Raw genomic sequence first — 115343 nt, forward strand, 5'->3', positions numbered from 1 at the left:
ACCGACCGGCGCGTCGACGCCACCGTTCCGCGTCGGCCCGGACCCCGGGCCCGTCACGGCACCCGGCCGACCGCCTCCGGACGCTCGCGCGCCTCCGTCCGCGTGAACGCCTCCCCCGGCAGACGTCCCGCCCTCCCGCCCCGACGGAACCGCACCACGAGCCGTGCCGACACCCGCCCACGTCCCGGCCCCACCGGTCGCCGACAAATTTCTCTCCACCGCCACAGAACCAGGCGCGCCCTCATCGGCAACGGGCCCGTTCGCCGACGCACCTCCGACACCACCGATCGCCCCCGGCACGGGCACCTTCACCGCGTCCCCGTTGACCAGCCGGTCGATCGCGTCCCCGGCGTCGTGCGCCTTCTTCGCGGCGGCACCGCTGAAAGCACCCCCCACCGCACCGGCCCACAGGTCGTTCAGGCTGCCGCCGAGGACCCCCGCGGCACCGGCGCCCACCACGACGTCGGCGACCGCCTCCGCCGCGCCGTGGAACGCTGCCGTGTCCTCGACGCGCGGCTTCCACCGGCCCGCGCCCAGGTGCATGGCGCCGGCGAGGCCCTCCGCCGCGCCACCGGCCACGAAGCTGATCAGCGAGCTGGTGCCGTCCCAGCGGTGGCGGTTGCCCTCGGCGACCTGGGAGAGCTGTGCGATGGCGTCCTGCACGACCTCTTCGACGCCGCCCTCCACGGCCTCGCCGATCAACCGGATGGCCCAGTGCAGGCGCATCGAGATCTGCTGCACGGCGATGCGCGCCGAGGTGATGAACGACGGGACGAGCGGCGCGGTGAAAGGGCTCGACAGCGCCCACAGGATCGACGCGGCGAAGAAGGCGATCTCCACCATCATCGCGTAGACGGAGTGCTCGACGTTCAGCGCGAGGTCGAGCAGGCTGCTCGACTGCGCCCCGGCGATCAGCGCGATGCCGGGGACCTGGCCGAGCACGCGGGTGACCTGCTCGCGGAACGCGCGCCCTGCGCGGCCACCGATGGCGTGCTCGACCGAGCTCACCAGCTGCGCGACGCCGTCCGCCAGTTCCTGCAGCGTCCGGCCGCTGTCCAGCCAGTGCTGCGCGAGCGCACGCGTGGCCGCCACGTCGACCTTCGGCGCCTGCTGCCCTGCCACGAGGACCCAGAGCCAGTCGAACGACGGATCGAAGTGCAGGCTCACCGTTCCTCAGCAGACGTCCGTCGAAATCCTCGCAGCAGCAGCGGTGTCAGCGGCGGCCGTCACCGTCCGGCTTCTGGCCGGGCGCGTTCCCGGGGCCCATCGCATCCTTGAGTTTCAGCGAGATGTCCGTGGCGTTCTCCTCCGTGCCCACGCAGAAGGCTCTGAACTGCTTCACGCTGCCGGCGATGACGCCGATGGCCTTCGCCAGGCTGGCGAGGCCGTTCAGGTACTCCTCCGAGCGCTTGTAGTACTTGGGGGCGAACGCGTTCCAGCTCTCGTCGCCCTGACCGGACGGCAACGGCGCGTAGGAGGCGAGCTCCCTGTTGCTGTTCGCGTAGTGGCGGAACCGGTCGGCAGCCGACTCGAAGCCCGCCGCACCCCGGTTCAGCTGGTCGGTGTCGACGGAGATCCGCCCCGACCCGTCTCCGAGGTTGAACGGGGCCGGCCTGCTGCTGCCGCCTCCGCTCTGCTCGTCACCGGAAGCGTCCTCGCCGGGGTTCTCCGACTTGATCATCGCGCTCAGTCCCTGATGTTCATGACGTCACGGGTGGTGGGGCGCAGCTCGGGCGTGGGAGGCAGCAGCGACTGCAGGTCCACGTCCCCGGAGAAGAGCTTGCGCGCGTCGACCCCGGGAGGGAGCGTCGGCGCGATCACGTCCGCGGCCTCGTCCGCCACCTGCTGCTGCGCGTCCGTGATGGTCTTCAGGACCGCGGACTCCAGTTCTGCCGGTGTCATGCGCTTGTAGGCGCCGCTCGGGAACTTCACGTCCTTCACCACGCCACCGTGCCCGACGGTCACCGCCACGACCCGGCGGGGAGCGGTGACGGTGCACGACAGCTCGCTGAGCCGTCGCTGCGTCTCGCGCAGTTCGGCGAACTGCCGCTCGTACTGGCTCTTCAGCTGCTCGACCTGTTCGGACTGGGGATAGGACACCGCACGCCTCCCTCGGCCTGCTCGCCGTGACCGGACATCAGCAGTAAACGGGCACAAGCAGAGCGTCCGCCCCCGAACGGACCGGTTCCGAACCTGAAAGGAACCGCATGATGCCCAAACGCACCCGATGCGGCGGTACCGATTGAGACGCGGCCCTCAAGAAGGCAGAGTTCGAGTCGAGAGATCGATTACTTCCCGGTGATATGGCTGCAAACAGCCGTGTCCCCACCCGGTGGACCAGGGGTAAGTTCGAGCTTCCCGGCAGCCGCGTCCGGGCACCGGCAGGCACCGGCGGTCGACAGGCAGCTTTGTCGTTTCGCAAACCTGCCCCCCGTTCTCGCTGGCCTTCCGCGTGGCTCGCACGGTCTCCTGTGAACATGACTTCGCAGACCGCCTGGCCGGACGGCCGGCGCCCCCTGGCACCAGGGCACGCAAGCCGCACCGCCATCCGGGTCTTGGTCCACGCCTCGGACCCGCTGATCGCATCGGGCCTGCTCGCGATGCTGCGGCCGACGCCCGGCATCGAGATCGTCACGGACCCGCAGAACGCCGACGTCACCGTGGCCGTCGCGGACGACTGCCTGCAGGAGGCGTTCCAGCCCGGCACGTCCCGCCTCGTCCTCATCGCGGACGAGCTCCGCCAGGCGGAGCTGTGGACGGCCATCGAGCACGGACTCGTCGTGCTGGTGCCGCGCGCGGAAGCCACGGCCAGGACGAGGCTGCTGCGCGCCATCACCGACGCCCGCGAGGGACGGGGCGACCTGCCCGCCGAGCAGTTGGGCAACGTCCTGCGAGGGCTCAAGCAGCTGCAGGAGACGACCCTCGGGCCGCGCGACCTCACCCTCGCCGGCCTGTCGCTGCGCGAGACCGAGGTGATCAGGCTCCTCGCGGACGGCCTCGACACCGCCGAGATCGCGGAGCGGCTCATCTACTCCGAGCGCACCGTGAAGAACGTCCTGCACAACCTGCTCAGCAGGCTCAACCTGCGCAACCGCGCCCACGCGGTCGCCTACGCGTTGCGCCACGGCCTCATCTGAGACCGGCCGCGGACGGCCTCCCGCCGTCCGCGGTCACAACGCCGTGACGCCGACCAGCAGTGGCCCCAGCAACGACTCGAGCCACGCCTGAGCGCTCGTGGGCCCGTCCTCGCAGCAGTCCCCGCACGGGTTGAGGGCGGCGAGCACGTCGCCGATCAGCCGGCACCAGGCATCGACGTCCTGTGCGGTCTCGAGCAGCACCACGCCGCCGGACTCCGGCAGCGTGCGCAGGACGCGCCGTGCCGCCTCCGCGGTCTCCGCCAGGTGCACCGGCGCCCACCACGAGATCTCCCAGTCGGCAGCACCCGCGGGCACGTGCTCGCGCACGATCGCGGTGATGCGCTCGTCGTACACCGGTTCGTCGGCGACCAGGCGACCCGAGCCGCGGGTGCTGCCGTCCACCCACCGGCATCGGGCCAGCCACCGCTCCGCCACCAGGACGAGCCCGTCCGCGTGGGACCGCAGCAGTTCGACCTCACCCCCGGACAGCACACCGATCATGCCTTCGTCGCCACATCGGTCCCAACGGTTCACCGCTTCGTCTCCTCGCAGCGCGTGCTCTCACCTCTTCCGTCCGCCGCACGAGCTGACCGGGGTCTGCCGGGCGCGGAAAGATCAAGCTAACGGGCGGCGAAGGACCAAACGAGACCCGAAGTCGTGATCGGCCCCTCCAGCCTCCGAAAGCTGCACCGAAGGCCGCGCCGCGGGGCGCGTGAGGAGAGGCTCGTCAGTGGACGGAGACACCGTGTCGCCCAGCGGAATCGACCCCCGGTTGCTCCGGCGCTGCGCCGCGGAGCAGCAGAAAGGCCCCCGGGACGAGCCGGCGGCGGAACCGACGAGCGGGGACCGATCCCCGGTCAAGACCGATGCGCCCCCGGAGCGGTCGGTGCCTCCGTCTCCGTGCTGAACCGCGGTGCGGCGGAGTCCTGCGCGGCCGGCGTCTCGTCCTGCCCAGGCCCCCAGGGAACGACGCGCATGCCCGACTCCTGCCGGAACCGCTCGTGGACCGCGGACACCTCGTCGTCGCTCATCATGAACGTCTCGCGCATGAAGTCGCCGGTGAGCCGGACGGAGGCCGGGCCGCCGGGGTTGAACAGCACGTCCACGCCGTCGGCCAGCAGCATCACGAGCTCGTCGAGGTCGATGCGCCGCCACTGCGGTGAGCTGACCCTCCTGCGGTGCGGCTCCGCGGTGGCCACGACGACGCAGGCGATGTCGTCCGGCGACTGCACGACCAGCGGCTTGCCGTCCCCGTTCAGCGCGATGTCGAACAGGCAGTCGCGCAGCATCAGCTGGATGTGCTCCACCTCCGCGCCGCCGTGCAGGACCAGCCTCAGCACGGCGTCCAGCGGGTCCGTCGGCGAGTGCTCATCGGCGGGCACGTAGTCCGGGTTGGCCCGGAACCGGCCGACGCGGCCGTCGCCCTCCACCGGCCACAGCCCGACGACGGCCTGCGCCGGCGGCAGTTCGTCCTCTTCGGACGGAGCCCACGCCGGGTCCATGAGCAGGAACCAGTTCTCGAGCGGTCCGCTGTCCCCGGTGTCCTCGGTGGTGTCGGTCATGTTCTCCATCCTCGTCCTTCACGCTCCGTCGGTGGTGCCGACGCCCTGTTCCCGGGAACGCTCGTGCTCACTGGTCCTGCGGTTCTTCCTTGATCTTCGGGAACTTGTAGCCCTCGCTGTAGTCGACCAGCACGATGCCGAAGGGGTTCTCCTCGGCGTTGATGACGTTGTCGAGCAGGAGCATGGCGCTGCCTCCGACTTTGATGACGCCCGTGGGGTCGTTCTTGTCCGGGATCGAGACTTCGACGCTGACGAACACGGCGTTGACGCGCTTGCGGTCGATCTTCCCGTCGGGGGTGAGGACGGAGTTCGCGAAAGCGGTCGAGTTGCTGGCTCCTTCAGCGCTGATGAGGCGGGGGTTGTCGCGTGTTCCACCCTCCATCAGGTAGGACGGGTAGGCCGGGTGCTGTTCCCTCCACCGGTCTTCCTGCTCCAGTTGTCCTTGAGCGTCCAGGGTGTTGTCGAACATGCCGCCGAGGTAGAGGTCCACGAATCGTCCGCGGGTGAGCAACGGCTGCTGTTCAGCCTGGACGCTGCCCGGCGTGTTGGCGAGCAGGAGCTGGTACTGACCGACGAGAACCTTCTCCCGAGGCCCGACGTGGCGGGGCGCCACACGGCTGACGTAGACGGAGCTGTTCGCGTGCTGGGGCCGCAGGGGCGCGATGGTGACGGTGTCCGGCGTCGGGTTGACCGCAGTGGCCACGACGTGGCGCACGCGTTCGGTCAGGTTGTACTCGAGCTCCTTCCACATCGCGCGGAGCTGCTGTGGTCTCATACGGGGCAGGCGGGAGTCGCGGGAGTCGTTGGCGATGCCCTCGATCTCGCCCTTGCCCCGCTTGCCCTCGACGACGCGGACGGTGATCTCGTCGGCACGAGCGCGGATGTCGGGATGGATGTTGCCATCGGGCCCGGCGAACAGCTCCGCGACCTCGAAGAGCGGGTTGTTCAGGGAGCGCCAGTAGAACTGGTCGTCCATTCCCATGATCGGCTGCAGGCCGTGGGTGATCGCGCGTGAGGCGTACACGTCCTGCAACTCCGCGTCCTTTTCGGCCGCGAAGGTCTGTTCTCGCCGTCCCTGGTCCATCCAGCTCCCTCCCTCGACCTCAGGCTGGGCGTCGTGGGAGATGTTGTAGAGGTGCGCGACCTCGTGCGCGGCGATCAGACCACCGGACAGCTCCGCGACCCGCGCGGGCGTGAACCCGGACGGGTGCTCCAGCATGGCCAGCACCCACTGCCCCACCACCCCGCGGGTGACGGGGTCGACCGGGGCACCACCGGAGTTCCTCGTCAGGTCCAGGGCGGGGTGCACGTTGGCTTGGACGTGCTCCAACGCCTCCAGCAGCGTGGCCAGGCCGTGTGCGGGCGGCACCAGGGTGACGATCCGGTCGCGCACCTCGTCCGGCAGATCAGCACGCACCGGTGCGGCGGGTGCTGCGGGTGCGGTGGGTGCGACCTCGGACGGGGTCTCGTGCGAGAGGGTGTGGACGTGCTCGGCCAGTGCTTCGGTGACCAGGCCGCCGGAGAGTTCCGCGACCTGCGCGGGCGTGAACCCGGACCGGTGCTTCAGCATGGTCGACGCCCATTGGCCGACCAGTTCCCTGGTGGTGGGGTCGGTGGGGATGCCGCTGGAGTCCCTCGTCAGGTCCAGGGCGGGGTGCGCGTTGGCTTTGACGTCCTTCAGCGCGTCGAGCAACGTCCCCAACCCGTACGCGGGCGGCACGAAAGCGATCACCCGCTCACGCACCACGGCCGGCATGTCCGTGCCCATCGGCACAGCGGACTCCACAGGGCCGGCCGTGACATCGGCCGGGGTGTCGTCAGGGACGTCGTGCACGCGTTCGTCCTGCCGCACAACGATCAGGCCGCCGGACAGTTCCGCGATCTGCGCGGGCGTGAACCCGGACCGGTGCTTCAGCATGGTCGACGCCCACCGGTCCACCAGCTCACGGGTGGCGGGATCGGTCAGGACACCGCTGGGGTCCTTCTCCAACCCCAGGGCGGGGAACACCTTGGCTTTGACGTCCTTCAGCGCATCGAGCAACGTGCCCAACCCGTACGCGGGCGGCACGAACCCGATCAGCTGTTCACGCACCGCGGCCGGCATCTCCACGAGCTCGGTCGCTCGATAGTTGTCGTCACCGTCGAAAACGACGTAATGGGTGGGGACGTCTTCGCCAAAAGCGCTGTGGGTCGACAGCCGGCCGTCCTCGCGGATCGCCCTGAGGTTGCGGCCCAGCACCTCCATCACCAGCTGCGGAGCCAAGAAGGCGCTCTGCCTGTTCGAACGTCCCGGCGTGCGCAGACCGGTCTCGACCTCATCCGCCGGGAGCCCGAGCTCGTCCCGGCTCCGCCCGCCCCGCTCGGGCAGCTTCATGCGGCGGTAGGTGTCCGCCGTGGCGTTGCGCAGACCCGTCACGGACGGTTCCTGGCCGAGGCGCCCGAGCCGATCCGACAGCACGGCCCCGGGCACGGACCTGAGCACGGCTTCGTAGAAGGAGTCCGGACCGGTTGTGACGTCGACGATGCGCAGCCCGAGCCCCGCGGCGGCGACGGACTGCTCGGCGTTCTCGACCCGGGCTTCACCGGGGGCTTGCTGACGCGGGGCTTGCTGACGTGAGGGCTGGGTTTCCGGCGCCGGCCGGTTCCCGTCGTGCGAGCCGCTCTCCACCGCAGGGGGTGGTTCCGCGTGCGATGGGGCGGGGCCGGACGGTTCCGGCGGAGTGTGAACGGCGGAGGTCCCATCGTCGATCACGGTCACACGCGGCAGGTCCGGTGCGTGGACCGAGCCACCCTGGACGACGTCGAGCGGGGCGGTCGCGCGGTAGTGATCGGCACGGACGTGAACGACGTAATAGGTGGGGAGGATGCGACCGAGGGCGAGGGTGGTCGCCAACCGGCCGTTCTTGCGGATCGTCTTGACGTCGACGCCCAGCACTTCGGCGATCAACCGCGGGACCAGGTCGTGACCCGGAACGGGCGAACGCTCCAGGACGAGCAGTCCTTCCTCCACCTCGCCCGCCGGGAGCCAGATGCGGCGGTAGGCGTCCGCCATGGCGTGGCGCAGACCCAGCGCCGTCGCTTCCCTGCCGAGTTGCGTGAGCCGGCGCGACCACACGTCCTCGGGCACGGACCTGAGCACGGCTTCGTAGAAGGAGTCCGGGCCGGGAGCGACCTCGACAACGCCCAACCCGAACCCAGCGGCGGCGACGGACTGCTGGACCCTGTGGATCAGATCCGCCAACCGCGCTTTCCTGGTGTCCACACCCGACACGCGAAGAGCCAGGACGATCACCTTGTCGGTGTCGTCGGGGTACTCGGCGAGGTGCACGCGGATCAACTCCCCGATCCGCTCATCATCGAGGTTCTTGACGGGTACCGACGCTGCGACGACCTCGTAGACCAGGGCACGCAGCCGATCGGGGTCGACCTCGGAAACCTGACCGCTGACAGCGTTCACGATTTCCCGGACCGCGCTACCGGGATGGCCGCCGTAGTACTCCTTGATCAGATCCTTGATCTGGTCGTCGGTCCGCACGCCGTGATCCCGGCTTCCCGCGTTCTCCTGAGCGGGTGCCGGGGCGTCCGGCGCCGACCGGCTCCCGCTGCCCGTCGCCTCGTCGTTCCGCGGGGCGGCTTCGAGCCGGATGGTGGCTCGGTAGTGGCCGCTACCGTCGCGAACGACGTAGAAGGTCGGGAGCTCGTCGTTGATCAGGACGTCCTCGGCCGCCAGCCGGCCACGTTTGAGGGTCATCGTCTTGACGTTGACGCCCAGCACCGCGGGCATCAACGTCGAGACCCAATGGCTGTTCCGCACGTCCCGAGGCCCCGGGTTGCGCACGCCTTGCTCCACCTCGTCCGCCGGGAGCCCCAGCTCGTTCAGGCTTCGTGACTCCAGGTGGGGCAACGGCATGTTCCGGTAGGCGTCCGCCGTGGCCTGGCGCAAACCCAGCGCCGTCGCTTCCCTGCCGAGTTGCCCGAGCCGGCGCGACCACACGTCCTCGGGTACGGACCTGAGCACCGCTTCGTAGAAGGCGTGCGGGCCGGTGGTGACCTCGACGACGTCCAGCCCGAGCTCAGCGGCGGCGATGGACTGCTGGACCAGGCGGAGCAGGCGGAGCAGCTCCTCGTTGTCGAGGGAGACGCCTTGCTTGCGAACAGCTGCGGCAGTCGAGACCTGGTCGGCACCGGGATGCTGCTCGAGGTGCTTGCGGATCAAACCCAGGACGTGGGTTCGAGTGAACTTGTTGCGATGCCGGACCGGGGTTCCCATGACGTCGCGGAGCAGGGCGGCCACTCGGGCGTGGGAAGCTGCGACACCCTGAGCGAGGACAGCGTCCACGGCGTTCGTGACGCTGACCTTGGGGTGGGCCTCGTGGTAGTCCTTGAGCACGTCCTTGATCTGGCTCGGACTCCACGCACTGCCATCCTGCTCACCGGTGAGCTGGAAGAGCAGGAGTCGCAACTTCCCTTCGGAACCGGTGGCGTGCGGACCAACGGCCTTGAAGATCGCCGCGAAGTCGTCTCCGGGATGCTCGGCGAGATGCCTGCGGACCAGTTCCCCGTCCCGCGCGTCATCCGAGTTCTCCTGAGCGGGAGCCTGGGTTCCCGACACCGGCCGGTTCTCGTCGTGCGAGCTGCCCCGGACACCGGCGGATGATTCCGCAGCGGTCACGAGCGGTCCCGGTCCGCCGATCGGCGCCTGGGCCGAGGGATCCGGGACTGTCGCCTGGTAGCTGACGCCACTGTCGTGAACGATGTAGTGGGTGTCCCGGTCGTCGGAGAAGGCGTCGCTGGTCGACAGCTTGCCTTCTCTGCGGATGGTCTTGAGGTTGATGTTCAGCACGTCGACCATCAACAGTGGAGCCAGGTCGTCGATGCGCGCGTCCCAGCGCCCTGGAGTGCGCAGGTCGATCTCGAGCTGATCCACCTCCAGCGCATCCGGGTGCTGCTCGTCCAGCTCGCTCGACCTCAGGCGGCGGTAGGCATCCGCCGTGGCGTGACGCAAACCCCGCACGGACGCTTCCCGGCGGACTTGCCAGAACCGGGTCCACCACACGTCCTCGGGCACGGACGCGAGAACGGCTTCGAAGAAGGCGTCGTTGCCGGACGCGACGCGGACGATGCGCAGCCCGAGCGCAGCGGCAACGGCAGACCGCCTGACCTCCCAGGTCAGATCCGAAAGCCGCGATGCCTGAACGGCGACACCGTGCGCACGAGCAGCAAGCTTGATCATCGTGTTGGTGTCTTGGGGGTACTCGTCGAGATGCCTGCGGATGAAGTCCTTGATCTGGTCGTCACGGAACTGTCGGCGCCGGACCGAACTCGCCATGACCTCGTAGATCAGAGCGCGCAGGTGGTTGCCGTTGGGCACACCACCACGTCGGGCAACGGCATCCGCGACGGCGTGGACACCGCTGCCGGGATCACCGTCGCGATACTCCTTGATCCAAGCCTTGATCTGGTCGTCACTCGGCGGTTCCGCAGCCACCGGTGCAGCGGATGGGGCAGGCACGGCGGACGTCACAGGCACGGCGGGTGTCACAGGCGCGGTGCCGCCGGAAGCACGGTGGATGCGCTCGGCCACGTCCGCGGTGACCAGGCCGCCGGAAAGTTCCGCTACCTCCGCGAGTGTGAACGCACGCCGACTCCCCAACATGGCCACCACCCACCGGCCGACCAGTTCCTGGGTGGCGGGGTCGGCCGGGACACCGCCGGCGTTCCTCGTCAGGTCGAGAGCGGGGTACTCGTGGGTTTGGACGTGCTCCAGGGCATCGAGCAGCGTGTTCCAGCCGCGGTCAGGCGGCACGAAAGCGATCACGCGTTCACGCACGGCGGTCGGCAGGTCCTTGTGCTCGGTCGCCTGGTACCTGTCGTCATCGCGATGGACGACGTAATAGGTGGGAAGTTCGTCATCGAAACCGACATGGGTCGACACCCAGCCGCTCTTGCGGATCGTCTTGAGGTTGACGCCCAGCACGTCGGCCACCAACTGCGGAGCCCAGTAGCCGCTGTGCGCGTTCTGATGCTCCGAAGTGCGCAGACCCTCCTCGACCCTGTCCGCCTCCAGCTCATCCGGGCGTTGCTCGCCGGGCTCGTGCGACCTCTGGCGCCGGTAGGCATCGGCCGTGGCCTGACGCAACGCCGCCACAGGTCCTTCCTGCCCGAACCGGTCGAGCTCAGCGGACCACACGCCCCTGGGCACGGACCTGAGCACGGCTTCGTAGAAGGAGTCCCGGCCGGCCGCGACGTCGACGATCCGCAGCCCGAGCCCGTCGACTGCGATGGACAGCCTGGTGTCGTCGATCAGCCTCGTCAACCACGTGCTTCCGAGGAGGACACCCTGCTCACGAACAGCCCGAGCAGTCGACTCGGTGTCGTCGAGGGGGTTCTCGACGAGGTGCTGGTGGATCACACGCTCAGCGGCGCGCTGCTCCTCGACCGTTCCCGGCTCATCCGACCCGTGCCTGGCGAAGTGCGTCAGACGCTGCAACCGTTCGTTCCTGACCTCGCCGACCAGCCTGTGCAGGTGGTCGTCGGAACCGGTGGCGCCCCATCCGCGAACCGTGGTGACAACAGCAGCGTCGCCGTCGTCGGGATGCCGGGCAACGTGCTCGCGGATCAGGTCCACGTCCCGCTCGTCAGCCGACTTCTCCTGAGCGGGTGCCCGGGTTGCCGGTGCCGGCTGGGTCTCGTCGTGCGAGCGGTCCTCGGTACCCGCTGTCGCAAGGGGTTCCGCGCGCGACGGCCCCGGTTCGCCGACCGGTGCGTGGATCAAGGCGTCCTGGGCGGCGTCGAGCGGGGCGGTCGCCCGGTAGTGGTTGATGCCGTCGTGAACGACGTAATAGGTGCGGAGGCCGGGGTCGATGTCGACGCCGTTCGTCGACAGCCCGCCGTCGTTCGTGATCGTCTTGAGGTTGATCTTCAGCACTCCGGGCACCAACTGCGGAGCGAAGTCACCGCTTTCGCTTGCCCAGTGTCCCCGAGTGCGCAGCCCGATCTCGATCGCGTCCGCCGGCAGGCCCAGGTCGTCCGGGCTCTGCCAACCCAGCTCCAGCCTCCTCAGGCCGCGGTAGGCGTCCGCCGTGGCCTGACGCAAACCCAGCACCGTCGCTTGCCTGCCGAGTTGCGTGAGCCGGTCCGACCACACGTACTGGGGCACGGACCTGAGCACCGCTTCGTAGAAGCAGTCCCCGTCGCGTTCGACGTCGACGACTCGCAGCCCCAGCCGAGCAGCGGCCGCAGCGGACTGCGCGGAAGGGCCGTGCTCCTCCGATGACGGAGCTCCCAGTCCCCCTTCCACTGCACCCGCCGCGATGCCGTGCTCCCCGGTCGCCCTCGGCGTGGTCCGCTCGTCCCGAACAGCTTTGATCAGCTTCATCATCTTGTTGGTGCCGCCGGTGCCGCCACGCTGACGAACAGCCTTGGCGATCGCCCTGACGTTGTCGCGGGGATGGTCGGCGATGTGCTCACGGATCAAGTCCTTGACCTGCTCCTCCTCCGACCCGTCCTGGAGTCCCGTGACCTGGCTGACCAGGAGCCGCAACCTGTCCTCGGTGCCGACGGCGCCCCGCGCTGTGACAGCCTCGACGATCGCCTTGGCGTTGTCGCGGGGATGGTCGGCGATGTGCTCACGGATCAAACCGGTGTTCCGCTCATCAACGACCTGGCGAACCAGGTCCCCCAACCGCTTGTCGCCGCCACTGGCGCCCCGCGAACGAACAGCCTTGACAGTCGTCCAGACACCCGCATCAGGCGTCTCGGCGAAATACTCGCGGATCAACTCGATGGCCTGACTGTCATTCGACTTGTTACGGGCCTCGGCCTGGGTTCCCCTGGCTTCGTGAACCAACGATGACAAATACTCGTCGGCGCCAGTGGCGCCCTGCCTTCGAACAGCCTCGATGATGCCTTTGACGCGCTCGCCAGGATTTTTGTCAAGATGTTTCCGGATCAATTCACTGATTTGATCTTCGCTCAACTGACCATAGGGCCGGGCCTGGGTCCCCCTGACCAGATGAATCAGATTCCGCAACTTCCCGTCGCCGCCGATGGCGCCTCGCAGACGAATGGCGTCCCTGACCTCCACGACGCCGGCATCGGGATTCTCGGCAAGATGCTCCCGAATCAAACTTTCGATTTCCTCTTCACTCGAGCCACCAGAAGACTGGGGCTCGGTTCCCCTCGCCTTGTGAACCAGGTGCCGCAGCAGCTCATCGCCGCCGGTGGCGCCCCGCTGACGTACAGCCTCGACAAGCAGCATGATGCCGGCATCAGGATTCTCAGCGAGGTGCTCCCGAGCCGCAGCGATGACCTGCTCGTCGCTCAACCCCCTGTGGGGACGGGACAGCGTTCCCTGCGACGGCGGATTCTTGCCGTGCGAGCTGTCCTCGGCGCCCGGCAGCACCGGCGCTGGTTCCGTGAGCGACGAGGCGGGGCCGGACCGCACCGGCAGCTCCCGGTCGGCGAACTCGTTCGCACGTAGCCGGTCCGCGTCGCTGACCTGTGCGCGGGCCGAGTCGTCCTGGTCGGCATCGAGCCCGGCGGTCGCCCGGCGGTGCCCGGTATCCGGCCCGGCGACCGATGACCTCGTCCGCTTGTGCTGCGGAGACTGCACACCGGCATCAGACGCCGGGCGCTTCGACCCGGTCGTCCCTTGCCTGACAACGCCCATCAGACGCTGCAAGCGTTCTTCCCGGACCTCGCCGATCAGCTCGCGCAGCCGGTCGTCGGACCCGGTGGCGCCCCATGCGCGAACCATCGCGAGAATCGCACCGTCGTCGTCATCGGGACGAATGGCGATGCGTTCACGGATGAGTTCGAGGTCCCGCTCGTCGTCCGGCCTCTCCTGGGCGGGGACGTCCGATGCGGTTGCCTGGTAGTGCTTGACACCGTCGTGGACCACGTAATACGTGTCGAGGCTGTCGTCGATGGCGACGCCGTTGGTCGACAGCCGGCCGTCGTGGGTGATCGTCTTGAGGTTGATCTTCAACACCCCGGGCACCAACTGCGCAGCGACGGCAACGCTCTCGCCGTCCCACTGTCCTGAAGTGCGCAGACCGTCCTCGACCGCATCCGCCGGGAGCCTCATGCCCTCCAGGCTCCGTCCGCCCAGCTCGGGCAGCTTCACGCGGCGGTAGGCGTCCGCCGTGGCCTGGCGCAACCCCGCCACGGACGCTTCCACGCCGAGCTCGTCGAGCCGGTCCGACCACACCGACTCAGGCACGGACGCGAGCACGGCAGCGTAGAAGTGGTCGCCGTCGGGTGCGACATCGACGACGCGCAACCCCAGTGCGGCGGCAGTGGCAGCGGGGCTGTTCTCCTCCAGGGACAGGCCCACCAGCTCGTTCGCCACCGCGCCGGCGACCGATGGTTTGCTCCGCTTGTGCTGTGAGGTCACCGCACCTTCGACGGAAGCCGCCGGGCGCTTCGACCCGGCACCCTGCTCCCCGGCCGTTCCCGACTCTTGCCGCGCTCTCCTGAAGTCCTGGACAGCTCTTCCCTCGGCCAGGTGGAAGAGGTCCCGCCACTTCTTCCTCCCGCCGGTCATGCCCGTGTCGCGCGCCGCGTTGATGGTGTCCTTCATGTTCTTGCCCAGGAGGATCTGCCTCCGCATGAACTCGATCTTTTCCTCGTCTTCCCCGACCTGATAAGGCCGGGCATCGGTGTCCGTGACCTTGTGGTACAGGTTCAGGAACCGCTTGTTCCCGACGTGGACGCCCTCCGCGCGAAGTGCATCACGAACCCCTTCGATGGTGCTATGACCGGGGAGGTGCTTCCGGATCAGCTCCTCGATCTGCGGGTCCTCCCAGGTCCGTTCCGGCCTGGGGATGTCAACCGTGGTCTTGTTGTAGAGCTCCGTGAACCGCGCGCGGCTGCGCCTGGCACCCTGCAGGCGCACAGCGTCGATGGTTTGCCCCTTCCCTTCATGAGGATGCGCGGCGCGTCGCAGCCGGATCAGGTTTTCGACTTCCTCGTCGCTGAGCCTCCTGGGAGCGGAGTCCTGTTCGTTCGACGAGGAGGCACCGGGTCGTACCGGGAGGTCCTGATCGCCGGGCGCTCCACCGCGGGGCCCGCGCGGGCTCGTAAGTCCCAGGTCCTTCGCCAGTGTGCGCACCAAATCGTCCGGGCTCAGGGCCGGAACCGCCGACACCCCCTGGTCCGTGGTGTAGAGGTGGTGGGCAACCACCTCCACGGCGAGCTCGTGCTTGTTCCGCTGCTCCACCTGCTGCGCACTGGGCTCTCCCAGGGACATGGGCGGCACCGAGTGGCGTTCCACGATCCTGCGTGCCTGGTCGTGGAACGCGCTCAACGCGTGGGCGGGCATCTTCTGCCACCACACCGGAGCCGGCTGCCGCGGATCCGTCCACTCCGGCCGCTGCTCAGGCCCAGCCGGAACGGTCCGCGGTGAACCGCTGCGGGCAGCGTCCAGGTCGTCAAGGCCAGCGAAGGACGGGGTGTCCGACTCCGTCCCGATCGGTTCGCCCGAGACCTCGACGACCGCCTCCTCCGGCGGAACCGCTGAGTCGGCACGCGTGGACACACCGTCGCGGACGGTGGCCGTCGAGTCGACCTCCGGCTTCGGCTCCGGGTCCACAGTGGAGGGAGTGTCGCCGGCCGGGTCGGTGTCCGCAGCGGGTGCGGCGGGTGCGGCGTCATCGGCGGGTGCGTCGAGCGGCCGGGGTGGCGGAGTGGAGCCGTCCTCGTGCGAGACGGGCGGCGCGTCGTCCGGAACTGGCGGCACGTCCTCCGAAACCGGCGGCACCTCAACCGGAACCGGTGGGGCGTCGTCCGACATCGGCGACACATCACCTGACACCGGTGTTGCGTCGTCCGACAACGGCGACACATCACCCGACACCGGTGTTGCGTCGTCCGACAACGACGACACATCACCCGACACCGGCGACAGATCCGTCGACGACAACGACGACACGTCGTCCGGTACCGGCAGCACGTCCTCCGACGACAGCGACGACACGTCGTCCGAAACGGACGGCACCTCCTCCGACACCGGCGGCAACTCCACCGACAACGGCGGCAACTCCACGGGAGCCGGCCGCATCTCCTCCGGGCTCGGCGGCACATCATCACGGACGGGCGGTGCGTCGTCCGCAGGGAGCACGGCCCGCAGCTCGACCCGGACGTCCCCGGCCTCGGCGACGTGCCTCATCTCCACCTGGACGGGCGGGCGCGGCGCCGATCCCGCACCACGCCGGGCGGAGCGCGTGATCTCCGCCATCACCGCCGACACCGCGGCGGCCGGTGCCGGACCGGTGAGGTCGCCGTGGGCGACGATCTCCAGACCGGTGGCGGAGAGCTCGCCCGCCCGTCCGAGGACCCGGCCGACGCGGACCCGGTCGGCGGGGGTCAGCCGGGGCGCTGCCGGGGACAGGCGGATCTCCGCGGTGGGGTTCGGGCTGGGACGCGGTGCGGGCACCCGTGCACCGGACTCGTCCACGGCAACGGGCGTCTCCATCGTGTCGTCGAGGAGGTCCCGCAGCTCGGCCGGTGTGTCGCGGGGGCCGAGGTCGAGCGGCGGCAACAGGTGCTCGTCAGCGGGTTCGGTGAGCGTGCCGACCTGAGCCTCGTGCGCGTGCAGGGCGTCCCACCAGGCGTCGAGCGCGTCGGCGTGGGCGTTCTCCGCCCGCGCCAACGCTTCCGCCGAACCCTCGACGTCGCGTTGAGCGGCGTCGAGGGCTCCCGCGAGGGCGGACGCTGCGGCCACGAGCGTCGCGTCGGCCGCCGCGAGGGTGCGGGCGGTGTCGGCGAGCTCGGCGGGGATGCGGTCCTGGTGGTCGTCGTCGACGAGCACGACCGCGTCGCGGACCCCGAAGTCCACCACGGCGACGCGGTCGCGGTGCCCCGTGCGGCCCTGGGTCCTGGCGACGAACCGCACCTCGATGTCGTTGAGCCACAGCCCCGCCAGGCCCGTAGAGCTCGACGCGGGAACGGACTCGCCGTCGTGGTGGTGCTCGGCCTCGGCCTCGCCTTCGGAGCCGGTGCCGCCCACCACCCGCAGCGGCACCGCGAACGCCGCGCCGCCGCCGAGGGTCTTCTGCTCGCCGAACTTCTCGTGGCCCGGCGGCTGTGTGCCGCCCGGACCGAGCAGGGGGCCGGCGGCCATGCCGAACTCGGCGGCCGACTCCTCCGCCACGGTCTCGGTGCCGGAGCTGTTGCCCTGCGTCGAGACGGTGGTGCGCGCCGAGACGCCGGTCAGCGTCGGGGTGCCGGTCCTGCGCGCGTGCAGTTCGAGTGACCGGCCGCCGCCGAGCGGGATCTCCAGGGGCGTCCCGGTGGTGGCGTGCAACGGGAGCAACGCCTTGAAGCGCGGCCCGGTGAGGGTGGTGCGCAGGGCGCTGCGGACGTCCGCGGGGACCTCGCGGAGTCCCGTTCCCTCGCGGTGGGCGAGCTCGGCCGCGGCGACCAGGTCACCGACGTCGAACCTGAGGTGCCCGGCCCAGCCGCGGCCCAGGCCGGTGTCGCCGCGCCAGCGCGTGAGCGCGTCCGGTTCCGCTTCCTCCTCCGGCTGCACGACGGGGGCCACGACCGCGGCGGGGCGTGCGGGGACCGTGTCCTCCGGCAGGTGCAGGATCGAGACGTCGTGCGCGGCACCGGCCTCCGCCACCCGCCGGCCGTGCCGTTCGATCGCGACGGTGAACTCGACGGGAACGTGGAACCTGGCGAACGTGCCGGACGTCTCGGCGCTGCTCTCACGCACGACCTTGTGCGTCTTCTTGGTCGTCTTCTTCTTGCGTCCCAGCAGGACGTCGCCGATGACGCCGCCGCCCATCATCGCGTACGGGTTGCTGCGCGAGACGTTCTCGTCCGGCGCCGGGCCGCCGGCCTGGAGTGCGGGCAGCACCACCGGCTCCAGCCGCAGCAACGTCCTGGTGAAGGTGCGGACCCGGGAACCGAGCGTCGTCGTGCCCCTGGTCTGCTTGACGCCGCCGTGTTCGAGGCCGGCGAACACCGGCCGGTCCAGCAGCTCGTTGGTCATGACGACGTCGTAGGTCTCACCGGTGGTCCGGTCCTCCAGGCGCAACGGCTGGGGAACGCCGCCGCGCGCGGAGTCCTCCAGCGTGGTCTGCGCGTCGGAGAGCCACGAGCTGATGGCCGCGTAGTTGTCGTGGCCCGTGCTCAACGGTGAGAGCGGGATGAGGCGGCGGGCGCGCTTGGGGCCGAGCGAGCGTTCGAGGTCGCGGCGCAGCTCGGGCAGCACGGACCGCAGGTCCACCACGCCGTCCACCACGCCCAGGCCCACCGACAGCGGTTCGCCGGGACGCAGGAACGCGGGAGGTGCGACGACCCGGTCCCCTGCCGTCTCCCCGGTCTCGTCGTCCACTGCGGCGGCCGGGTCGTCCGCGAACGCGTCGGCGACGGCGGAGGGAGCGGCCGGTGCCGTGCCGGCCAGCGTGGTCACCGCGAGCGCCGCGAGCGCGGACGTGGCGGGATCGCTCCTCGTGGCCAGGTCGCGGACGCGGGCGTCCTCTTCGGCCTGCTTCGTGCGGATGGCGTCCAGCTGCGCGGTGGTCACCCAGGCCGTGACGGCACGCGGGAGGTCGAACTGCTCGTTGGCCGTCGCCGGTGCCGCGGGCCGCAGCACGCCCCAGGCGTTGCGCCAGCGGCGCGACCGCACCTCCGCGACGACCGTGGTCCGCACACCGAACCGCACGAGGTGCAGGCGCTCGGGCTGCCGCGCGGTGGAGGTGCCGGTCGCGACGTCCGTGGCGACGTCCTCGGTGCTGGACTTCTCCAGCACCATCGGGTCGCCCTCGATCACCAGCAGCGCACCGGGTTTGACGGTCGCGCCCTCCTTGCCGTCGGTCGTGACGTCCTTGTAGAAGGCGAACGCCGTCAGGTCGGCCGCGGCGGTCACCGCCGCGGTGAACTCCTTGCCGGCACCGACACCCGTCTCGACCGCGGCGGACGTCACCGCCTGCCGCCAGCCCTCGCCCAGCACCTCGACGTCGCGGGGCTGGAAGGAGACCTCGGCCGCCGCGAACCGCTTGACCCGGCGCCGCGCCCACTGCAGTCCGCGGACACCGGTGGTGCGGCTGAAGACGCGCTGGTCGGCCATGACCGAGTCGGGCGACAGCACGGTGTCGACCAGCACGCTGTTGTCCGACTCGGCGAACGAGAAGGCAGGGTCTCCCGAAGCGCGGGTGAGGGCGTCCTTCACGGCGGCGCGCACGTGCGCCAACCCCTCGAAGCTCAGCACCCTGATGCCGTCGAGGTCACGGGAGAGACCGCGGCGCAACGGGTCGGCGGACACCGGGGCGTCCGGTTCCGGTCGCAACCGGACGTGCGGCTGGTCCTGGCGTCCGGCGGTGCGCTCCACGACGACCGGGTCGGGCCGCATGCGCGACACGTGCGCCTCGGGAACCCACACGTCGGCTTCGACGCGGAACGTCGTCTCCTCCGAGGTGGCGCCCGATTCCGGGTCGACCAGGGTGACCGGCTCCGTCCGCGGCACGTGCAGGCCGGGCCGGCCGATGCTCAGGCCGCGCACCATCGCGTTGTGGCGCTTGTAGGTCTGGCCGCTGAGCGTCCAGTCGACCGTGGCGGTGAAGCGGTGCTTCGGCTCGGCGACGACGGCACCGGTGTCGTCGAGCGCGCCGCCCTCGCGCCGTTCCTCGCCCCGCTTCGCGGTGACGCCGGAGAGCCCGGACCTGGTCCAGGCGAAGGCGCTGTAGAGCGACGCAACGACGACGACGGCGCGTTCGGTGATCGTGGCGGTGACGCGGCCCGCCGCGCCGATGCCGGTCGACTTGGTGCGGGACTTGGTGTGCTGGGTCGCCTGCGTGTCGGAGGTGGTGACCACGGCGGGGTCGGCGGCGGTGCGCACCTCCCCGGTGTCGCGCAGGTCCGACATCGACGCCTTGAGCGTGAACGACACGTGGTAGTCGTGGCCCCAGCCGTGCTTGGGCTGCACCGGGATGCGCAGACCGTCCGCGGACAGCGCCCGGTCCGCGAGCAGACCGAGCTCGCGGTCGGTGAGCAGGCGCCGCAGGGCGTCCCTGCGGCCCAGCGCCTCCTGGAGCTTGCGGCCGATCGTCCTGCCCGCGGAGGGGTCGTCGAACTGGGACAGGAACCGGTCGCTGCTGAGGTACCACCGCTTGTGGCCGGGAACGGTGCGAATGGAGTTCTCGATCAGGCCGAGGACCTGGGACGCGACCTGCGACACCTCCAGCGACGCTCCCGCGAGGGCCCGGCCGGACTCCAGCGCCTCGGGCCCGTAGAGGCGGCGCGGCGGCACGGCGTCCGTCTCCGGTGCGACTTCGGCCGTGACCTCACGCCACTCCACCGCGCGCACATCGCCGGCGAAGGTCATCGCGGGCTTGCCCGGCACCCGCACCTGGAGGTCGAAGACGCGTTCGACCTGCTGCGCGCGCCCACGCCGGGTGCTCGTGTGCTTGACCTCGCCGGAACGGCTGATGGACTGCTTGTGCGCGCTTTCCACCCCGCCCATGACCACCGGACCGGCGACCAGGCCTGCGACGCCGAGGTCGAACCCGGGGCCGGCCATCATCTTCGAGTTGGCGCCGTGGCTGGCGGTGCCCGAGTCGGAGACCTCCGCACCGATCGACTCGACGTCGGTGAACGTGACGTCGTCGAGCGTGCGGAGCACCACCGGTTCCTCGCGCTCGACCAGGCGCATCTCGACGGCGCTCGGCGTGTGCAGCCACGCGACGAACGGGTGCTTGCCGGTGAACAGCATCTCGGACCGGACCCAGCCGTGCCCGCGTTCGGCCTGCTCGGCGGTCACGGCCATGTCCTGGTAGCGCTTCTTGAACGTGCTGTCGTCGAGGAACTCCCTCAGGTTGCTGCGTCCGGGACGGCCCGGCTTCACCAGCGAGCCCGGCAGCGCGGAGACGACCTTGTCGAACAGCCGGTGCTCGCCGTCCGCGTCCGGCGGCAGCGGCCTGCCCCGGTAGCTGCCCGGCGCGTTCCGTCCGATGTGGACCGACTCGACGAAGGCCGGGCCGTCCGCGAGAACGCCTCCCGGCTCCCCGCCCGGCACGTCGGGCACCGAGAGGTCGGCGACGACGTCACCGACCTCGACGGGGTCGCCGACGACCCGGCCGCGGGCGTCGCGCAGGGTCAGCTCGATCCACACCGGCACCGACACGTCCCGCGTCGGGAACGCCACGGCCACCTGCCGGCCGCCGCTCGCCGTCGCACTGGCACCCACCGCGACCGAGTTGCTGGCGTCGGTGGAGGCCCCGACGGTGCCGACCGCGGTGAACCCCGGGGTGGCGGGGATGAGGACCAGCGCCAGCGCGGAGTTGGCCTGGGCCGCGCTCGACGCCGCCGAGAGCGTCGCGCTGCCGGTGGGACCGTCGAGCCCGACCGACCGCGACGCCGTTCCGCTCTCCGTCGCGCCGTCCCAGAGGTAGCGCGTCCTGGCGTGCAGCTCGTAGTGCTTGCCGCCGATCTCGACGTCCTCCGACCGCCCGTCGCCGAGGAACCCGCCGACACCGGTCTTCAACGCCGTCACGAAGTGCTCGACACCCTTGCGCTCGCCTTCGGGCAGCAGCGCGTCGATCGCGGCGTCCACCGCCGCGCCGCCCGCGATCTCACCGCGCTGGGTGACGAGCCCCGAGGACCGGTCGCCGGGGAGGTCGAGGCCACCGGCGGTTGAGGACTCCTCCGCGGAGGGTGCGCCGTCCTCGACCGCAGCACCGTCTGCTTCGGACCTCACCAGGGTGACGAGCGGGATGTCCTCGACCGCGGGGTCCGGCAGGAGGGAGGCCGCGTCCTCCCGCGCACCGCTCAGGTCCGGCTCGGCCTCGCGACCGTGCACCGCGTCGGCCACCACGTCGCCGGTGAAGGGTTTCGGCGGCATCGGCACGAAGGACGTCGCGGGCAGGGCATCGTCGTCCTCGGAACCTTCGGCGACGCGCAGCGCGGCCTCCAGGCGGTCCGTGCCGGTACCGGACGGCTCGTTCGCGAGGGTGAACTCGACCCACTCGACGGGACCGTTCTCCCCCACCGCCACCAGGTCACCGGCCGAGTCGAACCGCACGTCCCCCGTGGTGGCGAGCACCGGCGCGCCGATCCGGTTCGCCAGGTGCTGCGCGAGCTCGGTGCCTCCCGAGGTCAGCAGGACGACGCGACCGGCGGGCGTCCCACCCTGCCAGTCGACGCTCTGCCGCTCACCGATCCCGCGTTCCTCGGCAGCGGCCGCGAAGTCCGCGACCGACCGGGTCTGACCGTTCCACAGCCGCACGTGCCGGCCGTCCGGTGTCAGGCTCACGGACAGCAGCAGGTCGTCGCGGCGGCGGGGCAGCCGGTCCAGCAGGGCGAGCACCTGGCGCAGCTCGGTTTCGGGTGCGGGGAAGACGATCGCGTCCTTCCTGCCGACCTCCTGCGAACGCAGCGTGGCGTCGACCTCGGGGCTGAAGTGCCAGGGGCCGCTCATCGCCGCGCGCTTGACCAGCTCCTGCTGCGCCACCGGGCTCAGCGGCAGGAGCTCCGCGAAGGACAGCAGGCGGTCCAGCCAGAACTCGCGGTCCTCCACCCGGCCGCCCGGCGCGAGCAGGAGCGGTTCGCGCATCATCGCGGCGATCCGGTCGTGCGTGCTCGCGTCCGTCGCCGCCCGGTACATCGCAGCGCTGATCTCCGACTGGACCTGCCACGTCGCCGGGTCGAGGCTGCCCGTCCAGAAGCGGAACTCGACGCGGCGCAGCGCCTCGTCGGGCTCCCCGAGGTGTTCGAAGTTGACGGCCTCGTTCCTGTTCGCGTTCAACGACCACACGACGCGCTGGTCGTGGCTCTCCGCCCGCATGCCGTCCGCGTACTCGTCGACGGAGTGCGGTGGCACCGGGTTCGGCCCCAGCAGGTCGATCCTGCGGTCCTGGCCGTCCGCCTCGACGCGGTTCCCCAGCCAGAACAGGACCTCCTCGTTGGCCTTGGCCAGCTGGGCAAGGCGCACCGCCTGCTCCGCGGTGAGACCGCCGGGGAGGCTGACGTTGACGTGGCCGCCCATCGCGCTCGCGTCGGGCGTGTCACCGTCCGCGTCGGTCTGCCGCCGCACGGTGCTGAGCACGGTGCGAAGGCCCTCCCACGCTTCCCTGCCACCGTGCAACACCGGTGACACGCAGCTCGGCACCGTCATCGTCCGAGTGCTCCGCCACCAACCGGTAAAGCCCATCGGACGCGGAAGGGGCCTCGTCGTAGAAGCGGACGCCGTCGTCCCACCTCAGGAAGCCCTGCTCCTCCAGGCGGCGACCGATCTTCTCCGGCACACCGGTCTCGAACTCGACCTCCAGCCCGAACCTGGCCTCCGGAGACGCGGTCAGGCCGCCCGGGATGCCGGCGGGGTGGAAGCCGAGGGGGTTGCCGCCCCGCTCGACGACGGCTCGTGCGCGGTCGTAGATGCCGGTGATGTGGCGCAGCCGCACGGCTCGGGCACGGGTGAGCAGGGCGTCGAGGGCGTCCAGCCGGTCCTGCAACGCATCGGCCGCCGTCGGGGGGAACGTCTCCGCCGGCCGGGCCGCGACCTGCCGCCAGTGCACGGCCCGGTCGCGCAGCTCGGCGCCGAACGCGCCGGGCAACGCGGTCAGGTGCCGGTCCAGCTGGGTGAGTCCGTCGGAGATCGACCGGAGCAGCTCGGGCACCGACCTGTTCCTGGGCAGCGGTGCGTCCGCGGTCCGCGCGGCCGGGTCCACCAGCGGCGAGGTCCGGTCGGGCCGCACGGGGTTCCAGCCCTCGACGGGCCCGAGCTGGCTGACCATCGTCCGCTCGATCATCCAGGCGTGCCGCGGCTTGAGCACCGGCAGTCCATCGTGGACAGCCGGTCCCATCGGGCCGTCGTCTGCCACGACGCGGCTGCGCGAGTCGTCGGCGAGGAACACCCGGTGCGGGTCGACGTGCTCGTCCACCAGCCCGACGAAGTGCAGGACCTCGTGGGCGAGCGCCTCGCGGTCGTCGGAACGCCACCGCGTCTGGCGGCTGGCGTCGTCGTCACCACGCGGCCGGATGTCGACGTCGGAGTGCGCGAGCTCGTGCGGCCCCGCGAACTCGACCCGGACGTGCAGCTGGTCGCCGCCGGGAAGCCGGTACCCCGCGTTCGCGATGGTGTCGAGGCCGCGCTGGACGTCGGCCTCCACCTCCAGCCGGAGGTCCGGGGCGATGTCGCCGACCGGCCGCAACCGGACGGTGAGCTCGCGGACGTGCCGGTCCCCCACCTCGATCCGGCGCACGTCGTACCGCACGCGCTGGACGTACCCCGCCGGTCCGCTGCGGGAGAGCCAGCCGCGGGCCGGGTCGAACAGCTCCGTGTCGACGGTGCGGACCCCGGCACCCGCACGCAGGTGCTCCCAGTCCGACGGCCGCAGTGGCGCGTCCTGGGGGTCGAACCACGGCGCCTGCTCGGCACGGGAATGCCGCCAGCGCTCGTCCTCGACCACCGGACGCGGGCGGGCGGGTTCGACCTGATGCGCGAGGTCGACCGGTGACGCGGTCTGTTCCGATCGCGTCGCCACCTCGTGGTGGGACGGGTTCTCGTCCACCGCCGGACCGCGCCGGACGGGCTGCGCCTGAGCACCGGAGCCGAGTCCGACCGGCTGCGGGGACTGCACAGTCGCCGAACCACGGCGAGCGAGCGGCGCGAACGCCTCGTTCATGTCGTGGATCGCCTGCGGGAAGCCGGGTCTCGCCTCCACGGCTGCCAGCTGCCGCGCGCCGAGGATTTCAGGTGGGAGTGTCACGATGACGCGGGCGGGCGGCTCCGAGCCCGGTGTCGCGACGTCGACGGTCACGCTGACCCCGATGACCCAGGGGTCCACGCCCAGGCCGAGCCGGTCGAGCTGCGCGCTCTCCGCAGCCACCGCCGCGCGGAACATCCGCTCGATGCCCTCGGCACGCGCTTCCGCCAGCGCGCGGTCCACGCCGTCGAGAGGCATCTCGTGCACGATGATCTCCACCGCGGGGAGACCGGCCTGCTTGAGAGCCCGCCACGCTGCCGCGCGCGTCACCAGGCGCGCCGTCTCCCGGACGTCCGCGGCCTGCAGGTACGACAGGTAGGTCTGGCCGGGGTCGAACTGCACGGTGGTGTCGTCGATCCGGTACGCCACGAGATCGGACAGCGGCACCTCGGGGATCGGCGCCAGCGGGTCGGCCGCGGTGAAGCTCCCCTCGTTCTTGACGGCCCTGACCGCGTTGTTCGTGTGCACGCTGACGACGTTCGTGGCGGCGAAGACCTGGGACCCGTGGTTCCGGTCCAACTCCCGCTGGAACAGCTCCGCGGCGGTGGGGGTCGTGGGCGAGATCGAGGAGTTGAGCCAGCACTGCACCAACGCGACCGGCGTGTCGGAATCCGGAGCCGCCGCGGCGAAGAGCGTCGTCCCCGCCACCACCGCAGCGCTGTCGACACCGTTCAACGTCTGCGTGTCGCCGAAGACGAAAGGACGATCGGTCTGAAGACCGAACATGAGCCCACGAGGGGCACCGTGCCCGTCGACGAGCCACGGGACACGACTGGAGCCCGCCCACGGTGCGACGTAGGCCTTCATCACGGCGGTGCCGCCCGGTCCGGTCATGACCTCGCGGAGGTAGTACTGCAGCTCCACCTCGTCGCTGTGCCGCGCGGCGGCGGACATGTGGTGGTCATCGACCAGGGTGAGCGGGAAGTACTGGCCGTGCTCGCCCAGCCGGTCGCTCACCAGGGGACGGGTGATCACGTCGGCGGAGGACGCCTTCGACGGCGGAGAGGAGAGGAACTCCCCGCTCTGCAGGGAGATCGTCCCGTCCTGGTGCAACGTGGCGACACCGCTGGGCGAGTACGTCCACCTGGAGTACCCACCGGCCGCGAAGACGCTGGAGAACGCGTCGAAGTCACCGGCCACGCCGTTCAGCGCGAGCAGCACGACACCTCGGCCGTTCTGCTCGCCGGTCTCGGTGTTCAGCGCGGCGCGCAGCTCGTCGTCCGCGCGCATGACCTTGGCCAGAGCCGCGGGGGTCAGGTCCACACCTGCCTGGTCACGGCGCACCGCCTGGACCCCGCGCCTGCCGGAGCTCGCGATCAGGAAGACCGGGAGCCGGTCCAGCCACGGTGACTGCTCGCTGCCCTGGGCCACGCGGAACGACTGCACGGTGTCCGCGGTGACGTTCTCCGCCCACTGGCTCGCCCGTTCGAACTCGGTCTCGTCTCCGGGAGCCCTGAGGTAGACGGCCACGGCGACCTCGTCGCGGTTGCGCAGCACCACCGACTGGAGATCACCGGCGCGCAGGGGGGACACGAGGGGAAACTCGGTGGCGGGGTCGTGGGTGACCGAGTCGTCCCTGATTTCGACCGCACCATCGGGGGCGTAGACGTCGGTGAAGAAACCCGCCTCGTGCAACGCTCCGGCGAAGTCGAACCCCAGCTGGCCGAAGTTCGCCTCGGTGCCGGCGAAATTCGCGAGCAGCACCACGGGACGGCTCGGATCGGCCTCCAGCGCGGCCCGGGAACCGCTGTCGGACAGCCACAACCGGCCCAGGTCCCCGCCTCCGAGCTCCAGCACCGCTCCGGCCTTGGACCGCACGCGCACGAACGTGCCGTCGGGAGAGTCCACCACGACGACCAGGGGCGAGCCGGGTGCCCACGGACCCGTCGGCCCTTCCGTGCGGCCCGTCCGCAGGGCGTCCGCGAAGTCCTGGATCGTCGCGGCTTCCAGGCCCGCCACGGGGAACCCGGTCACCGGGCCGCCTGCGACACTCACCACGTCGCTGGCGGTCGGCGTCCCGCTCTCCTCGACCCGTGCGTCATGGGGGATCACCAGCGCGCCCTCGTCGGAGAACTTGAGCCTGCCCCCGAAGTCGTGGCCCTGCACGGGTCCGGTGAGGTCGCGGAGGGTGGCCAGCAGCTTCGCGTTCGCTCCGCTCACCGAGCCGGTCGGCAGTGACTCGTCATGGGTGAACAGCAGCAACTGCGGGCGCACCGGACCGGCCGTCGCCTGGCGGAACAACGCCGATCCCGCCAGCATGTGCGCCGCCACCTCGGCGTCCACGGGCAGGGTGGAACCGTCCACCAGGGGCAGGGTGTACCCGTTCTGGCCGTGTTCGCCCACCAGCGTCACCGGGCGGGTCCGGGCGCCCGTCGTCGCGGGAGCCCACTTCCCGGCGCGGTAGTGGTGCACCACGTGACCGTCCGCGTCCTTGAGCTCCTCGGCCACCAGTCGCTGGGACTGGTCGGTGGACAGGGCCATCGACCGCAGCACGTCCCCGTCGAGGACGCCGGGGGTGGCGAACCCGATGCCCACCAGGCCGCCGTCGTTCCTCGTGAGCGGAACCCAGCCGACATCACTCGGCCGGACCTGGGAGACGGGCTCGTAGTAACCGTCGTTGAGCACCACGGTGCTGTTGGACGGGCCGAGCCCGAGCGGATCGGTGGCCGCACTCACGAGGTGGCGCGATCCGGCGTGCCACAACGCTTCCGCGAACTCCTGCGCCGCGCGCCGGGACGCCTCGGGACGGTCGGGGTCGGCACCGACGAGCCGGATCGGCGTGGCGGGGGTGACCCAGCGCCGGTAGGCGGGCGAGTTCCGGACGCGGGACGCGAGGGTCGCCGGCGTGACCGGCACGCCCCGGACGAGGAACCGGTCCCCCACGAGCGTCGCGTAGACGTAGAACGACTTGCGCGCTCGCGGGTTGACCGGCTGCCGCGCGTGCAGGAACACCCAGGGCGGCTCGTCCGGCAAGCCGGAGCCGAAGCTCAGGCCTCCCGCCGCGGCCGTGGTCGGTGCGTGCTCGTGGCCCTGGGGCCAGTCCGGCAGGTCCACGACGACGCTCACCGCGGTCGACGGAACCGCCAGCTGCAGCACGTCCGGCGCCGGCTGGGAGGGGTCCACCGCCTGGCCGTCCCGCAGCAGGGCCGCGACGACGGTCGTCTGCTCGGGCCTGCCGGAGATCAGGACGACCGGCATCGCCGAGCCGGAGTCCTGCTGGAGCGTCACGGCGGTGGCGAGCCTGGACCTGAGCACCGCCAGGTCCGCCTGTTCGGCGGGGTCGGAGAGCTGGTTCGACACCGGGTCGACGTGGAAGAGGCTCGCCTGCGCCAGCTGCTCTTTGACGACGTCGCGCAGTGCGGGCGTGACCGGTGGCTGCACCAGTTCGAACCCGGCCGGGATGGAGCCCGCGTCGCTCGCGGTGTCCGAACCGGAGTCGTCGCTCTCCGCGCCGGGGACCGGCGTGGCGGGCCGGGGCAGGAGGGCGACCGGCGGTGCGGTGTCACCTCCACGCGTCGTGCGGACACCGTCCGAACGGTCCACCGTCCTCGACGGACCGTCGAACGCCGCGCGCGAGACCGCGACGGTGGCCCGCCCGCTGCCGGAGTTGCTCATCGCGGGGAAGGCCGCGCCGATCGCGGTACCCCGCCGGTCGCGGAACAGCTCCCGGATGCTCTCCTGGTTCCCGGTGCTGACGACGTCCGAGTCGGCTCGTGCCTCCAGCGCCACCTCGATCCTGACCTCGTGCGGCCCGACGCCGTGGTCGCCCTGCGGCCCCCTGGTCGTGATCCGGACGTGGTCGACGTCCACGGGCATACCGCGGTCGGCCATGTCCTGCGCCTCGTCGGCCAGCGCCGCGCGGAACCGGCGCTCGACCTCGACCACCCGCGCGGACGAGAGCAGCCCACCGGTCTGCGGGTGCACCGGACCGCGGCTCGTCCCCCCGCCCACGATGGTCACGGCCGGCATCGCCGTGACCCAGTGCTCCTGCGCAAGCCTCAGCTGCCGCCACGCGGCGGCCCGCACCACGGCACGAGCAGTCGTCTCGATCTCGGCGTCCGAACCGGCGAGGACGTCCGTTCCGGCCGGGTCGAACGCGGCGGTGACCGCGGGAACGTCGTTGGCCGCCAGTTCCCGCAGTTCGACGGGCGGGCGTGCGCGGCCGCCGGGAGGGACGACCTCCACGATGTCGCCGCCGTCCTCGACCACGTAGTTGTCGCCCTTGCCGGGCAAGAGTTCCCGGGTGGCCGCGAACATCCTCGGGACCGCCCGCTGCGGCGCGACCGACCGCCACGCCCGCAGGATCGCGCTGGCCATGCTCTCGCCGCTGTCACCGGGTTCGACACCACCCACGAAGCACATCTCGAGCATCAGGGCCGGGGTGGTGTTCGGATGCGCCTGTGCGAACAGGTGGTGGCCGCTGAGAACGGCAGCCGCCGCTCGCGGGTCCAGCGGGACCGCGTCACCCAGCAGGTAGGGCCGATTTCCCGGCAGCGCCGCGTACACGGCCGACCGGTTCCCGTGCGCCCCGGCGTACCAGGTCTCAAGCCCGAAGAAGGGACTGAGCTTCGGCACCAGGGTGTTCGCTCCGGTGCCGGACGAGTCCTGGAGCACGCGGCTGGAGAAGTAGAAGTCGCGGTAGCCGGCGCTTGCTCTGCCCGCGTCGTTCACGTCGTCGACCAGATCGAAGTCTGCTGACGGGAAGATCACACCGTGAAGACCGTTGAGGTCGTTCTTCTTGGGGTGGGAGACGAGGCTGGAGATCTCGACGGGTGGCGTGGCCGCACTGTCGAACCGGGGCACCTCCACGACGACCGAACCGTCGGACGAGAACCCCATCCGTCCACCGGACCAGTGGATCCTGCGCGAGTAGCCGCCTCCGGCGAGGCCCGTCGCCAACTCGTCCGGCCCCACCACGGGACCGTCGATCGCGGCGAACACGACCGACGGTTCCACCAGGCCCGTACCGTCGGCCTCCGTCGGTCCGCTGCCGAGGAGGAACCGCAGCCTCAGGTCGTTCCGCAGCACCGTCATCATGACCTGCGGGGTGACGTCGAGATCGCGCAGTCCTCGCAAGGAGGCGCGATAGCCGACCGGACCGGTCCGCACGAGGACGAACCCCGGCGTGCTGTCCTCGTTCGACCAGCTCGCCGTGACCGGAGTGCCGTCCGGAAGCCTCGGGAACCACAGCGAGTCGTCCTCCGCTGCGGCGGCCCACGCCTGGACCTGGGCGAAGAAGTCGTCGTCGCCCAGGGTGCGCACGACCAGGGCCCTGGGGTCGCCCTCCCGGTCCAGCACCAGCGTCACGTCGAGGTCACCGGCTCGCAGCCCCGACACGTCGGTGTAGCCGGTTCCCGGATCAGCGATCGTCGTGAGGTCGCCGCCGCCCCGCAACGCGTACACCGTCGGGAACAAGCCGGACTCGTGCAGCCGTGTGACGAGGTCGAAGGCGAAGGTGCCGAAGTCCTGCTCACCGGACAGGTGCGGTTTGACGATCACCACGGGACGGGTGGGATCGGCCGTCAGCGCCGAGAAGAAGCCCTGGTCGGACAACAGGGCCGTTCCGCCCCAGGCACCATCCACGTCGACCTGCGCGCCGTCGCCGAGAGTCGCGCGGGCGGCACCCGCGGCATCACCGGAGGCGGCGACGAAGAACGGCCGTGCGGCGCCCCACGGCCCAGGAACCACGAAACGGCCGCTTTCCACGGCGTCGGAGAACGCTTGCAACGTGTCACGTGACCACGGGCCCGTCTGCTCCGCGCCGGGAAGACCGAACACCGAACCGGAGCGGAACACCGACGTCGCGTCGACCGGCAGCGGGTGGTGGCCGAAGAGAACGCCGGTCGCCACTATCGTGACGCCGTCCGTCCTCATCCCGATCTCGCCGGCGGCGGTGTGGGTTTCGAACGTCTTCCCGGTGGCTCTGGAGAGTTCGGCAGCCAGTTCAGCGGTGAGGCCGAGCGCCTGTTGCGGGTCCCCCCAGACGTTCCGGTTCAGCAGCACCAGGGCCGGTTGCTCGGGTCCCGTGACCGCGGTGAGGAACTCCGGCCTGTTCACCAGGAACTCGGCGGTCTCCCGCGGGGTCGACAGCAGCATCCTGCCGTCTTGACCGACCGCGAGGTCGAAGTGCCCTGGTTCCGGGGTCGACGACAGTGCCACCACCAGGGGGCGCACCCGCCCCGGTTCGGTGAGCACCGCCCACGGAAGCGGCAGTTCACGTCCCTCCGCCCTGGGCCGGCCCGGAGGAACCACCGCCGAGACCCGTTCCGCGTGCACTGTCGGGACGGTTCCCGGTAGAGGGGTGAACCAGCGTGCTCTGGAGACGTCGAACCCGATCAGAGCGCCGGTCGAGTTCGTGATGGGACCGGAGACGACGTTTTCGGAGGTGGTCAGGTATTCCCGGTCGAACAGCAGGTCGGCCGGCTCCAGCAGGGTGCGGAGATCGTCCGGTTGGTCCTGATCGACCCTGGTCCACACCGGTCGGTTCGGCGCGTCCGCCAGAACCACCTCGGCGAACCGGTGGACGAAGTCCTCGGCGGCACGCACCTCGCCAGCCGGATCTTTGGTCAACGCGTCGGGCGAGCTGAACAGGAGGATGACGCGAAGGGGCAGCTCCCGGTCGAGCGAGCGGAAGGTGTCCGAGTCGCGCACCACCCGGCCGGCGGTGTCCGCGTCGAGCAGGTGGTCACCGGCGACAGCGTGACCGTCCTCGAACTCCAGCAGGACGAACGCCGATGAGGTCGCGGTCCAGTCGCCCTCCCCGAGCCACTCGTGCACCCGCTGCGGCCACCCGTCCGATTCCGACTCGTCGGACACCAGGGCGATCGCTTCGCGTGCGTTCCCCGTCGGTGGGTAGGTGACAACGGCGTACGGGGATGTCGAGGGGCTTCCGGCGGTACCGGCCGGACCGGCGGGAGAAGCGCCGCCGGGCAGTCCCTCGCGCTCGCGCTCGACCACCTGGGTCCCGGTCTCGGCGGCCAGGTGCGCCGCCAGGTCCTCCGGCCTGTCCCCGTCGCCGACCAGACCGCGGAGCTCCTGGTACCTGCGGTAGGCCACCAGCGTGACGATGGCGTCGTGGTCGAGGTTCTCCTGCGCGGGGACCTCGATGAACAACGGAGGCCTGCGCACGTGCCGGTCGACGATCCGGCGCGCCTCCTGCCGCAGCGCGTCCACCTCGCGTTGCGGCGCCTTGCCCCAGCGGCGGTCCACCTCTCCCACCTGGTCCAGGTGCGAGAGCAGGTCCGGGGCCGCGGTGCGGGGAGCCTCCTGCTCCTCGACCTCCGGTGCCGGATCGGGGGTGACCTCCTCCTCGGCGACCTCTTCGGCGACCTCCTCTTCGGCGACCTCCTCGTCAGAGACCTCCTCGGCGATCTCCTCGTCGGCTTCCCGGCGTTGCTCGGCGGCGATCTCGCGGTCGTGCTCGGCCTTGGCGGCCCACCACTCCTGCTTCGCCTTCTCCTCCTCGCGCACGGCCGCGCGTTCCGCCTCGACGGTGGCGGCGTGGGCGGCGGTGACCGCACCGGACTGCGCGATGACGCGGGCGAGTCGCGTTTCCTGGTCCACGAGCCTGCGCAGAGCCGCGTCGGCGGCCGCCCACTCACCGCGCCGCCGCTTCACCTCCTCGCGGTGGTGCTCCCTGGACTCGGCGGGTGCGTTCTTCCACTCCTCGCGCGCCCGCGTGAACTCGTCGCGACGCTCACGTGCCAGCTCCCGCTGGGCCTGGACGAGGGGCCGGATGTCCTGCCGGTCCACGATCGCGGTGGAGCGCCGCTGGTCGGCGGCCTCCAGCGGCCGGGCGGCGACCTCCACCCGGTCGGACGCGGCGATCCGGGCCCGCTCGGCCTTCAGCCAGGCCTCGGCCTTCTCCGCGAGCACCGTCGTGGAGTCCACCAGCTGGTCGGGCAGCTCCCTGCCCGTCAGCCGCGTGGCGTTCGTGTCGTACATCCGCACGGCGAACGCGTCGTGCACGCGGCGGTCCTTGTAGGCGACCGCTTCCGTCTTGCCGTGCTGCGTGCGGGGACGGGCGACGACACGGGTGTCCACGCTGGTGACCAGTGCCCGGGTGAGCTTCTCGTCCGTCCTGGTCTCGGAGCTCATCGGCTCGGCGCTCCTGGACTCGTCCGTCCGGGAGAGCTCGCTCTCCTCCAGCTCGGGACCGAGCGCGGTGTGCGTGGTCCTCGTCGTGGAGGCGCCCTTCGCGTCGAACGGGCTGCGGAACGGCTTCGTCCCGGACTCGGTGCCCTTGCCGGAGCCGGTCGAGGTCGCCTGGCCCAGCGCGCCGAACGGAGCCGTGTTGAGCAGCTCCGCCTCGTTGCCGCTGGTGAAGCCGACCTCGGTCTCCTCGGACCGCACCCGCTGGGCGTCGATCCGCACACCCGCGCTCGTGCTGGCGAACCTCGGCGTGCGCGACGGCCGGAAGTGGATCTCCACGTCGTGGTCGAGGCCGTCGTGCAGGGAGAGCACGAACCGGCCGTCCAGCGCGGCCTGGAACGCGGCGCGCACGCTCGTGGGGGTGATCGCGGTCCGGAGCACGCGCAGGACCTTCGGAGTGATGTCGACGCCCGCGGCGCGCAGCACGTCCACCGCGTCGCGACGCAGGACGTCGATGTCTCCGAAGTAGTGCTCCGCCCAGTGGGCGCCGAGGTCCTTCATCGGCGGAACGGGCGTGCCGTCGGGCAGCGTCGTCCGCCACGCCGCCATGTCCTCGTCGCTCAGCGGGCCGGTGCGGACACCGCTGTCCGCCTCGGCCGAGCCGAACCGGCCTCCCCGCACCGGCGGGGGGAACGCCTCCTCCGCGAGCTTGGTGACCTCGGCCTCCTCGGTCACCTCGACCGAGCCGTAGTCACGTCCGTGGCGCTGGACCCGCAGCGTGACGTCCAGGCGTCCGGTGTGGACGGCGACCGGGCCCTCGACGGTGGCCGACTGGCTGTACTTGGTCCGTTCCTCCGTGGACTTCTTCAGCTCCCTGCGGCCGAAGATCCCTTCGAGACCGGGCCCCGCGCCCGCCTGTCCCTCGGTCCGCTTGGGCTTGGCGTTCTCGTCCTGCCCACTGCTCGGGTCGGTCGTGCCGGGGTTGCGCACGACGACGGCCGCGCGGGACGACGCGATGGCGGTGAACAGGGTCCGCACCCGGCTCGTGACGCCCTTCGCGCCGAGCTCCGCGCTCACCCCGGCCTTGAGCTTCGCGACGTTCCGCACCGCGCCCTGGGAGGGTTCCTCGGTGAACGACGCGTCGATCACGAGCTCGTAGGTCTCGCCGTGGAAGCGGTCCTCCAGCCTGTTCGGGGCCACCTGCCCGCCGTTGATCAGGCTGTTGACCATGCGGTTGGCGTCCGACAGGAAGTTCTTGACGCTCGCGATGTTGACGTTGTTCGGGTCGAGGGTGGAGTCCGGCAGCAGCCTTCCGGCCTTGTCCGCGCCGATGGCGGGGTGGCGTGCCAGCTCGTCGCGCAGGGCGTCGACGTGCTGCCGGAGGTCGATCGGCCGGCTGATGCCGCCGAGGCCGACCGACTGGCCCTCGGTCCGTCCTGGGCTCAGCCCCGGCGGCACGGCGAGCGTCCCGTCGGGACGGGACGCGGCAGGAGGGGTGCCGGTCGCGAGCTCCGCGAGCTGGTCCGCCGTCACCCAGGCGAGCACGGACTCCGGCAGGTGGACCACCTCACCGGCCCTGGTGAGCGGTTTCGGGGCGGTCAGGCCGAAGGTGAGGTTGTTCTTGTGGACGGCCTCCGCGACGACGGTCGCGTCGACGTCCAGGCGGACCAGGAACATCTTCTGCGGCAGCTCGCTGATCGAGAGCTTCTCCGCGGTCTCGACGTAGCCGGAGTCCGACCGGCTGTCGCTGCCGCTGTACGGCGATCCGAGGAGGACAAGGATGCCGCGGGGCATCGCGTGCGTGCCCTGCTCGCCGGCCGTCAGGCTCCTGTCGGTCAGCACCGGAACCCCGACGACGTAACCGCCGAAGCTGTCCGTGGGGCCTCCGACACCGGTGACCTTCGACGTGCCCTGGACCTCGCGCACGACCTGCTGGTACTCGTGCGCGGTCACGGGTGTCGCCGACAGGCGCGGTGCGAAGGTGACGCCCCAACTGCCGAACAGGTCGTGCACCCGGCGGCCGTGCAGCTTCTTGGCGGAGTCGATCACCAAGGTGTCGCTGAACAGGCGCAGGTCCTGCGTCAGCTTCTCGGAGGCGAGCTCCTCGCTGACCGTCTGCGCGATGACGCCGGTGCGGCTGCGCACCACGGGGTCGTGACCGGAGGCGGCGCTCATCACCTCCAGCGCGGCCTGCTGGAGCTTCTCCGCGCCGTGGAACGACACGATCTCGACGTCGTCGAAGCGGTGCGACATCGGCGGGCGCAACGCGTGCGGTGCGGGCGGGTCGGGCAGCGTGGGCGTGGGCGTGGGCACGACCGGCGCGGCGGGCTCGGCGTCGAACGGGTTCCCCGGTGCCAGCAAGACTTCGGGGACCAGCGTGCGCATCTCGACCGAGATCTCACCGGGCACGCGGGGCATCTCCGCGTGCGTGGGCAGCTGACGACCGCTGCGGCCGGGGATGATCCTGCGCACGGCCTCGGCGTGGCGGCGCTCCGAGTCGACCCTGAAGTCGATCGTCAGCGTGGACTTGAACTGGCGGACCGCCCGGTCGCCGATCTTGCCCTCCTCGGTGAGCGAGTCGCCCTTGCGCCGTTCGACCCTGCGCTTCGCCTTCGAGCCGAAGGTCGTCTCCTTCGACCAGTTCCGCGCTCCGCGCACGCCGAACAGCAGGACGCCGAACGCGGTGGTCGAGGGCCCCGAGCCGGGGAGCAGGCCCATGAACCGCAGCTGGGGTCCGCCGCCGACCTCGGCCGACCTGGAACCACCGCTCTCGATGCCGTCGGTGGCCTTGCCGACGTAGACCTCTTCGAGCTCGTCGGCGGTGAGCGGGTCACCCTCCTCGATGTCGCTGACGCGTGCCGTCACGGTCACCGTCGTGCGGTAGTCGTGGAACCAGCCCTTGCGCCGCACCGGGATCAGCAGCCCGCCGTCGCTCAGGCGCCGGGTGAGGCGGGCGATCTCGTTCTCGTCCAGCGCTTCCGCGAGCGATCGGCCCCGCTGGATCGCCTCGACCGCCTTCGCGGTGAGCCGCCCGTCCTCGACGTCGCCGTCGGTGAACTGCCGGACGAACATCGAACTGCTGACGTACCACCGCCTTTGCAACGGGACGTCGTGCAGCAGCGGCACCAGCGCCTGTTCGAGCAGCCGGCCGCTGTCGACCTCCTCCACCACACCGAGGATCGCCTTGCCCCGCTCGAACTCCGGCGGCCCCTGCACGGTCCGGTCGGCACCACCGCGGAACCCGCCGTCCTCCGGGTCGGGACCGGCGAGCCCGACCCGTGCCGCGTTGCGCCGCGAGGTCCAGTGCAGTGCGGTGACGTTGCCGTCCAGCTTCCAGGGCCGCTGCCCCTCCTTGCCGACCTGGCGGACCTCGATGTCGTAGACCATCTCGTAGCGGACGGCGTCGCCCGTGATCTTCAGCGCCTGCTTGCCCGCGGTCGAGCCGGAGACCTTCCCCGACGCGTTCCGCTCGACGCTCGCGCTGCCCGTGAGGCCACCCGCCGCCATGACACCGGGGATCGGCTCGCCGCCACCACCGATGAAGCCGGACAACGCGAACTTCCGCTTCACGGCGTACTTGCCGGAGTGCTCGAAGTGCGCGTGCGTCCGCTCGGTGATCTTGACCTTGTCCCTGACCTGGTCGACGCGCACCCACCGCGCGACGGCGCGCATCTCCAGCTGCGTGCTGCGCGGACGCCACTCGAACCCGCGCCCACGCCCCTTGAAGATCGGCGGTGAGGCGACCCACCCCTTCTCCGGGTCGGCTTCGCCGTCGTAGACGGCCATCTTCGGCAGGTTCTCCGCGATCGTGCTCTCGCTGAAGAACTCCTCCACGACCTCGCGGCCGTCCGAACCGAGCGCGGTCGCCTTCGCGAAACGCGGCTGCAGGCGGGACAGGACCTGCTCGGCGAAGGTGGCCGTGCCGGGGTTGTTGACCACGGCCGACTCGGTGGCGACGCCGCGCGGCAGGCCGGTCAGCTCCGGCAGGCGGGTGGTCTCGTCCCCCTGCTTCTCCTGCCACACCGGGTCGTCGGCCACGAGCCGCTCGCGGTCCGCCCTGGTGACCGGGGCGATGTCCGCTCCGACGACGTCGCCGATCCGCGGCCCGATCTCCTCGTGGAGCACCGCGCGGCCCGCGTCGTCCTTCGTCGGGAGGTCAGTTGGCACCGTCAGGGTCACCCGGCCGCTGACCTCGACCTCCTGCTCCCCCTCCGGTGACATGACCCTGCGGCCGTCCTCGTCGAAGAGCCGGAACGACAAGGTGACCGGAACGTCGGCCTTCACCGCCGGGGTGTGCTCGACCTTCGTCGACCTGCCCAGCTCCTTCTTCTGCTCGCTGCTCACCTGCTCGACGGGCGCGGCGGGGATCGTGGGCATGACCTGGACCACGACGCCGGGCAGACCGGTGAACTGCAGGGGCGGCGAGAGGTTGTTCTGCCGCGTGCCGTCCTCCTCGACCGAGGACGACGTCTTGGTCTTCGACGAGGCGACCTGCTTGTTCTCGGCCTCGCCGAGGACCACCACGCGGTCCCAGTGCGCCGTGGCCTTGACCTCCAGGCTGTGGAACCGGTCATCACCCTTGACGGTGGGACGGCTGCCGTACTCCTGGAACGCGCCGGCGACCGCGTGCTCAAGCCCCTCGGACAGCTCGGCGGTACCGTCCCAGTGCTTCACGCCGGGTGCGAGGCGCCTCAGCGCCTGCTCGACCTCGACGCGCGCTCCGTCGTCCCCGCGGAGCACGTCGATCTGCTCGGCGGCACCGAGCCCGCGGCTGTCCCGGAGGTACTGCGGGAGGCTGTCGCGCAGCCGTTGCTCCGCCGACTCGGGTGTCTGCTCCTCCGGTGTTGTGCCGCTTTCCTGTTCCTCGTCGGGTTTCTTGACGGGTTCCTTGTCCGGCAGGGCGAACCGCACCCGGCGCCCGCCGGCCCCCTTCTCCTCCGTGCCCCGGTACAGCCGCGGCTCCACCGCGCCCGTGGGCAGATCGGCCGTGACCCGTCCACGCGGGACGTCGGCGAGCAGGTCGACCGGCCCGATCACCCGCGACAGCACGGACAGGTACCGCGAGGGCACCTCGACCTTCGTGACCGCCCGCGGCACCCCGTCCGGCCCGGTCCGCTGGTGGCGCCCCATCAGCGTGCCCTCGACCGTCGGCCGGTTCGCGCCACCGGTCTCGTCCACGAGCCCGAACATGTGCCCGACCTCGTGCGCGGAGGCCAACGGCCCCTGCCCCGGCGTCCAGTGCGTCTGGTCGACGTCGTGCTCGGGGTCCAGGTGCACAACGTGGTGCACCACCGGCGAGCTCCCCGTCGTGCGGAACAACCCGGAACCGCAGCAGGTCCCCGTTGTCCGTGCGCAGGTCCGACCCGTTGAGGTACTGGTCCACCCCGTCCTGGGCGTCCCGCAACACCTCCCGCCGCACGTCCTCGCCGAAGCGGCCTTCGGGGTCGATGTCGACGACGACGGTCAGCTCCGTCGTCCACACACCGTCCTGCACCGCCCTGCGCACCTCGAACGCCGACCGTTGCACCTCCGGTTGGCCGGGCAGGCCGCGGAGGGTTCCCCGCTGGTGGGCGGGGGCTTGTTCCAGTGCGTCACGGCGGTACTGCTGTGCGGGGGTGGCTGGGGTGGGCTGCGCTTCCAGGTCTGGCTCCGACTCCACGTCGGAGTCGTCGGTCAGCGTGTCGTCGAAGACGGATTCGGTGTCGGTTTCGCGGTCGGAGTCGTGGTCGGTTTCGCGACTGGTCGCGCGGTCGGTCTCGCGGTCGGAGTCGCGATCAGAGTCGCGGTCGGAGACCGTGTCCACCTCGGCCGCGTGCGGCGTCGGGGTGTGGGAGACCTCCGGGTTCTGGATCTCCGTTGTCCCGCGGTCCACTCCGAGCTCGCTCGGCGCCTCGACCACCGGGAGCACGTCCGGCCTCACCGGCACGTGCTGGGGTGCGGGTGTTTCGACCGACGAAGGCAGGGGCGGTGCCACGACATCGTCCCGGCCAGGTCGGCCCGTGGGCTGCCCGGTCTGGGGTTGCCCTTGCTGCGGCTGTCCTTGCTGGGGTTGCCCGGTCTGGGGTTGCCCTTGCTGCGGCTGTCCTTGCTGGGGTTGCCCGGTCTGGGGTTGCCCTTGCTGCGGCTGTCCTTGCTGGGGTTGCCCGGTCTGGGGTTGCCCTTGCTGCGGCTGTCCTTGCTGGGGTTGCCCGGTCTGGGGTTGCCCTTGCTGCGGCTGCCCGGTCTGCGGCTGCCCGGTCTGCGGCTGCCCGGTCTGCGGCTGCCCGGTCTGCGGCTGCCCGGTCTGCGGCTGACCTTGCTCGCTCTGGGGCGTCTGGGACTGACCCGGCTGAGGCTGATCCGGCTGAGCCTGGTCCGGCGGAGGCTGTGGCGTCTGGGACTGCGGTGTGTGGGACTGCGGTGTCTGAGGCTGCGACGCCTGAGGCTGCGGTGCGCTGGACTCACGCCGTTCTTCACCCACGGCATCGACATCGGTGCGCGCTTCACCCCCGACGGTCGGCGGCAGCTGCGAGTGCACGGCCCCTGGCGGGGGAACCTCCGACCGAACCCCGCCCGGATCCTGCGGACTCAACGCCGGCGAGTCCAGACGCGGAGCGTCCACAACCGAAACGTCCCCACCCTGCGGCGAAGGCGAGAACACACCCGGCTGCACCCCACTAGGCTGCGAGCCCGGCGTCTGCGAGCCCGGCGTCTGCGAGCCCGGCGTCTGCGAGCCCGGCGTCTGCGAGCCCGGCGTCTGCGAGCCCGGCGTCTGCGAGCCCGGCGTCTGCGAGCCCGGCGTCTGCGAGCCCGGCGTCTGCGAGCCCGGCGTCTGCGAGCCCGGCGTCTGCGAGCCCGGCGTCTGCGAGCCCGGCGTCTGCGAGCCCGGCGTCTGCGAGCCCGGCGTCTGCGAGCCCGGCGTCTGCGAGCCCGGCGTCTGCGAGCCCGGCGTCTGCGAGCCCGGCGTCTGCGAGCCCGGCGTCTGCGAGCCCGGCGTCTGCGAGCCCGGCGTCTGCGAGCCCGGCGTCTGCGCACCCGGCGTCTGCGCACCCGGCGTCTGCGCACCCGGCGTCTGCGCACCCGGCGTCTGCGCACCCGGCGTCTGCGCACCCGGCGTCTGCGCACCCGGCGTCTGCGCACCCGGCGTCTGCGCACCCGGCGTCTGCGCACCCGGCGACTGCGCACCCGGCGACTGCGCACCCGGCGACTGCGCACCCGGCGACTGCGCACCCGGCGACTGCGCACCCGGCGACTGCGCACCCGGCGACTGCGCACCCGGCGACTGCGCACCCGGCGACTGCGCACCCGGCGACTGCGCACCCGGCGACTGCGCACCCGGCGACTGCGCACCCGGCGACTGCGCACCCGGCGACTGCGCACCCGAGTCAGGGCGCGTGGCCGCGCCCGTTGCCGGGGGTGCTTCCACTACGGGTGGCAGGGAAGGCCTTGGCTGGCCGCCCGGAACCTGCTGACCACCCGGAACCTGCTGGCCAGCCGACCCGCCGGCGTTGCCGGCCGGACCGCCACCCGGCACCGCGCCGGGAACGGCACCGCCGGGCACACCGGCGCCCGCTTCCGACCGTCCGCCCGTGCCCTGACCGGAGTTCGCGCCTTGGCCGGGATTCGTGCCCTGGCCGGAGTTCGCGCCCTGACCGGGATTCGAACCCTGACCGGGACTCGCGCCGCCGACGACCCCCACACCCGACGGCGGACCAGCCGAGCCCTCGGCCTGCGGACCCACGCCGTCCTTCTGACCGCCGGAATCCGCACCCTCTCGACCGGCACCACCAGGCACCCCACCACCGGGCACGCCAGAACCAGGCACACCCCCAGCGGGCACACCCCCAGGCACCCCATCGCCCCCAACGGCAGCGCCGGCCCCATCGCCCCCGGCCGAGCGCCCCTCGCCGCCCGCCGCCTCAGAACCGTTCCCCTCGGAACCGTTCCCCTCGGAACCGTTCCCCTCGGAACCGTTCCCCTCGGAACCGTTCCCCTCGGAACCGTTCCCCTCGGAACCATTCCCCTCGGAACCATTCCCCCCAGGACCGCCCGCACCAGGAACATCCGGCGCATCCGGCCGACCGATCTCCCCGATCGGAGGCGACTTGATGTACCCGGTCTCCCGAAGGTGGTCCTCGATGGCATTGCCCGCGTCGTCGGCCTTCTTCTGCGTGCCACCGCTGAACATGCCGCCGACAGCACCGGTCCACAGGTCGTCCATGCTGCCGCCGAGGATGCCCGCGGCGGCGGCGCCGACCACGACGTCGGCGGTGGCCTCGCTGGTGCCGTGGAACAGCACGTTGTCCTCGACCTTGGGCTTCCACGCCCGCATGCCGGTGTGCATGCCGCCCGCGATGACCCCGGCGCCGAGGCCGGCGACGCCGCCGACGATGGTGCTCTGGACGTCCCACTCGAAGCGGTTGCCCTCCGCGAACTGCGCGATCTGGGCGATGGCGTCCTGGAAGATCTCGTCGATGCCCTCCTCGATGCCTTCCATGATCAACCGGATCGCCCAGTGCAGCTGCGCGCTGATCTGCTGAATGGCGGTCCTGGCCGCGGTGATGAAGGCGGGCACCAGGGGTGCGGTGAACGGGCTCGCGAGCGCCCAGAGGATCGAGGCCGCGAAGAACGCGATCTCGATGAGCATCGTGTAGATGGACTGCTCGACGCTCAGCGCGAGTTTCAGCAGGCTGGTCGACTGGTTGTTGGCGAGCTGGACGATGCTCGGGACCGCGTTGATGACGCTGGTCACGCGGTCGCGGAACGCGCGGCCCACGCGGCCGCCGATGGCGTTCTCGACGTTGCTGACCAGGTCGAGGACGCCGTTCGCCATCTCGCCGAGGGTGCGGCCGCTCTCAACCCAGTTCTGCGCTAGGGCACGGGTGGCCGCCACGTCGATCCTCGGGGCCTGCTGGCCCGCCACCAGGATCCACAGCCAGTCGAACGTCGGATCGAACTTGATGTCCATTCAGTCCACTCCGAACTGCCGCTCAGCTCGCCTGCCGCGACGGCTCCTCTCTGGCCATCGAGTGCGCGGTGCGGACTCGATCGGACCGCGATCGTTCCGCAATCCAGCCACTCCGCCGGGGCAGGATCAACACGAACGGCCCAACCGGGAACCACAAAGGAAGTCTTTCCTGCCTCAACGCACCCCGGACCGGGGTCAGTGGGCGGGGATGCGGGCGAGCTCGACCTCGACCTCGGCCCGCTGCTCCGGCAGCGACAGCTCGTCGAAGGTGGCCAGCGCGCACCGGAACAGGGAGTCCGCGACCTGGTGCTCACCCGAGTCGAGGCGGCAGCGGCCCTCCCGGAACGCGGCCCGCGCCGAGTGCACGGAGGCACCCACCTTCTCGAAGAGGCCGCGCGCCTCGGCGAACATCGGCGCCGCCCGGCCGCACTGCCCCACCGCGTGCAGGCCCCGGGCCACGCCCTCGATGCACATCGCCAGCAACCTCGTGCGGGACAACGCCAGCTCACCGTTCTGGTTGTGCCGCAGTGCTTCCTGCAGCAGCTCCTCCAGCACCGCGAGCGCTTCGCGCGGCCTGTTGTCGAGCAGCAGCAACACGCCGAACTGGTAGCGCACGGTCATCCGCACCGTCCAGAACCCGAACGGGGCGGACAGCTCGACGGCCTGCCGCGCGTGCTCCAGGCTGTTCTGGCGGTCGCCCAGCATGAACTCCTGCGCGGTGACGTGCGCCAGCGCCCACACCCGCTCCAACCGGTCACCGGCCTCGTCTGCGCAGCGCAGGGCGATCTTGTGCTGTTCCACCGCGCCCGCGCAGTCCTGCGCGGTCACCAGGGCCCACCCGAGCAGGTTGCGCTGCTGTGCCTCCGCGGTCACGTCGCGCAGCGTGCGCGCCGCGTCGACCCCGGCGCCGAAGACCTCGACCCAGTCGACGCCGTGCCGGTCGTCGTCGGCGTACCAGTGCATCGCCCGCGCGAGCTCCACGACCTCGCGGTGCCGCCCGGTCCGCGCCGCCTCGCGGAACGCGGCCAGCCAGCTCGACCGCTCCTGCTCCAGCCACGACCGCGCCTCGTCCAGCGAACCGAACACTTCGTTCGCGGGTTCCTCCGGCGAGAACCTCTCCCCCGCCGCCGTCGCCATGCCCAGCAGGTGCTCCAGCACCGCCTCCGTCGTCAGCAAGCGGTCGGCCTCGTCGTCCTCGGCCTCCCAGCGCTCACGCGCGAACAACCGCAGCAGGTCGTGGAACCGGAACCGGCCCTCCGCCGGACCCGCCTGCACCATGCTCGCGTCCACCAGCTCGTCGAGCTGGCCGAACGCCTCCGACTCCGTCACACCCCCGGCCACCTGCGTCAGCTCCACACCGAAGTCCGCACCCGGCACCGCCGCCAGCCGCCGGAACAGCATCCGGCCCTGCGGCGACAAGCCCCGGTACGACACCTCGAACGCCGACCGCACCTGCAGGTCCCCCGCGGACAACGACGTCAGCCTCGTGCGCTCGTCCCGCAGCTGGTCCACCAGGTACCGCAACGACCAGTGCGGCCTGCTCGCCAGCCGGTTGCCCGCGATCCGCAACGCCAGCGGCAGGTTCCCGCACAGCTCGATCAACCCGGCCACCGCGTCCGGCTCGGCCCGCACCCGGCGCTCACCGACGACGGCCTGCAGCAACGCCTCCGCGTCCTCGTCGTCGAACGGGTCGAGGTGCAGCCACCGCACCCCTTCCAGGCCGGCCAGCAGGCGGCGGCACGTCACGAGCGTCCGGCAGCCGGGAGAGGTCGTGAGGAACGGCCGGACCTGCGCCTCCGAGGCGGCGTTGTCCAGCAGCACCAGCACCTTCCGCTGCTGCAGCACCGCGCGGTACTGGCCCGACTGCTCGCTCACGGCGCTGGGCACGTCGCTCGGCGCCACGCCCAGCGCCCGCAGCAACCGGTCGAACACGACCTGCACGGGGAGCGGTTGCTCGTCGACCCCGCGCAGGTCGACCGCCAGGCACCCGTCCGGGAACTCGTCGCGCATCCAGTGCGCCGCCGACGCCGCCAGCACCGTCTTGCCCACGCCGGGCTGACCGACCATCGCCACCGACGGACTCGTGCGGATGCACTCCTGCAACCGGGACAGCTCCCGCCCCCTTCCCACCCGGTCCACGGGCAGGGGCGGCAGCTCGGCGACACCGGAGACCGACACCGGAGACCGCCGCCTGCGTCCGTGCTCCGCGACCCGCAGGAACTCCTCCCGCTGCACGGCGCCCAGCTCGAAGGCATCCGCCAGCACCTCGGCCGACCGCCGCTGCGCCGCACGAGCCCGGCCCTGCTCCAGCTCCCGCAACGCACGCACACTGATACCCGACCGCTCCGCCAGACCCAGCTGACTCAGCCCAGCGGCACGCCGGTATCCCAGCAACAGCTCTCCGAACGTCGACCAGCACTCCGACTCGTCCACTAGACCAATGTACCTGATAATAGGAATTAGCGGTCACGCCGTGAAGGAATGACGAAAAGCGGGCGTACTCGGTACGGGATGCTCCGGTGCGAACGAGCAGGATGCGCGGTCCACCAGGGCGGATTCCGCCGACGTGCTTGCACCGCACCTCACCGGCGCACTAGGCCGGAAAGCGCACCACCGCCGCGCCGGAGCCGAGAACGGGAAGAACCAGTGACGAACGCCGAAGAGCTCGCCGACGTGCAGGACGCCGTGTGGGAGTGGCTGGCCGCCGACCTGAACTGCAGCCTGGCCCGGTCCACGGTGCTCCGGCCCGATCCGGGCGCGTGCCGTGCGGCGCTGCGGCGGTTGCGGCTCAGCGCGGAGTCGCGACTGGGCGCGATCGTCCTCAACACCGGCGGCATCCTGCTGCACGAGAGCTGGGTGCGGGTCTACGGCGGGTCGGGCGGTGGACCGGAGGGCATGCCCGGCATCGCCGAGGTGAACGGCGTGCACCGGCCGGCCGCACCGGACGGCTTCCACCGGTCGGCCGAGGTGGACCGGCGGCCGGCGGCCGGGCTGGTGGTCGCGCACGACGCGCTGGGGGGCGTGTTCGTGCTCAACGGCCCCGAGCCCCGCTCACACGGCAGACCGGGCCGCCCGGACGACGTGATCTACTTCAGCCCCGCCACCCTCGCGTGGCAGACCACGGGACTGGACCACGACCGCTGGCTGGACTGGCTCGTGAACGGCGGCGCGGCCGGGCACTACCGCGAGGTGCTGTGGCCGACGTGGCGGGACGACACCGCCGGGCTGGGTCCGCGGCAGGGCATGTCCGTGCACCCGGCTCTGTGGTCGGCGGAGGCCGAGGACGGCTTCACCCCGCCGGTCCGCAGGCCGGCGCCCCTGCAGGAGGTCCTCGACGGACACGTGGCGGCCTGCGTCCGGCTCGGCCGCCCCCACCCCGGTGCACTGGGGACCGTCGAACCGCGAACGCCGCGCCGGCGCCGCACTGTCCAATCCGGACGGTGAGGCGAACGCACCCCCGGCACTCCGCGCGCGAGGGTGACGTGGTTTCCTCCCGCTGAGAACATCATCGGTACAGACGGACACATCACCCTGCCCCTTTGCACCTCACGGGTGGCGGGGTTGAATGGTCCGCGTGACAGAGCTGCGCGATGAACCACCCGGTCCGTCCTTCGGCCACTGTCTGCTGAGGTACCGGACCTCGGCGGGCCTGTCGCAAAGGGAGCTGGCGCTCGCCTCCGGGTTGAGCGTGCGCGCGCTGCGCGAGCTGGAGCACGGACGGGCCGCGGCCGCTCAGGAGAAGTCCACCGAGCTGCTGGCGACCGCGCTGGGGCTGACCGGCGACGAACGCGAGTCGTTCCTCCTGCTGGCCAGGGAGGGCAGGCGCAGGTCCAGCGCGTCCGGCACCAGGACGATGCTGTACGGCTTGCCCGCCGTGCCCGCTCTGGTCGGCAGGGACGACGAGCTCGGCCGGCTGTCCCGCGCCGCGCGGGCAGGGGGCACCACGGTCGTGGCCGGGCCTCCCGGTGTCGGGAAGACCTCGCTCGCCGTGACCGCCGCGGACCGTCTGAAGGGGCACTTCCCGGACGGCTGCCTCGCAATCGACCTGCGCGGTGTGGACGACCAGCCCGTCCAGCCCGGGTTCGCGCTGGAGCGGATGCTCACCGCGCTCGGCGTGCCCGCCGGCCGCGTCCCTCCCGGGGAAGCCGCACGGAGCTCGCTCTTCCGCACGCTGATGCGGGACCGCCGCACCCTGGTCCTGCTGGACAACGCCGCCGACGAGGCGCAGGTGCTGCCGTTGCTGGCCGGTGCCGACCACAGCTTCACGATCATCACGTGCCGGCGTTCGCTCCCGGACCTGGACCTCGCGGACCTGGACCCGGTGCAGCGCCTGGTGCTCGACGTGCTGCCCGAGCAGGGCGCCGTCGACCTCCTGACCACGATCGTCGGCGAGGACGTCGTGCTGGCCGATCCCGCCGCCGCCAGGGAGGTGGTGGACCTGTGCGGCAACCTCCCGCTGGCCGTGCGGATCGTCGGCAACCGGCTGGCGACCCGCCGGCACTGGTCGCTGTCCTACCTGGCCGGACAGCTTCGCGACGAACACCGGCGGCTCGACTCGCTCGCGGCGGGCGACCTGCGGCTCAGGCCCGCCTTCGAGCTGTCGCTGCGCAGGCTCAGCCCCGCGGCGCAGGAGGTGTTCCGCAGGCTCGCCCTCATCCCGGGAGCCCACTTCAGCGAGGAGCTCGCGGCGGTCGTCACCGGGGTGTCCGCGCAGGAGGTCGAGGCACAGCTGGACGAACTGGTCGAGGCATCGCTGCTCACCGTGACGGCCGCGCGGATGCGGTTGCAGTTCCACGACCTCGTCCGGTTGTTCGCCGGGGAACGCCTGGCAGCGCAGGAACCGGAGGACGTCAGGGACCGGCTGCAGGACGCCCTTCTGACCCACGTGCTGCGGAAGACCACCGCCGCCGCCCGGCTGTTCCTCGCCACGGTGGCGGACGTGCCGCCGGACAGCCCGTTCGGGTCCCAGGAGGAGGCGAGGGAGTGGCTGGAGCAGGAGTCCACCAACTGGCTCCTGGTGCTGCACCGGGCGACGGAGGCCCACCGGTACCGCGAGGTGGTCGACTGCACCTGGTCGTTGTACAACTACGCGCACGGGCGTTACGCGGGGCATGACTGGACCGACGTGTTCGAGCTCGGTGTACGCGCTGCGAGGCAATTGGGAGACCAGAAGGCGGAGGCCGACCTGCTCACCCAGTGGGGAGCAGCGTTCCAGTGGGGCCACGGCGACAGCGAACGCGCTCTGAGCACCATGTTCGAGGCGCTGACCCTCGCCGAGGAGATCGGCCACCACCAGGGCGCCATGGTCGCGCACTCGGCGCTGGGGTGGCCGCTGGTGTTCGCGGGAAGGCCCGAGGAGGCGCTGCGGCACGCCGAACTCGCCTTCGAGATGTCGGAGCCGTACGACTTCTTCGAGACCCGGTTCTGGATGCAGCTCGGGTGTGGTGGTCTGCGGCTTGCGACCGGCCACTTCGCCGAGGCCCTCGCCGTTCTCGCCCCACTGCTCGTGGAGGCCTCCGAACGGATCGGTGAGACGAACCAGGAGGTGGCCGGGAAGACGGTGGTGCTGGTGCGGATGAACATCGGCGACTGCCTCGCCGGCCTGGGTCGCTGGGCCGAGGCCGCCGAGCACTACCACGAGGTCGTCAGACTGCTCGGGACGGACCGACCCACCTACCGCAGCCGGGTGGAGCTGCTCGTGTGCGAGGGCACGGCGTGGCGCCAGGCGGGCGACTTCAAGCGCGCACGCGAGTGCCTCACGCGCGCACTCGACCTCTGCGACGACCCCGCCGACCGCGGTGACCGCGCGCCGGTGGAGGCCGAGCTGGCCCTGTTGCCGGTGGCGGAGACCGCCACTCCCGGATGACGTTCTCCCGAACTTCATCCCCGTTCCACATCAGTCGGCCATTCAAGGCAGGGAGAGTGAGGCCATGAGTGCCACCCACACCTCGGCGTCCGAGTCGCCGTTCGGTGAGGTCCTGCTGAGCCTCCGGACGGCAGCGGGACTGACGCAGGCAGGCTTGGCCCTCGCCTCCGGGATGAGCGTCCGTGCGTTGCGCGAGCTGGAACGCGGCCGGGCGAGTGCGCCGCAGGAGCGCTCGACGGAGCTGCTCGCCGACGCGCTGGGACTCGCGGGGGGTGCCAGGGACTCCTTCCTCTCCCTGGCGAGGCAGGGGCGTCGCCGCTCGGCCGGGGCCGCGAAGAACGCGGCGTTGCGCAGCCTGCCGGCGGTGCCCGGCCTGGTCGGACGGCAGCAGGAGCTCCTGCAGCTGTCCCGCGAGGCCGAAGCCGGTGGCGTCGTCGTGATCGCGGGACCACCGGGGGTCGGGAAGACGTCGCTGGCGGTGGCGGCGGCGGAGGACCTGCTCTCCTCCTTCCCCGACGGCTGCCTCGCGCTGGACCTGCGCGGCGTCGACGACCGGCCGCTCAGCCCCGCCGCGGCGCTGGAACAGATGCTGGCCTCGCTGGACGTGCCGCCGTGGCGGATGCCCGCGACGCTCGACGAGCGCAGTTCGTTGTTCCGCAAGGTGTTGCGCGACCGGCGGGTGCTCGTGCTGCTGGACAACGCCTCCGACGAGAGCCAGGTCAGGCCGTTGCTGACGATGAGCGAGGGGTGCCTGACGGTCGTGACCTGCCGGCGCGTGCTCGCGGGGCTGGAGTCGGCGCGCTGGGTGCTGCTGGACACGCTGACGCAGGACGGTGCCGTGGAGCTGGTCGCGGCCGTCGCCGGCGAGCAGGTGGTGCGCGAGGAACCCGAGGCCGTGCGGGAGCTGGTGGCGCTGTGCGGGAACCTGCCGCTGGCGGTGCGGATGGTGTGCACCCGTCTCGCTGCCGGGCGCGACGGGCGATCGGTCGCCGCGCTGGCGGGTGAGCTGCGGGACGAGCGGAGGCTGCTGGACTCGCTCTCGATGGGCGACGAGGACCTGCGGACGGCGTTCTCGACGTCGTACCAGGCGTTGTCGCCGCGGGCCCGGTCGGTGTTCCGCCGGCTGGCCGCCGTTCCCGGCGTGCACTTCGACGACGATCTCGCCGCTGTGGCGACCGGTGTGCCGGTGGCCGAGGTCGGTCTGGTGCTGGACGAGCTCGTCGAGATGTCCCTGCTGACGATCACGACCGAGTCGGTGCGCTTCCAGTTCCACGACCTGATCCGCATCTTCGCGCGCGAACGCCGGCTTGCGGAAGAGCCGCAGGACGTGCGCGACGAGCTGCGCGACGCCTTCGCCACGCACGTCCTGGACCTGGCGTCCGCGGCGGGCGGGCTGTTCTTCCCGGACGTGCGGGAGGTGCCGCGGGACTGCCCGTTCCGCTCGTACGAGGAGGCGGCCGAGTGGCTCGACCGGGAGGCCTCGAACTGGTTGGCGGTGCACCAGGAGACCGCGGCACTCGGCCGGCACCGCCAGGTGCTCGACTTCGCGGATGCGATCCACTGCTACGCCATCGGCCGCGAGCAGAAGCACCGCTGGAACGAGGTCTTCGAGCTCGGCCTGAAGGCCGCCAGGGCACTGCGCGACCGGCGCGGTGAGGCCGAGATGCTGAACCTGCTCGGCGCGACGCAGCACCGCTGCACCGACGAACAGGAGCTCGCGCTCGCAACGCTGCGGGAAGCGATGGCGATTGCGGAGGAGATCGGACACCGCCGGATCGTCATGTCCGCCAACTTGTCCACCGGGCTGGTGCTCGCACACCTCGGCAAGTTCGCGGAAGGGCTCGAACACATCACCTTCGCCTATGAGGGGTCCGGGGAGTTCGACTACTTCCAGCACCGGGTCTGGACGTCCCTCGGCCTGGGCGTCTGCCTGCTGGCAGCAGGCAGGTTCGCCGACGCGTTGGAGCGGTTCGCGTCCACACTCGACCAGTCGAAGCAGAACCGCGACCAGACCAACCAGGAGACGCTGGACCGGATGTTGGCGTTGCTGCTGACGCTCATGGGCGACTGCCTGTCGGCGTTGGGTCGCTGGAAGGAAGCGGCGGAGAGCTACCACGACGCGAGGACGACGATCGGTGAGCTTCCAGATGAGCTACCGCACCGAGGGGGAGCTGGCGCTCAACGAAGGCGTCGCGCGGCGCCGCACGGGTGAGGTCGAGCAGGCTCGGGCCTGCCTGACGTTCGCGCTCGGCAAGCTCGACACCCTCGGCAACCGCGGGCAACGGGAAATGGCGGAGGCGGAGCTCGCGCTGCTACCCGGTTGATGTCCGGTCGGGAGCAGGCAACCACTGGTGCCGCGGGTCGAACGGGCGGTGGCGGGCCCGCACGTGGTCGGCGAGCAGCGGCAGTGCCGGGTGGCGGTTCGCCCCGTGCCGCAGCAGCGACCAGGGGTAGACCGGCGTCGGGTCGACCACGGTGAGCTGGACGACGTCCCGGTGCACGGGGAACTGCCTGGTGTTGCCGAACGTGATGAGCTCGGCCGAGGCCCCGATCTCGTCCATCACGTGCTCGCCGCCGAACACCGGGCCCGAGCTGTCGATCCGCACGCCGAACTCGGCGCTGAGGAAGTGGTAGTACTCCGCCCACTCGCTGTCGCCGGTGTTGCCGGGCATCCACGCCGTCAAGCCCGCCAGCTCCGCCATCGGCACACGCCTGCGCCGGGCGAGGCGGTGCCGGCGGCCGACCAGCACGGGAATCGGTTCCAGGCAGGCGGGGACGCACTCGATCCCCGCGGGAAGGGGTCCGGTGACGCGGCCGAACGCCGCGTCGACCGAGCCGTCGGCGAGTGCCGCGTGCCGGGGGACGGCTCCGCGCGAGATGACGACGTCGACGTCCACGTCGCCGGCCTCGTAGAAGGAGCGGACCAGGTCGATCGGTGCGGCGACGCGGGCGAGCACGTCGATGCGCAGCGGGCGGCGGCGGGCGTGGAGCATCGCGGTCGCCTGGTCGGCGAGGCCGATCAACGCCCTGGCGTGCGGGAGGAAGGCCGCGCCGTCCTCGGTGGGACCGGCACCGGTGCGGGACCGGGTGAGGAGGACGACGTCCAGGTCGGACTCCAGCCTGGCGATCCGCTTGGACACGGCCTGCTGGCTCAGGCCCAGGTGGTCGGCCGCCTCGGTGAAGTGCCCGGTGTCGACGACGGCGAGGAAGGCACGGACGGCACCGAGGTCCATCGACAACTCCTGGTTGTTGGTCGCCGGCGTGTCGGTTGTTGGACACCACCGCTCGGAACTTGATCTGCTCAACGGCGTCGAGCATGCCAACAACCACCAGGAGTTCACAGTTGTCTTCCGTCGAGATCCCGCTGACCGGTGGCATGATCACGCAGGGCGTGGTCCGGGTGGGAGACACGGTGCGGCGCCCGGTCGGGCCGCATTCGCCGTTCGTGCACCGGCTGCTGCGACACCTGGAGGACGTGGGGTGCGAGGCCGCGCCGAGGCTGCTGGGCATCGACGACAGGGGGCGCGAGGTCCTCAGCTTCCAGCGGGGTGAGGTGGTGACCGGGTTCCGGGCCCGAGACTGGTCGTCCGCCCAGGTCACCGCCGCGGCCCGGCTGTTGCGGCGGCTGCACGACGCGACCGCGGGAGCGCCGCTCGCGGGTGCCGAGGAGACGGTGTGCCACAACGACTTCTCACCGCTCAACGTCGCCTTCTCGCGCGGTCTTCCCGTGTCCGCCTTCGACTTCGACCAGGCCACCCCCGGTCCCCGCGTCCACGACGTCGCCTACGCCGCGTGGTTGTGGCTGCTCGGTCCCGAGATCACCCACCCGCTCGACCACCAGCTGGGTCTCCTGCGCACCTTCCTCGACGCGTACGGCCTGGCCGAGGACCAGCGCCGGGGCTTCGGCGGGCGCGTCGTCGCGAGGGTCGAGGCCGAACGCGACTTCCACGCGCGCGCCGGACGCGTCCTGGGCCCCGGGACGTGGCTGCACGACGAGATCGTCTGGTTGACCGAGCACATCGCTGTCGTCGATGCGGCGTGTTGACCGTTCGACACCTCATCGACACGATCCGTTGACGCCCGAGTTGCCGTCGTGCTCTCATTTAGCTCAACCGAAAGATGTTAACGCTAACACTCATTCGACACCGCACAGCAGCTCGCCGTATGAGCCGCACAATCGAATGATGTTAGCGCTAACTCGACGATTCGCCCCGTTCGACGATGATCGGAGCCGTCATGAACCGAGGGACCCGCCTGCTCACGGCGTCCTCTCTCGTCGTCGCATCGACCCTCGTCCTGCCCGCAACGCCGGCGTCCGCGGCCACCCTGCCCGTCGGCGCGCGGTCGCTGGAGGCGGTGAGCCACCCCGGCCGGTTCCTGCGCCACGCCGACTTCCTGGGCCGCCTCGACGCCGTGACCTCGGGCAGCTCCGCCCAGGTCCGGTCGGACGCCACGGTCACCGTGGTCAACGGGCTGGCGTCACCGTCGTGCTACTCGTTGCAGGCCGCCAACGGGATGTTCCTGCGCCACCGCGACCTGCGGGTGCGCCTGGAGGCCAACGACGGCACACCCACCTTCCGCGGGGACGCGACGTTCTGCACCGCCGACGGCTCGGTGACCGGTTCGGTGTCACTGGTGTCGTTCAACTACCCGGACCGGCGGTTGCGGCACAAGAACTTCGAGCTGTGGGTGGAGTCCTACCAGGACACGGACAGGTTCCGCGCCGACAGCTCCTTCAAGGTCACGGCACCGTGGCAGCCGAAGACCGCCAAGGGCCCGGTGATGCCCGGCCTGTTCGCCGACCCGCACATCACCCACCTCAACGGCCGCTTCTACCTGTACCCGACGACCGACGGGTACGCGAGCTGGTCCTCCCCGTACTACAAGGCGTTCTCGTCGACCGACCTGGTGAACTGGACCGACCACGGCGTGGTCCTGGACCACGGACCGGACGTCTCCTGGGCCGACAACTCGGCGTGGGCGCCCGCGGTCGTCACCAAGAACGGCCGGTACTACCTGTACTTCAGCGGTGGCGCGGCCACCGGTGACACGCGCAAGCACCTCGGCGTGGCCGTGTCCGACTCCCCCACCGGCCCGTTCCGCGACGCGCTCGGCCAGCCACTGGTCCGGGCCGGCACCCACCCCGGTCAGGCCATCGACCCGATGGTGTTCACCGACGACAACGGGCAGTCCTACCTGTACTGGGGCAACGGTGCCGCGCACGTCGTGCCGTTGAACGCCGACATGGTCTCCTTCGACCCGGCGGCGGTGCGCACCATCACCACGCCGGGGTTCCGCGAGGCGTCGTTCGTGCTGAAGCGCAACGGCACCTACTACTTCATGTGGTCCGAGAACGACACCCGTGACGAGAACTACCGGGTGGCCTACGCGACCGGTCCCTCGCCGCTCGGGCCGTGGACCGCACGTGGTGTCGTGCTCCAGAAACGCCTGGAGCTCGGCATCAAGGGCACCGGCCACCACTCGGTGGTCCAGGTACCGGGCACCGACACCTGGTACGCCGCCTACCACCGGTTCGCCGTACCCGGTGGCAACGGCACCAACCGCGAGGTCGCCGTCGACCGCATGACGTTCAACGCCGACGGCACCATCGCCCCGATCGTCCCCACCCTCTGACCGGAGGAGAACAAACCGTGCAACGAACCACGTCGCGCGCCGCCGCGGCCTTGGTCGCGGCGCTGCTGGTGCTCACCGCACAGGTCCTCGTCGCCGTGGACCGGGCATCGGCCGCCGACCCGTTCACCGGCTACCTGATGGCGCACTTCACCGGTGAGTCCGCGAGCGGGGAGCGGCTCTACCTCGCGCACAGCAAGGACGGCCTGCACTGGACCGACCTCAACGACGGCGCACCGGCGCTCCTGTCCACCGTGGGCACGAAGGGCGTGCGCGACCCCGCGATCGTCCGCTCCCCCGACGGCAGCCGCTACTGGATCATCGCGACGGACCTGCGCATCGCGAGCGGCACCTCGTGGGACGACGCGGCCAACCGCGGCAGCAAGTCGCTGGTCGTGTGGGAGTCCACCGACCTGGTGAACTGGTCGGCGCCGCGGTTGCTCGACGTGGCCGGCGCGATCCCCGGCGCGGGTGACGCGTGGGCGCCCGAGGCGATCTTCGACCCCGCCTCCGGCGACTACGTCATCTACTGGGCGACGAACGCGACCCTCAACGGTGTCAAGAAGCACCGCATCTACTACACGCGGACCCGCGACTTCCGCACGGTCAGCGCGCCGGCCGTGTACATCGACCGCAGCGGCAACCAGGGCGTCATCGACACCCAGATCGTCGAGTCGCCGACCAGCACCGGCGGGTTCCGGTACTACCGCGCCTCCGCGGACGGTCACATCACCATCGAGGGCAGCAACTCGGTCCTGGGAACGTGGACGCGGATCGGCGACCTGTCGCACATGGGCATCTCCAACGGCGCCACCGGCGGCAACGTCGTCGAGGGACCGATGTGGATGCCGTTCAACAACCGCAACGAGTGGGCGCTGTGGCTCGACCAGTTCGCCACCGGCCGCGGGTACATGCCGATCGCGTCCACCAACCTCGGCAGCACGCGGAACTTCCGCACCGTGTCGGACTACTCGCTCGGCGGCACCCGCAAGCGCCACGGCGGGATCATGGGCCTGACCGCCGCGGAAGAGAGCCGCGTGCTGGCCAAGTACGGCACGAGCCGGCCGGTGAACCGCCTGCAGTCGTTCAACTTCCAGGACCGCTACGTCCGGCACGCCGACTTCGACGTGCGCATCGACGCCAACGTCAGCCCGGCGCAGGACGCCCAGTTCCGGATCATGCCGGGCCTGGCCGACCCCTCCGCCGTGTCGTTCCAGTCGGTCAACTACCCCGGCTACTACCTGCGGCACGTGAACTACGACTTCGTGCTCGCGCCGCTGGACGGCACCACTCAGTTCGCGGCGGACGCCACCTTCCGCCAGGTCGCCGGGCTGGCCTCGTCGTCGTGGAGCTCGTTCCAGTCCTACAACCACCCCGACCGCTACATCCGGCACTACGCCTACCTCCTGAAGCTGGAACAGATCACCACCGCCACGGCGCGCAGCGATGCCACGTTCCGCCTGACCGGCTGACCACACCACAGCTCGGGAGGGGTGGGTGCCGGCTGGCGGCCACCCCTCCCGTCCCCACCCGACCCATCCCGGCAAGAAGGGCACATGCGCGCACTCACCTCCCGGCTCGCGGCACTGGTCGCGGCCGTTGCCCTGCTCCTGGGCTCCCACTCCCTCGCCGCACCGCAGCGCGCCGTCGCCGAGCCCGGCTACCTGATGGTGCACTTCACCGATGACTCCGCGATCGACCAGCAGCTCCACCTCGCGCACAGCAGCGACGGCCTGCACTGGACCGACCTCAACGGCGGCGCACCGGCGCTGCGCTCCACGATCGGCACGAAGGGCGTGCGCGACCCCGCGCTGGTGCGCTCGCCCGACGGCAGCCGGTACTGGATCGTCGCAACGGACCTGTGCATCCGCTGCGGCTCCACGTACACCAACGGCAGCCCCAGCCTGGCAGTGTGAGGGCCAGGGGTTCGAGTCCCCTCAGCTCCACAATTGGATACAGCATAAGAATCGCCCGCTGACCTGCGTAAGCAGGTTCAGCGGGCGATCTTGCTTTTCCGTCCCAAGTGGACGGTTGTATGCCTAAGAGGTCCTAACAGAATGATCAACGTGGTGGCGTGCAGCATGTCGGATGTGGATCATGTTTGACCGTGAGGAGGGGTCAGTCGCCGCCGTGGATCGTCTCGGACGATCTGTGGGAGCGGATCGAGCCGCTACTGCCGGTGGTGCCGCGCAGGCCGCGTAATCCTGGTCGTAAGAGGGTGCCGGACCGGCAGGTGCTGTGCGGAATTCTGTTCGTGCTGCACACCGGGATCCAGTGGGAGTTCCTGCCACAGGAGTTGGGCTTCGGCTCCGGGATGACCTGCTGGCGGCGGTTGCGCGACTGGAACGAGGCTGGCGTGTGGTCGCGGCTGCATGAGCTTCTGCTGGCGGAGTTGCACTCGGCGGGCAGGCTGGACTGGGACCGGGCAGTGATCGACACCTCGCACGTCCGTGCTGCTCGACGCGGCCCAAAAGCGGGCCGAGCCCGGTCGACCGCGCCCGGCCGGGCTCCAAACACCACGTCCTGACCGACGGCGGGGGCATCCCGCTCGCGGTCCTGCTCACCGGCGGCAACCGCAACGACGTCACCGGTCTCGAGCCCCTACTGGACGCGGTGCCCAACGTGCGCGGCAGACGGGGCCGGCCGCGCCGACGCCCGAGGACGGTCTACGCCGACCGCGGCTACGACCACGACAAGTACCGCAGACGCCTGCGCGCCAGGGGAATCACGCCGCGGATCGCTCGCCGCGGCGAGTCCCACGGCTCCGGCCTGGGGACAGTCCGCTGGGTCGTGGAGCGCACGATCGCCTGGTACCACGGCATGAAACGCCTGCGCATCCGCTGGGAACGCCGCGACGACATCCACGAAGCCTTCCTCGGCCTCGCTACCTGCATCATCTGCTACCGCCACGTCCAACGATTCTGTTAGGACCTCTTAAGCCCCTGTCCACCGTTCGGGGTGAACCTCAACATCGGCTACAGCGCGCTGCGCATCCACCCGGAACAACCGTGGCACCCGATCTACCTGGCGCAGCCGTTCTACAACATGGCGCTCGCGATGTTCTTCGAGTGGGGCATCACGATCTACGACGTCGAGCTGGAACGTGCCTGGCGTGGCGAGAAGAGCTTGCGCGAGGCAGCTGCGCGGTGTCCTCGGCAAGGCCGGCCGTCAGGTGATCAAGGACTACGTCGCGTTCCCACTGCTGTCAGGCCCGTCGTTCCTGCCGACGTTGCTCGCGAACCTGACCGCGAACACGATCCGCAACGTGTGGACGCACACGATCATCTTCTGCGGCCACTTTCCTGACGGCACGGTGGTCTTCACCGAGGACCAACTCGACGGCGAGACCCGCGGTGAGTGGTACCTGCGTCAACTGGCCGGTTCGGCGAACATCGACGGCGGCACGCTGTTCCACCTCATGACCGGAGACCTCAGCCACCAGATCGAGCATCACCGGTTCCCGGACCTGCCGAGCAACCGGTACGCCGAGATCGCGCCGCGCGTACGTGCGCTCTGCGAACGATTCGGCCTGCCCCACACCACTGGCCCGTTGCTACAACAGACCGCCAGCGTGTGGAAACGCGTGCTGAGGCTCGCTTTCCCCGGTCAGGGCGGCCAGCAGGCCACGTAGTGACGTGGTCGCCAGCCCGATGGAGGCGTCGCTGGCACCGTAGGGGATCACCAGCGTGTCGTCGTGCAACAGGGGACCGCAGGAGTAGACGACGTTGGGTACGTAGCCGTCGCGTTCGGCGGCGGTGGGCAGCAGCAGCGGTTGAGGCAGGGTCGCCAGCACCCGTTCGGGGTGGTCGAGGTCGAGCAGGATCGCGCCCATCGAGTAGACGCGCATCGGGCCGACTCCGTGGGTCAGCACGAGCCAGCCCTCGGAAGTCTCGATGGGCGAACCGCAGTTGCCGACCTGGACGAGGTCCCAGTCCCTGGCGGGCACCTCCACCGGTCGTGGCTCGTTCCAGGTCCTGATGTCGTCGGAGGTCGCCACGGCCGTGCTCTCCTCGTCGCCGCGCGACAACGCCGCGTACCGGCCGCCGATCTTCCTGGGGAACAGGGCCATGCCCTTGTTGCGAGCGGCCGACCCCGTCGTCTGTGTGACGTGGAAGGTGCGGAAATCCTTGGACTGCAACAACTGTGGTGCGACGTCCACACCGTCGTAGGCGGTGTAGGTGGCGTAGTAGGTCTGGTCGCCATCATCGTCGGTGAAGCGCACGAACCTGGCGTCTTCCATGCCCTGGCGTTCGGACGGGCCGGTCGGCCAGAGCACCCGGCCGCTGATGACGGTGTCGTCGGGGAACTCCGAGGTGTAGTTGCACGCGGCGATCCACCGGATCAGCTCCACGGTCCGGTGTGCCTCCTGGCGGGCGACCAGACTCGGGTGCAGATCGGCCAGCACGAGATTCAGGTCGGCGTCGGTGAACCGCTCGGGCAGCCACCGGTTCAGCACGGCGGAGACCTCGTCGTCGTGGCCGAGGCTCGGCGAGTTTGCCCAGGAAGAGGCTCTTCTCGTACACCGCCTCCCGATGGAGGCCGGTGGTGATGACGTTCGGGGGCGCGTCGACGGTGAGCACACCGTCAGGACCGACCACCCCGGTCCGGAAACCGATCGACGACAGATGGCCCTCACCGATGCCGCGGACACTCAGCACGAACCGCAGATGTCCCGGTGCCAGCCCGCTCTGATCGGGGTGCGCGACCATGGACGGGTTGCACAGCGCGGCGCCTTCGATAGCGTACTCATGCGTGAAGTACGCGCCGATGAGCAGCCGGCGGGACTCGGACAGCTCGACGCCCTCGGGGAAGCGGTGGCTGACGCTCGCGAAGTGGTCGGCGAAAGTCACGCGGACGTCCCTGTGGCGTCCCGCGAACAGGCCGATGGCGCGGTCGAGCGTGGCGCACGCGGTTTCCTCGTCCAGCGCCATCACTCGCCGGATCACGGCCGCGGACCGCGACTCGTGTTCGGGCCGTTCCTCTCCCGGCACGAACAGTTTGGTGATGACCCGGCGCGGATCCGGCCGCAGCCGCAGCGAGGCGCGAGTGACACGGGCGTTCATCCGGTGCTCCCCAGCAGAGTGCGGCCGTGTTGCAGGGTGGAGATCAGCGCCAGGGTCGACTCGGCGCCCTGGTTGCGGTTGGGTCCTCCGTGCGTGAGTCCGTCGTAGCCGCCCCCGGTCTCCCTGTCGTGCATGGGCAGACCCAGGTCGTTGTCGCCGTCGAACCACGCGACCGCGCGGCGGACATCGGTGAGCCACATCAGGTCGCCGGTGACCTGGTAGGCGCGGGCGCAGGCGTCGGCCAGCGCCGCCACCTCGATGGGTTGCTGGTCGAACGCCGGGCGAGGCTCGCCGAGGTGCCAGCCGCCGGCCGGGGTCGGCGAGAGATGGATCTCGGCGGACTCGACGGTCAGCAGCCAGTCCAGCAGCCGCAGCCCGTCGTCGCGGATCTTGCGTTCCGAGAGGAGATGACCTGCGGCGATCAGCGCCTCGGGCAGCACCGCGTTGGCGTAGAAGAGTCGTTTCTCCGGCCACGGCCAGGTCGGTACGTCGCCGGGTTCGCCGACGTACGAGGCGATGTCACCGAGCAGCTTGGCCGCGAGGGCGTGCTCGGAGTCGGCGCTGAGCACCTCGGCGGCGCCGAGCGCGGCGAAGGCCATCGACCGCACCGACGGAGGCCTGTGGTGGGCGCTTGCCTCGAAGCGGTCCAGAGCAGCCGTGCGCATCCAGGGCACCGGGCAGCGGGCAGCCGCGGTGCCCAGTCCCCACAACGCACGCCCCCACCAGTCACCCAGCCCCGGCCCGTCCCGCCAGCCGCGGTCGGGTACGAGCCGGTTGTGGAACCGCCCGTCGTCGGCCTGCGCGTGAGCGGTGAAGGCGAGATAGCGCTCCAGCAGGATGACCAGATCGGCGGACAGCTCCGGCTCGCGGCTCAGGACGACCAAGCCTCGGGCGACGTCGTCCAGGCAGTAGCCGTGCTCCCGGCGAGGCAACGGCCCGTCGGCGTGCTCGTACAGGCCCGTGTCGTCGCTGAGCCGGGCCAGGTGGGTGAAACTCGGGCCGGTCACGCCGTCACGGCGACTCGGGCGGCGAGCAGGTGCTCCGCCAGGTCTCGATACCGGCTCGCGACCGCCGGCCAGTTCAGTGCCGGGGCGAGGCTCGCCGAGCGGTCGCTCATCCCGGCCGCGAGTCCCGGTTCGGTCAGCACCCGCCGCAACGCCGCGGTGATGGCGGCAGGGTCGCGGTGGGGCACCAGCAGCCCGGCCCCGTTCGCCAGCAGCTCGGCGGCGTGAGGGAACTCGGTCGCGACCACCGGTTTGCGAGCGGCCAGGGCTTCGACGAGCACACCGGACGTGACCTGCTCGGACGAGTCGTAGGGCAGGAGGATGACGTCGGCCTGGCCGACCAGCTCCGCCAGTGCGTCCACTTCGAGGTAGGTCGAATCGAACTCGACCAGGTCCGCGACGCCGAACGCGGCGGCGCGGTTGCGCAGGTTCCTGCGGTAGGCCTCACCCTCGTGCGCCAGCACCTTGGGATGGGTCTGGCCGGCCACCAGGTAACGCGGCTTCAGATCGCGCAACGCACCCAGTGCGGAGATGCCCCACTCGATGCCCTTGCCACGCCCCAGCAAGCCCCAGGTGAGGATCATCGGCCTGTCTGCGGACGGATCGCGGGCGGGTGGCTCGACGGGGAGCGCGCCGTGCGGAATCACGACGACCTCATCGGGCCGTCCGACGGCGTAGCCGTCCACGAGCCGGCGCCGCGCGGCTTCGGACATGGTCACCACGGCGTCGGCGTAGCCGACTACCTCCTCGAGCACCTGCCGCTGGCCAGGGGTGGGCGTGGTGAGCACCGTGTGCAGCACGATGATCACCGGGACCCGCAGCCGGGCCAGCACACCGAGCACGTCCGCACCATCACGGCCGGCGTAGATCCCGTACTCGTGCTGCACCACCACCATGTCGCAGCGGTTGAGCACGTCGGCCGCGGCCTCGACCGCGCCGGGGATCATCTCGTGCACCACTGATGTTCCCGCTACGGCGGCGGGTTCGTGATCCGGCTCCGCGAGAACACGGACCACCTTGCCCTTGCTGTCCGGCGTCACCGCGGTCAGATGGCTCAGCAGAGAAGCGGTGAACGTGGCGAGTCCGCATTGCGTGGGTGGATACGTACTCAGGAAACCGTACGTGCGAAGCACAAAGGACCTTCCGGGTCGGCTGGAACGTGGGACCGGTGACCACCGGCGCTGAGTCCTCCCGGGGCGCCCGGGCTGTTGGAACGCGCCGGTCGGCGATCAGCGGACGTGCTCCGGGATGTGGTCCAACGCGCCCAGCACGTGCACGGCAAGACCCTGTGCGTCTTTCGCGCTGAGTTCGGTGTGCGCAGCCAGGACTTCTTGGACCAGCTTGACTCTGCGCTCGTACAAGGACAGGTAGGTCGATGTCGTCATGGGGTGTGCTTCCTGTTCTGCTCCGGGATTCGGCCGCCGTCTGCTTCCCAGCCCGCGAGAGCGATCCGGGACAGGTCGGCCGTGCGTTGCGTCGACGCGGTCATGCTGACGCCCGCAGCGAGCAGGTCGTCGACAGTCTGGGTGTTGCCGCGATCGGCGGTGATCATCATGGTCTGCTGCGCGGCGGCCGGGTCGGTGTTCGACGGCACGACGAGCAGCGTGAGCCGGTGCTTGTCCGCCGCGAGCACGTCCACGGTGTGCGGGGGCCTGGAGATGAACCCGTCGAGCCGGATCTGGCGGCCGTCGCCGATGATGCGGCGCGGCGCGGAGTTCCACTCGGTCATGTTGTAGCTCACCCGCAGGATGTCGCCCAGGCGAGCTCCCAGCGCTGCGAGCAACGAGGGCAGCTCGGCGGCGAGGTCGCGGGAACGTGGCCACCAGGCCCCGTCGACGTGTCCCGTCGTGGGCGCCTTCGGCCGCAGCCTCAGTCGTTGCGAGAGCTGAGACTGCTCGGGGATCGCAGTGGCAGGTGAGGCTTCGGAAAGGTGGGGTGCTGACGTCATGTCAGGACTCCCGTCCCCGGCCGGAAAAACAGCCGGTCTAGTTTCGCCGAGCACGGCATGAACTCGATTGCCCATATACGCGCTGTTCTCGGCAACTTCACTCTACACCGATTCAGTCATGATCGACCGAAATGTCGCCAAATTTCTGGATCACCCACCCGCATGTCAGATCGAAGTACGGAAAACGCCTTCAGTGACCCAAACCTGCAGGTCAGATACTCACAGCTGACTCTCAGGATGACGTAGGCCGGATTTTCTGATCACACAGGGCTCGACCACTTGTGCCAGTGGTGCGTGTAGCATGGAGGAAAAAGTGCCGCTTTTCAACGGCCTCCTCGATCCTTCCCGAAATGGCCTGGCGATCCATATCGGACCATTTGCTCGAACATCACCCGGCCAGCTCGCGCAACCGGGGGACGGAGTACCGATATGAGCACGTCGACATGGACGACCCACCCGCTGACCACAGAGCGCCTGACCTTGCGGCCCTGGATGGTCGACGACGCACAGGCCGCGCTGGACGTCTACGGCCACGCCGAGGTGACACGCTGGCTCAGTCCCGACATGGACCGGGTGCCCGACCTCGCGGCCATGCGGCTGTTGCTGCAGCAGTGGAGCGCTGAAGGCGCCCGGTTGCCCGCTCCGGCCGGCCGATGGGCCATCCAGCGCAACACGGACGATCGTGTGATCGGCGGCGCCGTCCTGCTTCCGCTGCCGCCAGGCGACGAGGATCTGGAGATCGGCTGGCAGCTGTGCCCCGACGCCTGGGGCAACGGCTACGCCACCGAGACCACCCACGCGCTGGCCAGCTGGGCGTTCAGCCAGAACGTCCAGGAGATCTTCGCCGTCGTCCGCCCTGGCAACGCCCGCGCCGCGGCCACCGTCCGCAACAACGGCATGCACTGGGTCGGCGAGACCACCAAGTACTTCGGCGTCGAGCTGCAGGTGTTCCGCCTCCGTGCGGCTGACCTCGATCGGGCGGCACCCACGGCGCTGCAGCCACCCAACCTCAGTGGCTACTGACTCTCTGCCGCACAGCGGCCCGTTCGGCGCAGCGTCGACCTGTCTTCGTGAGCCGCGCGGGTCCGCCACCACGGACAGGAGACACGTGGAACAGCTCAGCCTCGGAGTGATCGCGCAGTCCCGCAAGGAGAACGGACCCGGCTTTCCCCGCATCCGTTACACCTGGCCAGGATCCACGCGGACCTCCTCGCAAAACGACGATCTGTCCACTTTGGCCACTGGCGCCCTGGTCGTCGGCGTCTCCTGCGACGCGGGCATGGCTTCGGATGGGCACGCCCACCTCGTTCACGGAGCAGGACTTCCTGGTGGGCGACCACGTGCCTTACCACAGCGTGGACCACAGCCCGTCCTGTCCTGTGGAGCTCGGCGACCTGGGGGATCAGCGAAGCGCTGCTCCCGCACCTGCGTCCGGTGCTCACCGGCGCCTGGGACTCCAGCGAGATCATCCGGCGTGCCATCGAGGTCCGCGAAGGAACCATCCTGAACACCCGCATCCTCTTCTTCCAACACCGATCATCGGAGTACCCGCATGCCCGTGTCTGAGCTGCAAACCGCCGTACTGGCCGACCACTCCGAGCACTCAGGCACCGCAGGCATCTGTGTCGTGTGCCCGCACCCGTGGCACGAGCACGACCCGATCGGTGTTCGCTACTGCACCGCGACCACCGCCTCCGCGCTGTCCCGAGGCTGCATCTGCCGGTGACGTGCGACACCTGATGCCACCACGGGAACTAATTTGCCCGCGGCGGTGTTGCACGAGGTGGTCGTAGAGTTTTGTGTTCGTGGTTCATCACGCTCGCGGAAACGGTGTTGCGGGCGCTTCTTTCTTTTTCCTGCAGGACAAGCTGGAGAAGTCGCCGTCTGAAGCCCGGCCTGGGAATCGCATTCCGCGGTGCCCACCCCAGCCCCTGACAAGGAGAAGGACAATGACACGGGGAACCGTGAAGTGGTTCAACGCGGAGAAGGGCTTCGGCTTCCTCTCCCGTGAGAACGGGCCAGACGTCTTCGTGCACTACTCGGAGATCGACGGTCACGGCTACCGCAGCCTCGAGGACGACCAGCGCGTCGAGTTCGAGGTGACCCAGGGCCCCAAGGGCCCGCAGGCCACCGCCGTCCGCGCCATCTGACCTCACATCGTGCTCCTACCAGCTGACACACGCTGACGGAGACACCAACCCGGTGCCCCTCGACCATCCCCCGATCGAGGGGCATCGGCCTCAGCACATCGGTTTTGCCACCGCCACACCACGGGTATCCAGGCGGTGTGACGACCTGACGCGGGTCGCCTGACATCCGGCACCTGCCAAATCCCACACCGATCGCCCTGGACCCCGGCGACGGAGAACGTATGCCGTCCCCGGAGGTACGAGCGTGAGTGCGCAAGTCGAATCGAACGTCCGTCAAGCCGACGCCGCACCGCAGCCCATGCTGGCCGGAGAGAAGTCCCCGGCCGAGATGTTCCTGGTCAAGTTGTTCGCCGTCATACCAGCGCTGGCACTGGCGGCAGCGGTTCCGCTGGCGTGGGGCTGGGGTCTGGGCTGGGTCGACGTCGGTCTCGCCGTTTCTTCCACACCCTCACGTGTCTCGGCGTGACGATCGGATTCCACCGCTACTTCACGCACGGTGCTTTCAAAGCCAACCGCGCACTGCGGATCGGGCTCGCGGTGACCGGCAGCATGGCCATGCAGGGCCCGATCATCGGCTGGGTCGCCGACCACCGCCGCCACCACGCCTACGCTGACCGCGAAGGGGACCCGCACTCCCCCTGGTTGTTCGGCACCTCGGCCACCGCGCTGGCCAAGGGTTCTGGCACGCCCACCTGGGCTGGATGTTCCGCCGGGAACTGACCAATGCCGCACGCTTCGCCCCCGACCTGCTCGCCGACCCGGACATCCAGCGCGTCAACCGCTGGTTCCCCGCACTGACCGCCGTGACACTGCTCGCACCCGCGCTGATCGGCGGGCTGGCCACCTGGAGCTGGTGGGGAGCGCTGACCGCGTTCTTCTGGGCCGGTCTCGTCCGCGTCGCCGTGCTGCACCACGTCACCTGGTCGGTCAACTCGATCTGCCACATGATCGGCGACCGGCCGTTCGAGGCGCGCGACAAGTCCGCAAACTTCTGGCCCCTGGCGATCCTGTCCATGGGTGAGTCCTGGCACAACTCCCACCACGCCGATCCCACCTGCGCCCGTCACGGCGTCCGCCGCGGCCAGATCGACATCTCCGCGCGACTGATCTGGGTCTTCGAGAAGCTCGGCTGGGCCACCAAAGTCCGCTGGCCGAGGCCGGAACGACTGGCCCGCAACCTCAAGACCACCACTTCCTGACCCTCACACCCGTTTGGCGTCATCCGCAGCCACACCATTCGGTGGCAGCATTCACGGCGCAGCTCGGTTATTTTCGAAAGCAGCCGAGTCCCTTCGGCGAAGGCACAGGTCAAGCTCCAGGCCCGGTGATGACCCGGTCATCGGCGAGAGGGCTGCGTTATCCGCTCCGGCCCCCGGCGGCGCCCACTTCTCAGTCGCGCTGTCAGGAGTGCCGCCATGGCCATCCCGGATTCCTCCCCTGCTCACGAACGTTCACCGCGATCGATTGACGTCTCCGACGTCGTTCGGCTGGAGGCGGACACGCACGCTCTGCGCGCGCTGGACTACCGGCAAGGCGGTGACTCCTGTCTCGACGCGGTCCGCACCCGGATGCGGGAAGGGCTGCTGATGCTCGACGCGTCAGCCACCGAGAAAGTGCGGCGGCGGCTGCATGTCGCGCTGGCCGACCTGCACAACCTCGCCGGCTGGGTGTGCTTCGACGCCGGTCTGGTCAGCAACGCCCGCGTGCAGTTCACCCGAGCACTTGTGTTCGCCGGGTGGGGCCGGCACGACGGGCTGATCGCCAACATCTGCTATCGGCTCGGCCGCGTGTGCCTGCACCACGAGAGCCTTGACGAGGCGTTGGACTACTTCCGGCTCGGCCAGCTCGCGGCGACGCGGCCGGGCAACGAGATCGCGGCCAGCATTCTGTCGGTGAACTCGGCGTGGACCCATGCCAAGCACGGGGCCGGCGACCAGGCGCTCGCCGAGCTCGACCGTGGCCGGGACCAGTTCGCGGCCGCCGACCACACCCAGGTGCCCGACTGGGCCAGGTTCTTCACCACGACCGATCTGTCAGCCGTCGCCGGCGCCGTGCACACAGATCTCGCCCGAACAGTGAGCCCTCGCCACACCCGAATCGCGATTCCGTTGCTCATCGAAGCGACCGACGACTACGACGACGACATGACCCGCAGCCGTGCGTTCAGCCTCGTCCTGCTGTCGATCAACCACCTGCTCGACCGAGACCTCGACATCGGCGTCGACATCGGATTCCGCGCGCTGGCGTCCGCCGAGACCCTGGCCTCGGCACGAGTCCGCGATCGCATCCGTCCGCTCGGCCGGCAAGCGGAACGGCACGCCTCCCACGCCGGCGCGCAGGAACTAGCCGCGAGCATTGCCACTTACGCCACCACCGGTCCGTCAGCACCACTGCGGTCCGCGCCGACGCCGACCGCCCAGCCACGAGCCCCGCACGACAACGACAAGTACTGATCGACGCGGTCCGTTCACGTATTTTACGCCATGGGGAATCGGTAGGAGATTTTCAAGAGACCGCAATTCACGACAGAACCGTTCGAGTCACCGAGGTGTACAGGAACATCTCGGAGGAGTAGGTTGTGGGTTGTTGCTCAAGACCTCGGTAGCGTGTCAGACGCGAGCCGAGGTTTTTTCGTACAACAATTTGCCCCAGGAATAGAAGTAGTCATGCGAAAGCTCCGCACGACCATCCACGCCCTGATTGGAACCATCGTCGTCATCGGGGGTTTGACCGTCGTCACCCCGGTGGCACAGGCCATCACCATCCCCGTGGCGTGCAGCGAGAACGCTCTCGTTGACGCGGTGAGCCTCGCCAACTCCACGACCGCGACGGACACCCTCGTCCTGACGAGCGGCTGCACCTACGGTCTGACCTCGCCCCATGGCGGCCTGGCCAACGGACTGCCGGTGATCACCACTCGGATCGAGATGATCGGCCCTGCGACGATCACCCGCTCCTCACTGCTGCTCTTCCGCATCGCCGAGGTCAGCACCACCGGCAACCTCACCCTCACCACGTCGGTCGCGATCACCAACGGCAGCGTCGTAGGCCATGGTGGCAGCATCCTCAACCGCGGCGCGGTGACCTTCACCCGCAGCAGCTTGAGCGGCAACACGGCGACACTCAACGGTGGTGGACTGGCCAACGCTGACACCCCTTCCGGCACAGCGCCGGCCGCAACGTTCACCCGAAGCCCGGTGTTCAGCAACACGGCTCTGCTGCGCGGCGGCGGCATTTACAACGGTCTCCGAGGCACGCTGACAACCACCGGCGTCTCCGGCAGCCCGATGCCGATCATCGGCAACACCGGCTCACAGGGTGGCGGCATCGCGGCCGTCAGATCCACCGCGACCACCATGACCCAGACCGCCGTGTCCGGGAACCTCGCGCTGCTGACCGCGGGGGGCGTCTACCGCAACGGCGGAACCATGACCACGACCGACTCGCCGATCAGCGCCAACACGCCGAACAACTGCGTCGGCAGCACCCCGGCAGTGCCCAACTGCACCGGGTAGTCAGATCCGGAAAGGACGTGCGGGCTTCCCTCCGGGAAGGCCCGCACGTCGCCTCACCCGTCCGCGGACCTGCCGAGCGAACCGCAGGAGCGCTGGGCCGAGTGCGGCGCGATGGGCACCACCGCGCCATCCACCCACGTGAGGCGTAGTGTGAGGTGTGCAAGCCCCCTGCCTGAAAGGGGGGTGTTCATGACCGATACGTGCGCCATCAGGCCCGTACAGTCACAATCCTCCGACACGGCCCCGTCGGCCACTGCCGAGCTCGCTCCTTCAACGGCCGCCCGTTCCCAACCCGTGGCGTGCCCCGAGCGGGAGTGATGTGCTCCATCGGACGGTGACAAAAGGAGCAGTCCAGGCCAGGCCGGCGCGAATCTTGCACACGCCACCGTGTCCGTCGAGCACAACCATCCACAAAGGACTAATAGTCGCATGAACAAAACCCCGGACGACACAGCTGTTGTCGCCCAGCGCCTGCACCTCGCCACCGGCTTCCTCGCGTCAGAACGAGGATGGGTCGTGGAACGCCTCGCCGCCCTCGGTTCGCGACTGCGGTCGTTCCGCGACGACCAGATAGACCTGGAAATCAGCGTGAAGGACCGCAAGGGCGTCGAGCAGCGAGTCACCCTCGAATGCTGGATCAACCGCACTCCTCGCCTGCATCTCGTCGCCACGTCGTCGGAGCGCGACCTGCCAGGGGCGCTCAACGAGGTACGCGACGAACTCGTCCGTCAGGTCGACGAGGCCAAGACCCGGACTGAACCACGCAGCAACCGCGCGCTGAGGTCTGTGCCCCGGCTGCCCGAGCACGAATAGCACCCGCGGTCAGGACGCGTTCCTCCTTCCGAGCGCCGGTATCCGTCAAACCACCTACCTGATCTCGGCGCGCGTCCGCCCGTTTGGCAGGCCACCTGGGGGCTAGGCTTTCGTTCGTACGAGATCACAATGGCGAGGAGTGACCAGCATGGGCACGAATCGGCATCTCGACATCCTCGTGGTGATCAATGAGATCGCCAGAGCGGACCAGGAGCCCACGGGTGTCCGTCATGTTTGTCTTGCCTGCCGGGCAGGCCTGAACGCGGCCGGCGTCGGGGTCTACCTGGCCGGTACCGTGCAACCGCTCGAAGTCATCGGGACGGCGGGCGAGGAGATGGCCGAGCTGCAGGTGACGATGGGTGAGGGGCCCGTATCGGAGGCTCTGCGGCAGAACCAGCCGGTGTTGGTGCCCGACCTGGCGAACGGGTGGAGTGCGCAGCGCTGGCCCGTGTTCGCCCCGGCCGCCGTCGCGGCGGGGGTGGCGGCGGTGTTCGTGATCCCCCTGACGATGGGGGCGATCGCGTTGGGCGCGTTGGAGATCTGCCGGGATGTCGACGGCCCGTTGTCGCCGGATGAGCTCGCGGATGCGCTGCTGTTCGCGGACACCGCGACAGCGCTGTTGCTCGGCCGGTCCGCGGCGCCGGCGGCGCTGGACGGCGGTGATCTGTGGGGTACTGAGCCGGAGCGTCGCTGGGGTGTGGTGCACCAGGCCACCGGCATGGTGTCGGTGCAGCTGGACACCGATCTCGGTGAGGCGTTCCTGCGGCTGCGCGCGCACGCGTACCTCACCGGCCTGCGTCTGTCGGAGGTAGCGGCGGACGTGGTCGCGCGCAGACTGAGATTCACCCCGGATACCGACCATGAGAAACAGAGGTGAGTCACGTGTTGGACCGGCGGATCACTCAGACCTTCGTCGAGCTTGCGGACACGCTCGTGTTGCGGTTCGACGCCATCGACTTCCTGCACACCCTGACCGAACGCTGCGTCGAGCTGCTCGAGGTGGACGCGGTCGGAATCCTGCTGGCCGACCAGCGAGGTGCGCTGAACCTGGTGGCGGCGTCCACCGAGCAGGCCCGGATGCTGGAGCTGTTCCAGTTGCAGGACGAGGAGGGCCCGTGCCTGGACTGCTTCCACACCGGGCAGCCGGTGGAGTGCGTGGACCTGGCGCAGGAGCCGCAGCGCTGGCCCCGGTTCGCGGGCGCGGCACGTGAGCAGGGGTTCTCCGCCGTTCACGCGGTGCCGATGCGATTGCGTGAGCAGATCATCGGCGCGCTGAACCTGTTCCGGACCTCGCCCGGCGCCATCCCGGAGGACGCGGTCGAGCTGGCGCAGTCCTTCGCCAACGTGGCGACGATCAGCATGCTCCAGGTTCGCGCGCTCCGGCACAGCGAGATGGTCACCGAACAGCTGCAGAACGCGCTCAACAGCCGCATCGTCATCGAACAGGCCAAGGGCATCCTGACCGAGCGCCTGCAGATCGATGTCGCGGACGCGTTCTCCCTGATGCGCACCCATGCCCGCAACAGCAACCAACTGCTGTCGGACATCGCGCAGCAGGTGATCGCGCGATCGCCGGAGGTCGCCGAACTGATGCGGGTCGACAAAGCCTGACGCCCGTAGAGGGGCGCCGCACAGCCCACGGGCGTAGCTCGACGGTACCGAGAGCACTTCGCGGAAGCCGGACCAGCGCCGTTCTCGGCGTTCCCCGTGAACGGTTGTCCGCCGACCGGGACGGGAGTGGTCGGCATGCTGCCGAACCAGCGCGCATACACGGTTCCCGTGCGGACCATCCTCGCGACCATCGGGCTGACCCTGACCACGGTTGTGGCCGTGGTGTTCGTCATGCACGTCCAACGAGTGCTCGTGTGGATGCTCATCGCGGTCGTCTTCACCGTCGCGCTCTACCCGGCGGTGAACTGGCTGCAGAACCACGTCAGATGGTGCCGCCGCTCGCTGGCGACGCTGGTCGTGTTCCTCGTGGTCTTCCTGGTCTTCGGCGGCGTGCTCACCCTCTTCGCCATACCGCTGGCCGAGCAGGGCACGCAGCTGGCGACCCGGTTGCCGGACATGATCGCGGACGCACGCGGCGGCAGAGGCCCCATCGGGACTTTGTTGGAGCGCACCAACGCGCTGGAGTTCGCCCGTGACAACGAGGAACGCATCCGGCAGTTCGCGACCGGACTCGGCACGCCGGCGCTGAACCTGCTGCGCAGCGCGGTCACCGGAATCGTCGCGACCATCTCCATCTTCGTCCTGTCCTACCTCGCGGTGCTGCAAGGCCCCGAAGTGATCGACGGGACCCTCGCACTGTTCCCGCCGCACCGCGCGGACCGCATTCACCGCGTAGGCCGCGAGTGCACGAAGACCATCACCGGCCACATCTCCGGCAACCTGCTCATCAGCGTCATCTGCGGCGTGCTCACCTACATCGTGCTAAAGATCTTCGGAGTGCCGTTCGCCGAACTGATCGCGGTCTTCGTCGCGATCGCCGACCTGATCCCACTGGTGGGCGCCACCCTCGGCGCGGTGGTCGCCGGCATCGCCGCCCTCATCCGCTCGCTGCCCGCGGCCATCACCGTGATCATCTTCTTCATCGTCTACCAGCAGCTGGAGAACCACCTCCTGCAACCAGTGATCTTCTCCAGGACGGTCAAGCTCAACCCGCTGACCGTGCTCGTCGCCTTGCTGCTGGCGACCGAACTCGCCGGAATACTCGGCGCACTGCTCGCCATCCCGGTCACCGGCGTCATCCAGGTCGTCCTGCGCGACGTCTGGAACCACCGCGGCGGAGAGCCAGACGCTGGATCTGTTGTGGCAGCGGAGAACACGCATCAAGAACCGCTCGCTGACTGATCCACACAGGACGGTCGGCTCCGGCTGCCCGGCGACTGTGTCAAAGCCAGCCGCGACGCCGGAAACCAGGTAGAGGCCGGTGCACACCAGCGCCATGAGCAGCAGTGCGAACGGGTATCCCCACAGCCAGCTCAGCTCGGGCATGTGGTGGAAGTTCATCCCGTAGATCGTGCCGATCAGCGTGGGAGCGAACAGGATCGCCGCCCACGAGGAAACCCTCTTGATCTGCTCGTTCTGTGCGTTGCTGGCTTCGGCCAGAAGCCGCATCTCCTCGTTCTGCGCCTGGGTGACCAGAGTGGTGTTGACGGCGAGGACGTCGGCGAGCATGCCGCGGAAGCTGTCGGCCTGCTCGACCACGATGGTGGCGTGGTCGGCCACGTCGCGCAGATGGCGCCGCAGTTCCTCGTCGATGCCGTACTTGGCGAACCCGGCCGAGAGGCTGTCGAGGATCGTGAGCAGCGGGCGGGTGGCGCGTTGGAACTCCATCACCTCACGGGACAGCTCGTAGATTCGCCGGGAGGCGTTCGGGTCGCGGCTGAACACCTCGGACTCGATCTCTTCAATGTCGTTGTGCAGGCCGGACACTACGGGTGTGCAGCCGTCGACCACCGCGTCCAGCACGGCGTAAAGCACCGCCTCGGGGCCCAGCCGCAACAGGTGGGGCCGAGCCTCCAACCGGCGCCGCACGCCGGCCAGATCCGGTGTCTCGCCGTGCCGCACGGTGAGCACGAAATTGGGACCCACGAACAGGTGCAGCTCACCGAACTCGACCCGCTCGGTGTCATCGCGGTAGTCGGCCGAGCGCAGTACCACGAACAGGGTGTCGTCGTAGCGTTCCAGTTTCGGGCGCTGGTGGGCTGTGATGGCGTCCTCTACCGCCAGTCCGTGCAGCCCGAGCTGGCCGGCGGCGTCCACCAGCTGTGCCTCGGCCGGTCGGTACAGGCCGATCCAGGCCATGCTGCTGGCTTGCCGCTCCAGCATTCGGAAGGTGTCGGCCAGCGTGGTCGGGGACGCGGCATGCCGCCCGTCCAGGTAGACGACGTTGTTGATGATGCTGGTTTCTGAGGTCACACCGGGGATGGTGCACGGTGCCCCGTGCGTGGCCGCGGCAGGATGCCGTCATCGTCAACGGATCGACCGATGATCTGCGCGGCGACCTCGGTCATGCGCAGCCGGGCGTGTTCGACGTCGGGGCAGACGTCGAACACGCTGTCCAGTCCGGTGATCGTCAGTGGCCGCAACACCACGCGTGTACATGCGACCAGACACATCCTGATGCCCGCCGTCTCCGCAGCTTCCCTGGCAGCGACCAGGACGGTGATACCGGCTGCACCGAAGAAGGTCACTTCGGTGAGGTCTACCACCAGTTGTGGGCAAGTGGGTCGCACGTGATCGAGGAGACGATCACGCAGCAGCGGGCTGCTGGACGAGTCCACCTCGCCGCACACCGCGAGTACGACCGCATCGGGCGGGGCAGGGCACACCGTGACGGTCAGAACCTCCCCATCTGGCTGGAAGTCTGGCCGGACAGCAGCTGCGCGTGCCGGACGGCCCGTCGACACGTGTTGGAGGAGGGGTGTCATGGGGACATCTCCTTGATCGGGCAACGTTGCGCCTGCCCGGTTGCTTGTGAGGCGGACGGTCGAGCGCACCACGGAGGCCCAGTCACGCTCGTCGAAGATCCAGATCACTCTGGCTGAAATGTCGATCTGACCGTGCAACACGTCGTGCCGGGCACAAGCGGGAGCGGATCGCCAGCGGCCGGACGTTCGCGGACACAGCAGTCACGTGATTGTTCCATTGGGACTGTCTGGAAAGGCCTGCGCTGTGTCCCTGGTCGTGAGCGCGAGGATCCGGTCGATCATCAGGTCGGCTTCCGCCGCGCTGAACAGGCCCAGCCCGACCGTGTGCTGGACGGACGCGACCGTGCTCCGGCGGGGTTCCGCGATCCCCGCGACCGCGCCGTGGTAGCGGGAAGCTGATCAAGACGCGCCATGGGAATTCCCCCGGTCGGATGTCGTCATGCCGGGGTCCAGGGCACTTTCTGGGAACGATACTCCCTTGTCCGGACAACGTTCGATCATCGCGTGCCCCGGTGCCGGCCGGCCGCACACGCGCAAGACGCCCGGCCGTGTGCACGGCACGTCGTGTTCGTCCCCTTACCGGCGCTGCCTGAGGGTTCTCGGCGTGGGCTGAGGGCACCGGAGGCGAAGGAGGGACGGCGGTGTCGTTGGTGCCGCCTCAGGCGCAGGAGCGATCACCGGCGCCCACTCATCGGGTGAACCGGAGACAGGAGCGTCGCGATGGTCTCGGATCAGCTCAGTCCCCCCGCACGGCACCGGCTGACCGGCGCGGTCTCGCGTTGCGCTTGCAGTTGAAACCGCCTGGGGCGGCACTCGGGCCCGTCGACGGCGGCTGGTGGCCGTGGTCGGACGAGCTGGCAGCCGAGCTCCCCGTGCTGGTCACCGCGCTCGGCGCACGGCTCGGTCCGGTCAACCGTGTGTCATACCGTCTCGACACCTGGACCACAGTGGCAAGGAAAACACCCGTCGACGGTTGAATGGTCCGGTTCGAAGGCTTCCGATCGATCGATCGACCCGCACACCGTCGTGGTGATCGGGTCCGATCACCGGCGGGTCAGCCTGCTCGTCGTGCCGCCTGGCGTCCCGGAGGGTGCGGCACGCGTCCGCCACCGGCCACGACTCGACCGCGAGCGTCGCGGCCATCCTGGCTGGCAACGGCGTGCCGCTGGACGCCCACCACCTCAGCCCTGTGCTCATCTCCAGGACCCGCCAGGCTGAGCCGGCGGAAGAACGCTGGGAAACCGAAGGCGGACATCTGGTGACCAGGAAGCAGCCAGCCGAGAACCGGACGCTGTTCAGGGTGACGATCGGCGGGACTTCCGCTGCGGACTTCGCTCAGCAGACTCGCACCCTGTCGCCGTGGCGATCAGCGACGCGAAACGGTATCGCTACCAGCGTGCTCGGCGTAGGTTCGAGGGTGACCGGGTGACCTCCCGGCTCCACCAGGTGTTGTTACGTTGGCCCGGACCCCGCTGACACGCGCCAGGGTCGACGGGACGTGGACGCCATGCCGAACGCCTTCAGTGCCGCTGACAGCTCGGACGGCCCGCCGCAGGGTGGGTTCCAGTTGCCGTCCGCTGATCTGCCACGCCTGGAGCTGGAGAAACTGCTCGACGAGGTGTCGGCGCGGGCGCAGGACGTGCTCGCCACTCAGGGCCGGTTGCGGCAGCTGTTGCACGCGCACGCCGTAGTGGCCAGTGACCTGAGCCTGCAAGCGGTGCTGCAGCACGTCGTGACCTCGGCACGGGAGTTGCTGGAGGCCCGCTGCGCGGCGCTTGGTGTGATCGGCGAACACGGCCTGCTCGACGAGTTCGTCCATGTCGGCATGGACGAAAACACCGTGGAGCGAATCGGGGAGCTACCCTGCGGCAGGGGGAGCGCGGCGACGGCGAGACGGGACTTCATCCGTGAGTCGATGGAGTAGCCCACGATCCGGTTGGAACAGGCGTCCTTGACCGTGCAGAGATACAGCTTTCCTTCGGCGGTGTGGTGTTCGGTGATGTAGGCCAGCCACAACCGGTTCGGCGCGGCGGCGGTGAAGTCGCGGCGGATCAGGTCGTCGTGGACCGGCGGGCCGGTCTTCTTGCCGTTGCGGCCGCGTTTCTTGCCGAACGCGCTCCACCAGCCCATGGACGAGCAGATCCGCCACGCGGTCCGGTCCGCCATCGCCACGCCGGCGTCGCGGGCCTCGTCGGCCAGGAACCGGTAGCCGAACTCCGGATCGTCGCGGTGCGCGTCGAACAACACGTTCGCCCGATAGGCCCGCCCGAGTTCTGTGTCGGTGACCGGCTGGGCACGCCAGCGGTAGTACGGCTGTCGAGCGATGTTCACGACCCGGCACGTCACCGCGACCGGGATACCGTCGGCGGCGAGCTCGTTCACGAGCGGGTAGAGCCTTTTCCCGGCAGGTTCGCCTGGGACAAGTACGCCGTCGCCCGGCGCAGGACCTCGTTCTCCTGTTCCAGCAGCTTGATCCGCTTGCGCGCCTCCCGCGGCTCCGCTGACTCGGCCCTGCTCGCACCGGGCTTGGTGCCTTCCTCGACCTCGGCTTGCCGCAGCCACGTGAACAAGGTCATCGGGTGAACCCCGAAGCCCTTCGCGATCTGCTCGACGGTCACGCCGGGCTCGCGGTCACGGGCGACCCGCACGACATCGTCGCGGAACTCCCGGGGGTGGGGCTTGGGCACAGCGACATCTTCCCAGCTCACCATCACGGCAAGCCAACTCAGATGTCACCTGTCGGTGCAGCAGACCCTGTACTGGTGATGACGGGTTCTGCTGTGGACGGGGAGTCGGTGTGCCGGGCGTCGACATTGCGACGCCAGGGGATCTCGTTCTGGCGCGACCAGCTTTCGCACGTCGGACAGCATTTCGACTCGCAGAAAGCACGCGCAACACGATCGGGTGCCCATTCGAGACGGTGGATTTGCTGAAAGGGAGGAAATTTGCGCAATGAGGGAGTCGGTGGCAGGATGCGCGGTCGCCCGCAGGGCGATCGTCGCTGATGATCCAAGGCCGTGCGGTGAATCCTGAAAGGACTTGATGCCGGGTGGACGTGTTCGATCCTGTGCCGGTGCTTCCGGTGGTGGTTCCCTTGGCGGCGGTGGCCTTCCTGGCGTTGCTGTGGGTCCTGCACCGTCGTGGCCGTCTAACGGTGCCGCGTGCCGGTGTCGCTCTCGCGCTCTGCGTGTACGTCGCCGGAGTCGTTGCGAACACGGTGTTCCCGATCTACCTGAGCGCGCCGGCGACGGAAGCGCGATGGAAGGTCTACTTCGGACTGGTCGACGGCTACGACGTGGGTGACGCGGTGACGAACATCCTGGTGTTCATGCCTGTGGGCATGATCGTGCCGCTACTTCTGGCCACACCTTCGTGGTGGCGTGTGCTAGTCGCGTCAACGGCATTCAGCGCGGTGATCGAGTTGAGCCAGTTCTTCACCGGCAACCTCTGGGGCGGTGGCCACCTGGCCGACGTGAACGATCTGCTCTTCAACGTGGTCGGCGGTGTGCTGGGGTACGGCGTGTTCTCCCTGCTGACTCGAGTGCCGGCCCTCGCCGCTTTCATCGACCTGTTCCGCTGGAGCGACCCGCGTCCTGTGGTCAGTTCGTCATCGCGGTGACCGGTCGAACCGGCGGCGGATGTCCAGCAGGTGGTGCCGCAGCTCGTGCAACGTGTGCACCGCCGGCCCAGCGCACAGAATGCTCGACCGCTTCCGGGTGCGAAACGGGGAGCATGCGCTCCCAGTCACCGGGCTCGAGCAGGTCCAGCACCCGCGCGAACATCGCGGTGAAGTCCATGAGCCGGTGTGCGACGTCGCCGGAATCCGAGCCCTGGCGCGGCAGGTCCTGGCCGGGTTGTCCGACGACGACCTCGACGATGTCCTGCAGGTCATCGCAGAGTTGTTGTTGACCAGCTGGTGGTAGCCGCCGTCCACCGGCTTCAGCCGCCACTGCTGGCTCGCCGCGTCAGGGCTGCGCTGCTCCTGCTGAATCCGGACGCCGTCCGCTCCCGCCACGTCCAGCGCGTTGCCGCTGCGCACCGACACGAACCGGTAGTACGCACCGGCGTCGACGGCCACCGGCTCCGAGTCGCCCCACACCACCCCGAGGTACGCACCGGCCAGCGCCGACACCCCCAGCGCCGCGGTGATCACCGTCAACCGGCCGCGGTGGTGCTTGCGTCCCGCGGTCCACCGGCCCGGCGGTCCGCAGTGGACCCGGTCTTGCTCATAGCAGCGCTCCTTGAGTCTGCCGTGCCTTGGCACGGCACCGAGATCGGTGATCGTCTTCCGACCTACGTGCAAGTTGCCGCTGCTGCGGGAAAGGTTTCCGCCGAATCCGGAATCCTCGTGGACCTGCGCACCACGAGACCGGCCAGTCGGTGTCGCCGTCCCGGCTACTCGCGTTCGACGACGATCGCGCAGGCGGTCGCTCCGGCGCCCGTGCCGATCAGGAGCGCGCACTCACCGGCTCCCAGCAGGTCACCCGCCAGGACGTCAGCCAGGTTCGCCGGCAGGTCCCCGGCCCCGAGGTGCCCGGTGTCCGCCCCGAACGCGCGGTAGCGGTCGCGCAGCGCACGTGGCAGGGCACGTCGCACGACCTGGTCCGTCACCTGCGCACCCAGCCGGTTCGACGAGACGAGTGCGATGCGGTCGCGGGCCGTGTCCTCGTCCCCCAGACCGGCGTCGGTCAGCGCGGTGCCGACGGCCTCCTGGATCACCTCGCGGGAGCCCTTCAGGTTCGCCGCGAACCCGAGCGCGTCCTCCTGGGGACCGGAGACCGGCTCGGGCAGCGGGCGGAACGGGTGGAAGGCCGGGAAGGTCTCCTCGAGCTGCGGGCGGCCCGCCGAGCCGACGGAGCGGATGATCAGCGGGCCCTCGTCGCGGCCCAGCAGAACGGCGGTCGCGCCGTCCCCGAAGACGGTGGCGGGAGCCGTTCGCCACCGGTCGTACGGGAGCGCGCTGAAGTTGCCCGCGGTGGTGCACAACGCGTGCCGGACGCTGTCGTCCGCCTGCATCAAAGTGGTGGCCCAGCCGATTCCCGCGGCACCGCCGTTCGACATCTGCGCCAGCCCGATCGCGACCGCCCTGGACGCGCCGAGCACCCTGGCGAGCCGGTGCGCGGGCGACCAGGGGTCTTCCTCTCCCGGAGTCATGCCCGCGTAGGTGACGAGGTCGATCTCAGCGGGATGCACGCCGTGGTCGCCGAGGCACTGCCGGGCTGCCTGCCACCCCATCCACCAGGCGGGTACCGCGGCGCCGACCGGCACCTCGGAGCACGCGGCCCCGGCGGCCTGTTCCGCGGTGACCGCTCCCGCTGCGACGGCACTCGCCGCCGGGTAGCGCTCGTCGGGCAGCCACGTCGTCGCAGCGCTGATCCGGACGGTGCGCTCGACCCTCATGCCGGTCGCTCGTCGGGTCGAAGGCGGACCGGGACGGAGAACAGGGTGCGGTCACCCAGGTTCGTCGTCCAGCGCAGGTCTTCGAGCGGGACGGCGAGGGACAGCCGCGGGAACCGCGCGAACAGCGCGGGGAGCGCGGTGTTCGCCGTGGTCAGTGCCAACGGCGCACCCGCGCAGAAGTGCGGGCCGTGCCCGAAGCCGATGTGACCGGTGTTGCCGGGGCGGGGCACGACGAGCTGATCCGCGTCCGGGTAGGCCGACGGATCGCGGTTGGCGGCGGCGACCACCACGAGAACGGTGGCGTCGCGCGGGATCGTGACCCCGCCCACCTCCACGTCCTCGGCGGCGAACCGCCAGGTCGCACACGGCGTCGGCGGGTACCGGCGCAAGACCTCCGCGAGCACCGCCGAGCACGACGCCGGACCGGCCGTGATCGCTTCGAGCAGGTCTTCCCTGGTGGACGCCAGAGCGGCGGTGTGAGCCAGCAGCGTCGTGGAGGTCGTGGTCCCGGCGAACACGGTCAGGGCGACCATCGACATCACCTCGGCCAGGCTGAGCCTGCCGCCGGGGTGGTAGTCGCGGAAAGCCAGCTTCAGCAACGTGTCGGTGCCGGGGAACCGGTCGTGGTCGTCGATCGCCTCCAGGATGAGCTGTTGCTGCGCGTCCGCGGCTTCCCGCGCCTCCGCGCTCCGCGGATCTGCGTCCGCGACGACTGTTCGCACAGCGGGGAGCAACCGGTCGAGGAGGGACTTCTCGATTCCGATGACCTCGCTCATCACCGACGTCAGCACCGGCCCGGCGAACGCGGTCACCAGGTCGGGCGCTGTCGCTGCGGCCAGGGTGTCGAGGCTGGTCGCGACGATCTCGGTGATCCGCTGACGGCGCCGGTCGACGGCCTTCGGAGCCAGGCACCTGGTGAGCAGCTCCCGCAGGCGGCGGTGGTCGGCTCCGTCGGTGTTCAGCACGTGCCGGCCCAGCACCGCGTAGCTGTCCTCGGGGTGCCTGCCCCCGTCGAACAGGTGGGCGGGATCGGACAGCGTCGCCGGGTCCTTCCTCAGCCGGCTGTCCAGCAGGACGGCTTTCGCCTCGGCGTAGCGGGCCACGACCCAGACCCGGAGCCCGGTCGACAGCACGACCTGCTGAACCGCGTCTCCTCGAACCAGCGCGGCCAGCATCGAGTCGTTGTCGGTCTGGTTCGGACTCAGCGCGAAGACGCGGGACACCGGGTCACACCCCGCTGTCGGCGAAGAGCCGCTCGCGCACCTCACCACGACGCCACTTCCCGCTGCTGGTCCGCGGCAGCCACCCCCGCGCGACGAGCCGGACGTCGACGTCGGCCAGCCCGACCTCATCGGCGATCCGGGCACGGATGCCGGCGACCAAGGCGGCCTGGTCGTCGGTCTGCGTCTCCGCCACGACGACCATGCGCTCACGGGACACGTCCGCCACGACGACCACGTGACGCTGGTAGACGCCGTCGAGGTCGCGGACTGCCGTCTCCACGTCGTGGGCGTGGAAGTTCCGGCCGGCCACCACGATCATGTCACTTCGCCGGCCGGAGACGTAGAGCTCACCGCCGAGCACGAACCCGGTGTCCTGCGTGCGGAACCAGCCGTCCCGGATCGCGGCGTCGGTGGCGGCGCGGTCGTCGAGGTAGCCGCGCAGCATGTTCGCCCCCCGTGCTTCGATCTCACCGAAGTGCCCTTCGCCCAGCACCCCGCCCGCGCCGTCAGTGATCCGGAACTCGACGCCGGGGAAGGCGGGACCCTGCGACACGACGGGCACCGCACCGGGTTCTGGGCCGTCGTGGACCACCACCCGGCCACCGTCCCGCAGTGACGCCCGGTCGACGTGGACGACCTTCGCGACACGGCCGGCGGGTTGCAGCGAGATCCCCACGCAGAACTCCGCCGCACCGTAGCCCGGCGTCATGACGGTCGGGCGGGCGCCGAGCGGGCCGAGCAGTTCGTCGAACCGCCGCAGCGTCGAGGAGGCAACGGGTTCACCGGCGTTGATCGCGGCCTTCCACCCGGTGAGGTCGATGCCGTCGAGCCGCCCGGCCGCGGCCGCGTCGAGGATGCGGTCGTAGGCGAAGTTCGGGCCGGTGAAGAACGCGATGCGCTGGTCGGCGAAGTACCGGAGGGTTTCCGCGGTGCGCCGGACGAACGTCACGGGGCTGAACATGTGCAGGTCGCTGCCGGTCACCAGGTGGGTCAGCAGCGTCACGAGTCCGAAGTCGTGGAACAGCGGCACCCACACCATCGCGGCGTCCCCGTCCTCCACACCGCCCCGCTCCGCTGTGCCCAGCACGCTGGCCACCAGGGCACCGTGTTCGATCATCGCCCCCTTGGGCGAGGAGGTGCTCCCGGAGCTGAACTGCACCACGGCCAGGTCCTGCGGTTTCGGTGTCGCGGACCGCGGGACTTCCGGCTGCGGTGCGCAGTCGGCGATGCGCACCACCGCGACGTCCGGGTACCGCTCCTGCACGGCGGCAGCGAACTCGTCGAACGGCGGTCCCACCAGGACGCACCGGAGGTCCGCGCTGCGGACCAGCGCGTCCATCCGTTCCAGAGCGGACTCCAGTCCCCCTGCGAACGACGGCACGGGAATCGGCACCGCCGCGACGTTCGCGGCGAACACCCCGAAGAGCGCGGAGACGAACTCCGGCGACGTCGCGGCGAGGATTCCCACCCGGTGGCCGGGCCGGTCGTCCAGACCCGCGCGGCGCAGTTCCGCAGCGACCCCGTACGCCCGTGCCGGGATCTCCCGGTGGGCCAGCGAGGTGTTCAGCTCCGGGAAGACCAGCTCCCCGGCCGTCCGCTGCGCGAGGACCGGCAGCAGGTCGGCCATGGTGCGGAGCTCCTGGGTTTCGGCGAGCCAGCGGAGTCCCGGCTTTTCGTTCCGTGAACCGGGAGGGGTGGCCGTGTCGACTTCCAGCCCCATTGGACTTTCCTCCACCTGGTCCCGATGTGCCGTCACGACGGTGCGAACGCCGGTTCACCGTAGGAAGGACGCAGGGTGTCGACCATCTCCTGTTCCGATAAACGGAACGACCGCGAAGTCCGGGCCCGGATCACGCACGGCGGCCGCGAACCGGTCAGCGCGCCCCGGAGGAGCGGATCCCGGCTTCGACCAGGTTCGCCAGATCGGCCACGGTCCGCACCCGCACCAGGGTGTCGGGGTCCAGTTCGAGGGCGAACTCGTCCTCGATGGCGGTGACCGCGGTGAGCAGCCGCAGCGAGCTGGCGTTCTCGAGGTGGGTGAGCTGTGCGTCGAGGGCGATCTCGGCGACGGGCACGTCGAGCGCGGCCGACAGGTGGCCGACCACCACTCGCGCGAGGTCATCGGGTGACGTCATTCGGACATCCTCTCGGCTGCAACCGGCCGCGCCTGGAAAGGCGGCATCTCCCGAACGACGCTATCAGCGAGGTTCAGCTGTGCAGCTCCGTTCTTCTCGTGCCGCCCTCCACAGCAGATGGTGAACCGCAGGACCCGCAGCGGCTCTTCTCCGGACGTTCAGGTGGACGGCCCTCACCGTCCACACTGGACATCCCGGTCAGGCGCCGGTGTGCCTCATCCGGCAGGACGCGCGCCGATGACCGAGCAGACCGTGGTGCCGCGATAACCGAGCCGGACCTGCTCGGGCAGGACGCGCACCGTGAAGTCCTCGGGGAGCGGGTGTGCCTGGAGCCCCGGGGCGTCACCGTAGGGCTCGAAGCCGCAGCGGCGCAGCCGGGTGATCCAGGTGGCGGCCGGCTCGTGCCGCTCGAAGCGCTGGTCGTCGGTGCGCGAGCCGACGATGTTCATGATCTCGCGGGCGAAGAACGTCTTCATGTGGTCCTTCTCCTGCTGGGTGGCCGGAGCGGCCTCGATGGCGCGCAGGATGGTGCCGAAGAACCGCCACGAGTTGAAGAACCGCTGCGGGAAGGACACCTCGTGGTGGTCGGTGTCGAACTCGTTCAGCACCAGCCCGCACGGGTTCAGCTCGCGCAACCGCTGGAAGAACTCGTCCCTGGCGTCGTGACCCGGGCTCGGGTCCTGCATGTGGTGCAGCGCGAGAGAAGCGTTGACCACCAAGGGGACGTCGATGTGGGACAGGCCCATCCAGTCGGCGTCGTCGAGGTCCTCCGCCACCTTCGCCACGGGGCGGAAGTCCAGCTCGACACCGTGCTCGGCCGCAACCTGCCGCAGGGTGCGCTCGGCCGTGGCCAGGCTCTCCCGGTCGGGGTCGACACCGATGACCGTGCAGCGGCGCAGTCCCGGGTTGCCGGTCGCGAGACCGCGCAGCAGCGCGCTCTCCTGGCGGCCGTGCCCGATGCCGACCGACATCAGGGCGAAGTCCTCGGCGGTGCCCACCTGCCCGGCGAGCAGCTCGTTGACGACCCGGCTCGTGTCCATGAACGGCAGGTGGGTGGTGAGCAGGTAGTACAGGTCGATCTGCGGCTGGTCGTAGTCCTGCCGGTACAGGTTGGTCTCCGAGGGGCTGCCGTGCTCCTCGACCCGGTTGACCAGTGCGGCCCGGTAGAACTCGTACGCCGCGTCCTGCGGCCGCACCTCGGGCCCGAGCAACTTCTGCAGGGTCTCCAGCGCAGGACGGGCCTGCGCGGAGCGGCCGGCGTGGACGTGGGCGACGGCGTCGCACAGCAGGGCGAACTTCTCCATCGGGCAGCAGCTCCTCGGGACTGACCAGAACTTCTCGGCATGGCTGTCATCACCGGCGGCATCCGAATGCCGCCGACGGGCTTCTTCACGGGGTGGCGGCCGCGAGGGCGGCCGGTGCCTCCAGGGCTCGTTTGAGGTCACCGAGGAAGACCATCGCGTCACGGCCGTTGACCACGCGGTGGTCGTAGACCAGACCGAGGTGGGCGAACCGGCGGGCTTCCGGCCTGCCCTGCTGGTCGAGGACGAGCTGTTCGTCGATGCCGCCCAGGGAGAGCGCGCAGGTCTGGCCGGGGAAGACGATGGGGGTGGCGAAGACCACGCCGTCGGTGGTGTGCGGGGCGATCAGGATGTTGGCGCCGGTGAGCTCGTCGGCCCGGAAGGTGCCGCGGGCGGCCTTGTCGCGGAACTCGGTGATCAGGTCGGCGATCCGGGTGACGCCCAGCGCGGCGGTGTTGTGCACGACCGGGGTGTACAGGCCCTTTCCGGCGTCCACGGCCACCGCGACGTGCGCGCTGGCGGCGGGCTGGACGGTGCCGTCGTCGAGGAGCCGGGTGAACAGGCTCGGGTGTGCCGGGAGCTGGTCCGCCACCGCCTTGACGAGCAGGCCGACCAGGGAGACGACGCTGCCGGTGCGCCGGCGCAGTTGCCGGGCGAGGTCCTGGGCCTGGCCGACGTCGACCTTGGCGTAGGCGGCGGCGGCCGGGATGGTGCGCATCGACTCGGTGACCACGGCGCTCACCGCCCGTTGCTGCGCCGACAGCCGTTGGCCGGTGGGGGCATCGGCTTGTGCGGGGCTGGGCAGCAGCGCTTCGACGTCGGCTGCGCGGATCACGGTGCGGCCCAGTCCGCGCAGGTCGTCGTCGGTCAGGCCGTGCTGGTCCGCGAGGGCGCGCGCCGCCTTGGTGAGCGTCAGACCGGCACCGGTGGCCGGCTCCGGCGGTGCCGCGGGGGCGGCGGCCGGTGCGGAGAGGTAGGCGCGGTGCTCGTCCGCGGAGGCGAAGAGGTGGGCGACGGTCTGACCGGGGCGGCAGTCCGCGCCGTCCGCGACGAGGGTGTGGAGGATGCCGTCGGCGGTGCTGTCGATCTCCTCCTGGGCCTTGGAGGTCTCGACCACCACCAGCGGCTGCCCCTTCTCGACGCGTGCGCCGTGCTCGGCGAGCCACTCGACCAGGACGTAGCCCGCGTCGTTGGTGTTGAGGGTGGGCAGCTTGACGCTGATCACTGGGAGGCCTCCGTGAGGGCGCGGCGCAGTGCGGGCGCCTGGAGCAGGACGGTGTGCTCCAGGTGGGCGGCGGTGGGGATGACGCTCGGCCGGGCGCTGAGCAGCAGCACGGGCTGGGCCAGCCGGTGCCACAGGTGCTGGTGCAGCTGCTGGGCGAGCATCTCGCCCCAGGTGCCACCGGCCGCGCTGTCCTCGGCGACGCAGATGCGGCGGGCGCGGGACAACGTCTCCAGCAGCGGTTCGACGGTGAACGGGTGGAGCCGGGAGGGCACCAGCAGCTCGCAGGTGACCTCTTCCTCCAGCAGCAGGGTGCGCATGGCGGCGACGGCTCGCTCGGTCAGGCCGCCGGGGGCCAGGATGATCCAGTCCGGGTCGGCGCAGTCCACGGGGAACACGCGCGCGGTCCGGCTCGGGTCGTCGAGCAGCTCGTACCGGAACAGGTCGTCGACGATCCCGCCCTGGTGCATCGTGCGGGCGTAGAGCGTCTTGTCCTCGAACAACATGCAGGGCTGCTCGCTGGAGAGCATGGCGGTGAGGACGTCCGCGTTGTCGTGGAACGGCGACATCTCGTGCAGGCTGAGCGCGGGGATGCCGATGAAGTGCTTCTGCAGGCTCTGGCTGTGGGTCGGCCCGTAGCCGCGGTTGCCGCCGGTGGGACAGCGGACCACCATGCTCATCGGAACGGTGCGCCCGTACATCGACACGGACTTGCTGGCGAAGTTCAGGAGCTGGTCGAAGGCGAGCGCGGCGAAGTCGGAGAACATCATCTCCACGACCGGGTGGTTGCCGGTCAGCGCGAGCCCCGCGGCGACGCCCACGATGCCGCCCTCGCTGATCGGCGAGGAGATCACGCGTTCCGGGTGGCGGTCCGACAGGCCGCGGGTGGCCTTGAAGGCGCCGCCGTACGGGTCGGCGACGTCCTCGCCGATGACGTAGGCGCGGGGGTCGTCGTCGAGGAGCGCGTGCAGGGCCCGGTTGAGGTTGCCGATCACCCGTTCCGGCCTCGTCACGAGTGCTCCCAGCGGGACGCGGGGCGGGCCTGGACCTCGCGCACGACCTCGGCGATCGCCTGTCGCTGGTTCCGGTCGGCCACGGCGAACTGCTCCGGGTGCTGCGCTTCGTACCGGCGGTACCAGTCGTGCTCGGCCGCGTGCCGCATCACCTCGGCGGGGCGGGAGTCGTCTCCCTTGCTGTGCGGGCCCACCCGGTTCGTGCTGAACTCCACCACCAGGGGCTGGTGCCGGGTGCGGACGTCGTCGACCAGGCCGGACAGCTCCCGGCGCACCACGGCGACGTCGTGAGAGGTGACGTGGTGGTGGCGGATGCCGAAGGCCGCCGCACGCGCCTGGATGGTGCCGGCCATCTGCTGCTCGGTCGGGGTGGACTGGGCGATCCTGTTGTTCTCGACCACGACCAGCAGGGGCAGCCCCCACAACTGGGCCATGTTCAGCGCCTCGTACACCGCGCCTTCGCCCCACGTGCCGTCGCCGACGTGCACCACCGCGATCCGTCCTGGCTCGGTCCGCCGCAGGTGCAGGGCGACCCCCGCGGCCACCGGCAGGCTCTCGCCCTGCACGCCGGTGGACAGGTAGCGGTCGCGGAGGATGTGCTGGCTGCCGCCCACGCCGTTGCACACAGCGCCCTCGCGTCCCATGATCTCCGCCAGCAGGCCGTGCGGGTCGCGGAAGCGGGCCAGGTAGTGGCCGTGGCCGCGGTGGTTGCTGAAGACGTGGTCGCCCTCGTCCAGCAGTGCGTAGAGCGCGACGGGGATGTACTCCTGCCCCAGGCAGGTGTGCGTGGTGCCGTGCAGCAGACCCTGCGAGAACAGCTCCAGCAGGGCCAGTTCGAAGTGCCGGATCATCAGCAGGGTGTCGAGGTCCTCGGCCGCCAGCCGCGACAGGGGTTCCGCGCCCGCCCGGGGCTGAGGCAGCACGGTGGTGCTGCCGCCGACGAGCGGGGGTGCTGTGCTGGCCACATTCGTCTCCCAGTGCGATTCAACGAACAACAGCATTCGAACAAAGGTGCGGCGACCTCATTTTGGCTCATTTTTTCAATGCGAGTCGAGCCTTTCCCCGCAAAGTCTGGCAGGTCGACCCAATTCCACAGAAGCCATCATTCCAACCCGTGGGACAAGCTTTTCTGAACAGCATCCGCGTGTACGGAGCGTCCACTGCGCGCAGTCCAAGTTCACCCTGATGGCCGTTGCGGTGCGTACATCCGGGCTATCAGCTCGATGACCGGTGACGTCGAATACATAGTTGTTCAGTCAAACGGAGTCCACTGAGGAGTGATGACCTTGCGTCTGTCGCAGAAGTTCGGGGTGTCCGCTGTCGTCGCGGTGGCGGTTGCCGCCGGCATGGCAACGCCCGCGATGGCCGATTCCAGCAGCAACGTGTACGGAACATGGCCGAACCGGCTCGCGCACGCGACATTCACGAGCTACGGCGACTCGTTCACGGTCTGGGACGACGAGGCCGACGGCCGGGCCGCCGTGGTGTTCTGGAAGGCGGGGGCGAGGACCGGCGAGTGCGTGAACAGCAAGGGCGACAACACGTCCAAGACCTGCAACTACGACTTCACCGAAGGCGTGCGGGTCACGTGGAACCTCACGGCGCAGGGGTGGGCGAACCCCGGGTGCTGCACCGCGGTCGTGGGACCCACGCAGTACGACACGGCCTGACCCACCGCCGCGCCACCGGTTGTGGATGATCGCGCAACCGACGGGCGTGGTCACGACAGGCCGGTGACCGTCCACAGCCGAGGCAGTGGACGGTCACCGGCCGTCAGGCACCGGTGGACGGCCCGAGCACCACCGGGAACGTCCTCGGCGCGTGCACGTGGACACTGCGCCGGAACGTCAGCTCCTCCTCCACGGCGGCGGCCCGCAGCTTCGGGAAGCGGCCGAACAGCGCGGTCAGTGCGACCTCCGCCTCCAGCCGCACGAGGGCTGCGCCCAGGCAGCGGTGGATGCCGTGGCCGAACGCGACGTGGCCGGTGGTGTCGCGGTCCGGGTCGAGGCGGGCCGCGTCGGGGAAGCGGGTGGTGTCGCGGTTGGCCGCCCCCGTGGAGAGCATGACGGAGGCGCCGCGCGGGATGGTGGTCCCGGCGATCTCCAGGTCCTCGGTGGCGAACCGCAGCGAGGCGTTGAGGGCGGGTGAGACCCACCGGAGCAGTTCCTCGACCAGCTCGGGCGCCGTGTCCGGCTTCAGCCGCTCCAGTGCCGCGGGGTCGGCGAGCAGGGCGCGCACGCTGTTGGTGACGAACACCGCGGTGGTCTCGTGGCCGGCCATCAGCAGGAGCATCGCCATGGCGACGATTTCCAGGTCGGAGAGGCGTTCGCCGTTCTCGGAGGCGGCGATGAGGCCGGAGAGCAGGGCGTCGTCCGGGTCGGCGCGGCGCAGCGCGACGAGGCCGCCGAGGTAGTCGGCGAGCTGGGCCGAGGCGCGGACCAGCTCGGGTTCCGGGCACTCGTCGATCAGCACGGTCGACCAGTGCGCGAAGTCCTCGCGGTCCAGCTCGGGCACGCCGATCAGCTCGCAGATCACCTCCATCGGCAACGGGATCGCGAAGCGCGCGACGAGGTCCACCGGCTCGTCGGTGGGCAGCGCGGACAGCAGGTCGTCGGCGAGGGTCTGCACGCGGGGGCGGAGCTCGGCGATGCGGCGGGCGGTGAACGCCTGGGTGACGAGCCTGCGCAACCGGGTGTGGTCGGGCGGGTCGAGCGAGGTGAGCATGTGCGACATGGGCGCGGGCAGACCCGGTGGGGCGGTGGCGCGTTCGTCGGCGGGCAGCGCGGCGCGGTAGTCCTTGGCCAGCCGCGGGTCGGCGAGTCCTTCGCGCACGTCGGCGTACCGGGTGACGAGCCAGGTCGGTCCCGTCTCGAAGGTCAGCTCGCGCACCGGGGTGTGGTCGCGGGCGTGGCGCAGCGCGGCGTGCGGGTCGCGCCAGTACAGGTCCATGAACTCGGTGTCGTCCACGGCGCTCAGTCCTTCACCGCGGTCGCGCTCATGCCGGTGGCCTGGTGGTCCGGCCAGCGCGCCCCGTCGCCCTTGGGCTCGTCGCCGAGGACGGTGACGCGGTACCCGACCCTGCGCTCGGTGTAGTCGTTGACGGCGTGGTGCTGAGTCGCGCGGTTGTCCCAGACCGCGACCGCACCCTCGGTCCACCGGTAGCGGCACACCCGCTGCGGGCTCTCCGACACGGTGAACAGGTGCGGCAGCAGCACCGCGCTCTCCTCGGCGGTGAGCTGCGGGATGCGCTTGGTGAACATGCGGTTCACGTACAGGGAGCGTCGGCCGGTCTCCGGGTGCACGCGCACGACCGGGTGCTCCGCCTCGCTGCGGAACGACCCGAACTCCAGCACGTGGACGGCGGTGAGGCCGTCGCACAGCTCCCGGATCGGCGCCGACAACGCCTCGTAGGCCAGGTACTGGTTGCTCCACATCGTGTCGCCGCCGACGGCGGGCGACTGCGCGATCTGCAGGACCGAGGCGATGGGCGGCGACTGGGCGTAGGTGACGTCGGTGTGCCAGACGTCGGCCTTGGCGCCCTGCTCGGAGTCGAGCACGACGACCTCCTCGTGCTCGGGCAGCTTCGGCAGGAGCTGGTGCACCTCCAGCTGCCCGAACCGCCTGCCGAACGCCTTGTGGTCCTCCGGCGTGAGCCCGGCAGCGTCGGGGAAGAACAGCACCAGGTGTTCGAGCAGCAGCCGGTGGATCCGGTCGAACAGGGCGTCGTCGACGTCGGCGAGCGCGATGCCGCGGATTTCGGCACCGAGTGCGCAGGTGAGCGGACGCACGTCGAGAGAGGTCATTTTCCACCCATTCCTGATAACCATTCCGCACACACGGAACGGATGTGCAAAAAATCTTCTGAACGCTTGCTTCCAACGCTTTTCAGCGGCAATCTTCAGATCAGCACAGAACCTCCAGGGAATTCCCGAAAGGATCGCCGTGACCAGTGACAGCTCCGGTACCGCCGCTCTCGCCGCCCTCGTGGACCTCGCCACCCCGTTCGCCGTGCGGACGGCGGTCGCGCTGAGGCTGCCCGAGCTGGTGCGCGACGGGCACACCACCACGGCCGCCCTGGCGCAGGCGTGCGGCGCCGACCGGGACGCGCTGGCCCGCCTGCTGCGCCACCTCGTGGCGGTCGGCCTGTTCGCCGAGCAGGCGCCCGGTGAGCACGCGCTCACGCCGGTGTCGCGGGCGCTGCTCGACGACAGCAACGCGCTGCTGCGGTCGTGGCTCGACGCGGGCGGACCCGGGCTGAAGATGGACCTGGCCTACAGCGGGATGCTGCACGCCGTGCGCACCGGCCGGTCGGCCTACGGCGTCGTGCACGGCAAGGACTTCTGGTCGGACTACCGCGACGACGAGGCGCTGCGCGTGTTCTTCGGGGCGACGATGGCCGGGTTCGCCTGGCAGACCGGCCCGGAGGTCGCCGCCCGCTACGACTGGAAGCTCCGTGTCGAGCGTGGTCGACGTCGGCGGCGGCACCGGCGCGCTGCTGGGCGCCGTGCTGACCGAGCACCCGCACCTGACCGGTGCGGTGCTGGACCTGCCCGAGGTCAGGCCGGAGGCCGAGGAGTTCCTCGCCGGCCTCGGCGGCAGGGCGAAGTTCGTCGGCGGCAGCTTCCTCGACCCGCTGCCCACCGGCTACGACGTGCTGATCGTGTCCCGCGTGCTGACCGACTGGCCCGACGAGGACGCCACGCGCATCCTGCGCCGGTGCGCCGAGGCCGTCCCGGACGAGGGACGCGTGCTCGTGGTCGAGGTCCTCGCCGGCGAGGAGCACGCGAAGAACAACTCGTCGTTCGACCTGCAGTCGCTGACCCTGCTCGGCGGGCGGGAACGCCGGCCGGAGGACTTCGACGCGCTCGCCGCGCCCGCCGGTCTCGTGCGGCGAGCGCGGATCGACGGGCCGAACGGCCTGGTGGTGCTGGAGTACGCCCGCGGGTGAGCTCACCGTGCCGCCTCCGCGGAGGCGGCACGCACCCAGTCCGGCAGCCGGGACGCGCGCGGGTCGGGCAGCAGCTCCACCTGGTGCAGCCGGTCGAGCGGCGTGAGCCGGCGCACCCCCAGCCCGGACATGGTGTGCATGACCTCGTGGCGGATGCGGTCGTTGCGGCCGGTGCCGGTGAGCGCGCGGGCACCGACCCACGACCGGGTCGTGATCATCCGTGCGGCGTTGTGGCTGGTCCGGCCGATGTGGGCGAGGTTCTCCCTGCGGGCGGCGTCGTAGCGGCGCAACGCGTGGTCGACCACGTCGGGCGCCAGCGTCCCGCCCTGGCGCAGCACCGTCGCCAGCTCGTGCGCGTCGGCGATCGAGCTGTTCATGCCCTGCGCGGCCATCGGGTGCACCGAGTGGCCGCTCTCCCCGACCAGCGCGAAGCCCGGCGCGACGAGAGCGGGTGCCGTCGACCGGGACACCGGCAGCACCTGCCTGCGGTCGAGACCGGCGCGGAACGGCCCTGCCAGCGGCGCGAGCCCGGAGCACCCGGCCAGCACCCGGTCCGCCCACCCGGTGAGCCCGTCCCGGTCGAGCCCGCGCAGCTCGTCCGGCGCGACCTGGACGTAGAGCCGGACCCGCCGGCCGGGCAACGGGTAGTGCAGCCGCAACCCGCCGTCGGTGACGTAGGCGGAGAAGTCGGGTTCCACGTCGTCGACGTCGTGCAGCTCGAACGCCGCCAGGCGGTGCGGGTAGTCGTGCCGCGCAGCGGTGAGCCCGGCGGCGGCGCGCAGCCGTGAGGAGATCCCGTCGGCCGCCACGACGAGCGCGGCGGGGACGTCCCCGTCGTCGCACCGCACGCCGCTCACCCGGCCACCGGTGCGCAGCAGGTCGCGGACGTGCACGCCCCGCCGCACCTCCACCGCGGCCGGCAGCGCGTCGGTGAGCGCGTCGAGGATGGCCTGGTAGTCGTGGGCCAGCAGCCACGGGTGCGCGGCCGGGAGCCGGCCGTAGTCGAGCACCATCCGCGGCGTGCCGTCGGAGGACCGGGCGACCAGGCGCGACAACCGGGTGGCGCCCGCGCGGTCGAGCCGGTCGGTCACGCCCCAGGCCGCCAGGACCGCGAGTGATCCCGGTTGCAGCACCTCGCCCTTCGCCACGGGCGCGGGCGTGGGCCGCTTCTCCAGCACGAGCACGCGGCGGCCCAGCCGCCCCAGGGCGCAGGCGGTGGCGAGGCCGGCCACCCCGGCTCCGCAGACGACGACGTCCGGCCCGCTCATCGGGCGGCCGTCCGGTAGCGGCCCAGCGCGCGCAACGCCATGCCGTGCGTGAAGCCGGGGTTGGCGTACCGGCTCACCCGCCGCACGTACTCGTGCACGGGTTCCGGTGTCCACCCGCCCTCGGCGGTGCGGGCGTCGAGCAGCCAGCGCACCCCCGTCGCGACGGCGGCCGGCTCCTCCCCTGCCGCGAGCAGCGACGACACCGCCCAGCCGGTCTCCTCGACCGTGCCGGGGGCGCCGTGGCCGTCACCCCACGAGCCGTCGGCGTTGCGCGTCCCGAGCAGCCACGACCGCGCGCGGACCGCCGTCTCGTCACCGGTGCGGCCGCTGCGGGCGAAGGCCTCCAGCACCGCGGCGGTGCCCATCGTGTGCTCCCGGTACCAGACCGACTCGAAGCTCCCGTCCGGCAGCTGGGCCCGGCCGAGCCACCGCAGCGCCCTGCGGACGCGGGTGTCGCCGGCGAGCACCCCGGCGTCGAGCAGCGCGTCGACGGCCTGCGCGGTCGTCATCGGGCACGGGCCGCTGTTGGCGACCCTGGTGTTGCGCACGCACAGTCCCCACGAGCCGCGGCTGTCCTGGCGGTCGCGCAGCCAGCCCGCCGCGGTGCGCACCGCGCCGGCCTGCCCGCTGCCAGGGAGCTTCGCCAGCACGGACACGATCTCGCTGGTCTCGAGGACCGCGGGCCAGCCGTGCGCGCCGGACCAGCCCCAGAACCCCGGCGGGCAGCCGAAGGCGAGGAACGGCCGGTGCTGTTGCAGGGCGACGAACAGGTCCCGCGACGCCGCGAGCCTGGGGTCGTCGCGGTAGCCCGCCTCGACCAGGCCGCGCACCGCGTACATCGTCCAGGCGGCGTCCAGCGGTGTCGTCGCCCAAGACCCGTCAGCGTGCATCGTGCGCCGGAACCACCCCACGGCGGCGTCGACCATGTCCTGGCCGAGCCCCGCGCGGGCCAGGCCGGTGCAGACGAGACCGGTCACCCACGCGTCCTCCGACCACGACCCGGCCGACCCCTCGTGCTCGAAGGCCTGCCGGACCACCCGCAGCGCGTTCGGTTCGGCCCTGCGGGCCAGCAACCGCTGCAGGCGGGTCAGCGGCCGGTGCCGGGTCTGGGCGAGCCCGAGCGCGGAGGCCATCGGCAGCCGCAGGTCGAACAGCCGCCGGTACAGGCCGGGCAGCAGCGCGAGCTCCAGCGGGAACCGCCGCATCTCGTGCGGGGCGAGCCAGCCGGCGAACCCGTAGAACTGGCGGCACCACAGCACGACCTCCGGGTGCGGGATCGCCTCCAGTCCCCCGTAGTCGGCCATCCAGCGCCGTCCTGCGGCGACCTCCGCCGCGTTGGCGACCGGGTCGACGAGGTGCAGCGCCGCCGCCGACACCGCCGTCGGCCCCGGTTCGCTCGGCAGGCCCGGCACCATCGCCCAGCCGCCGTCGTCGTTGCGCGTGCGGCGCAACCGGTCGGCGCCCGCCGCGATCAGGTCGGCGGCACCGCCGGGGTCGGCGAAGTGCAGCGCGGTGATCGCGCCGGCGGTCGCGAGCGTGGAGCGCAGGCTGCTCGCCCCGTAGTCGAACACCCCGTCCTGGCGCTGGGCGGCGAACAGCACCCGCGCACCGTCGGCGATGGCGGTCTCCAGCTCCTCAGCGGTGCCGGTGTCGACCGAGGTCATGACCTCTCCCCTCTGTTGTCCGCCCCGTCGGGGAACTCGTGTCGTGAGCGCATCCGGGCCTGCAGGACGAGCGAGAACGCGAGCGCCGGTGCCACGACCAGCACCGCGGTCCACGGGCCGGCCGCACCCGCCACCACGGCGGCGGCGAGCACCAGCCGTTCCGCGACGAGCAGCTCGTGCGAACGCAGCGCGCGCCTCGGGGTCAGCGCCGCGGGCCGGGCCACCCACAGCGCGCACCCGCCGAGCACGACGGCGACACCGAACAGGGCGAGCTGGGCGCCGGGCCGTGCGGCGACCAGCGCGCCGAGGCCGACCGCCGCGGTTCCGGCCGCCCACAGCACGGTGGCGAGCCGCACCGCCGCGGGCACGCCGTGGCGCACCGGCACCGACCGGTAGCCGCCCGCGCGGTCCCCGTCGACGTCGCGCACCGTGCCGATGAGGTTGGACGCGGTGTCGTGCAACAGGAACCCGAGCGCCACGGGCAGCAGCTGCGGTGGTGGCCAGGGCACCGCGACCATCGCGCCGATCACCAGCGCGAGCGCCGACAGCACGCCGCGGCTGAGGTTCCCGCTGAACCCGAGGCGTTTGAACACGGCGCTGTAGGCGACGATCCCGCCGACCGCCAGCGCGAAGAACGGCAGCACGCGCCAGTTGAACCCGACGACCACGGCCAGCGAGACGACCGCGCAGCCGATGCCGGTGGCCAGAGCCGCGGCGGGTGACAGCCGCCCGGACGGGATGGGCCGCTGCGGTTTCGCGATGGCGTCGAGGTGCCGGTCGAAGTGGTCGCCGAGGTAGTGACCGGCGAGCCAGCCCAGCACGGGGGCCAGCACTGCGGCGGCGATCTCCGCCGGCCGGTCACCGCCCGCGACCAGCACGCCCGCGAGGCCGAGCAGGGCCGGGTAGCACGTCGTGTAGGGCCGCCAGGTCTGCCAGTGCGCCAGTGCCCGCTCCCGCACCGCGTGCCCGGTGGCCTGGAGCGCGCGCACCTCAGCGGTCACGGTCGACCGCGATCTCGGCGATGGCCGCGAGCCGGTCGGTGGCGGCCGCGCCCGGCAGCCCCCGCAGGCAGGCGAGCGCGAGCCGGGACCGGTCGTGTGCGCCGCGGCGGGCCTCGTCCAGCGCACCGCTGTCGGTCACCGCGAACCGCAACAGCTCCAGCGTCTCCTCCGGTTCGAGCGCACCCGACAGCGCGGTCTCCACGGCCGCGCGGTGCTCCGGCCGGCCCTCGCGGTGCGCGAGCAGCACCGGCCACGTGGGACGGAGGTTGGCCGCGTCGCTCGCGTCGGGTTTGCCCGACGTGCCCGCCCCGAGGTACGGCAGCAGGTCATCCTGCATCTGGAAGGCCACGCCCGTGTGGTGGCCGTAGTCGCCGAGCTGGTCGACCTGCCCCGCGGAGCCGCCGCCGAGCAGCGCGCCCGCCCGGCACGCGGCCCGGAACAGCGCCCCCGTCTTGGCGGCGGCGACGTCGAGGTAGTCCTCCAGCGCGCTGCCGGGCCGGGTGGCGCCGGGCGACACCATCGTGGACTCCAGCACCTGCCCGCGGCACAGGTCACCGCCCGCGTGGGCGAACTCGGCGACGACCGCCATCACCACCCGCGGCGGCGCGGCGCATTCGGCGACCGAGGCGAACAGGTCGAACAACAAGGCGTCACCGGTCACGATGGCGTCCGCGACGCCGTAGCGCGCGTGCACGGAAGGCCGGCCGCGGCGCAGGTCGTCGCCGTCGATGATGTCGTCGTGCACCAGTGACGCCACGTGCAGGTGCTCGACGGCCACGGCGGCGGGCAGCGCGGTCTCGGCGGTGCCGCCGACCGCCTCCGCCGACGCGACGAGCATCAACGGCCGCAACAGCTTCCCCGGCACGGCCATGGCGTAGTGGGTGAGCTCGCCGAACCGGTCACCGGAGCGGGGACGGCGGCGCGCGAGGGCGGCGCGGATCGCCTCGGCGGGGTCGTCGGTGCGCAGCGCCTCGCTCACCGTGCCCGTCATCGCACGGCCCCCTCGACCGGCCGTCCGCTGAACGCGCGGGCCGCCGTGAGCACGGCGTCGTTGGCCTCCGGCACCCCGGTGCTCACGCGCACGCCGCCCGCGACCTCCCGCACCGCGATCCCGTGCTCGGCGAGGTGGGCGATGAACTCCTGGTTGCGCGGCCCGAGCCGCACCCACAGGTAGTTCCCGCCGCTGGGCGGGACGTCGTAGCCGAGCTCCCGCAGCCCCGCGCGGACCCGGTCCCGTTCCGCGGCCACCGCACGGCACTGCTCGCGCATGCGGGCCCCGGCGTCGAGCGCGGCCAGCGCGGCGGCCTGGGCGACGGTGGGTACCCGGTGGAACGGCGCCACCCTCCGCAGCGGTCCCACCACCTCCTGCGCGCCGACGAGGTAACCGACCCGCAGGCCGATCAGGCCGTGCGACTTGGAGAACGTGCGCACCACCGCGAGCCGCGGATCGGCTGACAACGTTGTCGCGTCGGCGATCTCGGCCTGGTCCGCGAACTCGCGGTAGGCCTCGTCGACCAGGACGAGCACGTGCTGCGGCAGGGCGGCGAGCAGCGAGCGCAGCCACTCCTCGCCGAGCACCTCGCCGGTGGGGTTGTTGGGGTTGCAGACCAGCACCACACGGGTGTCGTCGGTGACGGCGGCCGCGACCGCGCGGAAGTCCTGCTGTTCGCCGGGCACCGCAACCGGTTCGGCGCCCGCGTTGCGGATCAGCAGCGGGTAGAGGTCGAAGGACGGCCACGCGTGCACCACGGAGGTGCCGGGGGCGCAGTGCGCGGTCAGGAACTGCTGCAGCAGCGCCCCGGAGCCCGCACCGGCGACGACCCGGTCCGGCGTCGTGCCGAGGTCGGCGGCCAGCCTGCGCTCCAGTCCCGCGGCGAGCGCGTCACCGGTCAGGTTGACGTCGGCGAGCGAGTTCACCAGCGCCTCGCGCACACCCGGCAACGCAGGCCAATGATTTTCGTTCAACGCCAATTGGTGAATGATTCGACTCAATTCGCAAACCTCCCGGAGAGGGCGTGATTTCGAACCTACAATCGCCCTCCTGGCACGTCAACACCACCACCGGGACAAACGTCCGCTTAACGCCGGTGAAACCTTTACGCGCGCACGCGCTTAGAACTCCGCTTCCTGCCGAGTCAAGTGCAGAAAATGCATCCGGCCGGCTGCGCATTTCTCAATTGGGATTCCGGCGACGTGCCGAAACGCGGTCAGGCGTGCCCGCGCGGGCACCATGCGGTGGCTGCGCGGACACGCCTGACGTCGGAAGGGGAGCCGAATGGCCGCCTATCGAGATTTCGCGGACTACCCGGATGCGGGAGCGGGGCGACTACGGTACCGGCCGGTCCATGCGCGGGTAGCGGCTGGATACCGCCGTCCGAATGACTTCCGTTCCGGTTCTCGTCCCGGTCCGTCACCCGGCCGGGGCGCTGCCGGGCAGCATTCGATGGCTGTTCGTCCCGGTGCGGGCGCTCAGTTGAGCGGCCGGGTGTCCTCCGGCACACCACCGCCCTGGTGCACCGCCTCGACCAGCTTCGCCAGCGCGGTCAGGGCGACCCGCTGGGACAGCGGCCCGTAGGACACGCGGGCCACGCCCAGCTCCTGCAGCCGCGCGAGGGCCGGGAGGCCGGGCAGGCCGATCAGGGTGAGCCGCCGGGGGCCGAACGCCTCGACGAGCGTGCCGATCTGGTCCTCGTCCAGCTTGCCGGGCACGAAGACCACCGGTGCGCCGGCGTCGAGGAACGCCCGCCCGCGTTCGACGGCGTCGGCGAGCACCTCGGCGGGGTCGCGGTCACCCGCCTTCACGAACGCGTCCGTGCGCGCGTTGAGCACGAAGTCGGGAACGCCCTCCGCGTTCGCCGCCCTGATCGCGGCCTCGACGGCCGCCACGGCCTCGGGCAGCGGCTTGAGCTGGTCCTCCAGGTTCGCGCCCACCGCACCGGCGGCGATGGCGCGGCGCACGGTGTCACCGGGGTCGCCGTAGCCGGCCTCCAGGTCGGCGGTCACCGGCAGCTCCGTCGCGGCGGTGATGCGCCCGACCTCGGCGATCATCTCCTCGACCGGGATCTGCTCGCCGTCGGGGTAGCCGCGGCTCGCGGCGATCGAGTGGCTCGCGGTCGCCAGCGCCTTCGTGCCGGGGACGCCGGCGACGACCTCGGCGGTGATGACGTCCCACACGTTGACCACGGTGAGCAGTTCGGGGTCGGTGTGCAGGCGCAGCAGGCGGGTGGCGAGCTCGGACGGGTCGGCGGGCACGGGTTCCTCTCGGAGGACGGTCAGGACACGGCCGGGTAACCGTCGGCGCGCAGCAGCCTGGCCAGGTGCGCGGCGTTGCGCGCGGCCGTGGCGTTGGTCGACTTCACCTCGTCCGGCGTCTCGCCCAGGTCGTTGTAGTCGACGGTCTGCATGGCCTGGCCGTTCCAGTAGGTGCACCCCTGGGCCGGGATCGAGAACCCGACGTCGTTGAGCGCCTGGAACAGGTCGGCGACGATCTTGTGCGCACCGTCCTCGTTGCCGACGACCGCGACCAGCGCGACCTTGCCGAACATCGCGGGCCGCCCTTCGTCGTCGGTCTCCGACAACGCGGCGTCGAGCCGTTCCAGCACGCGGTGCGCCACGCTGGAAGCATGCCCCATCCAGGTCGGGGTGGCGAGGATCAGCACGTCCGCCGCGCCGATCTTCTCCCGCAGCGCGGGCCACGCGTCCCCGTCGCCCATGTCGGCCTCGACACCCGGCTTGACGTCGTGGTCGACCACCCTGACCACCTCGCCGGTCACGTCGTGCGCCCGCAGCTCCGCCAGCAGCTGGTTCGCGATGAGCTCGCTGCTCGACGGGGCGGGCGAGGGCTTCAGGCTGCAGACGAGGGCCAGTGCACGCATCGAGAACCTCCACGTTGGCGCACCTGGTCACCGACGACCGGCGCGTGCCCGCTGAGTCCCCGTGGGACACCGGTCCGAAACGTCCGCCCACACCCCCGCGCGCACGATCAGCCGGTCGGGTCGGCACTCCTTCGTGCGTTCTTCAGCTGCTGCTGGAGGTCGTCGACCTGCTGCTGGAGCCGGGCGACCTGGTGGGGGTCCGGCGTCGGCTCCTCGTGCCGCAGACCGGTGGACTCGGCCTTGAGGATCTTCGCGGAACGCCCGAGCGAGCGTGCCATCTCCGGCAGTTTCTTGCTGCCGAACAACAGCAGGACGACCGCACCGATGATCAGCAGCTCGGTTGCTCCCAGGTTCCCATGCGCTTCTGCTCCCTCTCGTCGGACCCGTTGTCGAGAGTACGTTGCACCGCAGGAGCATCTGCGTTCGGCGACCACCGTCACACAGTCCAAAACAGACATTCCGCGGGTAGCGCGGAAAACCGGCGCGTCCTCCCCTCGCGCGGCACGTGATGAGCCGCGCCGGTGTGGGTACCCCTCAGCGCACACCATGTGACGATCGCGGGAGTGACCATGCCGGCAACGGTTTCCGACGAGCACCTGACAGCGGTGCTGCGCACCTTCGTCCGCACCGCCTCGCCGGCCCTGGACGCCGTGCGCAGGTCCGGGCCGCGCGAGGTCGTGGCCGACACACCGCTCAGCCTGCCCAGGCGAGTGCTGCGCCGGGTCGTCGTGCTGCGCGTCCCCGGCACCGCGGCCTGGGCGCGGATGGACACCGCGCGGCGCGTCCGCTGGTGGACCGGCCCGTTCGGCAGGCTCACCGCCGCCGTCACCGCCATCCCCGGCCTGGGCGGTGTGCTCGCCAGCCGGTTGCCCGTGCAGGACCTGCTCGGCAGCGCGGCCCAGGGCCTGATCCTCTGCGCCATCGCGGGAGAGTGCGGCGTCACCGACACCGACACCCGCACGCGCCTGCTCGCCGCGGTCCTGTTCGACCGCACGCTCCCCGCGCAGCTCACGAGCGCGGAGACCACCACGGCTCCGCCCAGCCGCGGCAAGGTGGGGCTCGGCGGCGCCCTGTGGCGGCTCGCCCAGGAGCTGCGCGGCATCGACTCTCTGCTGGGCAGCCGGCCCACCGGCGGCCGGCTCCTCGGCGTGCTGGGTTCCCTGCCGCTGCTGGGCTTCGTCGGTCACTACCTGGCCGAACGGGCCGGCGCCCGCACCATCCGCAAGCGTGCGCTGACCTGGCTGACCGCGCACCGCGGGACGGCTCGGCACGCGGGAGCCGTTTCGCCGGAGAAGTGATCCGACCGGTGCCGGTCATCCGGCCGTGGTCACCGCACGGGGCCGCCGCGCGGGTCGCCGGGTGAGCAGGATCGCGCCGATCACCACCGCCCCGCCCACGACGGTGTGCCACCCCACCGGTTCGGCCAGCAGCACCGCACCGAGCGCGGTGGACCACAGCGGCGTCACGTAGGTGACCGAGGCCGCGACCGTGGGACCGGCCGCCCGGATCAGGTCGAGGTTGAGCACGTACGCGTAGCCCGTGCCGGCCGCGCCCAGCACCAGCAGTGCGAGCAGCGCGGACCAGCCGGGCCAGGACGGCGGCCCCGACAGCAGCGGTGCGGCCAGTCCCAGTTGGGCGGTGGCGCAGGTGATCTGCACGGCGGACAGGGCGCTCGCCCGGTGCGGCACGCCGGACAGGAACCGCTGGGTGTAGGCGAACCCGGCGCCGTAGCAGGTGGTGGCGCCCAGGCAGGCGAGGCCGCCGGCCAGCACGTCGCCGTCCAGCCCGCGCCACACCCCGAGCAGCACCAGCACGCCCGCGAAACCGAGCAGCAGCCCCGCGAGCCGCGTCCTCGTCACCTGCTCCCCCGGTACGACGAGCAACGCGAAGGCCAGCGTCGTCAGCGGTGTCGTCGCGTTCAGCGCCCCCGCCAGCACCGAGTCCACTGTGGACTCACCGAGGGCGAGCAGCGTGAACGGCACCGAGTTGAGCAGGACCGCGACCACGGCCGCATGTCCCCAGGTGCGCGCGTCACGCGGTACCGCCGCCTTCTGCACCGCGCAGATCAGCCACAGCGCCAGCGCGCCGAGCAGACAGCGCGCCAGCGCGACCTGGACCGGCGGCACCCCCGCGTCCACCGCGACCTTGATCAAGGCGAAGCTGCTGCCCCAGATCGCCGACAGCAGCACGAACTTCCCAGTCGATCCCACGGCGGGAGCATCACCCGGCGGGGCATCATGAGTCCAACAAGTGACGATCAGCCGAGCATGAGAGAGGCTCATGACCCTGAACTTCGCCCAGCTCCGGGCGTTCCTCGCGGTGGCCGACGAGGGCGGGTTCGGTGCGGCCGCCGACGCGCTGGGCATCACGCAGTCGGCGGTCTCGCACGCGGTCGCCTCCCTGGAGCGCTCGCTGGGCCACCCGGTCCTGTCCCGGCGCGGAGGGACCAAGCCCACCGCGTTCGGCCAGGAGGTCTTGGCCCACGCCCGTGCCGCGGTGACGGCGTCGACCGCGATCACCGACCTGGCCGAACGCCGTCGCGGCGGGGTGCGCGGCACGGTCCGGCTGGCGGCGCCGCCGACCGTCTGCCAGGGCCTGCTGCCGGACCTGCTGACACGGTGGCGGGCGGAGTTCCCGCAGGTCGCCGTGCGGGTGTTCGAGGGGGAGGACGACGAGGTGGCGGAGTGGCTCGCCGGCGGCACGGTCGAGGCGGCGGTGCTCGTGGACCCGCCACCCGGCCACGGCGCGCAGGTCGGCGAGGACACCTTCCACGCCCTGCTGCGCACCGACCACCCGTTGGCGGGCCAGTCGCACGTCAGCGTCGCGGACCTGGCCGACGACCCGTTCCTGCTCTCCCGCGGCGGCTGCGAACGGCACGTGCGGCAGGCGCACACCGGCCACCCGTTCACCCCGCGGCACCGGGTGCGGGAGCTGGGCACGCTGCTCGCGATGGTCCGCGCGGGCGTCGGCGTGTCGCTGGTGCCGGGCCTGGTGGCGTCGATGCTGCCGGCGGACCTGGTCATGCTGCCGCTGCGGGAGCCCGTCGTGCGCACCCTCGTCCTCAGCGGCCCGGCCGGTCGCGAGTGGCACCCCGCCGTCACGGCCCTGGTGGACTCCGTCCGCGACCACGCCACCTGAGACGAGCGGTGTCCGTTTCCGGCCTGCTCCTCCCCGGACGACCGGTGTGGTTGTGACGAGCTTCAACAAATGTGTGCGGCCGATGGCAGGCAGGGCATGCCCCGGCCGATGCACGAAACCGGGAGGAGCCCACCGTGCGCACCATCGCTTTCGCCACCCTCACCGCGACCGCCGCCCTGCTGGCCGGCTGCACCGGACAGAGCGGCGGCTCGGCAGAACCCGCCCCCACCACGTCCGGCACGCCCTCACCGGACGCCCCAGCCCCGCAGACCACCCAGCAGGCCGTCTCCACCGGCCCGGCCGCGTGCCGGTCAGCCGACCTCGGCCTCGCCCTGAACCCGGACCAGGGCGGTGGTGGCATGAACAAGATGCGCTACCTCCTGGCGTTCATGAACAAGGGCGCCGCCGCGTGCACCCTGCAAGGTTTTCCCGGCGTCTCGTTCGTGACCGGTGACACGGGTACTCAGGTCGGCGCACCTGCGACCCGCGAGGGCGCTGAACCGGCGGCCGTGACGCTGCAACCCGGCGCGAGCGCGTCGAGCGTCGTGACGATCACGAACGCCGGCGTCTACGACCCGGCCGAGTGCGCACCCACCGACGTGCGCGGTCTGCGGATCTACCCGCCGGGTGAGACCGCGGCCCTGTTCGTGCCGAAGGAGCAGCAGGCCTGTTCCGCCGCGGACAAGGCCACCATGTCCGTCGGCCCGGTCCAGTCCTGACCCGGCCCAGTCCTGACTCGACGGTGGTCCTTGCCAGTCGGGACCGCGTCCGTCAGGCTGGCGTGCAGTCCCGCCGCCGAGCACGGAAGCGACCATGAACCAGCGCTGGATCAGGATCACCGCCGTCGTCATCGCCGCAGCCCTCGTGCTGAGCACGCTGTACTACCTGCTGATGAGCCTCTGACCGGTCCACTGGGGACACTCGACCCGAACCGCAGGTGTTTCAAGTCCCGCGGTGCGGGTATCCCCGGAGAGACGTTCAAACGTGAGCTCAGGCAAGGGAAAGAGGGACCTCATGGGCGCCGATGACAAGCTGGAAGCCAAGGGCGACGAGCTCACCGGCAAGGTGAAGGAAGGCGTCGGCAACGTCACCGACGACGAGGGTCTGCGCGCCGAGGGCAAGGCGGACCAGACCAAGGGCCACCTGAAGGAAGCGGTGGAGAAGGTCAAGGACGCCTTCAAGTAGGCCGATGTGCTCGACTGTGTCCCCCGCACGCACGTGCGGGGGACACAGTCGTTTCGGGCGACGGCGCAGGAAGGCGTGTCGATGACCTCGGACAGCACAGCGGAACGGCCCGGCCGCCTGGGCAATCCCGCACGGAACCTGCTCACCGACCCCCGCACCGACCCGCGGCTCGTCCGAGCGCTGACGTCGCACGGCATGGGCAGGAACGCCGGTCCCACGCCGTTCGGCCCCGACGCCCCGCGAGAGCAGCTGCTGGCGTTCGTCGCGGCCGCGGAGGCGGACAACGAGCGGTTCCACGCCGTGCTGTTCGGTGACGGGAAACCGGTGCCGGGGCTGGACCACCGCACCGAGACGATCACCGGTCCGGCGGGCGACGAGCTCCGGCTGTACGTGACGCGGCCCGCGCACTCCCCCGGTCCGCTGCCCGGTGTCCTGTACCTGCACGGCGGCGCCATGGTGATGCTGCAGGGCTCGTGGCCCGTCTACACCACGTTCTACGACGACCTGGCCGCCACCGGACTCGTCGTCGTCGCCGTCGAGTTCCGCAACGGCGGCGGTGAGCTCGGTGCGCACCCGTTCCCGGCCGGGCTCGACGACTGCGCAGCAGCGCTCGACTGGGTGCACGCGCACCGCGCGGAGCTGGGTATCTCCGCGCTCACCGTGGCGGGCGAGTCGGGCGGCGGCAACCTCGCGCTGGCCACCGCGATCCGCGCCAAGCGCGAAGGGCGGCTCGCCGCGGTCGACGGCGTCTGCGCGATGGTGCCGTTCATCTCGGGCCGGTACGGCGCCCCCGCGCAGGAACGCGAGGCGGAGCTGCCGTCGCTCGTCGAGAACGACGGGTACCTCATCTCCTGCGAGGGCGCCGCGATCCTCGCCGAGGTGTACGACCCCGGCGCCCGGCACAACACCGATCCCCTGTGCTGGCCCTACCGCGCGACCGCCGGCGACCTGGCCGGGCTGCCGCCGCACGCCGTCGTCGTCAACGAGCTCGACCCGCTGCGTGACGAGGGGCTGGCCTATTACCGCACCCTGGTCGAGGCCGGGGTGGAGTCGGCGGTGCGGACGGTGGCGGGTCTGTGCCACGCGGGTGAGCTGCTGTTCCGGGAGGCCGTTCCGGAGCTGTACGCGGAGGTCGTCGGGACCATGCACCGCTTCGCCGCCGCCCTCCGGTCGTGACGCCGCGAGAAAAGAACAACGAAAGCACGCAAGATTCACGGTGGTGAACCGAGGAATCAACCATTCTGTTCACGAGTGTGACCAGCGCATATCCACCCGGCGAACAAAGATGATCCATTCGAACGCCGATGACCTGGCTATTCGACGCATTCGACTGGGACACATCGACCTGACCACGCATTTTTGCCGTTGACCGCGCACGGAGAACGCTCCTAGCATCCGACGGGAAACCCGCCGCGCATCCGACCGAAAAATCTTCCTCTCACCGTTGAGAAGTGGAGTTCCCGTGGGAATTTCGGAACAGCCCGCGCGCTTGGCGCGGCAACGCCGGGTCTGTGCCGGACTGGTGTCGGGTGGCGCCGTCGTCGCGCTGGTGACCGCGCTTGCGGCGTGGCCCACCATCGCGGCGAACGCGAACGCCGCGGGCACCTATGTGCTGAAGAACGCAGGCAGCGGTCAGTGCCTCGACGCCGGCACGAGCCCGGCGAGCGGGATGCAGCTGCGCCAACAGGCCTGCGCCGGTCAGGAGTGGGTGCTGACCGAGGTCAGCGGCGGCGTCCGCATCACCGCAGGCGGCCTGTGCGTGGGCGTGCGCGACGCCTCGACCAGCGCGGGCAAGCCCGTCCAGCTGGAGACGTGCACCGGTGCGGCGAGCCAGACGTGGGCGCTGACGCCGAACGGCACCGATCACCGCCTGGTCAACGCCAACGGCGGCAAGTGCCTGAACGTCAAGGACAACGCCACGACGCCGGGTGCGTTGATCCAGACGAACTCGTGCGACGGCGCCACGACCAAGCAGTGGACGCTCTCCCCGACCAGCGGCGGCCCCACCAGCACCACCACGACCACAACCACGACGACGACCACCACCACTACCGGGACACCACCGGCCAACGCGCTGTACGTGTCACCGACCGGCCGTGACGGCGCGTCCGGCACGATCTCCGACCCGACCACGCTGACCTCCGCGCTCCCCCGCGTGGCCGCGGGCGGCACGATCTTCCTGCGCGGCGGCACGTACAGCTTCGCGCAGACGGTGACCATCCCGCCCACCAACAACGGCACCGCCGGTGCCCGCAAGAAGCTGACGGCCTACCAGGGCGAGACGCCGGTGCTGAACTTCTCGGCGCAGACCGAAGACCCGGCCAACCGCGGCCTGGCGGTGAACGGCTCGTACTGGCACGTGTACGGCGTCGTCGTGGAACGCGCCGGCGACAACGGCATCTTCATCGGCGGCAGCTACAACATCTTCGAGCGCACGGTCACCCGCTTCAACCGCGACACCGGCCTGCAGCTGTCCCGGATGCTGTCGACCACGCCGAAGGACCAGTGGCCGTCCCACAACCTGATCCTCAGCGCCGAGTCGCACGACAACGCCGACTCCGACGGCGAGGACGCGGACGGGTTCGCGGCCAAGCTCACCTCCGGGCCCGGCAACGTGTTCCGCTACTCCGTGGCGCACAACAACATCGACGACGGCTGGGACCTCTACACCAAGTCCGACACCGGCCCGATCGGCGCGGTCACCATCGAGGACTCGCTGGCGTTCAAGAACGGCACGCTGAGCAACGGCGGCCAGGCCGGCAACGGCGACCGCAACGGCTTCAAGCTCGGCGGCGAGGACATCGGCGTCAACCACACCATCAGCCGCACGATCGCCTACGACAACGGCAAGCACGGCTTCACCTACAACCGCAACACCGGCTCCATGGCCGTGTCGAGCAACCTCAGCATCGACAACGACGAGCGCAACTTCTCGTTCGACGCGGGCAGCTCGGTGTTCCGCTCCAACACCTCCTGCCGCAGCGGCAGCGGGAGCAACGACAAGGTCGTCGGCAACGCCGACTCCTCCAACCAGTTCTGGTCGGGCAGCAACGGTTCCCGGTGCTCCGCCTACAGCGGGAGCCTCGGCTGGTCGTTCGCCTCCGACGGCAGGCTCGTCGTCACCCTCGGCGGCAGGCCCGTCGTCCTCTGACGCGCCACTCAGCCGGGCCGCGCACCGCGGACGGGACGATCCAGCTCCCTGCGGTGCGCGGCCCGGCGTGCTTGCCCTTGAACCGGAACGCGCGGTCCACCCTGGGGCTGGTCAGTTCTGCTCAAGGAGTTCGGCCAACCGCAACGGCGTGCGGTCCTCGAACGCCGGCCCGATGAGCTGCACCCCGACCGGCAACCCCTCATCAGACCGCCCCGCCGGCACGGCCGTGGCAGGCAACCCGGGCATCGTCGCCACCCCCGCCCACACCAGCTGGTCGAAGTACGGGTGCAACACGCCGTCGATCTCGATGCGCCGCCCCAACATGTCAGGGTTGTGGTCGTGCGGGAACGCGGGAGTCGGCGTCACCGGGCACACCACGACGTCGAACTCACCGAACAACTGCCGCCACAGGTGCCGATGCCGTTCCCGGCGGTTGTGTGCCGCCAGCCAGTCGTGGTGGCTGAACACCATGGCACGCAGTCGAGTCGCGTCAAGCCCCTGGTCGTCCGCACGCAACCTGGCAACGCGTGCCCTCAGCTGCTCCACGGGAAACCGCGCCACCGCACTCGAGAACATCAACTCCGTGCAGAGCCGCGCGCCCTCCACCAGATCCGGCAGCAACGCACTGTGTCGCGAAACCCGAGCGCCACCAGCGACAAGCGCGTCAGCGACCCGGCCGACACCGGCCCGCACGGCCGCACCGGTCGGGATGAGCGGATGCTCGTCGAGCACCAGCACCCGGAAGTCGCAGAGCCGTTCGTGCCGCGCAGGAGGCAGGTTCACGGTGTGCGCCTTGCCGGAGGTCAGCGGGTCCGGCCCGGCCATCACGTCGAGCAACAGCCCCAGGTCGCCGGCGGTGCGCGCCATCGGCCCCACCACGGCGAGGTCGAGCTCGACCGGCAACGCCGGCTCGCCGGGCGCGACCATGCCGCGACTGGCCACCAGCCCCACGGTCGGCTTGTGCGCGTACACACCGCAGAAGTGCGCGGGGGTGCGCAGGGAGCCGGCGAGGTCGGAACCGATGGACAGCGCACCGAACCCGCACGCCAGCGCGGCAGCCGAACCGCCGGAGGAACCGCCCGAGGTGCGGGTGTGGTCCCAGGGGTTGTTGGTGGTGCCGTGGATGGCGTTGAAGCTCTGGATGTCCTGCAGTCCCAGCGGGACGTTGGTCTTGCCGAGCACCACCGCCCCCGCCGCCTTCAACCGCGACACCTGCACCGCGTCCTCCGCGGGCACGTGGTCCCGGTGCTCGGGCATCCCCCACGTCGTGGGCAGACCGGCGACGTTGAAGCACTCCTTGACCGTCACCGGCACACCGAGCAGTGGCCGGTCCTCGCCGCGGGCACGGGCCTGGTCCGCGGCGTGAGCGGCGGCGCGGGCGCGGTCGAAGTCCGGTGCGCAGATCGCGTTGATCGCCGCGTCGTGCCGCTCGATGCGGGTGATCGCCTCGTCGGTCAGGTGCGCGGAGGTCACGTCACCGGCGCGCAGGGCGGCGAGCATTTCTTCGGCCGATCGCAGGTTCCAATCCATGAATTCGACGCTAACCCTCCGCCGGGAAAGCCATAAAACCGGTTTTCGCGCAACGGGTCGGCCATGACAAAGTGTTCACATGGGATCGAACTGGTCGTGGACTTTGGTTCTGCCTGAAGGGACGTGGGACGAGGCGGCAGTGGAACGGCTGCTGGCCCTCGCCGACGGGTTCGGGCTGTCGCCGCTGCGGCCGGGCGGAGGGATCAACGGCTTCGACAAGTCGCCGGGTCGCGAGGGTGACCACCGCGTCGTGGACCGGGCACAGCTCGTGCAGGGCCTCGTCTCGGGATCATTCGCCACCAACCTGTGGACGGCGTCCGAAGTGGACGTCTGGCTGTCCACCGGGCCGGGTGGTGCAGACGACTCCATGTCGATGTCGTTGGACTCGGTGCACTGCCGGCGGACCCCGGTCGCCGACGCCGACCCGTTCCGCGAGCTGCACCGGGCGCTCACCGAGCTGTGGCTCGCCGTCGCGGCCGAGTTCGGTGGGCGGTTCGGGCGCGTGGAGGACGAGTGGTCGCTGGAGCAGATCTGGTCAGAGCTGCGGAAGCCGCTCGACGACACCACCCCGGTGCCGCAATGGCTGAGCTGGTTCACCTACCTCGGCGCCGAACGCCGCCGGGTGCTGGCGCCCGTCCTGGACCGGCTGGGCGCCGACGTGCTGGAGATGCGCGGTGGAGCAGCGCTGGTCAGGTTGCTGGACGACCCGGCAGCGGTCGACCCCGTGCGGTTCGCTCAGCTGCACCACGAGTACCGGCGTGCGGTACGTCGTGGCTGATGCGCTGCGGCACACTCGCGCAATGCCGGAAGAGCTTGCGCTCAGCGACTACCAGTTGGACCTGCGGGCGAGGGTCCTGGCCGCGCCGACCGTACCCGCGCCCGCACCGTGGCGACCGGCGGACGACCACATGGTCGCCATCGGCGGGCTGCTCGCCGTGGGGTTCGCCACCCACCCCGGCAACGGCCGCGATCTGCTGCTGGTGGCGTCCTCGACCGGGCTCGGTCTGTTCGACACCACCACCGGCGAACGGCTGGCCCGTGACCGCGACGACGAGTCGGGGTGGGTCGAGGACGACCTGACGTGCCAGGGGATCGGGCCGGTCGCGCACCTCCGCGTGCCGATGGCCGGGCTGGACGGCGGCGGCCTGCACACCGGTGCTCCGGGGTGGGCGGTCGACGTCGTCAGCCCGGACTGGCCGAGCCACCGGGTGCTGCTGTCCACCGGGAGCCCCTTCTTCAGCGGGGCGCACGGCGAGTCGTGGTGGCAGGTCTTCCACGCGAACTACTCCGAGCTGCGCGCGGCCGGTTTCTCGCCCTCCGGCGCGACGCTGGTGGTGGCGACGAGCAGCGACATCAGCCTGTGGACCAGGACTCCTCAGGCGTAGTGGTCGAACTCGCTCTCCAGCACACCCTCCCCACGGGTCAGCGCGGGCAGCCGGCGTTGCAGCTCGTGCACCCTCGCCGCCGGGAGGTGTCCTTCGAGGACGGTCGCGGTCGTCGTCAGCGGAACTCCGCCGACCTTGCCCAGCGCGACGAGCACGGCGGCGAGCGCGTCCGGCGGGACCTCCAGCCGGAAGCGGTGCACCGGTTCGCACGTCACGGTTCCCGCGCGCTCCAACGCCTCCCGCAGCACGATCGGCGCGAGGCTGCGGAAGTCGCCCGCCACGCTCACCGGTGAGCAGTACCCGGAGTGCGTCATCGTGACCGTGCAGCCGTGGACGCGGTCGGCGCGCAACGCGTCCCGCACGGCCTCTTCGGTGGCCCTGAAGAAGGCGAGCGGCAACGAGCCCAGCTCCACCTCCAGCCGGAACTCCTCCGGCCCCGGCGCAACCCGGAACCCGATGGTGGCCGCGTACGGGCTCTCACCGAGCACCCGCACCGCCTCCCCCGTGCCGCGAGGACGTTCCACGCGGATCGTCCTCGTGTCGCGGAACCGGACGGCGACGCCGTGCTCCAGGGCGAGCGTGGCCTCGATGACCTCCTTCTGCACCTCGCCGTACAACGACACCACGACGTCGTCGCCGTCGAGCCGCAGGTTGATCAACGGGTCCTGCTCGGCGAGCTGGTGCAGCGCGGAGTGCAGGGCCACCCGGTCGTCCGCCTCCACGACGGTTTCCAGCGTCGGCGGCGCGAAGTGCCGGACGCGGTCGCGGTGAGCCGTGCCGATCGTGTCACCGATGCGGACGTCTAGGCCCCACAGCTTCGCGATCTGCCCCGCCACGGCGGTGGCGCGGCGCGGCGCCGAACCCCTGTCGAACACCGCGATCGACGTGACTTTCCCTTCGCGGTCACCGATCCGCACCCGCTCACGCACGCGCACGGTCCCGGAGAACAGCCGCACGAACGCGACCTTCTCCCCCGCCTTGCCGCGTTCGACCTTGAACACCGTGCCGGACAACGGACCGCCGGCCGCGTCGTCGTCCGGCACCGACGACGTGACGGCGGCGACCAGCTCGGCCACGCCGTCACCGGTGATCGCGGACCCGAAGAAGACCGGCGCGTCGGTGGCCAGCTTCTGCGCCACCTCGCGCGCCACGCGGTCGCCGTCGGCGCCGCGGCGGTCCATCTTGTTCACGAACACGACGGTCGGGATCTCCAGGCGCTGCAACGTGCGCATGAGCACGCGGGTCTGCGCCTGCACGCCTTCCACCGCGGACACCACCAGCACGGCGCGGTCGAGCACGTCGAGCACCCGCTCCACCTCGGCGATGAAGTCCGGGTGGCCGGGCGTGTCGATCAGGTTGACCACGACGTCGCCGACGGCGAACGAGGCGACGGCGGACTTGATCGTGATGCCGCGCTGCCGTTCGAGCGCGAGCGAGTCGGTCTGCGTGTTGCCGGCGTCCACGCTGCCGAGTGCGTCGATGACACCGGCGGTGTGCAGCAACCGCTCGGTGAGACTGGTCTTACCGGCGTCGACGTGGGCCAGAACTCCGAGGTTCAAGGTGCGGGACAAGCGTCATGTCCTCTAGATAGGCAACGAATACCTTCTGGGTGAACACGAACGCCTCGCGCATGTGCCTCTCCTCGTCCGGACGACTGGCCACGCGCAGTGGACCAGTCAGCGGCTCGCTGCGCAACGGAATTTGTCAGTCCTGCTCGATACGATCCCGGTGTGCTCAAGACGCGGCTCGACCTCGACCGGATCCGGGCGGCCCGCCGCAGGATCGACCCCGTCTACCTCGACACGCCGCTGTACCGGTGCGAAGCGCTGGGGCGCCGGCTCGGCTGCGCGGTGAGCATCAAGCTGGAGACGGCGAACCCGGTGCGCAGCTTCAAGGGCCGCGGCACCGAGCTCGTCACCGGCCTGCTCGCCGAACAGGGGCGCACGGCCGTGGTGTGCGCCAGCGCGGGCAACCTCGGCCAGGCGCTGGCCTGGTCCGGTCGCCGCCGCGGCCTCGCCGTGACGGTCGTGGCGTCCGTGCGGGCACCTGCCGCCAAGCTCGACCGCATCCGCGCGCTGGGTGCGGAGCTGGAGCTGGTGGACGGTGACTTCGAGCTGGCCCGCGAACGCGCCGCGCACATCGCGGGCGAACGCGGCATCCGGCTGCTCGAGGACAGCCTGGACGTCGAGACGTGCGAGGGCGCCGCGACGATCGGTCTCGAACTGGGCCGGGAGTTCGACGCCGTCCTGCTCGCCCTGGGCGGTGGTGCGCTGGCCACGGGCGTAGGCCACGTCGTGAAGACGCAGGCGCCCGCTGCCGAGGTGGTCTGCGTGCAGCCCGCGGGCGCCCCGGCGCTGACCCGGTCGTGGCACGAACGCCGGGTCGTCACGACCGGCTCGGCCGACACGATCGCCGACGGCGTCGCGGGCCGGTTCCCCATCCCCGAGGTCCTCGACGACCTCCTCCAGGTGGCTGACGACGCCGTCCTCGTCCGGGAACCCCCGATCATCGAGGGCATGCGACTGCTCCTGGAGCACGCGGGCCTGGTCGTGGAGCCGTCAGCGGCGCTCGGTGTGGCGGCCGTGCTGGAGGACCGCGAGCGGTTCGCGGGCCGTCACGTCGTCATGGTGATCTGCGGCAGCAACGTCGACCCTGACGCCTACCGGGGCTGGGTGGGCTGACGTGGGAGAGCCGGAGCCGGCCCGCTCGGTGCTGCGCGCCGTGGCGTACTTCTGCGGCGCGGTGGCCGGTTGCCTGCTCATCGTCGCGGTGGTGGTGGCGATCGCGCTCACGAGCGACCGGCTCGGCGGCGGCGTGCTGTACTTCGCCGGCCTCGTCGCGGCCCAGCTGATCGCCCAGCCGATCGGCAGGCACGTCGTCGTCAGGTGCTGGACCGGCTACAAGCGGACCATCGCGGCGGACGGGTGGTCGGCGCTCAGCGCGGACTCCAGGCCACCCGTGCTCTACCTGCGCTCGTTCGCGGTCGACGACGTGCTGGCGCGCACCGGCGACACGGCGCTCGACTACTTCCGCACCGAGGAGGAACGGCTCGCGCGCGCCTTCGCGCCGGTCGGGCCGCTGGTGGCGATCGGGCGGCCAGGCGAGGTCCTCCCGCCGGCCGGCGCGCCCCGCGTCCACGTCGGGGACGAGTGGCGGCAGACGGTGCGCGAGCTCCTCGACCGCGCCCGGCTGGTGCTCGTCGGCGCGGGACGGGGCGCGGGGCTGCGGTGGGAGCTGGAGCAGGTGGTGGCGACGGCCGATCCGCGCCGCGTGGTGGTCCTGCTGCCGTTCGACAACTGGCAGTACGACCACTTCCGCTCCGGGGTGGCCGAGGTGTTCCCGCACCCGTTGCCGGACCTCCCGCCCCTGCCGGAGGCGGACGACCACGCGATCAGGGCGGCGCTGGTCTTCGGCGAGGACTGGACCGCGGCACCGGTGCTGTTCGGGATCGACCGGGCCACCAGCCTGGAAATCGCGCTCCTGCACCACCTCGCGCCCGTTTTCGCGCACCTGGAGGACGAACGGGCGCCGATGCGATTACGGCGGCAACGCGACCTGCGGTGGCTTGCGCTCCGCCTGGCCGGCCTGACCCTCCTGCTGACCGTGGTGTGGGGGCTGGTGCGGGTCTTCGTGTTGCGCTGACAGCACATGCGAGGGCGGGTGGTGCTCCGCGGACGTGAAGTCCGGGGAGCACCACCCGCGCGTGGGCGAAGCTCAGCCGGAGGTCACTCCCGGCACTTGCGGCCGTCGTTGACGCACTTCACGATCTTGTTCATCGTCTGCTCGGAGTTGACGTTGGCGAAGTCGTTGTGGTCGGAGAACGGGTTGTGGTTCTCCTCGGGGAACGCGTCGAGCTGGTACTGGCCCTTCTGCTGGACGTCGCGGGAGATGTCGTAGGAGATGCTGATCCGCAGCTGCGGGATGGCCTTGAACCCCTGCGGGCACGCACCGGTCTGCTTGTCGGCGAACCGGACGTGGTCGCGGTGGTTGGCGCTGTCGGCGTTCTGACCGTCCCAGCAGCCCGCGAAGTCGTGCACGCGCATGACCTTGCTGCCCTGCGGGCAGACCACGTACTTGTCGGACAGCCGGTCCTCGAAGCCGCTGCAGGTCCACGTCGCGCGCGCGTTGGCCGGGCCGCGGCTGGTCGGCTTGGCGTCACCGGTGACCATCTTCAGGAACTTCGGCATGCCGGTGACCTTGCTGGTGGCGTTGCCGCGGTACTCGATCTTCACCTGGGCCGGGCGGACGATCTTGCCGACGTTGCCGACGAGCTCCAGGTTGCGGCCGGTGGGAGCGGCGAGGGGCGGGGCGGTCGTGGTGGTGGCACCACCGTTGTTGTTCCCGTTGCCGTTGTTGCCACCGTTGTTGTTGCCGCCGTTGTTACCGCCCTGGTCGCCGCCGTTCAGGCCGCACCGGGCGAGGCGGTCGAGCCCCTGCGGGCGTTCGCCGTTGCGCCCGATCGCGATCGCGATCCGGTCGAGCGTGGCGACGCGCTTGTCCTTCAACGGCCCCAGGATGGCGTTGTCGACGAAGTTCGGGCCGCCCTGGCCCTTGGTGGTCACGATCCGCTGGTTGGCCTCGGCGATCTGCTTGTCCAGCAGCGCGAGGTTGCGGTCCACCTCCTCGATCGCCTGGTCGGGCACGCCGGGCAGCGCACCGCGGACCGACGGGCACTTGATCGTCGGCGTGGCGGCGTCCTGCTCCTGCTGCTGCTGCTGCTGCTGGGACATCCCCTGGCCGGAGAACTTGCGCGGCGCGGTCGAGTGCCCGTTGTGGCCGCCGCTACCGTGGTTGCCGTGGCCGAAGCGCACGTCGCAGTCGGCGAGGTTGACCAGGTTGGGCTTGCGCGCGGACCGGCCGATGGCGATGGCGATGCGGTCGAGGGTGGCCACGCGCTTGCTGCGCAGCGGGCCGAGGATCGCGTTGTTGACGAAGTTCGGGTCGCCGGGGTTGTCGGTGCGCGCGACGCGGTCGTTGGCCTCCTTGAGCTGCTGTTCGAGCAGCTGGAGGTTCTTGGTCACCTCGTCGCGGACCCGCTGCGGCACAGCGGGCAGGCGGTCGGCGACACCGGGGCAGGCGACCTCGCCGGGACCCGTTTCCTTGATCTTGTCCGGGCTGGAGCCGGACGAACCCGGGTTGGCCTTGGGGTTGATGCGCACGACCGGCCAGAAGTAGGACGAGCGGTCACCGTTGCGACAGGTGGTCTCCGCGTCCTCCAGGCTCTCGTCGGACGAGTCGGCGCTGATGGACAGGTTGCCCACGAAGTCGTGGACGTGCTGCGCACCGTGCTGCAGACCCGGCTGGGCGACCGGGTTGTCGGCACTGAACTTGCCGTTCTCGTTCGTGCCGCAGTCCACCGTGAACACACCCGCGGCGCCGTTCTGGCCGACCTTGGGGTTCACCACGTTCTTGTTGACCTGCTCGATGGGCACGAACGCACTGCGCGGCGCCGGGTCACCGTCCTTCGCGGCCAGTGCCACGGTCGCGGTGCCCGCAGCGACCACCGCGACCGCTGACAAAGACGCGATCAGGCGGAACTTCCGTCTGTCGGCTTCACGGTGCGTCATGCGTCCTCCTCGATCATGCGGTGCATGACCAGGCATACGTACGGTGGCCCGTCTTGGCTCAACCGTGATTGAACTTCCACAAGCCGGTGACCCGCACCGGCACCTCGGCCCAGCTGCTCGACGGCGAAGGCGTCCTGACGATCAAGCAGGTGCGCGACGGCCGCGTGCTCGCGGTCGTGCGCGGCACCGGCGCAGCACCCGTGACCACGACCGCCGTCGCCGCACCGACCACCACGACGACGAGCGCGGGCCAGGCCGTGGGTTCCGGCGACTCGGCCGGCAGGTGGGAGCACGGACCAGGCGACCCGAACGGCACCCGCCTGTGGGACGTCACCGACCCCGCGCACCCCCGCCGGCTCGGCGACCCGCTCGTACCGCACAGCACCCTGAGCTCCGTCACGGCGCAGTTCGCGCCGTCCGCCGACATCATGGTGACCGGCGGCGTCTCCGGCGGCGTGTTCCTCTGGGACCTCGGCAACCGCATCCTGCCCCAGCAGCTGGGCCCGGCGCTGACGGACAACGGTGGTGCCGTGCACCACCTGGAGTTCTCGACGTCCGGCGACCTGCTGGCGACGGCCGGTCACAACGGCGCGTTCGTGCTGTGGGACCTCGCGCCGACGTTCGAGTTGCGCGGCAGGGTGGACGAGACCGCGTGTGCCGTCACGGGCGGTGGGCTCGACCGTGAGCTGTGGAGCCGGTACGTGCCGGACCTGGAGTTCCAGGAGACGTGCTGAGAGAACGCCCCTCAGTGCGCCAGGGTGGGCCACCGCCGCGACCACCGGTCCTCGGTGGCCGCTCGCACGACGAACCGGGCGAGGTCGTCACGGTTGATGGTGGTGCCACCCCTGGGGTTCTCGGCGTCGCCGACTCGGTGGTCCCCGGCGAGCAGTGTGTCGACGATCCGCGCGGGGCGCACAGCGGTCCACCTCACCGTGCTGCGTTCCAGAACGGTCTCCATCGCTTGCATGTCACCGTAGAGCTCGCGCATGACGGTGCGTGCGACCGCGCGGTACCACAGCGGGTGGTGGGGGTCGTCGTGGCGCACACCGCTGGAGGAGAGCACAACGATCCGGTCGACGTCGTGCGCGGTCATCGCGGCCACGAAGTGACGTGCACCGGCGGAGTACAGGCCGTTGGCCCGGTGCCCGGACGGTCCGATCGCGGAGACGACGGCGTCCTGACCGGAGATCGCGGCGTGCACGTCGTCGTACTCGCGCACGTCACCCCTGACGATCTCCAGTTCTGACGCCGTTCCTCCCAGCGCGAGGCGAAAGGCGCCGGGATCGCGCACGACGCACCGGACGCTGTGGCCGGCGTGACGGGCTTGTTCGACGATGGCACGTCCGGTGGCGCCGTTGGCGCCGAAGACGACGATCTTGCTCATGGCGTTTCCTCGCGGTGGTCGGGTCAGTGCTCGGTGTCGGCCGCGGTGCGGGGCAGCAGCGGCACGGCGGCCAGGCAGGCGACGATGACGCCGACGACGACGAGGAGCGTCGTGGTCATGGCGGAGGTGCTGCCGCTGGTGGTGATCAGCGCGAGGAAGACGCTGGTGACCGTCGCGGAGCCGATGCCGTTGGCGACCTGCTGGACGGCGCTGAGTGAGCCGCTGGCGGCACCGGCGTCCTGTGCTGCCACGTCCCCGAGGGCGAAGGTGAAGATGGTGCTGAAGCAGATGCCGGCGCCGAGGCCGATCACGGCGGTCGCGATGGCGTTGTGCCACCACGTCGCGTTGCCGTCGGCCACGTTCACCACCAGCAGCAGGATTCCCGTGCCGGCGAGGGTGGTGAGCAGTCCGCCGAAGACGAGCTTGCGGCCCAGCTTGGGCAGCAGCGCGGTGCTGATCCCGGAGCCGCCCATGATGCCCGCGGTGAGCGGGATCAGGTTGACCGACGTCGCGGTCGGCGAGAAGCCCAGGGCCAGCTGGAAGAACAGCGAGATGACGTACATCAGGCCGCTGAACGCCGCGAACACCAGCAGTCCCATCACCAGTCCCGAGGTGAAACCGCGGTTGCGCAGCAACGAGCGGGCCAGGAGCGGCTGCTCACCGCGGACTTGCAGGCGGCAGAAGACGGCGAAGAGGACGACGCCCGCGGCGGTGGTGCCGATCGCGAGGGCGCTCCAGCCGTCCTCGGACCCGGTGATCAGGCCGAAGAGGAAGGCGAAGAGCGAGACGGCGAGCAGCCCGCTCGCGGCCGGGTCGACCCGGGCGGTGCGGTCGGCCTCGACGGCCGGCAGGAAGCGGAACGCCAGCACGAGCGCCACGCCGCCGACCACGACGTTGATCAGGAAGATGGGCCGCCACCGCAGGCCGAACAGGTCGGCGTCGATGAGGACGCCGCCGAGCAACGGGCCGGCGACCGCGAAGACGCCGAGCATCGGTGCGAAGAGGCCGAAGGCCTTGCGCAGCGCGTCCTTCGGGAAGGTCGCGGTGATGATCGCCATGCCCTGCGGGATGAGCAGCGCGC

78 protein-coding genes and 5 pseudogenes (2 of these 83 cut by a window edge) are annotated in these 115343 nt (G+C 70.7%); 39 read left to right on the top strand and 44 right to left on the bottom strand.

Annotated features, from left to right (window positions below; genetic code table 11):
* The 3 genes in view from ACVDFE_RS31340 to ACVDFE_RS31350 are tightly spaced (at most 46 nt apart) and all read right to left on the bottom strand, a layout consistent with a single transcriptional unit that may run on beyond the window.
* On the bottom strand, positions 1 to 1167 hold the beginning of the coding sequence (locus tag ACVDFE_RS31340) for a protein-glutamine glutaminase family protein (RefSeq protein WP_458433025.1). It extends 10092 nt beyond the left edge of the window; only the first 1167 of its 11259 coding nucleotides appear in the window; the start codon lies at positions 1165 to 1167; its stop codon lies off the left edge, out of view.
* Positions 1168 to 1213: 46 nt separating this feature from the next.
* Positions 1214 to 1681 carry a hypothetical protein gene (locus ACVDFE_RS31345; RefSeq protein ID WP_360388220.1) on the bottom strand — a complete coding sequence of 156 codons (468 nt, stop codon included), beginning with the start codon at positions 1679 to 1681 and terminating at the stop codon, positions 1214 to 1216.
* A 5-nt stretch (positions 1682 to 1686) separates the two neighbouring features.
* Positions 1687 to 2100: a YbaB/EbfC family nucleoid-associated protein gene (locus ACVDFE_RS31350; protein ID WP_360388218.1), complete on the bottom strand. Its 414-nt coding sequence runs from the start codon at positions 2098 to 2100 to the stop codon at positions 1687 to 1689.
* 377 nt (positions 2101 to 2477) lie between these two features.
* Between ACVDFE_RS31350 and ACVDFE_RS31355 the strand changes: the two genes are divergently transcribed.
* Positions 2478 to 3137, top strand: a complete 660-nt coding sequence (locus ACVDFE_RS31355) for a helix-turn-helix transcriptional regulator (protein ID WP_089919718.1) — start codon at positions 2478 to 2480, stop codon at positions 3135 to 3137.
* 33 nt (positions 3138 to 3170) lie between these two features.
* Here ACVDFE_RS31355 and ACVDFE_RS31360 read toward each other — a convergent pair whose 3' ends face one another.
* The 6 genes and pseudogenes from ACVDFE_RS31360 to ACVDFE_RS31385 form a co-directional block, all read right to left on the bottom strand.
* Positions 3171 to 3671: a hypothetical protein gene (locus ACVDFE_RS31360; protein WP_458433026.1), complete on the bottom strand. Its 501-nt coding sequence runs from the start codon at positions 3669 to 3671 to the stop codon at positions 3171 to 3173.
* 323 nt (positions 3672 to 3994) lie between these two features.
* Complete coding sequence (locus tag ACVDFE_RS31365; protein WP_458433027.1) at positions 3995 to 4699, bottom strand: type VII secretion system-associated protein; 705 nt, start codon at positions 4697 to 4699, stop codon at positions 3995 to 3997.
* A gap of 67 nt (positions 4700 to 4766) precedes the next feature.
* Positions 4767 to 22817, bottom strand: coding sequence for a hypothetical protein (locus tag ACVDFE_RS31370; protein ID WP_458433029.1), 18051 nt, complete (start codon positions 22815 to 22817; stop codon positions 4767 to 4769).
* The gene (locus ACVDFE_RS31375; RefSeq protein ID WP_458433030.1) at positions 22708 to 37791 is read right to left on the bottom strand and encodes a hypothetical protein; all 15084 of its coding nucleotides are present in this window, start codon (positions 37789 to 37791) and stop codon (positions 22708 to 22710) included. The genes ACVDFE_RS31370 and ACVDFE_RS31375 overlap by 110 nt, the downstream gene beginning before the upstream one ends.
* Before the next feature lie 3277 nt (positions 37792 to 41068).
* Positions 41069 to 41446: pseudogene (locus ACVDFE_RS31380) on the bottom strand (WXG100-like domain-containing protein); the annotation flags it as partial.
* A 195-nt stretch (positions 41447 to 41641) separates the two neighbouring features.
* Positions 41642 to 43879, bottom strand: coding sequence for an ATP-binding protein (locus tag ACVDFE_RS31385; protein WP_458433031.1), 2238 nt, complete (start codon positions 43877 to 43879; stop codon positions 41642 to 41644).
* A gap of 213 nt (positions 43880 to 44092) precedes the next feature.
* On the opposite strand from ACVDFE_RS31385, the gene ACVDFE_RS31390 reads away from it, so the two are divergent.
* The 4 genes from ACVDFE_RS31390 to ACVDFE_RS31405 all read left to right on the top strand — a co-directional run bounded on the left by ACVDFE_RS31390 (position 44093) and on the right by ACVDFE_RS31405 (position 49636).
* Positions 44093 to 44890, top strand: coding sequence for a DUF2625 family protein (locus tag ACVDFE_RS31390; protein WP_458433033.1), 798 nt, complete (start codon positions 44093 to 44095; stop codon positions 44888 to 44890).
* Positions 44891 to 45020: 130 nt separating this feature from the next.
* On the top strand, positions 45021 to 47312 hold the full coding sequence (locus tag ACVDFE_RS31395) for an NB-ARC domain-containing protein (protein ID WP_458433035.1): 2292 nt from the start codon (positions 45021 to 45023) through the stop codon (positions 47310 to 47312).
* Positions 47313 to 47376: 64 nt separating this feature from the next.
* Entirely contained in the window at positions 47377 to 49524 is a 2148-nt protein-coding gene (locus ACVDFE_RS31400) for an NB-ARC domain-containing protein (RefSeq protein WP_458433036.1), read from the top strand.
* Positions 49460 to 49636, top strand: a complete 177-nt coding sequence (locus tag ACVDFE_RS31405) for a hypothetical protein (RefSeq protein ID WP_458433037.1) — start codon at positions 49460 to 49462, stop codon at positions 49634 to 49636. Before ACVDFE_RS31400 ends, ACVDFE_RS31405 begins: the two co-directional genes overlap by 65 nt.
* Here the strand turns inward: ACVDFE_RS31405 and ACVDFE_RS31410 are convergent.
* Positions 49625 to 50545 (bottom strand): LysR family transcriptional regulator, encoded by a 921-nt coding sequence (locus ACVDFE_RS31410; protein WP_458433039.1) that lies wholly within the window; start codon positions 50543 to 50545, stop codon positions 49625 to 49627. The genes ACVDFE_RS31405 and ACVDFE_RS31410 overlap by 12 nt on opposite strands.
* Before the next feature lie 110 nt (positions 50546 to 50655).
* Between ACVDFE_RS31410 and ACVDFE_RS31415 the strand changes: the two genes are divergently transcribed.
* From ACVDFE_RS31415 to ACVDFE_RS31440, 6 genes are all read left to right on the top strand, one after another.
* Positions 50656 to 51357: a phosphotransferase gene (locus ACVDFE_RS31415; protein WP_458433040.1), complete on the top strand. Its 702-nt coding sequence runs from the start codon at positions 50656 to 50658 to the stop codon at positions 51355 to 51357.
* A 191-nt stretch (positions 51358 to 51548) separates the two neighbouring features.
* Entirely contained in the window at positions 51549 to 52946 is a 1398-nt protein-coding gene (locus tag ACVDFE_RS31420; protein WP_458433041.1) for a family 43 glycosylhydrolase, read from the top strand.
* A gap of 17 nt (positions 52947 to 52963) precedes the next feature.
* Complete coding sequence (locus ACVDFE_RS31425) at positions 52964 to 54415, top strand: glycoside hydrolase family 43 protein (RefSeq protein WP_458433042.1); 1452 nt, start codon at positions 52964 to 52966, stop codon at positions 54413 to 54415.
* An 84-nt stretch (positions 54416 to 54499) separates the two neighbouring features.
* Positions 54500 to 54859 (top strand): hypothetical protein, encoded by a 360-nt coding sequence (locus tag ACVDFE_RS31430; protein ID WP_458433043.1) that lies wholly within the window; start codon positions 54500 to 54502, stop codon positions 54857 to 54859.
* 191 nt (positions 54860 to 55050) lie between these two features.
* Positions 55051 to 55871, top strand: a protein-coding gene (locus ACVDFE_RS31435; RefSeq protein WP_458433044.1) for an IS5 family transposase whose coding sequence is annotated in 2 segments (ribosomal slippage) — positions 55051 to 55414 and positions 55414 to 55871 — 822 coding nt in all. Because the reading frame shifts where the segments join, the coding sequence is not laid out codon by codon here.
* A 184-nt stretch (positions 55872 to 56055) separates the two neighbouring features.
* Positions 56056 to 56574, top strand: a complete 519-nt coding sequence (locus ACVDFE_RS31440) for a fatty acid desaturase family protein (RefSeq protein ID WP_458433045.1) — start codon at positions 56056 to 56058, stop codon at positions 56572 to 56574.
* On the opposite strand, the gene ACVDFE_RS31445 is transcribed toward ACVDFE_RS31440, so the two are convergent.
* The 5 genes from ACVDFE_RS31445 to ACVDFE_RS31465 all read right to left on the bottom strand — a co-directional run bounded on the left by ACVDFE_RS31445 (position 56497) and on the right by ACVDFE_RS31465 (position 60958).
* Positions 56497 to 57399, bottom strand: a complete 903-nt coding sequence (locus ACVDFE_RS31445; RefSeq protein WP_458433046.1) for a glycoside hydrolase family 130 protein — start codon at positions 57397 to 57399, stop codon at positions 56497 to 56499. The genes ACVDFE_RS31440 and ACVDFE_RS31445 overlap by 78 nt on opposite strands.
* A gap of 603 nt (positions 57400 to 58002) precedes the next feature.
* Positions 58003 to 59013, bottom strand: a complete 1011-nt coding sequence (locus ACVDFE_RS31450; RefSeq protein WP_458433048.1) for a hypothetical protein — start codon at positions 59011 to 59013, stop codon at positions 58003 to 58005.
* Positions 59010 to 59957, bottom strand: coding sequence for a glycosyltransferase (locus ACVDFE_RS31455; RefSeq protein WP_458433049.1), 948 nt, complete (start codon positions 59955 to 59957; stop codon positions 59010 to 59012). The genes ACVDFE_RS31450 and ACVDFE_RS31455 overlap by 4 nt, the downstream gene beginning before the upstream one ends.
* A 282-nt stretch (positions 59958 to 60239) precedes the next feature.
* Positions 60240 to 60395 carry a DUF6307 family protein gene (locus tag ACVDFE_RS31460; RefSeq protein ID WP_360388164.1) on the bottom strand — a complete coding sequence of 52 codons (156 nt, stop codon included), beginning with the start codon at positions 60393 to 60395 and terminating at the stop codon, positions 60240 to 60242.
* Positions 60392 to 60958 carry a DUF5994 family protein gene (locus tag ACVDFE_RS31465; RefSeq protein ID WP_360388161.1) on the bottom strand — a complete coding sequence of 189 codons (567 nt, stop codon included), beginning with the start codon at positions 60956 to 60958 and terminating at the stop codon, positions 60392 to 60394. The genes ACVDFE_RS31460 and ACVDFE_RS31465 overlap by 4 nt, the downstream gene beginning before the upstream one ends.
* A 429-nt stretch (positions 60959 to 61387) precedes the next feature.
* On the opposite strand from ACVDFE_RS31465, the gene ACVDFE_RS31470 reads away from it, so the two are divergent.
* The 10 genes and pseudogenes from ACVDFE_RS31470 to ACVDFE_RS31515 all read left to right on the top strand — a co-directional run bounded on the left by ACVDFE_RS31470 (position 61388) and on the right by ACVDFE_RS31515 (position 70289).
* Complete coding sequence (locus ACVDFE_RS31470) at positions 61388 to 61981, top strand: GNAT family N-acetyltransferase (protein ID WP_458433051.1); 594 nt, start codon at positions 61388 to 61390, stop codon at positions 61979 to 61981.
* 529 nt (positions 61982 to 62510) lie between these two features.
* Positions 62511 to 62684: an RGCVC family protein gene (locus tag ACVDFE_RS31475; protein WP_458433053.1), complete on the top strand. Its 174-nt coding sequence runs from the start codon at positions 62511 to 62513 to the stop codon at positions 62682 to 62684.
* A 223-nt stretch (positions 62685 to 62907) separates the two neighbouring features.
* A complete protein-coding gene (locus ACVDFE_RS31480) occupies positions 62908 to 63108 on the top strand; it encodes a cold-shock protein (RefSeq protein ID WP_360388152.1) in 201 nt (66 codons plus the stop codon).
* Between the two features lie 298 nt (positions 63109 to 63406).
* Positions 63407 to 64307: pseudogene (locus tag ACVDFE_RS31485) on the top strand (acyl-CoA desaturase).
* Between the two features lie 216 nt (positions 64308 to 64523).
* On the top strand, positions 64524 to 65561 hold the full coding sequence (locus tag ACVDFE_RS31490) for a transcriptional regulator (RefSeq protein ID WP_458433055.1): 1038 nt from the start codon (positions 64524 to 64526) through the stop codon (positions 65559 to 65561).
* Positions 65562 to 65714: 153 nt separating this feature from the next.
* Positions 65715 to 66623 carry a hypothetical protein gene (locus ACVDFE_RS31495; protein WP_458433056.1) on the top strand — a complete coding sequence of 303 codons (909 nt, stop codon included), beginning with the start codon at positions 65715 to 65717 and terminating at the stop codon, positions 66621 to 66623.
* Positions 66624 to 67052: 429 nt separating this feature from the next.
* The gene (locus ACVDFE_RS31500; protein WP_360388145.1) at positions 67053 to 67436 is read left to right on the top strand and encodes an HPF/RaiA family ribosome-associated protein; all 384 of its coding nucleotides are present in this window, start codon (positions 67053 to 67055) and stop codon (positions 67434 to 67436) included.
* A gap of 148 nt (positions 67437 to 67584) precedes the next feature.
* Positions 67585 to 68313: a GAF and ANTAR domain-containing protein gene (locus tag ACVDFE_RS31505; RefSeq protein ID WP_360388387.1), complete on the top strand. Its 729-nt coding sequence runs from the start codon at positions 67585 to 67587 to the stop codon at positions 68311 to 68313.
* A 5-nt stretch (positions 68314 to 68318) separates the two neighbouring features.
* Complete coding sequence (locus ACVDFE_RS31510) at positions 68319 to 69047, top strand: GAF and ANTAR domain-containing protein (RefSeq protein ID WP_458433058.1); 729 nt, start codon at positions 68319 to 68321, stop codon at positions 69045 to 69047.
* A gap of 258 nt (positions 69048 to 69305) precedes the next feature.
* The gene (locus ACVDFE_RS31515; RefSeq protein ID WP_458434426.1) at positions 69306 to 70289 is read left to right on the top strand and encodes an AI-2E family transporter; all 984 of its coding nucleotides are present in this window, start codon (positions 69306 to 69308) and stop codon (positions 70287 to 70289) included.
* 126 nt (positions 70290 to 70415) lie between these two features.
* Here ACVDFE_RS31515 and ACVDFE_RS31520 read toward each other — a convergent pair.
* Together ACVDFE_RS31520 and ACVDFE_RS31525 are read right to left on the bottom strand one after the other, a co-directional pair.
* Positions 70416 to 71270, bottom strand: a pseudogene (locus ACVDFE_RS31520) (magnesium and cobalt transport protein CorA); the annotation flags it as partial.
* 86 nt (positions 71271 to 71356) lie between these two features.
* Positions 71357 to 72013, bottom strand: coding sequence for an STAS domain-containing protein (locus ACVDFE_RS31525; RefSeq protein WP_458433059.1), 657 nt, complete (start codon positions 72011 to 72013; stop codon positions 71357 to 71359).
* Between the two features lie 554 nt (positions 72014 to 72567).
* Between ACVDFE_RS31525 and ACVDFE_RS31530 the strand changes: the two genes are divergently transcribed.
* The 3 genes and pseudogenes from ACVDFE_RS31530 (at position 72568) to ACVDFE_RS31540 (ending at position 73301) form a co-directional block, all read left to right on the top strand.
* Positions 72568 to 72849, top strand: a complete 282-nt coding sequence (locus ACVDFE_RS31530) for a DUF5994 family protein (protein ID WP_458434427.1) — start codon at positions 72568 to 72570, stop codon at positions 72847 to 72849.
* Positions 72788 to 72913: pseudogene (locus ACVDFE_RS31535) on the top strand (hypothetical protein); the annotation flags it as partial. The gene ACVDFE_RS31530 and the pseudogene ACVDFE_RS31535, both read left to right, overlap by 62 nt.
* Positions 72914 to 72962: 49 nt before the next feature.
* Positions 72963 to 73301: a hypothetical protein gene (locus ACVDFE_RS31540; RefSeq protein ID WP_458434487.1), complete on the top strand. Its 339-nt coding sequence runs from the start codon at positions 72963 to 72965 to the stop codon at positions 73299 to 73301.
* Positions 73302 to 73522: 221 nt separating this feature from the next.
* Here ACVDFE_RS31540 and ACVDFE_RS31545 read toward each other — a convergent pair whose 3' ends face one another.
* Positions 73523 to 74254: a hypothetical protein gene (locus ACVDFE_RS31545; protein WP_458433061.1), complete on the bottom strand. Its 732-nt coding sequence runs from the start codon at positions 74252 to 74254 to the stop codon at positions 73523 to 73525.
* Complete coding sequence (locus tag ACVDFE_RS31550; RefSeq protein ID WP_458433062.1) at positions 74251 to 74559, bottom strand: transposase; 309 nt, start codon at positions 74557 to 74559, stop codon at positions 74251 to 74253. Before ACVDFE_RS31550 ends, ACVDFE_RS31545 begins: the two co-directional genes overlap by 4 nt.
* Before the next feature lie 362 nt (positions 74560 to 74921).
* On the opposite strand from ACVDFE_RS31550, the gene ACVDFE_RS31555 reads away from it, so the two are divergent.
* Positions 74922 to 75491: a VanZ family protein gene (locus tag ACVDFE_RS31555; protein WP_360388123.1), complete on the top strand. Its 570-nt coding sequence runs from the start codon at positions 74922 to 74924 to the stop codon at positions 75489 to 75491.
* On the opposite strand, the gene ACVDFE_RS31560 is transcribed toward ACVDFE_RS31555, so the two are convergent.
* From ACVDFE_RS31560 to ACVDFE_RS31600, 9 genes are all read right to left on the bottom strand, one after another.
* Positions 75480 to 76025: an RICIN domain-containing protein gene (locus tag ACVDFE_RS31560; protein ID WP_458434428.1), complete on the bottom strand. Its 546-nt coding sequence runs from the start codon at positions 76023 to 76025 to the stop codon at positions 75480 to 75482. The genes ACVDFE_RS31555 and ACVDFE_RS31560 overlap by 12 nt on opposite strands.
* Positions 76026 to 76267: 242 nt before the next feature.
* Entirely contained in the window at positions 76268 to 77272 is a 1005-nt protein-coding gene (locus tag ACVDFE_RS31565) for a ketoacyl-ACP synthase III family protein (RefSeq protein WP_458433064.1), read from the bottom strand.
* Positions 77269 to 78495, bottom strand: coding sequence for a cytochrome P450 (locus ACVDFE_RS31570; RefSeq protein ID WP_458433065.1), 1227 nt, complete (start codon positions 78493 to 78495; stop codon positions 77269 to 77271). The genes ACVDFE_RS31565 and ACVDFE_RS31570 overlap by 4 nt, the downstream gene beginning before the upstream one ends.
* 4 nt (positions 78496 to 78499) lie before the next feature.
* Positions 78500 to 80215, bottom strand: coding sequence for an AMP-binding protein (locus ACVDFE_RS31575; protein WP_458433066.1), 1716 nt, complete (start codon positions 80213 to 80215; stop codon positions 78500 to 78502).
* A 154-nt stretch (positions 80216 to 80369) separates the two neighbouring features.
* Positions 80370 to 80630 carry an acyl carrier protein gene (locus ACVDFE_RS31580; RefSeq protein WP_360388099.1) on the bottom strand — a complete coding sequence of 87 codons (261 nt, stop codon included), beginning with the start codon at positions 80628 to 80630 and terminating at the stop codon, positions 80370 to 80372.
* 215 nt (positions 80631 to 80845) lie between these two features.
* Positions 80846 to 81934, bottom strand: a complete 1089-nt coding sequence (locus ACVDFE_RS31585) for a GRAS family protein (protein WP_458433068.1) — start codon at positions 81932 to 81934, stop codon at positions 80846 to 80848.
* Positions 81935 to 82019: 85 nt separating this feature from the next.
* On the bottom strand, positions 82020 to 83156 hold the full coding sequence (locus ACVDFE_RS31590; protein WP_458433069.1) for a 2-oxo acid dehydrogenase subunit E2: 1137 nt from the start codon (positions 83154 to 83156) through the stop codon (positions 82020 to 82022).
* Positions 83153 to 84166, bottom strand: coding sequence for an alpha-ketoacid dehydrogenase subunit beta (locus ACVDFE_RS31595; protein WP_360388090.1), 1014 nt, complete (start codon positions 84164 to 84166; stop codon positions 83153 to 83155). Before ACVDFE_RS31595 ends, ACVDFE_RS31590 begins: the two co-directional genes overlap by 4 nt.
* Positions 84163 to 85131, bottom strand: a complete 969-nt coding sequence (locus tag ACVDFE_RS31600; protein WP_360388087.1) for a thiamine pyrophosphate-dependent dehydrogenase E1 component subunit alpha — start codon at positions 85129 to 85131, stop codon at positions 84163 to 84165. The genes ACVDFE_RS31595 and ACVDFE_RS31600 overlap by 4 nt, the downstream gene beginning before the upstream one ends.
* A gap of 315 nt (positions 85132 to 85446) precedes the next feature.
* On the opposite strand from ACVDFE_RS31600, the gene ACVDFE_RS31605 reads away from it, so the two are divergent.
* Entirely contained in the window at positions 85447 to 85836 is a 390-nt protein-coding gene (locus ACVDFE_RS31605; RefSeq protein ID WP_458433070.1) for a hypothetical protein, read from the top strand.
* A gap of 103 nt (positions 85837 to 85939) precedes the next feature.
* Here ACVDFE_RS31605 and ACVDFE_RS31610 read toward each other — a convergent pair whose 3' ends face one another.
* Together ACVDFE_RS31610 and ACVDFE_RS31615 are read right to left on the bottom strand one after the other, a co-directional pair.
* On the bottom strand, positions 85940 to 87133 hold the full coding sequence (locus tag ACVDFE_RS31610; RefSeq protein WP_458433071.1) for a cytochrome P450 family protein: 1194 nt from the start codon (positions 87131 to 87133) through the stop codon (positions 85940 to 85942).
* 5 nt (positions 87134 to 87138) lie between these two features.
* A complete protein-coding gene (locus ACVDFE_RS31615) occupies positions 87139 to 87969 on the bottom strand; it encodes a TauD/TfdA dioxygenase family protein (protein WP_458433072.1) in 831 nt (276 codons plus the stop codon).
* On the opposite strand from ACVDFE_RS31615, the pseudogene ACVDFE_RS31620 reads away from it, so the two are divergent.
* A pseudogene (locus tag ACVDFE_RS31620) lies at positions 87911 to 88312 on the top strand (methyltransferase family protein); the annotation flags it as partial. The gene ACVDFE_RS31615 and the pseudogene ACVDFE_RS31620 overlap by 59 nt on opposite strands.
* A gap of 307 nt (positions 88313 to 88619) precedes the next feature.
* On the top strand, positions 88620 to 89114 hold the full coding sequence (locus ACVDFE_RS31625; protein WP_458433073.1) for a methyltransferase: 495 nt from the start codon (positions 88620 to 88622) through the stop codon (positions 89112 to 89114).
* Between the two features lie 2 nt (positions 89115 to 89116).
* Here ACVDFE_RS31625 and ACVDFE_RS31630 read toward each other — a convergent pair whose 3' ends face one another.
* The 8 genes from ACVDFE_RS31630 to ACVDFE_RS31665 all read right to left on the bottom strand — a co-directional run bounded on the left by ACVDFE_RS31630 (position 89117) and on the right by ACVDFE_RS31665 (position 97470).
* Positions 89117 to 90382 carry an FAD-dependent oxidoreductase gene (locus ACVDFE_RS31630; RefSeq protein WP_458433075.1) on the bottom strand — a complete coding sequence of 422 codons (1266 nt, stop codon included), beginning with the start codon at positions 90380 to 90382 and terminating at the stop codon, positions 89117 to 89119.
* Entirely contained in the window at positions 90379 to 92046 is a 1668-nt protein-coding gene (locus ACVDFE_RS31635) for a prenyltransferase/squalene oxidase repeat-containing protein (RefSeq protein ID WP_458433076.1), read from the bottom strand. Before ACVDFE_RS31635 ends, ACVDFE_RS31630 begins: the two co-directional genes overlap by 4 nt.
* Positions 92043 to 93047, bottom strand: coding sequence for a UbiA family prenyltransferase (locus ACVDFE_RS31640; RefSeq protein ID WP_458433077.1), 1005 nt, complete (start codon positions 93045 to 93047; stop codon positions 92043 to 92045). Before ACVDFE_RS31640 ends, ACVDFE_RS31635 begins: the two co-directional genes overlap by 4 nt.
* Positions 93037 to 94038: a polyprenyl synthetase family protein gene (locus ACVDFE_RS31645; protein ID WP_458433078.1), complete on the bottom strand. Its 1002-nt coding sequence runs from the start codon at positions 94036 to 94038 to the stop codon at positions 93037 to 93039. Before ACVDFE_RS31645 ends, ACVDFE_RS31640 begins: the two co-directional genes overlap by 11 nt.
* On the bottom strand, positions 94035 to 95039 hold the full coding sequence (locus tag ACVDFE_RS31650; RefSeq protein ID WP_458433079.1) for an aminotransferase class I/II-fold pyridoxal phosphate-dependent enzyme: 1005 nt from the start codon (positions 95037 to 95039) through the stop codon (positions 94035 to 94037). The genes ACVDFE_RS31645 and ACVDFE_RS31650 overlap by 4 nt, the downstream gene beginning before the upstream one ends.
* A gap of 477 nt (positions 95040 to 95516) precedes the next feature.
* The gene (locus tag ACVDFE_RS31655; RefSeq protein ID WP_360388061.1) at positions 95517 to 96299 is read right to left on the bottom strand and encodes an isocitrate lyase/PEP mutase family protein; all 783 of its coding nucleotides are present in this window, start codon (positions 96297 to 96299) and stop codon (positions 95517 to 95519) included.
* A 20-nt stretch (positions 96300 to 96319) separates the two neighbouring features.
* The gene (locus ACVDFE_RS31660; protein ID WP_458433080.1) at positions 96320 to 96922 is read right to left on the bottom strand and encodes a flavodoxin family protein; all 603 of its coding nucleotides are present in this window, start codon (positions 96920 to 96922) and stop codon (positions 96320 to 96322) included.
* 107 nt (positions 96923 to 97029) lie between these two features.
* Positions 97030 to 97470, bottom strand: coding sequence for a Sec-independent protein translocase subunit TatA (locus ACVDFE_RS31665; protein WP_458433081.1), 441 nt, complete (start codon positions 97468 to 97470; stop codon positions 97030 to 97032).
* A 21-nt stretch (positions 97471 to 97491) separates the two neighbouring features.
* Here ACVDFE_RS31665 and ACVDFE_RS31670 point away from each other — a divergent pair, with 21 nt between their 5' ends.
* A complete protein-coding gene (locus tag ACVDFE_RS31670; protein ID WP_458433082.1) occupies positions 97492 to 98220 on the top strand; it encodes a hypothetical protein in 729 nt (242 codons plus the stop codon).
* Positions 98221 to 98235: 15 nt separating this feature from the next.
* On the opposite strand, the gene ACVDFE_RS31675 is transcribed toward ACVDFE_RS31670, so the two are convergent.
* Entirely contained in the window at positions 98236 to 99132 is an 897-nt protein-coding gene (locus tag ACVDFE_RS31675) for a DMT family transporter (RefSeq protein WP_458433083.1), read from the bottom strand.
* Positions 99133 to 99202: 70 nt separating this feature from the next.
* Here ACVDFE_RS31675 and ACVDFE_RS31680 point away from each other — a divergent pair, with 70 nt between their 5' ends.
* From ACVDFE_RS31680 to ACVDFE_RS31700, 5 genes are all read left to right on the top strand, one after another.
* Positions 99203 to 100060: a LysR family transcriptional regulator gene (locus ACVDFE_RS31680; RefSeq protein ID WP_360388048.1), complete on the top strand. Its 858-nt coding sequence runs from the start codon at positions 99203 to 99205 to the stop codon at positions 100058 to 100060.
* Positions 100061 to 100194: 134 nt separating this feature from the next.
* A complete protein-coding gene (locus ACVDFE_RS31685) occupies positions 100195 to 100779 on the top strand; it encodes a DUF4232 domain-containing protein (RefSeq protein ID WP_458433084.1) in 585 nt (194 codons plus the stop codon).
* Positions 100780 to 101074: 295 nt separating this feature from the next.
* The gene (locus tag ACVDFE_RS31690) at positions 101075 to 101245 is read left to right on the top strand and encodes a CsbD family protein (protein WP_360388041.1); all 171 of its coding nucleotides are present in this window, start codon (positions 101075 to 101077) and stop codon (positions 101243 to 101245) included.
* Between the two features lie 81 nt (positions 101246 to 101326).
* Positions 101327 to 102421, top strand: a complete 1095-nt coding sequence (locus ACVDFE_RS31695; protein WP_458433085.1) for an alpha/beta hydrolase fold domain-containing protein — start codon at positions 101327 to 101329, stop codon at positions 102419 to 102421.
* A gap of 286 nt (positions 102422 to 102707) precedes the next feature.
* Positions 102708 to 104396, top strand: coding sequence for an RICIN domain-containing protein (locus ACVDFE_RS31700; protein WP_458433086.1), 1689 nt, complete (start codon positions 102708 to 102710; stop codon positions 104394 to 104396).
* Positions 104397 to 104507: 111 nt separating this feature from the next.
* Here ACVDFE_RS31700 and ACVDFE_RS31705 read toward each other — a convergent pair whose 3' ends face one another.
* Positions 104508 to 105926 carry an amidase gene (locus ACVDFE_RS31705; protein ID WP_458433087.1) on the bottom strand — a complete coding sequence of 473 codons (1419 nt, stop codon included), beginning with the start codon at positions 105924 to 105926 and terminating at the stop codon, positions 104508 to 104510.
* 79 nt (positions 105927 to 106005) lie between these two features.
* Between ACVDFE_RS31705 and ACVDFE_RS31710 the strand changes: the two genes are divergently transcribed.
* Complete coding sequence (locus tag ACVDFE_RS31710) at positions 106006 to 106704, top strand: hypothetical protein (RefSeq protein ID WP_458433089.1); 699 nt, start codon at positions 106006 to 106008, stop codon at positions 106702 to 106704.
* Between the two features lie 22 nt (positions 106705 to 106726).
* Positions 106727 to 107311 (top strand): hypothetical protein, encoded by a 585-nt coding sequence (locus ACVDFE_RS31715; RefSeq protein ID WP_458433090.1) that lies wholly within the window; start codon positions 106727 to 106729, stop codon positions 107309 to 107311.
* Here ACVDFE_RS31715 and ACVDFE_RS31720 read toward each other — a convergent pair.
* Positions 107302 to 108882 (bottom strand): GTP-binding protein, encoded by a 1581-nt coding sequence (locus tag ACVDFE_RS31720; RefSeq protein ID WP_458433091.1) that lies wholly within the window; start codon positions 108880 to 108882, stop codon positions 107302 to 107304. The two genes, ACVDFE_RS31715 and ACVDFE_RS31720, sit on opposite strands and share 10 nt — an antisense overlap.
* A gap of 159 nt (positions 108883 to 109041) precedes the next feature.
* On the opposite strand from ACVDFE_RS31720, the gene ACVDFE_RS31725 reads away from it, so the two are divergent.
* Positions 109042 to 109992: a threonine ammonia-lyase gene (locus ACVDFE_RS31725; protein WP_360388013.1), complete on the top strand. Its 951-nt coding sequence runs from the start codon at positions 109042 to 109044 to the stop codon at positions 109990 to 109992.
* Position 109993: 1 nt separating this feature from the next.
* Positions 109994 to 110953: a hypothetical protein gene (locus ACVDFE_RS31730; RefSeq protein WP_458433093.1), complete on the top strand. Its 960-nt coding sequence runs from the start codon at positions 109994 to 109996 to the stop codon at positions 110951 to 110953.
* An 83-nt stretch (positions 110954 to 111036) separates the two neighbouring features.
* Here ACVDFE_RS31730 and ACVDFE_RS31735 read toward each other — a convergent pair whose 3' ends face one another.
* Positions 111037 to 112878, bottom strand: a complete 1842-nt coding sequence (locus ACVDFE_RS31735; RefSeq protein ID WP_458433095.1) for a DUF1996 domain-containing protein — start codon at positions 112876 to 112878, stop codon at positions 111037 to 111039.
* A gap of 86 nt (positions 112879 to 112964) precedes the next feature.
* Here ACVDFE_RS31735 and ACVDFE_RS31740 point away from each other — a divergent pair, with 86 nt between their 5' ends.
* Positions 112965 to 113612: a WD40 repeat domain-containing protein gene (locus ACVDFE_RS31740; protein ID WP_458433096.1), complete on the top strand. Its 648-nt coding sequence runs from the start codon at positions 112965 to 112967 to the stop codon at positions 113610 to 113612.
* Positions 113613 to 113623: 11 nt separating this feature from the next.
* Here the strand turns inward: ACVDFE_RS31740 and ACVDFE_RS31745 are convergent, their stop codons facing one another.
* Positions 113624 to 114262 carry an NAD(P)-dependent oxidoreductase gene (locus ACVDFE_RS31745; RefSeq protein WP_458433098.1) on the bottom strand — a complete coding sequence of 213 codons (639 nt, stop codon included), beginning with the start codon at positions 114260 to 114262 and terminating at the stop codon, positions 113624 to 113626.
* A 23-nt stretch (positions 114263 to 114285) separates the two neighbouring features.
* Positions 114286 to 115343, bottom strand: the 3' portion of a protein-coding gene (locus ACVDFE_RS31750; protein ID WP_458433100.1) for an MFS transporter. Its footprint extends 307 nt past the window's final position; only the last 1058 of its 1365 coding nucleotides appear in the window; its start codon lies off the right edge, out of view — the gene reads right to left on this strand; it ends in the stop codon at positions 114286 to 114288.

Source organism: Lentzea chajnantorensis (assembly GCF_054300775.1).

Bases quoted from the DNA above. Each gene is read 5' to 3' on its own strand.
- ACVDFE_RS31345 (WP_360388220.1), bottom strand. From the start codon at position 1,681: ATGATCAAGTCGGAGAACCCCGGCGAGGACGCTTCCGGTGACGAGCAG.
- ACVDFE_RS31355 (WP_089919718.1), top strand. From the start codon at position 2,478: ATGACTTCGCAGACCGCCTGGCCGGACGGCCGGCGCCCCCTGGCACCA.
- ACVDFE_RS31365 (WP_458433027.1), bottom strand. From the start codon at position 4,699: ATGACCGACACCACCGAGGACACCGGGGACAGCGGACCGCTCGAGAAC.
- ACVDFE_RS31370 (WP_458433029.1), bottom strand. From the start codon at position 22,817: ATGACGGTGCCGAGCTGCGTGTCACCGGTGTTGCACGGTGGCAGGGAA.
- ACVDFE_RS31400 (WP_458433036.1), top strand. From the start codon at position 47,377: ATGAGTGCCACCCACACCTCGGCGTCCGAGTCGCCGTTCGGTGAGGTC.
- ACVDFE_RS31405 (WP_458433037.1), top strand. From the start codon at position 49,460: ATGAGCTACCGCACCGAGGGGGAGCTGGCGCTCAACGAAGGCGTCGCG.
- ACVDFE_RS31410 (WP_458433039.1), bottom strand. From the start codon at position 50,545: ATGGACCTCGGTGCCGTCCGTGCCTTCCTCGCCGTCGTCGACACCGGG.
- ACVDFE_RS31420 (WP_458433041.1), top strand. From the start codon at position 51,549: ATGAACCGAGGGACCCGCCTGCTCACGGCGTCCTCTCTCGTCGTCGCA.
- ACVDFE_RS31430 (WP_458433043.1), top strand. From the start codon at position 54,500: ATGCGCGCACTCACCTCCCGGCTCGCGGCACTGGTCGCGGCCGTTGCC.
- ACVDFE_RS31455 (WP_458433049.1), bottom strand. From the start codon at position 59,957: ATGATCCCCGGCGCGGTCGAGGCCGCGGCCGACGTGCTCAACCGCTGC.
- ACVDFE_RS31460 (WP_360388164.1), bottom strand. From the start codon at position 60,395: ATGACGACATCGACCTACCTGTCCTTGTACGAGCGCAGAGTCAAGCTG.
- ACVDFE_RS31465 (WP_360388161.1), bottom strand. From the start codon at position 60,958: ATGACGTCAGCACCCCACCTTTCCGAAGCCTCACCTGCCACTGCGATC.
- ACVDFE_RS31470 (WP_458433051.1), top strand. From the start codon at position 61,388: ATGAGCACGTCGACATGGACGACCCACCCGCTGACCACAGAGCGCCTG.
- ACVDFE_RS31475 (WP_458433053.1), top strand. From the start codon at position 62,511: ATGCCCGTGTCTGAGCTGCAAACCGCCGTACTGGCCGACCACTCCGAG.
- ACVDFE_RS31480 (WP_360388152.1), top strand. From the start codon at position 62,908: ATGACACGGGGAACCGTGAAGTGGTTCAACGCGGAGAAGGGCTTCGGC.
- ACVDFE_RS31490 (WP_458433055.1), top strand. From the start codon at position 64,524: ATGGCCATCCCGGATTCCTCCCCTGCTCACGAACGTTCACCGCGATCG.
- ACVDFE_RS31500 (WP_360388145.1), top strand. From the start codon at position 67,053: ATGAACAAAACCCCGGACGACACAGCTGTTGTCGCCCAGCGCCTGCAC.
- ACVDFE_RS31505 (WP_360388387.1), top strand. From the start codon at position 67,585: ATGGGCACGAATCGGCATCTCGACATCCTCGTGGTGATCAATGAGATC.
- ACVDFE_RS31515 (WP_458434426.1), top strand. From the start codon at position 69,306: ATGCTCATCGCGGTCGTCTTCACCGTCGCGCTCTACCCGGCGGTGAAC.
- ACVDFE_RS31565 (WP_458433064.1), bottom strand. From the start codon at position 77,272: ATGAGGGTCGAGCGCACCGTCCGGATCAGCGCTGCGACGACGTGGCTG.
- ACVDFE_RS31575 (WP_458433066.1), bottom strand. From the start codon at position 80,215: ATGGGGCTGGAAGTCGACACGGCCACCCCTCCCGGTTCACGGAACGAA.
- ACVDFE_RS31580 (WP_360388099.1), bottom strand. From the start codon at position 80,630: ATGACGTCACCCGATGACCTCGCGCGAGTGGTGGTCGGCCACCTGTCG.
- ACVDFE_RS31585 (WP_458433068.1), bottom strand. From the start codon at position 81,934: ATGGAGAAGTTCGCCCTGCTGTGCGACGCCGTCGCCCACGTCCACGCC.
- ACVDFE_RS31605 (WP_458433070.1), top strand. From the start codon at position 85,447: ATGACCTTGCGTCTGTCGCAGAAGTTCGGGGTGTCCGCTGTCGTCGCG.
- ACVDFE_RS31615 (WP_458433072.1), bottom strand. From the start codon at position 87,969: ATGACCTCTCTCGACGTGCGTCCGCTCACCTGCGCACTCGGTGCCGAA.
- ACVDFE_RS31630 (WP_458433075.1), bottom strand. From the start codon at position 90,382: ATGAGCGGGCCGGACGTCGTCGTCTGCGGAGCCGGGGTGGCCGGCCTC.
- ACVDFE_RS31635 (WP_458433076.1), bottom strand. From the start codon at position 92,046: ATGACCTCGGTCGACACCGGCACCGCTGAGGAGCTGGAGACCGCCATC.
- ACVDFE_RS31645 (WP_458433078.1), bottom strand. From the start codon at position 94,038: ATGACGGGCACGGTGAGCGAGGCGCTGCGCACCGACGACCCCGCCGAG.
- ACVDFE_RS31660 (WP_458433080.1), bottom strand. From the start codon at position 96,922: ATGCGTGCACTGGCCCTCGTCTGCAGCCTGAAGCCCTCGCCCGCCCCG.
- ACVDFE_RS31665 (WP_458433081.1), bottom strand. From the start codon at position 97,470: ATGGTGTGCGCTGAGGGGTACCCACACCGGCGCGGCTCATCACGTGCC.
- ACVDFE_RS31670 (WP_458433082.1), top strand. From the start codon at position 97,492: ATGCCGGCAACGGTTTCCGACGAGCACCTGACAGCGGTGCTGCGCACC.
- ACVDFE_RS31680 (WP_360388048.1), top strand. From the start codon at position 99,203: ATGACCCTGAACTTCGCCCAGCTCCGGGCGTTCCTCGCGGTGGCCGAC.
- ACVDFE_RS31690 (WP_360388041.1), top strand. From the start codon at position 101,075: ATGGGCGCCGATGACAAGCTGGAAGCCAAGGGCGACGAGCTCACCGGC.
- ACVDFE_RS31695 (WP_458433085.1), top strand. From the start codon at position 101,327: ATGACCTCGGACAGCACAGCGGAACGGCCCGGCCGCCTGGGCAATCCC.
- ACVDFE_RS31705 (WP_458433087.1), bottom strand. From the start codon at position 105,926: ATGGATTGGAACCTGCGATCGGCCGAAGAAATGCTCGCCGCCCTGCGC.
- ACVDFE_RS31710 (WP_458433089.1), top strand. From the start codon at position 106,006: ATGGGATCGAACTGGTCGTGGACTTTGGTTCTGCCTGAAGGGACGTGG.
- ACVDFE_RS31715 (WP_458433090.1), top strand. From the start codon at position 106,727: ATGCCGGAAGAGCTTGCGCTCAGCGACTACCAGTTGGACCTGCGGGCG.
- ACVDFE_RS31735 (WP_458433095.1), bottom strand. From the start codon at position 112,878: ATGACGCACCGTGAAGCCGACAGACGGAAGTTCCGCCTGATCGCGTCT.
- ACVDFE_RS31745 (WP_458433098.1), bottom strand. From the start codon at position 114,262: ATGAGCAAGATCGTCGTCTTCGGCGCCAACGGCGCCACCGGACGTGCC.